Annotated in this window: 104 protein-coding genes, 6 tRNA genes and 5 pseudogenes (1 of these 115 only partly in view); 47 read left to right on the top strand and 68 right to left on the bottom strand. The window is 36.7% G+C overall.

Annotation, left to right across the window (positions count from 1 at the left end; translation table 11 throughout):
• The 3 genes from ME1_RS04830 to ME1_RS04820 form a co-directional block, all read right to left on the bottom strand.
• Window positions 1–431: the beginning of a branched-chain amino acid ABC transporter permease gene (locus tag ME1_RS04830; RefSeq protein ID WP_004864038.1), read on the bottom strand. The gene continues 628 nt to the left of window position 1, outside the view; 431 of the gene's 1,059 nt are visible here — the first part of the coding sequence; it begins with the start codon at window positions 429–431; its stop codon lies beyond the left edge, outside the window.
• The gene (locus ME1_RS04825; RefSeq protein ID WP_004864036.1) at window positions 431–1,507 is read right to left on the bottom strand and encodes a branched-chain amino acid ABC transporter permease; all 1,077 of its coding nucleotides are present in this window, start codon (window positions 1,505–1,507) and stop codon (window positions 431–433) included. Before ME1_RS04825 ends, ME1_RS04830 begins: the two co-directional genes overlap by 1 nt.
• A 112-nt stretch (window positions 1,508–1,619) precedes the next feature.
• Entirely contained in the window at window positions 1,620–2,753 is a 1,134-nt protein-coding gene (locus ME1_RS04820; protein ID WP_004864034.1) for an ABC transporter substrate-binding protein, read from the bottom strand.
• 296 nt (window positions 2,754–3,049) lie between these two features.
• On the opposite strand from ME1_RS04820, the gene ME1_RS04815 reads away from it, so the two are divergent.
• From ME1_RS04815 to ME1_RS04800, 4 genes are all read left to right on the top strand, one after another.
• Window positions 3,050–3,625: a cold-shock protein gene (locus tag ME1_RS04815; protein WP_004864031.1), complete on the top strand. Its 576-nt coding sequence runs from the start codon at window positions 3,050–3,052 to the stop codon at window positions 3,623–3,625.
• Window positions 3,626–3,866: 241 nt separating this feature from the next.
• Complete coding sequence (locus ME1_RS04810; protein WP_004864030.1) at window positions 3,867–4,388, top strand: DUF192 domain-containing protein; 522 nt, start codon at window positions 3,867–3,869, stop codon at window positions 4,386–4,388.
• Window positions 4,385–5,158, top strand: a complete 774-nt coding sequence (locus ME1_RS04805) for an alpha/beta fold hydrolase (protein WP_004864027.1) — start codon at window positions 4,385–4,387, stop codon at window positions 5,156–5,158. Before ME1_RS04810 ends, ME1_RS04805 begins: the two co-directional genes overlap by 4 nt.
• 537 nt (window positions 5,159–5,695) lie before the next feature.
• Window positions 5,696–5,908 carry a DUF3126 family protein gene (locus tag ME1_RS04800; RefSeq protein WP_004864024.1) on the top strand — a complete coding sequence of 71 codons (213 nt, stop codon included), beginning with the start codon at window positions 5,696–5,698 and terminating at the stop codon, window positions 5,906–5,908.
• Window positions 5,909–5,954: 46 nt separating this feature from the next.
• On the opposite strand, the gene radC is transcribed toward ME1_RS04800, so the two are convergent.
• The 3 genes from radC to sfsA are packed head-to-tail and all read right to left on the bottom strand — an operon-like array spanning window position 5,955 to window position 8,306.
• Window positions 5,955–6,749 carry a RadC family protein gene (gene radC / locus ME1_RS04795; protein WP_004864021.1) on the bottom strand — a complete coding sequence of 265 codons (795 nt, stop codon included), beginning with the start codon at window positions 6,747–6,749 and terminating at the stop codon, window positions 5,955–5,957.
• A gap of 17 nt (window positions 6,750–6,766) precedes the next feature.
• A complete protein-coding gene (gene map, locus ME1_RS04790; protein ID WP_004864017.1) occupies window positions 6,767–7,597 on the bottom strand; it encodes a type I methionyl aminopeptidase in 831 nt (276 codons plus the stop codon).
• Window positions 7,590–8,306: a DNA/RNA nuclease SfsA gene (gene sfsA, locus ME1_RS04785; protein ID WP_004864013.1), complete on the bottom strand. Its 717-nt coding sequence runs from the start codon at window positions 8,304–8,306 to the stop codon at window positions 7,590–7,592. The genes map and sfsA overlap by 8 nt, the downstream gene beginning before the upstream one ends.
• Window positions 8,307–8,625: 319 nt before the next feature.
• On the opposite strand from sfsA, the gene ME1_RS04780 reads away from it, so the two are divergent.
• The 4 genes from ME1_RS04780 to ttcA all read left to right on the top strand — a co-directional run bounded on the left by ME1_RS04780 (window position 8,626) and on the right by ttcA (window position 12,215).
• A complete protein-coding gene (locus ME1_RS04780) occupies window positions 8,626–9,462 on the top strand; it encodes an RNA methyltransferase (protein WP_004864012.1) in 837 nt (278 codons plus the stop codon).
• The gene (gene murI, locus ME1_RS04775; protein ID WP_004864010.1) at window positions 9,455–10,267 is read left to right on the top strand and encodes a glutamate racemase; all 813 of its coding nucleotides are present in this window, start codon (window positions 9,455–9,457) and stop codon (window positions 10,265–10,267) included. The genes ME1_RS04780 and murI overlap by 8 nt, the downstream gene beginning before the upstream one ends.
• Window positions 10,268–10,450: 183 nt before the next feature.
• On the top strand, window positions 10,451–11,068 hold the full coding sequence (gene rpsD, locus ME1_RS04770) for a 30S ribosomal protein S4 (protein ID WP_004854421.1): 618 nt from the start codon (window positions 10,451–10,453) through the stop codon (window positions 11,066–11,068).
• 268 nt (window positions 11,069–11,336) lie between these two features.
• Window positions 11,337–12,215 carry a tRNA 2-thiocytidine(32) synthetase TtcA gene (ttcA, locus tag ME1_RS04765; RefSeq protein WP_004864006.1) on the top strand — a complete coding sequence of 293 codons (879 nt, stop codon included), beginning with the start codon at window positions 11,337–11,339 and terminating at the stop codon, window positions 12,213–12,215.
• 35 nt (window positions 12,216–12,250) lie between these two features.
• Here the strand turns inward: ttcA and rimO are convergent, their stop codons facing one another.
• On the bottom strand, window positions 12,251–13,564 hold the full coding sequence (gene rimO, locus ME1_RS04760; RefSeq protein WP_004864003.1) for a 30S ribosomal protein S12 methylthiotransferase RimO: 1,314 nt from the start codon (window positions 13,562–13,564) through the stop codon (window positions 12,251–12,253).
• Window positions 13,565–13,798: 234 nt separating this feature from the next.
• On the bottom strand, window positions 13,799–14,512 hold the full coding sequence (gene lexA / locus ME1_RS04755) for a transcriptional repressor LexA (RefSeq protein ID WP_004864000.1): 714 nt from the start codon (window positions 14,510–14,512) through the stop codon (window positions 13,799–13,801).
• A 609-nt stretch (window positions 14,513–15,121) separates the two neighbouring features.
• On the opposite strand from lexA, the gene ME1_RS04750 reads away from it, so the two are divergent.
• Both ME1_RS04750 and ME1_RS08260 read left to right on the top strand, forming a co-directional pair.
• Window positions 15,122–15,197 (top strand) — tRNA-Lys (locus ME1_RS04750).
• 156 nt (window positions 15,198–15,353) lie between these two features.
• A pseudogene (locus ME1_RS08260) lies at window positions 15,354–15,590 on the top strand (DNA adenine methylase); the annotation flags it as partial.
• 194 nt (window positions 15,591–15,784) lie between these two features.
• Here ME1_RS08260 and ME1_RS04740 read toward each other — a convergent pair.
• A tRNA-Pro gene (locus ME1_RS04740) sits at window positions 15,785–15,861 on the bottom strand.
• 688 nt (window positions 15,862–16,549) lie between these two features.
• Between ME1_RS04740 and ME1_RS04735 the strand changes: the two genes are divergently transcribed.
• The gene (locus ME1_RS04735) at window positions 16,550–16,918 is read left to right on the top strand and encodes an iron-sulfur cluster assembly accessory protein (protein WP_004863994.1); all 369 of its coding nucleotides are present in this window, start codon (window positions 16,550–16,552) and stop codon (window positions 16,916–16,918) included.
• A 61-nt stretch (window positions 16,919–16,979) separates the two neighbouring features.
• On the opposite strand, the gene mazG is transcribed toward ME1_RS04735, so the two are convergent.
• From mazG to ME1_RS04695, 8 genes are all read right to left on the bottom strand, one after another.
• Window positions 16,980–17,801, bottom strand: a complete 822-nt coding sequence (mazG, locus tag ME1_RS04730; RefSeq protein ID WP_004863989.1) for a nucleoside triphosphate pyrophosphohydrolase — start codon at window positions 17,799–17,801, stop codon at window positions 16,980–16,982.
• A 31-nt stretch (window positions 17,802–17,832) separates the two neighbouring features.
• Window positions 17,833–18,762 (bottom strand): lipid A biosynthesis lauroyl acyltransferase, encoded by a 930-nt coding sequence (locus tag ME1_RS04725; protein WP_004863983.1) that lies wholly within the window; start codon window positions 18,760–18,762, stop codon window positions 17,833–17,835.
• 6 nt (window positions 18,763–18,768) lie between these two features.
• A complete protein-coding gene (locus tag ME1_RS04720; RefSeq protein ID WP_004863982.1) occupies window positions 18,769–19,797 on the bottom strand; it encodes a zinc-binding dehydrogenase in 1,029 nt (342 codons plus the stop codon).
• Window positions 19,798–19,864: 67 nt separating this feature from the next.
• Window positions 19,865–21,139: a beta-ketoacyl-ACP synthase gene (locus ME1_RS04715; RefSeq protein ID WP_004863979.1), complete on the bottom strand. Its 1,275-nt coding sequence runs from the start codon at window positions 21,137–21,139 to the stop codon at window positions 19,865–19,867.
• 14 nt (window positions 21,140–21,153) lie between these two features.
• Window positions 21,154–22,329 carry a beta-ketoacyl-ACP synthase gene (locus ME1_RS04710; protein WP_004863977.1) on the bottom strand — a complete coding sequence of 392 codons (1,176 nt, stop codon included), beginning with the start codon at window positions 22,327–22,329 and terminating at the stop codon, window positions 21,154–21,156.
• A 10-nt stretch (window positions 22,330–22,339) separates the two neighbouring features.
• Window positions 22,340–22,624, bottom strand: a complete 285-nt coding sequence (locus ME1_RS04705) for an acyl carrier protein (RefSeq protein WP_004863973.1) — start codon at window positions 22,622–22,624, stop codon at window positions 22,340–22,342.
• Window positions 22,625–22,809: 185 nt separating this feature from the next.
• Window positions 22,810–25,128, bottom strand: coding sequence for an NADP-dependent malic enzyme (locus tag ME1_RS04700; protein WP_004863968.1), 2,319 nt, complete (start codon window positions 25,126–25,128; stop codon window positions 22,810–22,812).
• 782 nt (window positions 25,129–25,910) lie between these two features.
• Window positions 25,911–30,485: an apolipoprotein A-IV repeat region-like domain-containing protein gene (locus ME1_RS04695; protein ID WP_004863964.1), complete on the bottom strand. Its 4,575-nt coding sequence runs from the start codon at window positions 30,483–30,485 to the stop codon at window positions 25,911–25,913.
• A 564-nt stretch (window positions 30,486–31,049) separates the two neighbouring features.
• Between ME1_RS04695 and hfq the strand changes: the two genes are divergently transcribed.
• The 4 genes from hfq to ME1_RS04675 all read left to right on the top strand — a co-directional run bounded on the left by hfq (window position 31,050) and on the right by ME1_RS04675 (window position 35,814).
• Entirely contained in the window at window positions 31,050–31,289 is a 240-nt protein-coding gene (hfq, locus tag ME1_RS04690) for an RNA chaperone Hfq (protein WP_010705211.1), read from the top strand.
• Window positions 31,290–31,345: 56 nt separating this feature from the next.
• Window positions 31,346–32,689 (top strand): GTPase HflX, encoded by a 1,344-nt coding sequence (gene hflX / locus ME1_RS04685; protein ID WP_004863959.1) that lies wholly within the window; start codon window positions 31,346–31,348, stop codon window positions 32,687–32,689.
• Between the two features lie 139 nt (window positions 32,690–32,828).
• Window positions 32,829–34,595 (top strand): hypothetical protein, encoded by a 1,767-nt coding sequence (locus ME1_RS04680; protein ID WP_004863956.1) that lies wholly within the window; start codon window positions 32,829–32,831, stop codon window positions 34,593–34,595.
• Window positions 34,596–34,722: 127 nt separating this feature from the next.
• On the top strand, window positions 34,723–35,814 hold the full coding sequence (locus ME1_RS04675; protein WP_004863955.1) for a COX15/CtaA family protein: 1,092 nt from the start codon (window positions 34,723–34,725) through the stop codon (window positions 35,812–35,814).
• A 17-nt stretch (window positions 35,815–35,831) separates the two neighbouring features.
• Here the strand turns inward: ME1_RS04675 and argC are convergent, their stop codons facing one another.
• On the bottom strand, window positions 35,832–36,767 hold the full coding sequence (argC, locus tag ME1_RS04670) for an N-acetyl-gamma-glutamyl-phosphate reductase (RefSeq protein WP_004863952.1): 936 nt from the start codon (window positions 36,765–36,767) through the stop codon (window positions 35,832–35,834).
• Between the two features lie 343 nt (window positions 36,768–37,110).
• On the opposite strand from argC, the gene glyA reads away from it, so the two are divergent.
• The 6 genes from glyA (at window position 37,111) to nusB (ending at window position 41,631) form a co-directional block, all read left to right on the top strand.
• Entirely contained in the window at window positions 37,111–38,424 is a 1,314-nt protein-coding gene (gene glyA / locus ME1_RS04660) for a serine hydroxymethyltransferase (protein ID WP_004863948.1), read from the top strand.
• Between the two features lie 13 nt (window positions 38,425–38,437).
• Window positions 38,438–38,920 carry a transcriptional regulator NrdR gene (gene nrdR, locus ME1_RS04655; protein ID WP_004863945.1) on the top strand — a complete coding sequence of 161 codons (483 nt, stop codon included), beginning with the start codon at window positions 38,438–38,440 and terminating at the stop codon, window positions 38,918–38,920.
• Window positions 38,913–40,040, top strand: a complete 1,128-nt coding sequence (ribD, locus tag ME1_RS04650; RefSeq protein WP_004863941.1) for a bifunctional diaminohydroxyphosphoribosylaminopyrimidine deaminase/5-amino-6-(5-phosphoribosylamino)uracil reductase RibD — start codon at window positions 38,913–38,915, stop codon at window positions 40,038–40,040. The genes nrdR and ribD overlap by 8 nt, the downstream gene beginning before the upstream one ends.
• On the top strand, window positions 40,022–40,639 hold the full coding sequence (locus tag ME1_RS04645) for a riboflavin synthase (RefSeq protein WP_004863937.1): 618 nt from the start codon (window positions 40,022–40,024) through the stop codon (window positions 40,637–40,639). Before ribD ends, ME1_RS04645 begins: the two co-directional genes overlap by 19 nt.
• A gap of 66 nt (window positions 40,640–40,705) precedes the next feature.
• Window positions 40,706–41,158: a 6,7-dimethyl-8-ribityllumazine synthase gene (locus ME1_RS04640; protein ID WP_004863934.1), complete on the top strand. Its 453-nt coding sequence runs from the start codon at window positions 40,706–40,708 to the stop codon at window positions 41,156–41,158.
• 2 nt (window positions 41,159–41,160) lie between these two features.
• Window positions 41,161–41,631, top strand: a complete 471-nt coding sequence (gene nusB / locus ME1_RS04635) for a transcription antitermination factor NusB (RefSeq protein WP_004863933.1) — start codon at window positions 41,161–41,163, stop codon at window positions 41,629–41,631.
• A gap of 79 nt (window positions 41,632–41,710) precedes the next feature.
• Here nusB and ME1_RS04630 read toward each other — a convergent pair whose 3' ends face one another.
• Entirely contained in the window at window positions 41,711–42,190 is a 480-nt protein-coding gene (locus tag ME1_RS04630; protein WP_004863929.1) for an outer membrane protein assembly factor BamE, read from the bottom strand.
• A gap of 222 nt (window positions 42,191–42,412) precedes the next feature.
• Between ME1_RS04630 and ME1_RS04625 the strand changes: the two genes are divergently transcribed.
• From ME1_RS04625 to ME1_RS04605, 5 genes are all read left to right on the top strand, one after another.
• Entirely contained in the window at window positions 42,413–42,976 is a 564-nt protein-coding gene (locus tag ME1_RS04625) for a YceD family protein (RefSeq protein ID WP_004863925.1), read from the top strand.
• A 150-nt stretch (window positions 42,977–43,126) separates the two neighbouring features.
• The gene (gene plsX, locus ME1_RS04620; protein ID WP_004863924.1) at window positions 43,127–44,200 is read left to right on the top strand and encodes a phosphate acyltransferase PlsX; all 1,074 of its coding nucleotides are present in this window, start codon (window positions 43,127–43,129) and stop codon (window positions 44,198–44,200) included.
• Window positions 44,201–44,249: 49 nt separating this feature from the next.
• Complete coding sequence (locus tag ME1_RS04615) at window positions 44,250–45,224, top strand: beta-ketoacyl-ACP synthase III (protein ID WP_004863921.1); 975 nt, start codon at window positions 44,250–44,252, stop codon at window positions 45,222–45,224.
• Between the two features lie 77 nt (window positions 45,225–45,301).
• Complete coding sequence (locus ME1_RS04610; protein ID WP_004863917.1) at window positions 45,302–45,625, top strand: integration host factor subunit alpha; 324 nt, start codon at window positions 45,302–45,304, stop codon at window positions 45,623–45,625.
• 194 nt (window positions 45,626–45,819) lie between these two features.
• Window positions 45,820–46,323, top strand: a complete 504-nt coding sequence (locus ME1_RS04605) for a MerR family transcriptional regulator (protein WP_004863914.1) — start codon at window positions 45,820–45,822, stop codon at window positions 46,321–46,323.
• Between the two features lie 46 nt (window positions 46,324–46,369).
• On the opposite strand, the gene thrS is transcribed toward ME1_RS04605, so the two are convergent.
• The 3 genes from thrS to ME1_RS04590 all read right to left on the bottom strand — a co-directional run bounded on the left by thrS (window position 46,370) and on the right by ME1_RS04590 (window position 49,252).
• Complete coding sequence (gene thrS / locus ME1_RS04600) at window positions 46,370–48,346, bottom strand: threonine--tRNA ligase (RefSeq protein ID WP_004863912.1); 1,977 nt, start codon at window positions 48,344–48,346, stop codon at window positions 46,370–46,372.
• 123 nt (window positions 48,347–48,469) lie between these two features.
• Entirely contained in the window at window positions 48,470–48,823 is a 354-nt protein-coding gene (yidD, locus tag ME1_RS04595) for a membrane protein insertion efficiency factor YidD (RefSeq protein ID WP_004863910.1), read from the bottom strand.
• Window positions 48,824–49,252, bottom strand: coding sequence for an iron-sulfur cluster assembly scaffold protein (locus ME1_RS04590; RefSeq protein WP_004863907.1), 429 nt, complete (start codon window positions 49,250–49,252; stop codon window positions 48,824–48,826).
• A 126-nt stretch (window positions 49,253–49,378) separates the two neighbouring features.
• Here ME1_RS04590 and folE point away from each other — a divergent pair, with 126 nt between their 5' ends.
• The 3 genes and pseudogenes from folE to ME1_RS08255 all read left to right on the top strand — a co-directional run bounded on the left by folE (window position 49,379) and on the right by ME1_RS08255 (window position 51,529).
• Window positions 49,379–49,996, top strand: a complete 618-nt coding sequence (folE, locus tag ME1_RS04585; RefSeq protein ID WP_004863901.1) for a GTP cyclohydrolase I FolE — start codon at window positions 49,379–49,381, stop codon at window positions 49,994–49,996.
• Window positions 49,997–50,135: 139 nt separating this feature from the next.
• Window positions 50,136–50,220 (top strand) — tRNA-Leu (locus tag ME1_RS04580).
• Window positions 50,221–50,358: 138 nt separating this feature from the next.
• Window positions 50,359–51,529: pseudogene (locus ME1_RS08255) on the top strand (tyrosine-type recombinase/integrase).
• Between the two features lie 3 nt (window positions 51,530–51,532).
• Here ME1_RS08255 and ME1_RS04565 read toward each other — a convergent pair.
• The 4 genes and pseudogenes from ME1_RS04565 to ME1_RS04550 all read right to left on the bottom strand — a co-directional run bounded on the left by ME1_RS04565 (window position 51,533) and on the right by ME1_RS04550 (window position 52,670).
• Window positions 51,533–51,808, bottom strand: coding sequence for a helix-turn-helix transcriptional regulator (locus tag ME1_RS04565; RefSeq protein ID WP_004863897.1), 276 nt, complete (start codon window positions 51,806–51,808; stop codon window positions 51,533–51,535).
• A 120-nt stretch (window positions 51,809–51,928) separates the two neighbouring features.
• Window positions 51,929–52,045 (bottom strand): annotated as a pseudogene (locus ME1_RS08355) (type II toxin-antitoxin system RelE/ParE family toxin); the annotation flags it as partial.
• Between the two features lie 7 nt (window positions 52,046–52,052).
• The gene (locus ME1_RS04555) at window positions 52,053–52,334 is read right to left on the bottom strand and encodes a type II toxin-antitoxin system RelB/DinJ family antitoxin (RefSeq protein ID WP_004863894.1); all 282 of its coding nucleotides are present in this window, start codon (window positions 52,332–52,334) and stop codon (window positions 52,053–52,055) included.
• Between the two features lie 246 nt (window positions 52,335–52,580).
• Window positions 52,581–52,670 (bottom strand) — tRNA-Ser (locus ME1_RS04550).
• Between the two features lie 872 nt (window positions 52,671–53,542).
• On the opposite strand from ME1_RS04550, the gene ME1_RS04545 reads away from it, so the two are divergent.
• From ME1_RS04545 to ME1_RS04510, 8 genes are all read left to right on the top strand, one after another.
• A complete protein-coding gene (locus ME1_RS04545; protein WP_004863891.1) occupies window positions 53,543–54,430 on the top strand; it encodes a septal ring lytic transglycosylase RlpA family protein in 888 nt (295 codons plus the stop codon).
• Window positions 54,431–54,758: 328 nt separating this feature from the next.
• A complete protein-coding gene (locus tag ME1_RS04540) occupies window positions 54,759–55,922 on the top strand; it encodes a D-alanyl-D-alanine carboxypeptidase family protein (protein ID WP_004863887.1) in 1,164 nt (387 codons plus the stop codon).
• 30 nt (window positions 55,923–55,952) lie between these two features.
• Window positions 55,953–56,624, top strand: coding sequence for a dTMP kinase (tmk, locus tag ME1_RS04535; RefSeq protein ID WP_004863885.1), 672 nt, complete (start codon window positions 55,953–55,955; stop codon window positions 56,622–56,624).
• Window positions 56,621–57,676, top strand: a complete 1,056-nt coding sequence (locus ME1_RS04530) for a DNA polymerase III subunit delta' (protein ID WP_004863883.1) — start codon at window positions 56,621–56,623, stop codon at window positions 57,674–57,676. The genes tmk and ME1_RS04530 overlap by 4 nt, the downstream gene beginning before the upstream one ends.
• Before the next feature lie 61 nt (window positions 57,677–57,737).
• Window positions 57,738–59,297 carry a methionine--tRNA ligase gene (metG, locus tag ME1_RS04525; protein ID WP_004863880.1) on the top strand — a complete coding sequence of 520 codons (1,560 nt, stop codon included), beginning with the start codon at window positions 57,738–57,740 and terminating at the stop codon, window positions 59,295–59,297.
• Window positions 59,287–60,060 (top strand): TatD family hydrolase, encoded by a 774-nt coding sequence (locus ME1_RS04520; protein ID WP_004863877.1) that lies wholly within the window; start codon window positions 59,287–59,289, stop codon window positions 60,058–60,060. The genes metG and ME1_RS04520 overlap by 11 nt, the downstream gene beginning before the upstream one ends.
• Window positions 60,061–60,070: 10 nt before the next feature.
• Window positions 60,071–60,886, top strand: coding sequence for an MBL fold metallo-hydrolase (locus ME1_RS04515; protein WP_004863875.1), 816 nt, complete (start codon window positions 60,071–60,073; stop codon window positions 60,884–60,886).
• Between the two features lie 103 nt (window positions 60,887–60,989).
• On the top strand, window positions 60,990–61,352 hold the full coding sequence (locus tag ME1_RS04510; RefSeq protein WP_004863872.1) for a hypothetical protein: 363 nt from the start codon (window positions 60,990–60,992) through the stop codon (window positions 61,350–61,352).
• Between the two features lie 475 nt (window positions 61,353–61,827).
• Here ME1_RS04510 and ME1_RS04505 read toward each other — a convergent pair whose 3' ends face one another.
• Genes ME1_RS04505 through pcsA form a run of 3 tightly spaced genes read right to left on the bottom strand, consistent with a single transcriptional unit; the run spans window position 61,828 to window position 64,114 of the window.
• Window positions 61,828–62,232, bottom strand: a complete 405-nt coding sequence (locus tag ME1_RS04505) for a DUF6163 family protein (protein WP_004863869.1) — start codon at window positions 62,230–62,232, stop codon at window positions 61,828–61,830.
• Window positions 62,229–63,275 (bottom strand): enoyl-CoA hydratase/isomerase family protein, encoded by a 1,047-nt coding sequence (locus tag ME1_RS04500; RefSeq protein ID WP_004863867.1) that lies wholly within the window; start codon window positions 63,273–63,275, stop codon window positions 62,229–62,231. Before ME1_RS04500 ends, ME1_RS04505 begins: the two co-directional genes overlap by 4 nt.
• Before the next feature lie 26 nt (window positions 63,276–63,301).
• The gene (pcsA, locus tag ME1_RS04495) at window positions 63,302–64,114 is read right to left on the bottom strand and encodes a phosphatidylcholine synthase (RefSeq protein WP_035008905.1); all 813 of its coding nucleotides are present in this window, start codon (window positions 64,112–64,114) and stop codon (window positions 63,302–63,304) included.
• A gap of 176 nt (window positions 64,115–64,290) precedes the next feature.
• Here pcsA and ME1_RS04490 point away from each other — a divergent pair, with 176 nt between their 5' ends.
• The 4 genes from ME1_RS04490 to sodC all read left to right on the top strand — a co-directional run bounded on the left by ME1_RS04490 (window position 64,291) and on the right by sodC (window position 67,193).
• Complete coding sequence (locus ME1_RS04490) at window positions 64,291–65,505, top strand: UbiH/UbiF family hydroxylase (RefSeq protein WP_004863859.1); 1,215 nt, start codon at window positions 64,291–64,293, stop codon at window positions 65,503–65,505.
• A gap of 179 nt (window positions 65,506–65,684) precedes the next feature.
• Window positions 65,685–66,035, top strand: coding sequence for a hypothetical protein (locus tag ME1_RS04485; protein ID WP_004863855.1), 351 nt, complete (start codon window positions 65,685–65,687; stop codon window positions 66,033–66,035).
• Window positions 66,022–66,333 carry a hypothetical protein gene (locus ME1_RS04480; protein ID WP_004863853.1) on the top strand — a complete coding sequence of 104 codons (312 nt, stop codon included), beginning with the start codon at window positions 66,022–66,024 and terminating at the stop codon, window positions 66,331–66,333. Before ME1_RS04485 ends, ME1_RS04480 begins: the two co-directional genes overlap by 14 nt.
• A 335-nt stretch (window positions 66,334–66,668) precedes the next feature.
• Complete coding sequence (gene sodC, locus ME1_RS04475) at window positions 66,669–67,193, top strand: superoxide dismutase family protein (protein WP_004863847.1); 525 nt, start codon at window positions 66,669–66,671, stop codon at window positions 67,191–67,193.
• A 51-nt stretch (window positions 67,194–67,244) separates the two neighbouring features.
• Here sodC and ME1_RS04470 read toward each other — a convergent pair.
• The 7 genes and pseudogenes from ME1_RS04470 to ME1_RS04440 form a co-directional block, all read right to left on the bottom strand.
• Window positions 67,245–67,537 (bottom strand): annotated as a pseudogene (locus ME1_RS04470) (site-specific DNA-methyltransferase); the annotation flags it as partial.
• Between the two features lie 80 nt (window positions 67,538–67,617).
• Complete coding sequence (locus ME1_RS04465; protein WP_004863839.1) at window positions 67,618–68,019, bottom strand: SUF system Fe-S cluster assembly protein; 402 nt, start codon at window positions 68,017–68,019, stop codon at window positions 67,618–67,620.
• Window positions 68,012–69,256: an aminotransferase class V-fold PLP-dependent enzyme gene (locus ME1_RS04460; RefSeq protein ID WP_004863835.1), complete on the bottom strand. Its 1,245-nt coding sequence runs from the start codon at window positions 69,254–69,256 to the stop codon at window positions 68,012–68,014. The genes ME1_RS04465 and ME1_RS04460 overlap by 8 nt, the downstream gene beginning before the upstream one ends.
• A gap of 9 nt (window positions 69,257–69,265) precedes the next feature.
• On the bottom strand, window positions 69,266–70,528 hold the full coding sequence (sufD, locus tag ME1_RS04455; protein ID WP_004863832.1) for a Fe-S cluster assembly protein SufD: 1,263 nt from the start codon (window positions 70,526–70,528) through the stop codon (window positions 69,266–69,268).
• A gap of 11 nt (window positions 70,529–70,539) precedes the next feature.
• Window positions 70,540–71,295: a Fe-S cluster assembly ATPase SufC gene (gene sufC / locus ME1_RS04450; RefSeq protein WP_004863829.1), complete on the bottom strand. Its 756-nt coding sequence runs from the start codon at window positions 71,293–71,295 to the stop codon at window positions 70,540–70,542.
• Between the two features lie 52 nt (window positions 71,296–71,347).
• Entirely contained in the window at window positions 71,348–72,859 is a 1,512-nt protein-coding gene (sufB, locus tag ME1_RS04445) for a Fe-S cluster assembly protein SufB (protein ID WP_004863826.1), read from the bottom strand.
• 151 nt (window positions 72,860–73,010) lie between these two features.
• A complete protein-coding gene (locus ME1_RS04440; protein ID WP_004863823.1) occupies window positions 73,011–74,171 on the bottom strand; it encodes a cysteine desulfurase family protein in 1,161 nt (386 codons plus the stop codon).
• 164 nt (window positions 74,172–74,335) lie between these two features.
• On the opposite strand from ME1_RS04440, the gene ME1_RS04435 reads away from it, so the two are divergent.
• The 3 genes from ME1_RS04435 to ME1_RS04425 all read left to right on the top strand — a co-directional run bounded on the left by ME1_RS04435 (window position 74,336) and on the right by ME1_RS04425 (window position 77,179).
• Window positions 74,336–75,016, top strand: coding sequence for an alpha/beta hydrolase (locus tag ME1_RS04435; RefSeq protein ID WP_004863821.1), 681 nt, complete (start codon window positions 74,336–74,338; stop codon window positions 75,014–75,016).
• Between the two features lie 281 nt (window positions 75,017–75,297).
• On the top strand, window positions 75,298–76,551 hold the full coding sequence (gene tyrS / locus ME1_RS04430) for a tyrosine--tRNA ligase (RefSeq protein WP_004863819.1): 1,254 nt from the start codon (window positions 75,298–75,300) through the stop codon (window positions 76,549–76,551).
• Window positions 76,552–76,699: 148 nt separating this feature from the next.
• A complete protein-coding gene (locus tag ME1_RS04425) occupies window positions 76,700–77,179 on the top strand; it encodes a peroxiredoxin (RefSeq protein ID WP_004863816.1) in 480 nt (159 codons plus the stop codon).
• A 129-nt stretch (window positions 77,180–77,308) separates the two neighbouring features.
• Here ME1_RS04425 and prfB read toward each other — a convergent pair.
• The 3 genes from prfB to ME1_RS04410 all read right to left on the bottom strand — a co-directional run bounded on the left by prfB (window position 77,309) and on the right by ME1_RS04410 (window position 82,470).
• Window positions 77,309–78,437 (bottom strand): peptide chain release factor 2 gene (gene prfB, locus ME1_RS04420; RefSeq protein WP_155815196.1). Its coding sequence is split into 2 segments (ribosomal slippage): window positions 77,309–78,367 and window positions 78,369–78,437, totalling 1,128 coding nucleotides; the frame shifts between segments, so codons are not numbered across the junction.
• A 183-nt stretch (window positions 78,438–78,620) separates the two neighbouring features.
• Complete coding sequence (locus tag ME1_RS04415; protein WP_035008945.1) at window positions 78,621–81,086, bottom strand: penicillin-binding protein 1A; 2,466 nt, start codon at window positions 81,084–81,086, stop codon at window positions 78,621–78,623.
• Between the two features lie 154 nt (window positions 81,087–81,240).
• Window positions 81,241–82,470: an N-acetylmuramoyl-L-alanine amidase gene (locus ME1_RS04410; RefSeq protein ID WP_004863808.1), complete on the bottom strand. Its 1,230-nt coding sequence runs from the start codon at window positions 82,468–82,470 to the stop codon at window positions 81,241–81,243.
• Window positions 82,471–83,064: 594 nt separating this feature from the next.
• Between ME1_RS04410 and ME1_RS04405 the strand changes: the two genes are divergently transcribed.
• Window positions 83,065–85,695 (top strand): Rne/Rng family ribonuclease, encoded by a 2,631-nt coding sequence (locus ME1_RS04405; protein WP_004863806.1) that lies wholly within the window; start codon window positions 83,065–83,067, stop codon window positions 85,693–85,695.
• Between the two features lie 69 nt (window positions 85,696–85,764).
• Here the strand turns inward: ME1_RS04405 and ME1_RS04400 are convergent, their stop codons facing one another.
• On the bottom strand, window positions 85,765–86,376 hold the full coding sequence (locus ME1_RS04400; protein ID WP_004863804.1) for an invasion associated locus B family protein: 612 nt from the start codon (window positions 86,374–86,376) through the stop codon (window positions 85,765–85,767).
• A gap of 443 nt (window positions 86,377–86,819) precedes the next feature.
• On the opposite strand from ME1_RS04400, the gene ME1_RS04395 reads away from it, so the two are divergent.
• The gene (locus ME1_RS04395) at window positions 86,820–87,014 is read left to right on the top strand and encodes a hypothetical protein (RefSeq protein WP_245256301.1); all 195 of its coding nucleotides are present in this window, start codon (window positions 86,820–86,822) and stop codon (window positions 87,012–87,014) included.
• A gap of 904 nt (window positions 87,015–87,918) precedes the next feature.
• Here ME1_RS04395 and mfd read toward each other — a convergent pair.
• The 22 genes from mfd to ME1_RS04285 all read right to left on the bottom strand — a co-directional run bounded on the left by mfd (window position 87,919) and on the right by ME1_RS04285 (window position 112,872).
• Window positions 87,919–91,419 carry a transcription-repair coupling factor gene (gene mfd, locus ME1_RS04390; RefSeq protein ID WP_004863798.1) on the bottom strand — a complete coding sequence of 1,167 codons (3,501 nt, stop codon included), beginning with the start codon at window positions 91,417–91,419 and terminating at the stop codon, window positions 87,919–87,921.
• A gap of 5 nt (window positions 91,420–91,424) precedes the next feature.
• Window positions 91,425–91,715 (bottom strand): FAD assembly factor SdhE, encoded by a 291-nt coding sequence (locus ME1_RS04385; RefSeq protein WP_004863794.1) that lies wholly within the window; start codon window positions 91,713–91,715, stop codon window positions 91,425–91,427.
• 76 nt (window positions 91,716–91,791) lie between these two features.
• Window positions 91,792–92,472, bottom strand: a complete 681-nt coding sequence (locus ME1_RS04380) for an ABC transporter ATP-binding protein (protein WP_004863790.1) — start codon at window positions 92,470–92,472, stop codon at window positions 91,792–91,794.
• The gene (locus tag ME1_RS04375) at window positions 92,472–93,740 is read right to left on the bottom strand and encodes a lipoprotein-releasing ABC transporter permease subunit (RefSeq protein WP_004863788.1); all 1,269 of its coding nucleotides are present in this window, start codon (window positions 93,738–93,740) and stop codon (window positions 92,472–92,474) included. Before ME1_RS04375 ends, ME1_RS04380 begins: the two co-directional genes overlap by 1 nt.
• A gap of 8 nt (window positions 93,741–93,748) precedes the next feature.
• A complete protein-coding gene (proS, locus tag ME1_RS04370) occupies window positions 93,749–95,077 on the bottom strand; it encodes a proline--tRNA ligase (RefSeq protein ID WP_004863786.1) in 1,329 nt (442 codons plus the stop codon).
• Window positions 95,078–95,301: 224 nt separating this feature from the next.
• Window positions 95,302–96,978, bottom strand: coding sequence for a ribonuclease J (locus ME1_RS04365; RefSeq protein WP_004863783.1), 1,677 nt, complete (start codon window positions 96,976–96,978; stop codon window positions 95,302–95,304).
• A gap of 54 nt (window positions 96,979–97,032) precedes the next feature.
• On the bottom strand, window positions 97,033–97,842 hold the full coding sequence (locus ME1_RS04360) for a biotin--[acetyl-CoA-carboxylase] ligase (protein WP_004863781.1): 810 nt from the start codon (window positions 97,840–97,842) through the stop codon (window positions 97,033–97,035).
• Window positions 97,842–99,296, bottom strand: a complete 1,455-nt coding sequence (gene nuoN / locus ME1_RS04355) for an NADH-quinone oxidoreductase subunit NuoN (RefSeq protein ID WP_004863775.1) — start codon at window positions 99,294–99,296, stop codon at window positions 97,842–97,844. Before nuoN ends, ME1_RS04360 begins: the two co-directional genes overlap by 1 nt.
• Before the next feature lie 17 nt (window positions 99,297–99,313).
• Window positions 99,314–100,783 (bottom strand): NADH-quinone oxidoreductase subunit M, encoded by a 1,470-nt coding sequence (locus tag ME1_RS04350; RefSeq protein WP_035011650.1) that lies wholly within the window; start codon window positions 100,781–100,783, stop codon window positions 99,314–99,316.
• A complete protein-coding gene (gene nuoL / locus ME1_RS04345; protein ID WP_004863770.1) occupies window positions 100,783–102,747 on the bottom strand; it encodes an NADH-quinone oxidoreductase subunit L in 1,965 nt (654 codons plus the stop codon). Before nuoL ends, ME1_RS04350 begins: the two co-directional genes overlap by 1 nt.
• 6 nt (window positions 102,748–102,753) lie before the next feature.
• The gene (gene nuoK / locus ME1_RS04340) at window positions 102,754–103,062 is read right to left on the bottom strand and encodes an NADH-quinone oxidoreductase subunit NuoK (RefSeq protein ID WP_004860043.1); all 309 of its coding nucleotides are present in this window, start codon (window positions 103,060–103,062) and stop codon (window positions 102,754–102,756) included.
• A 9-nt stretch (window positions 103,063–103,071) separates the two neighbouring features.
• Window positions 103,072–103,692 (bottom strand): NADH-quinone oxidoreductase subunit J, encoded by a 621-nt coding sequence (locus tag ME1_RS04335; RefSeq protein ID WP_004863767.1) that lies wholly within the window; start codon window positions 103,690–103,692, stop codon window positions 103,072–103,074.
• Between the two features lie 95 nt (window positions 103,693–103,787).
• On the bottom strand, window positions 103,788–104,279 hold the full coding sequence (gene nuoI, locus ME1_RS04330; protein ID WP_004863764.1) for an NADH-quinone oxidoreductase subunit NuoI: 492 nt from the start codon (window positions 104,277–104,279) through the stop codon (window positions 103,788–103,790).
• Between the two features lie 15 nt (window positions 104,280–104,294).
• Window positions 104,295–105,341 carry an NADH-quinone oxidoreductase subunit NuoH gene (nuoH, locus tag ME1_RS04325; protein ID WP_004863761.1) on the bottom strand — a complete coding sequence of 349 codons (1,047 nt, stop codon included), beginning with the start codon at window positions 105,339–105,341 and terminating at the stop codon, window positions 104,295–104,297.
• A gap of 22 nt (window positions 105,342–105,363) precedes the next feature.
• Window positions 105,364–107,433, bottom strand: a complete 2,070-nt coding sequence (nuoG, locus tag ME1_RS04320; RefSeq protein ID WP_035008947.1) for an NADH-quinone oxidoreductase subunit NuoG — start codon at window positions 107,431–107,433, stop codon at window positions 105,364–105,366.
• Window positions 107,434–107,496: 63 nt separating this feature from the next.
• A complete protein-coding gene (nuoF, locus tag ME1_RS04315) occupies window positions 107,497–108,804 on the bottom strand; it encodes an NADH-quinone oxidoreductase subunit NuoF (RefSeq protein ID WP_035011648.1) in 1,308 nt (435 codons plus the stop codon).
• A 144-nt stretch (window positions 108,805–108,948) separates the two neighbouring features.
• The gene (gene nuoE, locus ME1_RS04310; protein ID WP_004863752.1) at window positions 108,949–109,608 is read right to left on the bottom strand and encodes an NADH-quinone oxidoreductase subunit NuoE; all 660 of its coding nucleotides are present in this window, start codon (window positions 109,606–109,608) and stop codon (window positions 108,949–108,951) included.
• Complete coding sequence (locus ME1_RS04305; RefSeq protein WP_004863749.1) at window positions 109,608–110,798, bottom strand: NADH-quinone oxidoreductase subunit D; 1,191 nt, start codon at window positions 110,796–110,798, stop codon at window positions 109,608–109,610. Before ME1_RS04305 ends, nuoE begins: the two co-directional genes overlap by 1 nt.
• Before the next feature lie 124 nt (window positions 110,799–110,922).
• The gene (locus ME1_RS04300) at window positions 110,923–111,531 is read right to left on the bottom strand and encodes an NADH-quinone oxidoreductase subunit C (protein ID WP_196792787.1); all 609 of its coding nucleotides are present in this window, start codon (window positions 111,529–111,531) and stop codon (window positions 110,923–110,925) included.
• Window positions 111,532–111,547: 16 nt separating this feature from the next.
• Window positions 111,548–112,129 (bottom strand): NuoB/complex I 20 kDa subunit family protein, encoded by a 582-nt coding sequence (locus ME1_RS04295; protein ID WP_004863744.1) that lies wholly within the window; start codon window positions 112,127–112,129, stop codon window positions 111,548–111,550.
• Complete coding sequence (locus tag ME1_RS04290) at window positions 112,120–112,485, bottom strand: NADH-quinone oxidoreductase subunit A (RefSeq protein ID WP_004863741.1); 366 nt, start codon at window positions 112,483–112,485, stop codon at window positions 112,120–112,122. Before ME1_RS04290 ends, ME1_RS04295 begins: the two co-directional genes overlap by 10 nt.
• A 310-nt stretch (window positions 112,486–112,795) precedes the next feature.
• Window positions 112,796–112,872 (bottom strand) — tRNA-Asp (locus ME1_RS04285).
• Between the two features lie 174 nt (window positions 112,873–113,046).
• On the opposite strand from ME1_RS04285, the gene ME1_RS04280 reads away from it, so the two are divergent.
• Window positions 113,047–113,122: transfer RNA gene (locus ME1_RS04280), tRNA-Val, on the top strand.
• Window positions 113,123–113,260: 138 nt separating this feature from the next.
• On the opposite strand, the gene ME1_RS04275 is transcribed toward ME1_RS04280, so the two are convergent.
• The 6 genes and pseudogenes from ME1_RS04275 to ME1_RS08105 form a co-directional block, all read right to left on the bottom strand.
• Window positions 113,261–113,479, bottom strand: coding sequence for a hypothetical protein (locus ME1_RS04275; RefSeq protein ID WP_035011646.1), 219 nt, complete (start codon window positions 113,477–113,479; stop codon window positions 113,261–113,263).
• Window positions 113,451–113,675, bottom strand: coding sequence for a hypothetical protein (locus tag ME1_RS08250; protein WP_081485018.1), 225 nt, complete (start codon window positions 113,673–113,675; stop codon window positions 113,451–113,453). The genes ME1_RS04275 and ME1_RS08250 overlap by 29 nt, the downstream gene beginning before the upstream one ends.
• On the bottom strand, window positions 113,608–113,835 hold the full coding sequence (locus ME1_RS04270) for a hypothetical protein (RefSeq protein ID WP_004863738.1): 228 nt from the start codon (window positions 113,833–113,835) through the stop codon (window positions 113,608–113,610). The genes ME1_RS08250 and ME1_RS04270 overlap by 68 nt, the downstream gene beginning before the upstream one ends.
• Window positions 113,832–114,494, bottom strand: coding sequence for a lysozyme (locus ME1_RS04265; protein ID WP_004863735.1), 663 nt, complete (start codon window positions 114,492–114,494; stop codon window positions 113,832–113,834). The genes ME1_RS04270 and ME1_RS04265 overlap by 4 nt, the downstream gene beginning before the upstream one ends.
• A 64-nt stretch (window positions 114,495–114,558) precedes the next feature.
• A complete protein-coding gene (locus ME1_RS04260) occupies window positions 114,559–114,894 on the bottom strand; it encodes a hypothetical protein (RefSeq protein WP_004863732.1) in 336 nt (111 codons plus the stop codon).
• A 20-nt stretch (window positions 114,895–114,914) separates the two neighbouring features.
• Window positions 114,915–115,343 (bottom strand): annotated as a pseudogene (locus ME1_RS08105) (hypothetical protein); the annotation flags it as partial.

Raw genomic sequence — 115,343 nt, 5'->3', positions numbered from 1 at the left:
ATTTCCGCAAAACCCAATGTTGCAATTCCAAGATAATCACCACCAAGACGTAATATGGGGAGAGCAATCAGTAAACCTACAACTGCAGCAGACAAACCACTTATAACAACGGCAATGAAAAAAGGTAACTGCAGATGATACAACGGCTCAGCTATAGGTTCAAGAATCCACATCATTTCTTTTTGTTCAGGAGAAAGAAGTAAAATTGCACATACATAAGCACCAATTGCCATGAACCCAGCATGTCCAAGAGAAAACATGCCTGTGAAACCGTAAATCAAATTGAGTGAAATCGCCAATATTGCATTAATAGCAATCAAATTGATGACACGAAGTGTGTAATCATTAAAATGGTTATCAGCATAAAATAAAAAACCAATAAGAACGAAAATACTGATACATGATAGAAAAGTTGTAGCTGCTTTTCCCATTAGATTTTCTCCTGACTTTTTTTGCCCATTAATCCAGTTGGCATTACCAATAAAATCAGAATCAATAAAATAAAAGCGAAAGCATCTCGATATCCAGATAACGCGGGAAAAAATGCGATAATCATAATTTCAATAAACCCTAGTAATAATCCCCCTAACATTGCTCCTGGAATAGAGCCAATACCTCCTATAACAGCAGCAATAAACGCTTTAAGCCCAGGAAGAACGCCCATATAAGGCTGAATTTGAGGATAACGTAGTGACCACATAATGCCTGCGATAGCTGCAAGTGCTGAGCCTATTCCAAATGTAAATGCAATGACTTTATTGACAGAAACACCCATCAGACGTGTTGTTTCAATATCATGTGAGATTGCACGCATAGCAAGACCAGGTTTTGTTTTATGAATAATCCATAGAAGTAAAAGGATCAGAATAAATGAGACAATGGGAACGATTAGAGACATGGGAGCAATTCTAATGATCTTCTCTGTTCCCGATTCTAAATGCCATAAAAATGGTCTTACAAGAAAATCTGGTTGTTTTACACCTTTTGGGACACCACTAAAGAGTACAGTAGCAAGATTTTCAATAAAAAAGGAAACCCCTATTGCACCGATAAGTGCCGAGATACGCGGAGCATGGCGCAAAGGTTTATAGGCAAACTGATCAACAGTAATACCCACTGCACTTGTGATAAAAATTGAAAAACAGAGGGCGAGTGCCCAAATTGGGGTAAAATCTTGTGGAGCAATTTTTAAATAATAAATGAACCCAAAAGTAAGCATTAAAAAAACGGCGATCCAATAAATTGAAGGACGTTTTTTGAATCCTATAAACACCGAATAATAAATGAGAACAGCTAATAATAAAAGAAGAAGTGCTGCCCAAGCAGGCATAAAGCTAATTGTGGAAAAGAAAACAAAATATGCCCCCAGCATAAAGATATCACCGTGAGCAAAATTAATGAGTCTCAATATACCATAGACCATGGTATAACCAATAGCGATAAGCCCATAAAGAGATCCCAATGCCAGTGCATTAAAAAAATACTGGATGAACATTTCAGTGCTCATCTCTCATCCTTCCACATTTATTATGATAAAACAAGAAATCCTTAGATTTTAGGTTGAGAAAAGAATTCTCAACCAATTTGTGCATTTTTATTAGAAGAAATCTCTCACTTTTTTAAAAAGCAGGTTTGACTTCATCTAAATAGACACGTTTTCCACCTTTTATTTCAATTATACCAATAGGAATTTTAGGATTATGGTTTTCATCCATCGTCATATCACCAAAGGGTGTTTGAAAATCTTTTAATTTGCTAAGTTCTATAGTGATCTTTTCACGATCAGCACTGTCAGCATTTTCAATAGCTTTCATGAACATCATATAACTCGTATATCCCAAAACAGAATTGATATTGGGTTCTTTATCAGGATAAGCCTTTCTCCATTCAGTTGTGAATTCTTGAGCAGCTTTTGACATATTCGGCATGTTTTCACTATAGGGAAGTGTAGTATGTAAGAAGCCTTCTGCAGCGTCTCCTGCAATCGTAATGGTTTCCGGATTATCCATAGCATCACCACCCATAATCCGAAACTTTGCACCTAATTCACGTGCTTGCTTCATAATGATAGCACCTTCAGAAAAATAGGATGGAATAAATAAGATATCAGGTTTTTGTGCTATAATTTGTGTAAGAACAGCTGAAAAATCTTGGTCTCCAGAATTATAATTTAAATTTGAAATAACTTCACCACCTAATTTTTTGAAAGCACGCGTAAAATAACTTGCAAGTCCAATCGCATAATCGCTTGATATATCTTTGAGAATAGCAGCCTTTTTTGCATGTAAAGTTTGACGTACATAAGTTGCAATTCCAATACCTTGGTAGGAATCAATAAAGCACGCGCGAAAGTAATATTTTTTACCCTGTGTAACTAGTGGATTTGTTGAGGAAGTTGCAATGGTCGGAGTCTTTGCTTTTTCAGATATTTCTCCACCAGCTAACGAGAGTGAAGATCCATAAGTGCCAATGATTCCATTAACTTTTTCACTTGCGGTTAAACGCATAACAGCATTAGCAGCCTCTACCTTATCAGATTTATTATCAATGATAACAAGTTCCACTTTACGTCCCAATATTTCGGGGACTTTTTTATGTGCCAATTCTATACCTCTAATTTCGAGCTGGCCTCCAAATGCATTTTGACCACTTAACGGAAGGTAAACACCAATTTTAATAGGTTCATTCGCATAGACATTTGCTACAAGCGCTATGACAGCTGCGACTGTAGTAAGGATTTTTTTAAATAGCATTGCGCACTTTCCTGAATTGAGTTGTAGTTTTCGCACCTTATCTTGAAGTTCTTCATCATGCAAGTTACACATGAAAATATCATTGATGAAAAATCTTTTATATATCGTCTTTATGTAAAATATGTGGGGCGTACGATCAAACACTTTTATGAATATTTATATCGATATTAACAGTGGAGATACGACAATATGGGGAAATCTTATCTTGGGGCTTGCGTGTTGAGGCAAGAGCAATGTTTACTTAAAAATAGAGAATCAATGTCGTACAATTTAAAGCTACAGGATCACGTTTTATTATGACGAGCAAGGATACATTAAAAGATTATTCCCTATCTGAGGACAGTATAGGTGCTTGTGGTGAGATTATTGAAATCAGTGGTGTCATTAAGTGGTTTGATGGTAGTAAGGGGTATGGGTTTATTGTACCTGATTTGCCTAATTTTCCAGACATATTATTGCATGTTACTGTGATGCGAAGAGATGGTTTTCAAACAGCTTTGGAGGGCGCTAAAGTTATTTGTGCAGTGGAAAGAACTGAACGAGGGTTAAAATGTGTTCAGGTGAAATCCATAGATTGCTCTTCAGCGGTTCATCCGTTAGAAATTCCAGTTCGTACGCATGTTGTTGTCACTCCAGAAAGTGGTTTAGAGCGCGCAATTGTTAAATGGTTTAATCGCGATAAAGGGTTTGGTTTCCTTAGCCGTGGGCAGGGAACAGAAGATATTTTTATTCATATGGAAACATTGCGCCGTTTTGGTTTAGCAGAACTGCGTTCTGGTCAAGTTGTTCTTGTGCGTTTTGGTAAAGGGGAAAAAGGCTTAATGACAGCAGAAATTTATCCAGATATAGGAATTCCATTTGCTACGCATTAAATGGCACTATTTAAATCACATTATCTCTTTATTTTTTAAGAGAAGAATGCTGTCGCTTGAGCGACAGAAATATCTACGAAGCAAGTGTGTGCAAAGAAAACATATTTGTGAAGCTGTAAACAAATAAAGTGGGCTGCCAATATTACATGGAGAGCAATAAAGAGTATTCTTTTACTTTTTGAATTTTCCTTTTTCAGTTTTATGAAATGAAGTTATGAGTTATCTATAAGTGGAGATAAAAATGTTAAAGCCTTTTAAAAGAGGGCATATTGTCATTTTGGCACTATTTTTGATACTGTTAGAAGTGAGTGTAGGTCTAGCAAAACAGCCCATAGAAATTCCTATCGATTCAGTTCCTTTAGAAATACAAACAAAGCAAGGTAAGGTCACTTATAGAGTAGAAATTGCTTTTACGCAGTCCCAGGCAGAAGCTGGTTTAATGTATCGCACGCATTTTCCACGTGATCGTGCGATGCTCTTTAAACAGCAAGGAAATAAGCAGTTAAAGGATAAGAAAGAATTTTTTATGTGGATGGCAAATACATCTTTGCCCTTAGATATGATTTTTTTAAACGCTAAAGGAGTTATTGTATCGATTGTCGAAAAAACGACACCATTTTCAAAAGATATTATTTCATCAGGAGTAGCTGCAACTTTTGCACTTGAACTGAATGCTGGCGAAGTTTCTGAAAAACAAATACAGCAAGGACAACGTGTTATTCATCCTGCTATTTGCGGGAAGTGCGAAGGCGATAAGAAATGACAGCGGAAGATATTCATTTTTTTGAATATGATGGCTTGCGATTTGCCTATCGAGAAGAAGGGCAAGGAATGCCTATTTTGTTAATTCATGGTTTTGGATCTTCTGCACGGGTGAATTGGTATGCAACGGGTTGGTTTCGTATCCTTACTGAAGCAGGATATCGTGTTATTGCTCTTGATAATCGCGGACACGGAGATTCGGCTAAAAGTTACGATTCTTCTTTTTACATACCTCAAGCTATGGCTGGCGATGCGGTAAAATTATTGCAGCATTTAGAATTATCCAAAGTGCATGTTATGGGATATTCGATGGGTGCTCGAATTAGCGCATTTATGGCTCTTTTATATCCAACATATGTACACAGCGTTATTTTTGGTGGTTTAGGTATTGGTATGGTAACAGGAGCAGGGGACTGGAAACCTGTTGCTGAGGCTCTTTTAGCAGAAGATATTTCTACTATTACTAATCCGCGTGGTTTGATGTTCCGTAAATTTGCAGACCAAACTAAAAGCGATAGACGTGCTTTGGCTGCTTGTATTATCACATCAAAACAGGAGTTAACAGCGTCTGAAATTTACAAAATTAAACAACCAGCGCTTGTTGCTGTTGGTTCATTAGATGAAATTGGCGGTGAAGCGGAGCCATTAGCAGCTTTATTACCCTGTGGTGAAGCATTGCCAATACCTGATCGAGATCATATGCTTGCTGTGGGAGACAAGGTCTATAAAAAGGGCGTTATCGATTTTCTTTCTCGTTATCCTATCATATGAGAATTATTTGCATTTTTTAGAGTTCGCAAAGCTAATCAATATTTTATCTTAGGTAAAATAATTCTTATTCAAAATTTTGCTTTTTATAGTATAAAATTTTATAAAAAAATAATATGTATTCGTGTAAGAATAAAAGTTCTTCTTATAGTTTTAACAAGTATGTTATGGAAGTAGTTAAAGAAAAGTATTTTTATTGCGCAATAAAAACTTTAGAAAAACAAAGAAATTGTAAAAGTTATATTTCCAATATTTGATCAAAATATGCTTGTAAGTGCAAATGCTAAAATTGGGGATAAAATAAAAATTATTTAAAAATCGTGGTTTTCTAACTGTATTTTTTATTTTTGAAACTATACGAATATATTTAATAATGGTAAGGTTTTTTAATAAAGGTCCCTCAGTAAACACATCAAGATAATATTGTTTCAATTATAGGTAATATAAGTAAAGATTACAACTAATATTTTTAGAATCTTAGGAGTGCCTTATTTGCTGTTTAGGCGTTAATTTAAAAGTCTCAAAAGACAGGAGAGCATTGTGAATGCTGATGAAATAAAAAAACTTGATAGTTATTTAAAAAATACATTCCAAAATTCAGCATTACAAGTGAGGGCACGGCCTAAAAAAGATGATTCTTGTGAGGTTTATATTGGGGATGAGTTTTTAGGTGTTATCTATCGAGATGAAGATGAGGATGAACTATCATACAATTTTTCAATGGCTATATTAGATATTGATTTAGAAAATTGATTCGTTGCAAATAAGTGAGTGAAGTCTTTTTTTATTTCAACGAGATTCATATGAGTCTTAATGCTTTAAAGCTCGTATGTTTGTTGCGTGCGATGATAAGGTGGTCGTGAACAATAATGCCTAACGCATTTGCTGCGTCTTTTAATCTATGTGTCATAGTTATATCTGCTTGAGAAGGTGTGGCATCACCAGAAGGGTGGTTGTGCACTAAAATAAGTCCTGATGCGGATAATTCCAAAGCTCGGCAGATTACTTCACGTGGATAAACAGGAGTATGATCAATGGTTCCAGTTTGTTGCACTTCATCAGCAAGTAAACCATTTTTTTTATCAAGAAATAAGACACGAAATTGTTCACGTGTTTCATGAGCCATAACAGCTTTGCAGTAGGCTAATACTTTATCCCATGATGAGAAAATATCACGTTTGAATAATTCTGCACGAGCAAGACGTCCAGCAACATCTGAAATAATTTTTAAATCGGTTGCAGTCGCTGGACCGCACCCTTCAACTTCTTGAAGTCGATGAATATCAGCACCCAATACGTCAGCTAATGAGCCAAAACGTGCGATCAAACTCTTGGCTATTGGTTTTGTATTTGCGCGGGGAATCGTGCGAAAAAGCAATAATTCAAGGTATTCATAATCTTCAATCGAATTTCCTTTTGATTTTAAATAGCGTTGACGGAGGCGTTCACGATGTCCTTGATAATGTTTATGTATCTGTATTTTTTTTTGAACCTTTTTACTTTTTATTTCTGGTATTGGATTGAGTGAAGAACTTGGTGTTAATGCAAAATGATTGCTCTGGATGTCTTCCTTTGTATTTATTTTTTTAGCCATGATATTTCTACATTTATTTAGGCATATGAATTTGGAATATAAAAAATATTTTTAGGAGATTGCGTAAAAATTTCACATCCTTCATTTGTTACACCAATTGTATGCTCATATTGTGCAGTAAGAGATCGATCACGTGTCACAGCTGTCCAACCATCAGATAAAATCTTAACCTGTGGTTTACCAAGGTTGATCATCGGCTCAATTGTAAATATCATGCCTTGTTTTAGTTCTACTCCTTCTCCAGGATTTCCATAATGGAGAATATTGGGCGCGTCATGAAAGAGCTGACCGATTCCATGTCCGCAAAAATCTCTTACAATTGAGCACCGTTCAGATTCTGCATAATTTTGAATGGCAGCACCAATATCACCAGTGGTTGCTCCGGGTTTGACTACGGCAATTCCCCTCATCAAACTTTCATGGGTTATTTTTAGGAGACGTTCTGCAGCTCGTCTGATTTTTCCAACAGGATACATACGGCTTGAGTCTCCATGCCACCCGTCGAGAATAAAGGTCACATCAACATTGACAATATCGCCTTCTTGCAAGGGTCTTTTATTAGGAATACCATGGCAAACAACATGATTGATGGATGTACAGCATGAATGACCGTATCCATGATAATTCAAGTCAGCAGGAAGAGCTCCTCGCTCTGCCCCAAAAGTAAAGACAAAATCATCAATTTCTTGTGTTGTGATACCAGGTTTAATGATATCTATAAGTGCATCAAGGCATTCTGCAGCAATGTGGCCAACTTCACGCATTTTAGTAAAAGCGTAATCATCAAAAATGCGAATTTGTCCGTTAAATTTTAAGGGTATTTTATTATATTCAATATAGTCAGTCATCACTTTTTCTATTTTCTATTTCTACTCGATAAATCGGAAAAATACCTTTTGTACTTACGTGACATTTTACAGCATAAAATTCTACTCCAGATTTTAGCGCTAAATCAAATGTACGTCCATAGGTTGGATCAAGGTCATGACAGATGGTAAAAGCTGAGCAATCCTCCCGTTGAATGACATAAAGCATAGCGGCTCGTTTCCCCTGTTGCACAACTTTTATAAGTTCTTCAAGATGACGTGTGCCACGTTTTGTTACGGTATCAGGAAATTCTGCTAATTCTTTTTGGCGAATAAAATGAACATTTTTGACTTCTAGATAACAATCAGGGGTGATACCATCACACAGAAGAAAGTCAATGCGAGATCGCGTACCATAGCATTGTTCCTTCAAAATTGTTTTGTATCCACTCAATTCTGGTAATAAACCATTTTGAATTGCTTCTAAAGCAAGCTTGTTGGGTAAAGTCGTATTGATACCAATCAAATTGTTATTTACTTCGACAATTTCTAATTGATATGCGTATTTTCTCTTGGAATTATTGTTATATGAGAGCCAAATATTAGAATTGGGAGTTGTCAAGCCAAGCATCGATCCTGTATTAGGAACTGATACGGTAAAGATATCTTGATTTGCTCCTTTAACATCAGCAAGAAAACGTTTATAACGACGGATAAGTTTTGCAGGAAAAAGTTCGGAAATAAAGAGCATACTCCTTTCTTAGAATTTATATTTTTATAATTCAACCAAGATTGTTATCTGTAAGTTTTAAAACATATTTCAATAAGGCACTCTTGATGCACAAAAATGTTAAAGCAATTCCTATAAACATTCTGCGCACCAGAGTTTATTTTTCTTTCATAATAGCATTGTTAATTTTGAAGTTATGCTTTTACAATAAGCTTTGAATGACAAGATAATATTGTCCGTAATTTGTTATTAACAAGATTATTTGGAGAGTGTTCTTTTAAGAATGCTGCTACAAAAAAGACAGCGATAGAAGCTTAATATATGAAATTAGGGAGAGTTTATGGCTGGAACCAATAAGAATCGTAAAAATCTAACAAATGGTCCAATTATTATTTTAGTCGAGCCGCAGTTGCCTGAAAATATTGGTATGGTAGCAAGAGCGATGGCAAATTTTGGGCTCTCTAAGCTTCGATTAGTCAAACCTCGAGAAGTGTTTCCAAATGAAAAAGCCATAGCTGCTGCGAGTAAAGCAGATCATGTCATTAATGACGCTGTAATTTTTGATACATTGCGTGATGCAATTGCAGATTTGCATTATGTTTTTGCTACAACAGCACGTGAAAGATGTGGTTTTAAAACTGTAAAAAGTGCTGTTGAAGCAGCGAGTATATTACGTCATCGTGAAAACATTGGACATAGAACCGGCATTTTATTTGGAAGAGAAAGGTGGGGATTAGAAAACGATGAAATCAGTCTTGTTGATGAAATCATTACTTTTCCAGTTAATCCTGCTTTTGCCTCGCTCAATATCGCGCAAGCGGTTTTGCTTATGTCTTATGAATGGATGAAATCAGGTTTGGAAGATATGAGTGATACGGCTTTTCGTGCAGTAGAGATGGAGCCAGCGAATAAAGCAACATTTCATGGTTTTTTATCTCAGTTAGAAGATGCTTTGGATATCCGTGGATATTTTAGACCTCGGGAACGTAAAGAGGTGATGCTTGCAAATCTGCGCTCTGTTTTTACACGCGCTCATTTTAGTGAATCTGAGGTTCGTTTGCTACGGGGGATTATATCTTCATTAGATCATTTTTCACCTAAGCTCCCGCGGGGAAGCGGTGCGCCTGCAGATCGTGAACGTAAAAAAATAAAAACAAGTGTGAAAACTGATGGATGAACGGCCTCTCCTTTTTTTTGATAGTGGTATTGGTGGTTTAACAGTGTTCAGGGAAGTGCGCCTTCTTATTCCTGAAAGACAATTTATTTATGTTGCTGATGATGCAGGCTTTCCTTATGGAAATTGGGAAGAACATGTTTTAAAAAGACGTATTTTAAAGATTTTTACAAATCTTTTAACACTCTATAACCCTGTTTTATGTGTGATCGCTTGCAATACTGCTTCTACACTGATAATGGCAGATTTACGAAAGAGATTTCCCCATATTCTTTTTGTAGGAACGGTTCCCGCAATTAAGTCAGCAGCAGAACAAACAAAATCTGGTTTTATTTCAGTATTAGCCACTCCTGCAACAGTTAAGCGTGCCTATACACATGAATTAATCAATTCTTTTGCTACTCAGTGTCATGTTCAGCTTGTTGGAAGTGAAAAACTTGCTGGATTTGCTGAAGATTATTTGCGTGGAAAGCCTATCGATTTGCAGGAATTGCGTAATGAAATCCTTCCATGTTTTGTTAAGAAAGATGGCAAATACACTGATATTATTGTTTTAGCTTGTACACATTATCCTTTTTTGATCAAATTTTTTCGTGAACAAGCTTTATGGCCAGTACAATGGATTGATCCGGCAAAAGCTGTAGCCAAACATACAAGATCATTATTACCGGAAAGAGTGCATCCAAAAATCATCAAGAAATATAAAGATTTTGCGTTATTTACAGCTCAAAATATAACTTCTTCAACAGAGCATTTGTTAAAAAGATTTAACCTAAATATGATCAAAGGAGTTGACTTTGGGATCTAAGATCAATAAAGCTACTCCAGCTTTTTCTTTCGAGAAAATAGCGTTAATTGACGTGTCCCGTGGGTAGCTTTGCCTATTATATGTCAAGGTATCCTGTCAGTCTTTCGATTTGAAGGCAGAGGAGGGCGCGTTTCCTTGAGATCTTATTATGAGATCTTATGTTCTGTTTTTAAAGGAAATGCGATGAGTAAACGCGAAACAACAAAATATAAAATTGACCGACGTATGGGAGAAAACATTTGGGGGCGTCCGAAGTCTCCTGTGAATCGTCGTGATTATGGGCCAGGTCAACATGGACAACGCCGTAAAGGAAAACTCTCTGATTATGGTGTGCAGTTACGTGCTAAGCAGAAGTTAAAAGGATTTTACGGTGATATTTCAGAGAAGCAATTCCGTAAAACGTATGAGGAAGCTGCTCGGCGGCGTGGTGATACTGGCGAAAATCTTATTGGTCTTTTAGAATCGCGTTTGGATGCTGTCGTCTACCGTGCGAAATTTGTGCCTACGATTTTCGCTTCTCGCCAGTTTATCAATCACGGTCATGTTAACGTAAATGGCCGGCGCACGAATATTCAATCATATCGTTGTAAACCAGGTGATGTTATTGAGGTTCGTGAAAAATCAAAACAGCTTGTTTTGGTCTTGGAATCTGTGCAGTTAGCAGAACGTGATGTGCCCGAATATATTGAAGCAGATCATAATCAAATGAAAGCGACGTTTACCCGTATTCCTGCTTTTGCGGATGTTCCCTATGCTGTGCAGATGGAACCGAATTTGGTTGTTGAATTTTATTCTCGTTAAATTCTCTATAAGGTACTTTCTTTCATTTTGTTATACACTCAAAAATATTAGTGTTGCTTTATAGTCTTTAAAGCTAGCGAGTCGTTTTTTTGAATGGTGCTATATCAAGTTTGTTGTTATATTTTATGACAGCGTGATTTGATGTAGCTCCATTTCTTTTTACAGATCTTCTCTTAAAGCTTAACAGAGCATTCGTTTAAACAACTATTCCATCTGTTATTGCTGTTATTCTTGTAGAACAAGATATTTACATGCAGAATATAATATTATGGGTAATATTTCAGTTGAATATCAAGCAATGGAAAAGAATGTAGAAAGGACTAATTCTTTGGCGAGGGAAGCTGATGATTGTCATCCAATATTTCGGGTTGCTCCTTCAACTGTAGAGTTTAATAAATTGCGCAAACGGCTTTTACGTCATATGCGGCAAGCATTGGATGATTTTTCTATGCTTTCTGCGGGGAAAAAATGGCTTATTGCCTTATCAGGTGGAAAAGATTCTTACGGACTTTTAGCACTTCTTCTTGATTTAAAATGGCGTGGCCTTTTACCTATTGAAATTCTAGCTTGTAATCTTGATCAAGGACAACCGGGCTTCCCAAAGCATATTCTTCCAGACTTTTTAAACTCTTATAAAATTCCATATCGCATTGAGTATCAGGATACTTATTCCATTGTCACAGATAAATTAGCAGATACGCAAACATATTGTTCACTTTGTTCTCGATTGCGACGTGGTAATTTATACCGTATTGCACGTGAAGAGGGATGTTCTGCATTGGTTCTCGGACATCATCGCGATGATGTTTTAGAAACATTTTTTATGAATTTATTTCATGGTGGCCGATTAGCTGCCATGCCTGGAAAGCTTATAAACGACGAAGGAGACCTTTTCGTTTTGCGCCCTCTTGTTTATGCTGCTGAGGAAGATATGGAAAAATTTTCTCAAGCTATGCAATTTCCTATCATCCCTTGCAATCTTTGTGGGAGCCAAGATGGTTTACAACGTAATGCAATGAAGGAAATGCTAAAAGATATTGAAAAAAGAATGCCAGGACGTAAAGATACCATGATCCGTGCTTTGACAAATATTCGTCCAAGTCATTTGCTTGATAAGAATTTTTTTGATTTTAAGAGCTTATTATAAAGTTTAATTGCTAACCATAATAAGTTAACTTACTCTCAAACTGCGACACCATAAAGATCATAAGCATCTGACTTTTCGATTTTTACGGTAACAAATTCACCAACACGTAATGGTCGTCGTGATGATATATGTACAACACCATCTACTTCTGGAGCATCATATTGACTACGACCTTTAGCAATTTTTCCTTGACTTTCATCAATGAGAACTTGGAGTCTTTTTCCGATTTTTTTCTTTAAAAGATGAGTAGAAATTTGTTGTTGTTTTGCCATAAAGCGATGCCAGCGATTTTCTTTCACTTCTTCAGAAATGTTTTCTAATCCTAAATCATTTGCGACAGCACCCTTTACTGGTTCATATTTAAAGCAGCCAGCACGTTCAATTTTTGCTTCCTCTAGCCATTCGAGGAGTATATTAAAATCTTCATTCGTTTCACCTGGAAAACCAACAATAAACGTTGATCGTAGAGTGAGATCTGGACAAATTTTTCTCCACTTTTCAATTCTACGATTTGTTTTTTCCATAAGAGCAGGACGTTTCATATTACGTAAAATAGCTGGTGATGCATGCTGAAAAGGGATATCCAGATAAGGAAGAATTTTCTTTGCAGCCATAAGTTCAATAACTTCATCAACATGAGGATAAGGATAGACATAATGCATGCGTATCCAAATGCCCATATTGCCTAGTTCGCGACAAAGATCAAAAAATTTGGTTTTTACTGTGTGATCTTTCCAAGAACTTTCTTGATATTTAATATCAATGCCGTAAGCACTTGTATCTTGTGAGATAACCAAAAGTTCTTTTACACCAGCCTGTACAAGTTTTTCAGCTTCGTGAAGAACCTCATTGATGGGGCGTGAAGTAAGGTTACCACGTAGAGCAGGGATAATACAAAAACTACAGCTATTAGAACATCCTTCAGAAATTTTTAAGTAAGCATAATGGCGAGGTGTTAAGCGAATACCTTGCGGAGGAACTAAATCAATAAAGGGATCATGAACTGGAGGAATTGCTGTATGAACAGCTTGTATAACACTTTCATAGGCCTGTGGTCCCGTAATGGCTAACACATTAGGGTGTGCTTGACGAATAACATCAGGATCAGCACCAAGACACCCAGTTACAATCACTTTTCCATTTTCTTTAAGGGCTTCATCAATATTGGCTAATGATTCATTTCGAGCAGAATCAAGAAAAGCACACGTATTTACTATAACAAGATCAGCACTTTGATGTTTACGTGAAATTTCATAACCTTCAGACCGGAGTCTGGTAATAATTCGCTCAGAATCCACCAGTGCTTTTGGACATCCAAGAGAGACAAAACTAATACGAGGTGCTGCCATGATAAATCCTGCAACTTTATAACATTAATTTTTGTTTGTTATTTTCACTTCATTAAGAACAAAAATGTGCTTTATCTTCGATAGATATGCAACAGAATTTGGTACAAGGTTATTTGTTTTTATAATATTTTATGCGAGATATATGTATCAATGATATGTGGCATAATATGAAAAAAATACCAAACAATTTCTTAGTGAATGTGTAGAGTATAGTTAGGAAAATATTTTTATTATTTAATATTTGCGAATAAGTCCGATAAGCTTACCTTGTATCTGTACATGCTCTGATCCATATATCCGTGTTTCATAATGAGGATTTGCAGCCTCTAATGCAATAGAGGCTCCTTTTCGTCGATAACGTTTTAAGGTTGCTTCTTCTTTATCAATAAATGCGACAATAATTTCACCTGACATTGCTGTACTTTGACGTTTAACAATTATAATATCTTTCTCAAGAATACCAGCTTCAATCATAGAATCATCTTTGACTTCTAAAGCATAGTGCTCACCCGAATTAATCATATTTTTTGGTAAAGAAAGTGTATTTATTTGTTGTAATATAGCGGAGACAGGCACACTTGCAGCAATGCGCCCCATAATAGGGATAATGACATTTTTTTTCTCTTCTACTTCAAAATTATCAAGATCATTAAAGTTTTTCGATGTTTTTCTTTTATTTTTTTCTATCATACTAGGAGAAATTTTACGCGCTAAAGAAAGATTAAAGGTTATTTTCTCAGGGAGTCGAATCACTTCTACTGCACGGGCACGATTTGGCAAACGGCGTATAAAACCTCTTTGTTCTAACGCTATAATGAGTTTATGAATTCCAGACTTTGAAGAAAGCTCTAATGCAATTTTCATTTCCTCAAAAGAGGGTGGAATACCTGTTTCTTTCATGTGATTATGAATGAATAAGAGGAGCTCATATTGTTTACATGTCAGCATTCAATATTCCAATTAAAAACATCAGATAAAACATATTTTATCTGCAAAAACTCTACAAGTTTTTTTGAGATAAATTAAAATAATTTATTTTAATTATATTAATTTTTATAATATAAATATATTAAAGTTGTTGTTATTATTTTATTTTAAATTTATAAATATTAACATTGTAAAATGTAATATATTTTTAATCATGATTTATGCTCTTAAATAAAATAAATTTACTTAAGTTAAAGTTATGAATCTGTTTTGGAGAAGAGTTATCTACCTCTTCTAGGAAATAACGGTGTATTTTGTAATCTCTGTTATAAAGAGCTCAGTTAAAGAGATTTTTCTGATTTACATATATTCCCTAGATTTCTCATAATTTTGAAATATTCACTTTTTTGTATTTTAGAAATTATGAATCAGTTAATATGTTTTAATATTCCTTTTATTCAAATTCAAAAAAGAGAAAAATTATATATTACAGTGTTGATGAAAGGGAAAAAAACAGAAAAGTATTGATAACTGAACGAAATAATCATATTTTTTTCCGAAAGGTGTTGACCAAATGAAAAGTCAACCGTATGTTCCACTCACTTTCTGCAAGTAAAATAACTTGTGTGGGAGCGCGTAGCTCAGCTGGTAGAGCAACTGACTTTTAATCAGTAGGTCCAGGGTTCGAATCCCTGCGCGCTCACCACTTTTAAATGAAATCAATGAATTGTATTAAAGTGCAGGATCTGCATTCTTTGCTTAAGCAAACTTATTTTTACTGATCTCTAGCCTTTTTGCGGATTTTTAAAATCATTTATTTCCATTCATTTTTCCTATATCTGGAATCAGATTTTCTAGTATTTGGGGTATTGAGGATTACTACGGAAAAGATTTGTTTAAGCTAGAGGATTACCAGACGATGTCCACACTGCTTGCACAATTAAAGGGAAAGTTTGTCCTATCTCTCAATAATGTACTTAAAGTCCGAAAAACTTTTAGTCAGTTTAAGATAAAAGAGGTAAAAATACTTTATTCTTGTAACGCCTCAAATAATGCGATTCCCGGTAAAGAGCTGATCATTACCACTTGCGATTTTTAGAAGAAGAAGAGAAAAGGATTCATGAAAGGGGTTTTAAATGACCTTTGAAAGGTCTTTGAAGACCATTCGAGGTCCCTCTTAAAAAAACTTTAAAAAAAATAAATTGGTACAAAATTTGCTGTCAAATTATACAAAACCCGCCGACAAGCTACAGCTACATAAAACCTGAAGCTACAGCTGACAAACTAAAAAAATGGTCGGAGCGGCGGGATTCGAACCCACGACCCCTTGACCCCCAGTCAAGTGCGCTACCAGGCTGCGCTACGCTCCGAACTGTGTAAAACGACTAAACGACTGTTTCTTTAAAGGCAAGAGAAAAATAAAGAGAATAAAATCTACAATGCTTTTGCACTTTTAAAGAAAACTTATGGGAATAAAAACTTTTCGCTCCAATGTTTCTTTATTCATTGAGAGCGATAATTAAGATTGTTTAGCTTTTGGTTTCGTTGATTTTAGAGTTAATCCTACGCATATATTTATTTAATTATTTTATACAGATTGTAAAGTAGAAGGTAAGATCTTTGTGTTACTAAGTCTGTTCATTTTTTCTGGAAAAATGGTGATGAAAAATGGTGCCTTTTAAAGGTTTCTATTTGTCTATCGGAAATTATCTAAAAAGGCGAAAATTTTTATAGTATATGAAAAGATACATGACATTAGAAAATATTTTCTTTTTTAACAGAATAAGAATGCTAAGTGCATTTTTTGCATTTGTAGTTGCTTTGTTTATGATTTTTGTAAAAAGGCTTTTTTTGCATAATGTCATAAGCACAATGAAAGAGAAATTTTAGGATTGCACAGTCACAAATTAAAGTTATTGAATATGAAGATTTTATTTCGCTAAAAAAAGATCAAAACATTTCAATATATATCTTGTTGTTTTATTTTTAAACTACCAAATAAAATATCATGAATAAAACACATTTCGAAATGTTCGTTAAGCAAGAAAAGAGTAAGTGATGAGCCGTTTTTCGGTAATAAATTTGACGGAATCTGCAGTAAATCGTGTTAAGGCGATTATGGATGCGAAAGATGCACGGGGCATTCTTATTGGTATTAAGAAAGGCGGATGTGCGGGGATGGAATATACAATTACTCTTGTAAAGGAAGAGGGGGTGGATGCAGATGTTGTTGAAGTTAATGGCGCACGTGTTTTTATAGCACATGATGCAGTATTATTTTTATTAGGGACACAAGTGGATTACGAAGAAACGACACTTCGTTCCGGTTTTGTCTTTAAAAATCCTAATCAAGTTTCAGCATGTGGATGTGGTGAATCAGTAGAACTTCGTCCTGCCTCACAAAATCAGTCAAGCAAAACAGATTAAGATTCTATTGAATAATTTGTGATTTTTTGATTTCGGGGGGTGGTGAAATCTGATGTTTTGCCTATTTCTCACTTTTTGCTTTATTCCAAAGATCTTCCATTTCCTCTAAGGATACATCCGCTAGTGTTTTTGATTGAGTGGAGAGATTTTCTTCAATATAGGTAAAACGATTTCGAAATTTTGTGTTTGTTTTTTTTAATGCTTTTTGTGAATCAATATTCAAGTGGCGCGCAAGATTAAGCAAGGTAAAATAAAGGTCTCCGAACTCTGCTTCTATATCTGATGTTTTATGATCTTTAATGGCTTCTTTGAGTTCGTTAAATTCTTCTTCAATTTTTGCAAAAAAATCATGATTTTCATGCCAATCAAAACCAACTTTAGCAGCTGCTTTTTGTAAAGCGAGTGCTTCTTGGTCTGCTGGCTGGATTTTTTTTACTTTTACAAGAATACTGGTTGTGGGATTGTTTTTTAAGCTTGCTTCTTTGCACCATTTTCTCTGCTCAGCCTGTTCTCTTTTTTTTATATTTTCCCATTCTTCCGGTACAAAACCACGTTTTTTTTGTTCTATATTTCCAAAAACATGAGGATGGCGGCGAATCATTTTTGCGGTAATTGCATAAACAACATCCTCAAAAGAAAAACTACCTTCCTCTTGCGCAATTGTAGCATGATAGACAATTTGTAAAAGAAGATCACCGAGTTCATCACAAAGATTTGTCCAGTTTTTTTGTTCAATGGCATCGATAACTTCGTAAACTTCTTCAAGCATATAGGGGATGAGGGATTCAAATGTTTGTTTTATATTCCAAATACATCCGCTCTCACGGTTTCGTAATGCTGAAACGATTGCGATAAGATCATTGATCTCTTTTGACGCGTTCATTTATGCCTTTCCTATAAATGCTATGAATATGTCAATTATCCCAACGTCTGTGTAACCACGTCCATTGTCCGGGATATTCACGTACCCAACTTTCGACAATATCATTTAATTTTTGTGTGGAAGCAGCTATATCAATCTCATTTTTTTCATCAAGTGGAAGTTTTATAGATTCATACAACTCTAAACGATGACGCCCTCCAGCTAGCCGGATACAGCGTGCTGGATAGATATCACAATCATATTGTCGCGCGAGTTTTATAATTAAGGGATTTGTTTTAAGTGGCCTATTGAAAAATGTTCCTAAAACACCTCGACGAAACTTTTGATCAACGAGCATGCCAACATTTTCACCTTCTGCTAACTTGGCTGCCAGAGCCCAAGCTGCCCCAGCTTTAGATGGTACGAGATGCCCCATAGAAGTTTGTCTGGCTTTAAGGACTCGTTTTGCTATATAGGGATTATTGGGAGGACGAAAAAGCACTGTAACATTAAGACCAAAACTTTGGGCGCATATAGGAAGAAGTTCAAAATTTCCGGTATGCGCTGTGAAAAAAATATGCGGTTTTTTTTCATTTTTTAATCGCTGAAATATCTCAGCACCTTTAACTTCAATAAGACCTGGTTGGTCCGCATGAGGATCAAAATCAAAAATTTTATCAAGAAAAATATATTCGGCCAGGAACAACCCTATATTCTCCCACATTTCTATTGCAATAGCATGCAGTTCTTCTTTTGTTTTTTCTGGGTACGCAGCTTTAAGGTTTTCCAGCGCGATTTGATGACGATGGACAAGAGGACCAAATGTCTTTGCTAACCAAGAAAAGAAAAAAAATCCAATATTGGTAGGAAAATATTTTAAAATAAATAAAGAACCAATGAGAAAATATCCCCATAAAAAATAAAACATTTTTTTTGATATAATTTTAATACGATACATAAAAATTTTAATATAAAACTTCATCATAAATTAATCGATTTTAAGAATAATTTTACCGAAAATGTCACGGCTTTCCATGCGTTTTAAAGCTGTATCAATTTCATCAAATCCAACAATTGTATCAATGACAGGATGAACAAAACCTTTTGCCATTTTCCACATGGCGTTTTGCATATTTTCTATACGACAGCCAAATGAACCGAATATCTTAAGTTGTTGTTGGAATAACTGCATAAGATTTAAGGGGGCTGTCACTCCAGAAGTTGAACCACAAGTTACTAAGCGTGCTCCTCGTTTCATACACAACAGAGAACCACTCCATGTGTCGGCTCCTACGTGCTCAAAGACAACATCAACACCTTTTTTTTGCGTTAATTTGCGGACAACGCCTTCAAACCGGTCTTTTCGGTAATTAATAACATGATCTGCTCCAAGAGATTGTGCTCTTTCAATTTTTTCATCTGAACCTACAGTTGTGATAACTGTGCATCCCACATGTTTTGCGAGTTGAATGGCTGCTGAACCTATACCAGAACCACCTGCCTGTATCAGTATTGTTTCTCCTGCTTGTAGTTTTGCATTATCAAAAAGCATATGTTCTACAGTGCCGAAAGTAATGGGAGCAACAGCTGCTTGCAGTTCATCACATTCTGGTGGAGCAGGGACCAAGAGGCGTGCTGGTAAATTGACAAGTTCACAGGCAAATCCATCAAGGTGAAAACCGTAGACGCCTTTTACTTGACTGCAGAGATTATCACGACCTTCACGACAAGCTTGGCATATTCCGCAGGTTTGCGCACCGTAAATGGAAACAATTTGTCCGAGATGTAAATTTTTAACATGACTCCCTAATTGTGCCACTTCACCGGAAGCTTCTGCGCCAATGATGAGTGGCATTTTTCTTTTAGCAAAGGCCATACCACGCCAGCCCCATACATCAATATGATTGAGAGCGACGGCTTTTATACGTACCGTTACTTCATCAGGATTAGGTGGTGGTGGTGTGGCAATATCCGTGATTTTAAGTTGGCGGTCATTTAATAGTTGCAGAGCACGCATTATCATCCCCCTTAATGTATATGGCCGTTAAGTTAAAGGTTACAAAGTTTGATCAATATTAAAAGGATTATCTTTTATATGAAGTGATAACAAGACTTGTATTTTGACCTCCAAATCCAAATGAGTTTGATAAAACCGCATTGACATGTGCTTTACGGCTATAGTTAGGAACAACGTCTAAAGGGATAGCAGGATCAGGATCATCATAATTGATTGTAGGTGGAAGTATCCCCGATTGAATAGTTAAAAGCGAAAAAACAGCTTCGATTGCGCCAGCAGCAGTTAATGTGTGTCCAATCATTGATTTATTAGAAGAAACGGGAATATTTTTTAAAACATTACCGAAGACGGTTGATAATGCGAGATATTCCATTTTTTCATTTTCAGGTGTTGAGGTTCCATGTGCATTAATGTAGTCAATTTCATTGATGGTTATTTTTGCATCATTTAAGGCTTTGCGAACGGATTCAATTGCTGGGGATGCATCGGGCTTTGAACGTGTGCGGTGAAAATCATCGGCTGTTTCACCACAGCCAGCCAAAATTCCTAAAACTATAGCATTACGATCTAATGCGCTCTTGAGAGATTCGAGAACAAGAGCACCTGATCCTTCTGCCATAACAAAACCATCTCTATCACGGCTAAAGGGTTTTGCCGCTTTTTCTGCAGGATCATTATGGGTTGAAAGAGCAGATAATAACGAAAAGCGAATTAGAGATTCTGCCGAAACGGAACCATCTGTAGCAATTGTGAGTGCACGATTTGTTTCTCCTCGTCGAATAGCTTCAACACCTAATTGAATTGCTGTTGCACCAGATGCGCAAGCGGTTGAAAGTGTAATTGGAAGTCCTTTTGTCCCAAATTTTTTTTGAAGATTTGCTGCAATTGCTCCAAATTGTGTGCTTTCAAAGAATGTTTCGTGAAGATTATGGCAGCAGATTTCAAGAAGACGTGCATAGGAGGGCTCACCAATACATATCTCCTTTTGATCAAGAGTAAAACGTGCTGTCCATTCCAGCTCAACAGGAGGAGCTGCTAAAAAGAGAGGTCCATTAAAATTCGTTTTATCAAGAGCTGCTTGTGCTAAAGCTTCTTCTGCTGCAAGATCTGCAAGTTTTTCAGAAAGAGCCGAAGCACCAAGCGAGCTTTCTTTGAGAAAATCAACTGTTCCAGCGATACGTGTATTTAATTCTTCCACAGGAAAGCGTGTGATTTTATGAATGCCGCTAACACCGTTTATTAATTTCTGCCAATTTTCATTTTTCCCTTTTCCCAGTGATGTCACAACTCCTGCTCCAGTAATTGCGACAAGTGGACGCCCAAAATGATCATTATATTTCACTACGGAAATCTCCCTCAGACAGCAGTTAGGCGGACTACACCTTCAGCTCTTTTTATACCAATGGTCGTAACAAATGCTTCACGTACTTCTTTTAGAAAAGGCTTTTCATGAGCACTTAATGCTGAAAAACTGTGTTTTTTTTCAATAGCAAGTGCAGCAAGTGCAAGTGCTAAAGGAAATTGCGCTTCCCGCATATAACCAAATAATGTTGTAATTCCGCGGTAAAAAATATCAGAAGCTTCAAGAGCATTTTGTTCTGCTTCTGTTACCTCATGAAACCCTGAAGCAGCAGAAATAGCTAAAGCAGATTTTGCTTTGATTGTTTTCAACATTGATACAATTGTTTCTTGAAGTGAGATTTTTGTTCTATCTGTTTGATCTGTGATGATCTGTTTAATTTCAGCATAGGCACGTGCATTACGTTTTTTTGCATGTTCTTCACTTTCAAGAACTAGAAAGACACCACCAGAACCAGTTATAACACCGCCACCAGGATAATTTTTACGTTCCCACACTGGTGTCCATCCACCTCGCGTTAAGAGATTTCCAAGTTCATGGGCCAACAACATATCATAACCCTGCGCATTATAGGAGCCTCCCACCAGTGCATGTGTGCTTTGTCCTGATCGTATACGGGCTGCAGCAATTTGAAGTGCAGAAAGTCCACACCCTTCTTCTCCCATAAAGGTGCGAGAAGAGCCGGTAACTTTATGAACAATTGAAATATTGCCAGCCAAAAGATTTGACAGTTGTGCCAAAAATAAAGTGGGACGAAGTTCAGTCGAAAGGACCGAATTTAACATGGAAGCGGGATCAGCTGCTGTACGTGCTTTAGAAAGAATTTGTGTATCAACGAGAATATCGCGTTCTCCTCCACTTGCTGCGACAATCATATCCATTGTTGATGTTAACTGTTCATTGTTTTTCATGCCTGCATCATCAAGAGCAAGGCCTGCTGCATAGGTACCAAGGCGTTGCCACGTGCCCATTTGCCGTTGATCACTTTTTTTGGGAATTTGTAAACTCCAATCAATTTCGGGCAATTTATGGACAGTGTAGGGTAGAAAAGTTGTACAATCAAGATTTGGTGTAACTGTGGGATTATTCAAGAGATCCCAATGATGACTAACGCCTTCACCAAGAGAGCTTATGAGTCCTATACCAGTAATGAAAACAGCGTGATCATGCATGGTAAAAAAATTATTCCGCCTGTTTTATGGCGACAAGCTCATCAATTTTTGCACAAAGATTTTTTAGAACAAAATATTCTTCAGTAGCAATTGCACCTTCGTTGACTTCCTGTGTCCACTGCTCTAGTGGAACTTTAATGCCAAAAGCTTTATCAATAGCGAAAACAATATCAAGAAAATCAAGGCTATCGATTCCCAAATCATCAATTGTATGGCTTTCAGGTGTGATTGTGTTGCGATCAATTTCACTGATTTCTGCGATAATGTCAGCAACTTTATCAAACGTAGAGGACAATGTACCATTCCTTATTATAGAGTTGATAAATTTAAATATGTCTAGTGCTCTTCTTTTAGCCTTTTTTTCCTTTAAAAAAAAGACTTAGAATATAATTATCTTTCTATAGAGCAAATAAATTTGCAGTGCATGAAGTGATATACTTAACGGCTGTAAAAATTTATTTTGAGTTTACTTATTTTTATTTATCTTATTATGGATTTTTTCCTATTGGCTGCGAGGACTGCAAGAGCTGTCATATTAACTACTCCTCGTGAAGTAACTGAAGGTGTCAGGATATGTACAGGACGTGAGGCTCCGATTAAAATAGGCCCGACATGAAGTGCATTGGTAAGATTTTTTACGAGATTGAGTGTTATATTTGCTGCATCAAGTGTTGGAAAGACGAGCAAATTAGCTTCGCCTTTGAGGCGTGAATCAGGAAAAACACGATCACGAAAAACTTTAGAAAGTGCTGCATCACCATGCATTTCTCCATCAGCTTCTAAATTTGGATACAGTTTAGCAAGAATTTCGGTTGCACGACGCATTTTACGCGCACTTTCTGTATTTTTTGAGCCAAAGTTTGAGTGTGATAATAATGCTGCTTTTGGAGTTATACCAAACGCTTCAATTTCTTGTGCTGCCAGTACTGTCATTTCTGCTATTTCTTCTGCAGAAGGATCTTCATTGACGTAAGTATCTGTTAGAAAAAGAGTACGACGTGGAGAAATAAGCAAACTCACAGCAGAAAAATGACGAACATTTGAATCAAGTCCAATGACTTGTTCAATTAATTCAAGATGACGTTCAAAACGCCCTTCTAAACCGCAAATCATTGCATCAGCTTCTTCACGCATTACGGCGAGGGTTGCAATGGCCGTTGTTGATGTTCTTACAATTGTTTTTGCTACATCGGGTGAAACTCCACGTCTTCCTGTGTAACGAAGAAATAAATTAACATAATCACGAAAACGTGGATCATCTTCTGGATTTATAAGTTCAAAATCTATGCTGGGACGAATTCTTAAACCAAAGCGCTTTAGTCTTGCTTCTACGACATGGGGACGGCCAATAAGGATAGGTATTGCAGTTTGTTCTTCAAGAACAATTTGTGCTGCACGAAGTACGCGTTCATCTTCACCATTCGCATAAATGACACGCTTGCGCTTTGCTGTTTTTGCAGCTGCAAAAACAGGCTTCATCATTAAACCAGAACGGAATACAAATCGGTTAAGAATATCATGATAGGCTTCCATATCTTCGATGGGACGAATGGCAACGCCAGTTTTCATTGCTGCTTTAGCAACAGCAGGAGCAATGCGTAGTATTAAACGTGGATCAAAGGGAGAGGGGATTAGATAGTCTGGACCAAAACTGGGCGGTTTTTTGGAATATGCACGTGCTGCAATATCGGAAGTTTCTTCGCGTGCAAGAGCTGCAATCGCATGAACTGCGGCCATTTTCATTTCTTCATTAATTGCAGTAGCACCAACATCTAATGCACCACGGAAAATATAGGGAAAACAAAGAACATTATTGACCTGATTGGGATAATCAGAGCGTCCTGTGCAAATCATTGCATCTGGCCGCACGGAATGTGCTTCTTCTGGCATAATTTCTGGTGTTGGGTTAGCGAGTGCTAAAATTAATGGATTTGAAGCCATTTTTTTCAGATATTCAGGTTTTAAAACACCCCCTGCTGAAACGCCTAGAAAAACATCTGCATTATCAATAATTTCGGATAAAGTCCGTGCGTCAGTTTCTTGTGCATAATTGATTTTCCAGCGATCCATAAGGGTTTTACGGCCTTTATAAACAACCCCCTCTAAGTCGCTAAGCCAAATATTTTCAACTTTTGCTCCAAGGCGCACCAAAAGGTTAATACAAGCTAGAGCGGCGGCACCCGCACCTGAGGTAACTATTTTGGCGTTTTCAATTTTTTTTCCAGAAAGATTTAAGGCATTTAATACGGCTGCAGAAACAATAATAGCAGTTCCATGTTGGTCATCATGGAAAACTGGAATATTCATTCGAGAGCGAAGTCTTTCTTCGATTTCAAAACATTCAGGCGCCTTAATATCTTCAAGATTAATACCACCAAATGTAGGTTCTAAGGCAGATACAGTTCCTACCATTTGCTCAATATTGGGTGCATCAATTTCAATATCAAAAACATCAATATTCGCAAATTTTTTAAATAAAACAGCTTTTCCTTCCATAACTGGTTTTGAGGCGAGGGGACCAATATTCCCTAGTCCAAGAACAGCAGTTCCATTTGATATAACAGCAACTAAATTAGAACGAGAGGTATATTGCGCAGCAAGATTTGGATCTTTATGAATTGCAAGACATGGCGCAGCGACACCTGGAGAATAAGCAAGAGCTAGGTCACGCTGATTATCAAGAGGTGTTGTTGCTTGTATTTCCAACTTTCCGGGTTTTGGATGCTGGTGATAAAAAAGTGCGGCACTATCAAGTTCAACTTTTTGTGAACTGAAATTACTCTTTCGTTCTATAGACATTTTTATGATATCCAAGTTAGTATATGTTTATGTGAGATGTTTCATCTATGATAAAATTTTATCCACTGGTAGATCTCATTTCTCTGAGTAAAAAATGCACGAGAAAACTCTTCTGGAGCATTAAATCAGTTTGATATTTTTTTATTTGCGCCCCTTAATAATTTCATTGATATCATTACGATTAATCTTTTTTCCTTAACAAAAATTTGCGGAAGTGAATTATTTAAAAAGACAAGTAAAATATTATTGATGCTTACATTACCAAGCAGTTGTTTTTTTTGCAATGCTGGCAAAAAAAACAGAAGGGAATTTATTAATGTAACCTATTTTTTATAAACTCCAACTTTATTCATACTTATTTATAACTTATTTATAAGTGAGTGTATGATTCATAAATCATTATTTTAAAATTCTAAACTTCTTATATCATTTTAATGAGCACTGATGGAATGAGTCTATGCACGTAGGTAGGAAAATAGTGTGTATTTTAATGAATAAAGCTTTGGTTGGAAAATCCATGAATTGAGCGTTTTATATAGAGTTTGTTTCTACAATAGGTCTAAGATCTGTACAAGAGGTGTGAAGCAGGAGGATACTTATCCTTATTTTTTGGTACGTTATTTGTAATTAATATTGTTTAGAATATCAAAGAGAACTGAATGTCAATCATCTATCTAATCTCTACATAATGCTACATTTGTCAGTAGTGCGTTACAATTATATGATGATAAATCCATAAACACAAAAAGTGGAAAAAAATATTTTTCCACTTCTATTGTTGTCTATTGGATGCGACCACTTGCATGAGCAAGCATAGTGTAAACTTTTCCAGTATCTGATATTAGATATTTGCGAACTGAGTTAGAAGAACCAGAACCGTGAGATACATCACGTAAGAGTTTTTCAAAATCAGCAACATATTGATTAACTGAATGTTTAAAATCAATATCGCTCATATATTTTTTCTTAATCATTTCAAATATGGTTTTTCCATTCAAAGTATACAGGCGTTCCGTCACGATGTTTTTTTGTCCACGCCGATAATGATTCCATAGTTCAACAACAGCATTGTGATTAATAGCTCGCACTATACCTGCTGCTAATGTGTTAAGAGACTCATTTACAGGATGCGATTTTGTTTGTACTGGTGCAAATACCGCATCATCAGGACTTTCATCATACCACGTTTCTTCACGCGAAGCGCGTTCTAAGAGATTTGATACCCATTTATTTTGCCTTTTTTTGCTTTGGTCTTGTTGTAAAATAGGCTTAGGAGGTACTATCTTTTTAATAAATTCAGGAGAACTCTTATCCCTTTTCTGAAGTGTTGATGATGTAGGAATTATCGATATTAGCTGCTCATTTGCATTGTTTTGTGCGTTATTTTGATCCGTTTTTTGTATAACATTCGCTAAGTCCTTTAAGGCTGTAATTTGTTCATTGAGAGCAGTGCGGATTGTTCGCGTTGTTTCTTTTGTCGTTGCAGGTAGTTTCTGAACACTCTCATTAATATCGTGATTAATTTTTGAAAGTTCTAAACGAACTTCATTCGCTGAGCGACGTATATCTTCTGTTGCTCCTGAAAAACGGGTTGAAGCTTCATTAATGAGCTGATTAAGTGATTGTTGGAGTGAATGTGTGGAATTACGTGCATTTTTATCAGTGCGTTCAAGCGCTGAGCTGAGAACATTTTCATAATGTTCAATCAGTTGATTGATTTCATTAGATTTTGAAACAAGAGCATTGCTTAAACCAGAGAGCGTGTTGTGTTTTTCTTCAAGTGTTGCATTAAGTGAATTTTCGGACTGTTCTAAAATTTGAATAGCTTCAGAAAGTGTTTCAGCATGTTTACTGAAACTACTTGTTATGTGACTAATTTGTTCAAATGTGTTTTGTGAAAGCCCTTGCAAAATCTCAATATTGCTATTGAGCGCTTGATTTGAAGCTGATAAATGCTCTGCTACTTGGTTAGTGTTGTGGAAAAAGTTGTTTGCTGTCTCGCTAAATTGACCGTCAATATTTTGAACCGCTGATAATAAGACATTACTATTTTCATGAAAGCTGTAAATTGACTGATTCAATTGTGCAATGATAGAGGAGACATTATTTACAAGATCTTCCTTCATAGCAGTTACTGTTTGAAGTGTTTCAGAGTTTGTTTGTGCCAAGCTATTTACTAGAGATTCACTGTGTGCATAAATCCTTTGTTCGGCATCTTGTGTTGAGAGGGAGAGTTGTTCACCAATATGCTGTGTTAAAGAACCAATTGACTCCGTTGTACTTTGTGCAGCTTGGTTTAAATGGTTTGTCAACTCTGTGATTTTTCCAACATGTTCTGAAATTTGAATAGCTGTTTGATTTTTTGCTTCTTCCAAGCGGCTACTTACATCAGAGAGTTGATATCCTAAATTATTTTTAAGATTCTGCATGGAGTGATGAAGAACATTGCAGCGTTCATTAAGGACTTGTTCAATTGTTATTGTTGAAGTGTGAATTGTCTCATTCAGTAATGCTTGTGCATTATGACTAGCTGTTGCGAAGGCTTCAATAGTATGGGCTGTTTGCTCAGAAAAAACAGACAAAACTTTTTCGCTGGTATCATAAACTGTTTGTTTAACGTTTGATACAATGCAATTTCCAGATTCTGAGAGAATGTTTTCTGCTTGTGCAGTAACATTTGTAACAGAGGAAAGTATCTGTTCACCCGTAGAAGAAAGAATATCAGAGGCTTTCATAATTTTGTTATGCAAGTTGTCTGTGACCGTATTCACCGAATCTTCTAATGTGATGCGCATATTACCAATGTTTGTTTCCAGCGCTTGTTGAATGATCTGACTTTGTTCATTATTGAGTATGATAGATGTTTTTAATCTGTCAGAGTGTTCTTCAAAAGCAGATGTTTGCATCTCGATAGTTTCACATACTTGGCCAAGTTTTTTGGATAATGTCTCTTCTAATGAGGATGCACGTTCAAAAATTTTATGTGCGCGGTTTTCTAAATTTGTATCAAATGATTCTATACTTGTTTCAAGGGTTTCAAAGAATGTACCACTAGATTGAGAGAGGGTATTCTTTAAAACCTCGGCATGGCTTTCGAGGTTTTGAATATGGCCTTGAACAGTTTCGGTAATGTTCTTATTATTGGCGGCAATTGCATTCTCAACTAAGTCTATCTGTTGCTTTAAGGCAGCATCAACATGTATATCACTTTTTGTGATGAGATTATGGATTGTTTCCATCCGTTGCTCGAGTGTACGTGCTTGATCTGCAAGAACTTCGTTAAGAGAAAAACTATTAATAGCTAAAGAGTCACGCAGAGCGTCAGCACGTATGTCAATATTTCTAGCTTGTGCTTCTAAAGCCTCTTTTGTTGTAGTACTACTTTGTACAATGACTTCTTGTAGTTTTTCTGTGCATTGAACTATATTTGCAACGTGATTTTCAGCATACTGATCAACGATTTGAACGTTATCAACCAAAGCCTGTTCAAGATTTGAGGTGTTTTGAGCTAACGCCTCAATTTGATTTTTTAGTGTCTCAGCGATTTTATTCTTTTCGTTATCGAGCATCTCTGCCATGAGAGCTCTTTGATCAGAAAGTTGTGATGTAAAGTCCTGCGAACGTTCTTGTATGATATCAATAATAGCATCATCGATATGCTGAACTTCTTCTCTTAGTTTTTCTTTGCTTTTGTCAATTGCGGAAAGGATAGTTTCGTGTCCATTTGTAAATGCTTCGGTAATATCAGTTGTTTTTTCTTGAAGATTTGCATTAATTTGCGAAACGTGGGCTTCTAAGAAATTACCAAGCTTTTCAGCATTATCTTCTAGAGTTTGACTGCGAGCAATGAAGGATTCAATTATGGAATTGCTGTGCTCTTTAAGAGAAAGATCAACCGTTGCTAAACGGTTCTCAAAAGCTTCAATTGCTTCTGAAGTTACATTATCAAATTTAGAGGAGAGTTTGTATGCTTTTTCATCGAGTTGTATGATTTTTTCATCAAAATTCTGTAGAAATTGATGATTGCGATCAATGATGGATTCATCCAGTGCTTTAAATTTTTCATCAACATTCTGTAAAGTCTGGTCTGTTGCTGTTTGTATATGCGTCGCAATTTTAGCGATATGCATTTCAGCTTTAGCTGCTGTTTCATTGAAGGCTTTTTCTATTTGTTTTTCACTATTATCAAAACGTTCTGAGAAACCATCAAAGTTTTTCCCTAATTCGTGAAAGAATGCTGTATTTTTTTGCTGAATCTGGGTTGTGGTTTCATTAAATTTTTCAACAAGTTGGTTTGTTACACCATCACCTGCATAGGAAAGTTTCGCAACAAGATCTTCCCCCTGTTTTTGTAAAGTTTGGGAAAGAGTTTGTGCAAGCTTTTCAACATTAGTGACAATTTTGGAGGTAACCAAGCCAAATTCATCACTCAGTTGTTCCTGTGTTCCTTTAATTGTTGACTGTACGCGGTCAGCGTGATTCAAAATGGCTATGCGTTCATTACTTAATTCTTTTATTAATGTATGTATGCGTGATTCGTTTTCAGCATAGGCTTGTTCTAGGTTATGGACTTCCCCCTGTATGATTGCTTCAAGTTCAACAGCACGCCCAAGGGTGCGTTCAATTCCCTCGTTCATGGCGGCTACTTCTTCACGAATGGTTTGCCCTATAGCGATAGCTTGTTTTTCAGATATATGTTGTGGTTCACTGAGGCGCTGTGCAGCATTTGTCATAAGAAGAGCAATATTATGCAATTCGTTTGAACGTTTTGTTAATTGAGCAAATCCCCAAGAGAGAAGGATAGGAATTGCTGTTCCGGCTGCTACTGCTAATCCCGTTGGGGATGTAACAAAGTTGGTGATATTCGATAAGGAGTTGAGACCAGCAGGAGCTAGCTTATTAGCAATAAAAGCACCTCCTGTTACCCATAGAGCACTAAGCGCTGTTGTGCACCAATAGATTCGTGAGGTAGAGCGCTGTTTTAATAAGCCAAAATTTAAAGGGGTTGTTATATCATCATTAGCAGGAAGAAGTTGTGTAGACAACACTGTATTATGAACAGTTCCACCTGAAAGGTCAGGACTAGGTTTTGGAGCAAAAAGCTGTTCAACAACAGATTCATCAATAACAGCATTATCATGAATATTTGAGATAAGCGTTGAAGTATCATTTTCCGCGAAGATTTCTTCCTCTGCCATTGCAATCTTTTGAATCAATTCATCTACATTAATGACATTTTCAGAATTACTGGAAGATATCGTTTCAATTGCCGCATTATCAAAATCAAAGTTCATAGCTTTTGAAAGAGCTTCTTCAACTTCAATTTCGAATGTTTGTAACTTGGTTCTGCGTGCCATACTCGCCTCGTACTCTTACAGACGGAAAAGGGATACGTCCTCCTCCAGATATTGCAACATACTAGCTGTTAATTATTTAGAAAGGAATATGTTCTGGAAAAAAAATTGAAAACTTATCAAGATAAAGTTAACGCGGTTTTTTTATCCTGTTCATAAATGGTATAAAATATAATAAAAACAATATAGTATTTGATTGCAATAAAGATGAAAACACTGTTTACAATTTTCGTTTATAGGGAGAATGATGAGCCTACTACATTCATTTTTATTGATTCTAAATAAGAGGGATTAGCCATATCCCTCTAAAATATTATATTTTAAAAGGTATCTACATTATAAAATGGTATTTTTCATAGCAGTTCGTAAAAAGTGAAGGTGTGGAGTTTTTTGCATTTGATGATAGTTTTTGTAAATTATGATATTCATCATTGTAGAGAGCCTTTTTTCTTGATATTAAGTTGTCTTTTGCTAATTTTTAAAGCTCCTACGTTGACAATTGGATATTTTTCAGTCGATATGCGTGCACGAGTGTTTTATGCAATTTGGTATGAAGGTGTAAGAATAATGGCAGAACGATCACAGCACCTGCAAGATGTATTTTTAAATACAGTGCGCAAGCAAAAAATTTCTCTTACAATTTTCCTTGTAAATGGCGTTAAACTAACGGGCATTGTAACCTCGTTTGACAGTTTTTGTGTTCTGTTGCGTCGCGATGGACATGCGCAATTGGTTTATAAACATGCTATTTCTACAATTATGCCTGGGCAACCTGTACAGATGTTTGAAGGTGAAAGTTCTGAATAAGCAAGATATTTCACTGTAGGCCTCTTATCCCATTTTATAAAGTGCTTTAGATTGCCATGTTAAATGAAAATGAGAGATTTGGGGGATTTCCTTCACAAGTTATAAGACGGGTACCCACTGTTGTTTTGATACCAATTTGTCAAGAAAACAAAAGGGAAAATGTCTCAGTTAGTTGTTCAGTATCTTCTCGAATTCAAGAGGCGTTAGGATTAGCGCGCGCAATAAGGTTGGATGTTGTTTATTATGAAGCAATTAATATAATCACTCCCCGTCCTGCAACTTTGTTTGGGAAGGGAAAAGTAGATGCACTTGCTCATTATATAAGTGAATATTACGTTGAGCTTGTAATTGTAGATTATTTTTTAACACCAGTACAGCAGCGTAATTTAGAGAAATTATGGAAGTGTAAAGTTATCGACAGAACGGCTTTGATTCTTGAAATTTTTGGGGATCGTGCGCGTACGAAAGAAGGAGTTTTGCAAGTCGAATTAGCGCATTTGTCTTATCAAAAAAGCAGACTTGTGCGTAGTTGGACACACTTGGAAAGGCAACGTGGTGGACGTGGTTTTTTAGGTGGGCCTGGTGAAACTCAGATTGAAGCGGACAGGCGTCTTTTGCAAGAGAAAATCACTCGTATTCAACGCGAATTGGAAACGGTTACGAAAACACGTGCTCTTCATAGAGCTAAAAGAAAAAAAACATCCCATCCTGTTGTTGCTTTAGTAGGATATACCAATACAGGAAAGTCAACCCTTTTTAACCGTTTAAGTGGTGCGGATGTCCTTGCTAAAGATATGTTGTTTGCAACGCTTGATCCGACTTTGCGCAAAGTTATTCTGCCCCATGGGAAAACTATTCTTTTATCTGATACTGTAGGTTTTATCTCTAACTTACCAACGCATTTGATTGCAGCTTTTAGAGCAACTCTTGAAGAAGTGGTTGAAGCGGATCTCATTCTTCATGTGAGAGATATGTCAGATTTTGATCATCGCGCGCATGCCAAAGATGTTTTAGAAGTTCTTTCAAGTCTTGGTATTGATATTGATGATACAGAACATATTATAGAAGTTTGGAATAAGATTGATATATTAGATGAGCATGCATTGAATGTTTTACACACAAGCGCTAAAACACGATTAAATCCTGCAGTTATGGTATCAGCACTCATGAATGATGGACTTGATCAATTATTAACAGCTATTGAAAAGCGAATTTTTGGCGAAATGCAAAACGTTGAATGTCTTTTAAGACCTCATGAAATGCCACTTATTGATTGGTTTTATAAAAATTCTGGCGAAATAATGCAGGAAGGGCATGAGGATGGTTCTGTTACTATTAAAGCAGTACTTACCTCTGAAGCAAAAAAACAACTCGATCATATAAAGCAAAGTATGAATTAAAATTTTTTAGATATTTCTGTACTTTATTTCTTCATTTTCACATTTTTTTCTCTCAAAATAATATGACTTCAAGTTAAGAGGATAGTTACTACTTTCTCTTAATAAAAAAATATGAAGTATTTTACTGGTTGAAATAAAGATGAGTCTTAAATGTAACAAAAACCTGTTTGTACGCACGGTTCCGCGAAATATTTTGGTTGTTTTGCTGTTAGCAATTCTGTGTGCATTTTCGATTTGGTTATTATATGACTTTAGTCAGTCGCGGATATATAGGGCAACTTTGACATTTTCCTTGTCTGATTCTGCAGGAAAGCCATTACCAATTCATAAACAAAATAATATCCTTGCATCTTTATTTTCACAGCCCTTACTTTTGAATGATCCACTCTTACAGAGTTTTTCTTCGAATGCTTTTCAGAAAAAAGATTTTCATGAAAATATTCGTTTGTCTCGTAATGGTGATTTTATTGATCTTACTTTTGAAGCTAGAAGCTTTGAAGTTGCGCGACGTGGATTAGAAACTTGGTTTTCCGCATTTTCACAAGCAATCATAAGCCAGAAAAAAAAATTATTGTTAACAGAGCAGCACGTTGGTCAACAATATGATAAAACTGAGATACTCAATATAGTGCGGGGATTTCGTTCATCTGTTGATTCTTTCGTTTATCAAAATGTAAAACAATCAGAGCTTGATGATCTCTCTGTGCAATTAACACAAGCGACTTTAAAGCGCATTCATTTAGCGAGTTTAAATTCAACGATTAAGGTGATACGTGAAAATGGACAGTCTTTATTGTCTTTGTCTTTTATTGCAAACAGTCCAATGATTTCTGCACTAGAATCTAAGCGTGATCTTTTAGAGACACAAAGAGCGCATATGGTTGCACAATTGGGGTGGACACATCCTCAAATTAAAGCAATGACTGCAGAATTAGAGGTGATTTCTCATCAATTAGAGAAGAAAATTTTGCAAATTATTGATCAAGTTCATTCGGATGAGGCTCTTGCAAAAGAATTTGAACAACAACTCAAAAAAAGAATTAGCTTTTTTGTAAAAGAGCAGTCCCAATCTTTGAAACAAATGTTTAATGAGCTTGAGAATAAAATAAGAACGGTAGTGGATACACAAAATAAAGAGATGAGTAAGGATTCTCTTCTGTTGCAAGATACAAAAATTCATGTGGTTGTGCCAACAACATTAGTGCCTCTTTCTTTTATGGCACTTTACGGAAAAAATATTATTATCAGTGTGCTTGCAGGCTTAATTACTCTTTTGGTAGGACTGTTATTGTTTCATCAATGCTCTGAAATAAAAAAAGATCAACGGAAGGAAGATGACTTTAAAAATGATGAGAGTGCTTTAGACTCTAAGGGAATAAAAAGTTTTGAGTCTTTTATTACAATAGGGGAATTATCCGATTTTTTGAAATGTCGTGCTTCAACGGTTGTTTCAATAATTGGGCCAGAGGCTGCAAGAACAGCGGCAAAACTCTCTTTACTTCTCATCAAAGAGCGTAAAACAATTCTTTTGGTGGATATTTCTGGTCAACAAATAGAAAAAGTCATTGGTCCACATCGAGGGCTGAGCGATATTTTAACGGGGAATGCACAGTTTCAGGATGTTATTTATCGTGATTATGATACGGGAGTTGATATTCTTCCTCAAGGATTAACAAGTGCTGTTTGTGCACAAGATTTTTCAAATGATATCCCGAATCTCTTACAAGAATTTAAAAAGGATTATGATTTTATCATTTTAGAAATGGCGAGCGAACCCAAATATGGATTTGATGAATTTGCAGAGCTCACAGACTATTATATTTGTAGTGTTGTTCTTTATGAACAAGACTGGATGATGAAAATGGTGAATAGGTTCCCGAAGACTATTTTCCGTGTAGTTGCATGATAAATACCATAAAGCTAATTACATATTATAGTACTACGCTTGTCTTATATCTAAGTTGTAAGCATATTAAAAATAACTTAAGATTGAATTTTAGATATTTAAAAATAAATTGTGGTTGGAGAATGACGTGGGGCAATTAGAAATGACAGTAAAGAGAGTGAACGATACCGTTTTAACAGCATTGCAAAAGAAAAATCGAAAACAAATCCAAGTGTGGCTTTATTCTATTTTATTGCTTTGTTTGGCAATTGTTTTGGTGGGGGGAGCTACCCGCTTGACGGGATCAGGATTGTCGATAACCGAATGGAAACCAATTCATGGTGTTATTCCACCGATTGGTGTGGATCAATGGCAGGAGGAATTTTTAAAATATCAACAGATAGCGCAATATAAGCTGCTTAATCGTGATATGACGTTAAGCGCGTTTAAGGTCATTTTCTGGTGGGAATGGGCACACCGTATCCTTGGGCGTCTTGTCGGTCTTGTTGCCTTAATAGGTCTCATTTGGTTTTGGGTAACAAAACGTATTGAAAAAAATATTTTGCTTCAGCTTACCATTGTACCAATCCTTATAGCCTTTCAAGGATTTATTGGTTGGTGGATGGTGGCTTCTGGCATTGGTCAAAGTGATTTGACAAGTGTGAGCCAATATCGTTTGGCTTTTCATCTTATTACAGCATGTTTTGTTATTATTTTTGTTACTTATTTATCTCGAGGGCTCACAGAATATTCAGAGAAACCAGCAAATCCAAAGATTCAGTATTTTGCAGGGTGGTTTGTCGTTTTTATTTTGATTGAAATTTATTTGGGCGCTTTGGTTGCAGGCCTTCATGCTGGAAAAGTCTATAATACATGGCCGCTTATGGATGGTCAGATCATACCCGATGGATTATTACAGCATAATCCTGTTTGGCTTAATCTATTCGAAAATCCTTTAACTGTTCAATTTGTCCATCGTTTTTTTGCTTATTTTTTATTTATTGTAGCAGTTGTTCACGCTTTATATGTACGGAGCAATGTTCCACACTCAACGCATTCTCGTCGTGCATTTTTCATGTGTATTATGATCATTTTTCAAGCAGTCTTAGGTATTCTTACATTGTTACATGAAGTTCCTATAAGTTTGGGGCTTATTCACCAAACTGTTGCATTAGTCATATTATGCTTTGCGGTTGCACATTGGCGAGCAACAAAGGGAGCATATCATGTCGTTAAATAAAATTTTATACAGAGAAGTTAATTCCCTGAAAGCATTAAGTTGAGATTTTGGACAACTGCTGCGGATGCACCTTTTCCTAAATTATCTAATAGAGCACAGAGATTGAAAATTCCTTCGCGCTCGTTGCCAAAGATGAATAGCTTCATTCCATCTTTATGTGCGAAGCATTCTGGATTGATTTTAGTGAAGGAATCTATTTCGTCTTGTGATGCAATTGATATAGTATTCTGTCCTTTATAATGGTTTTCCAGAATTTCTCGTAGATCAGAACAGTTCGCTGATTTTGTAAATAAATGGCGATGGAGTGGAATATTTACAATCATTCCTTGAGGAAAACGTCCAACACTTGGGACAAAAATAGGTGTTTGGTTGAGTTGTCCATAGATTTTAATTTCTGGCACATGTTTATGTTCAAGATTAAGACCATAGATAAAATAATTTTCCCGCACATCATTTTCTTGAGATTGGTTTTCCATTTGTGCAATCAAATGTTTACCACCCCCTGTATAGCCGGATATTGCATTGATTGATATTGGATAATGAGCGTCAAGAAGACCTGCTTCACGGAGTGGACGAATCAAGCTAATTGCTCCGGTAGGATAACATCCTGGGTTGGATACGTAATGAGCTGCTTGGATACGTTCTTTTTGTCCTGTTGTCATTTCAGGAAAACCGTAGATCCAGTTTGGTGTCACACGGTGGGCTGTTGAGCTATCAATAATTCTAATTTTTTTATTATCTTTAAGCCAGTTAACTGTTTTGCGTGCGGCATCATCAGGAAGACATAAAATAGCAATATCAGTTTGGCTAAGACAGTCTCGTCGCATATCAATATTATGTCTCTCTGTATGAGAAAGAGAGAGTAATTGAAAATCCGAACGCTCGGCTAATCGTTTTTGTATTTGTAGTCCGGTTGTTCCGTGTTCCCCATCAATAAAAACTTTCGTTGTCATTCTCTTGGCCTTGAATTAATTTTTTCTACCATCTTGCGTTTGTCATATTAAAATTATTTTAAATGATTACCAATTTTAATGGTAGTCATTAAATTATTGAATTTCTTAAGGTTATAGATTTTTTTATTTGTAGAAAGTGTGACAAATAAGAATGCGGGGAGAGAAACTTCATACCTATTTTTCATCATTTTTATGAGAGAAGAGTTTTCTGTTTTATATGGCAAAGAAATAAGATAAATGTTTGTACCATTTTTGAGTGAAAGTGGTTTAAAATGTTTGGTTTGCACAGTTTGCTGTGTTATCGTTCAATTACTTTATTTTTTATATGTTAGGAATGTGTTTTATGACTCAGCAAGAAAATGACACACAAAAGCGCTTTTTTAATGATAATTTACAAACCGTTGATAGTGCAATTTTTAATGCAATTAGGGGAGAGTTTGGGCGTCAACAACAAGAGATTGAGCTGATTGCGTCAGAGAATATTGTTTCAAGAGCAGTTCTTGAAGCACAGGGATCAGTCTTAACCAATAAATATGCAGAAGGTTATCCCAAAAAGCGCTATTATGGGGGATGTCAGTTTATTGATGTCGTTGAGGATTTAGCAATTGAACGAGCAAAACAGCTTTTTGGTGCTGCTTTTGCAAATGTTCAGTCTCATTCTGGTAGCCAAATGAATCAAGCTGTATTTTTAGCTTTACTTCAGCCTGGTGATACATTTATGGGACTGGATTTGAATGCTGGTGGTCATCTTACGCATGGTTCATCCGTCAATATGTCAGGAAAATGGTTTGATGTTGTTAGCTATGGTGTGCGTCAAGAAGATCAGATTCTTGATATGGAAGAAGTTGAACGGCTTGCCAAAGAACGTAAGCCGAAGCTTATTATAGCAGGTGGCTCATCTTATCCTCGCCTATGGGACTGGAAACGGTTCCGTGAAATTGCAGATGAGATCGGTGCTTATTTTCTCGTTGATATGTCTCATATTGCTGGTTTAGTTGCCGGTGGTGTTCATCCTTCGCCTGTCCCACATGCGCATATTGTGACAACAACAACGCATAAATCGCTACGAGGACCTCGTGGTGGTTTGATATTGACAAATGACGAAGTTTTAGCCAGAAAGATTAATTCAGCAATTTTTCCTGGTCTGCAAGGTGGTCCTTTAATGCATGTGATTGCGGCTAAGGCTGTTGCGTTCGAGGAGGCTCTACATCCTTCTTTCAAGACTTACAGCGCCAATGTCGTTGCGAATGCAAAAATTTTGGCAAAAACATTACAGAGTAATGGTTTTGATATTGTTTCTGGTGGTACAGATAACCACCTATTGTTGGTTGATTTGCGTTCCAAAAATGTGACAGGAAAACGCGCTGAGTTGGCTTTGGGACGAGCACATATCACCTGTAATAAAAATGGTATTCCTTTTGATCCTGAAACACCATCTATAACATCGGGAATTCGTTTGGGATCACCGGCTGCAACAACGCGTGGTTTTGCAGAAAAAGAATTTATTCAAATTGGTGAACTGATTTCAGAAGTTCTTGATGGTCTTAAAGCAGCAAAAAGCGATGAGGACAATAGTGCTGTTGAAATGGCTGTTAAGAAAAAAGTAAAAGATATAACGGATAAGTTTCCACTTTACTCTTATCTTAGCACTTGTTAAAGGTGTAAAAGAGATGCGTTGTCCTTACTGCCAGTATGAGGATACACAGGTTAAAGATTCACGTCCTGCAGAGGAGGGGGCGGTTATTCGCCGCCGCCGTGTCTGTGTCGTTTGCGGCGGTCGTTTTACAACTTTTGAACGTGTTCAGCTGCGTGAGCTTCTAGTCTCTAAAAAAAGTGGTCGAAGTGAGCTCTTTGATCGTGATAAGTTAATGCGATCAGTTGATATAGCTGTGCGTAAACGCAATATTGATCCAGACTATATTGAACGAGCAATTTCTGGCATTGTACGACAGCTCGAGAGTTTAGGGGAACCAGAGATTCCTTCAGAAAAAATTGGGTGTCTTGTGCTGGAAGCATTGAAAAGTATTGATGATATTGCCTATATCCGTTTTGCTTCTGTTTATCGAGATTTTCGTAATGCAAGCGATTTTCATGATGTTATAGACGAGTTGTCAAAGGGTATAGCGGATACAGAATCTCATTTTGATGAATAAACAAATGCAAGATAAGCGGTTTATGGCTGCAGCTATCCGTTTAGCAGAGCGTCATATTGGTCTTACTGGTGAGAATCCTTCAGTTGGTGCGTTAATTGTGCGAAATGATGCGGATGTAGGAGCATCCATTGTGGGGTATGGTGTAACAGCCATTCATGGGAGACCTCATGCTGAAGTGCAAGCTTTAAAAATGGCTGGAACTTTAGCCTATGGTGCGACTGCTTATGTGACTTTGGAGCCTTGTTCGCATTATGGCAAAACTTCACCATGTGTAAATGCGCTCATCGATTCTGGTGTTTCGCGTGTTGTTATTGCTCTTACTGATTTAGATAAGCGGGTTGATGGCCGAGGTATTTCTCTTTTACGTGCAGCTGGTATTGAAGTTGTTGAGGGCATTCTTGCTGAAGAAGCTTTTGAAGCACTGTGTACGCATTGGTGTATAAGAAAGTTACAACGTTGTGCTGTTACTTTAAAAATGGCAATATCTGCTGATAATGGTGTGGGAAAAAAGGGGCAGGGGGGAATAAAAATTAGTGGAATGACTTCTCATACCTATACGCATATTTTACGCGCTCAAAATAATGCTATTCTCGTTGGTATTGGCACCATATTAGCGGATGATCCACAATTGAGTTGTCGTTTACCAGGGATGGAAATGCGTTCGCCAATACGTGTCATTTTGGATGCAGATTTATGCATCCCGCTTGATGCAAAAGTTGTTCAGACAGCAACAAAAATTCCTACATGGATTATTTGTAATACGAATCCTTCAAAGAAAAGCAAAAAAAGTGCGTTGGAAAAGAGTGGTGTATCTGTGTATTCAGTAAAAATAAAGGATGGTTGTATGCAGCCTCTTGCTATTTTACAGCTGCTTTATCAACATGGAATCAATAGTGTTTTACTTGAAGGGGGGGTAAAGACAGGAGAAAAGTTTTTAAATTCTGGTTGTGTGGATCATTTAATATGCTTTTATGCTCCCATTATTTTAGGAAAAGACCGTATTGAAGCTCCTAATTTTGAAAATTATCTCTCACAATTTTATAAAGTTGAAGCAAGAATGTTTGAAAATGACCGTTTTTATAAATGGAGGCGTAAGACGTTATGTTCACAGGGATTATAACGGATATAGGTTGTGTTGAAGAGGTTCAATCTTTAAAAAAAGGGGTGCGTTTAAATATTTCTACACGCTATGATATGGCGAGTTTAGAAATTGGCTCATCCATTGCGTGTTCAGGAATTTGTCTAACAATCGTTGAGCGAGGATCCAAACAAGAAAATATGAGTTGGTTTGCTGTAGAGGCATGGGAAGAAGCATTACGTTTGACTAATCTTGCAAAATGGACAAAGGGAACTTGTATTAACTTAGAGCGTTCCCTCCGATTAGGTGATGAAATGGGGGGACATTTAGTTTCTGGTCATATTGATGGTTTAGCTGAGATCATTGATCAAAAAAATGAAGGTGATGCAGTTCGTTTTTTCTTAAAGGTTCCAATGCGATTTAAGCCTTTTATTGTAAGCAAGGGTTCTATTGCACTTAATGGGACGTCTTTGACGGTTAATTGTATTGAGGACTGTATTTTTGATATTCTTGTTATTCGTCATACACTTAAAATGACAACTTGGGGACAAGCTAAAATTGGAGACCAGGTCAATTTAGAAATCGATCAGTTGGCTCGTTATGCTGCAAAGCTTTCTGGTTTTAAAATGATAGATGCGTAAGTTGAAAGTTTATTGTAATTCTCAAAATTTTGTACTCTATAAACCTAATTTTTGTAGGATTTTGTCATGATAAAAGAGAAGCATAAAAAGTTGCATCTATTGATTGTTGAAGCGCGTTTTTATGAGGGGATTTCTGATGCTCTTCTTGCAGGTGCAGTGAATGCTTTGCAGAAAGCTGAAGCAAGCTATGATATTGTGACAGTTCCAGGAGCATTAGAAATACCAGCTGCAATAGCTTTTGCCGAAAAAAAGAGTAAGTACGATGGTTATGTCGCACTTGGCTGTGTTATTCGAGGAGAAACATATCATTTTGAAATTGTTGCGAATGATTCTTGTCGTGCATTAATGGATTTAACTGTTCATAATAACTTGGCTATCGGAAATGGTATTTTGACTGTTGAAGATGAAAAACAAGCGTGGGAGCGTGCAAAACAGGATAAAAAAAATAAAGGTGGTTTTGCTGCTAAAGCTGCTTTATGTATGATCGCTCTAAAAAAGAGATTTGGAGATAATCATTAAATATGGCTGATATAAAAGGAAAACATTCTCTGCGTTCAGCCAATAAACGTGGAGCAGCAAGACTCGCTGCAGTTCAAGCACTTTACCAAATGGATATAGTTGGTTCTGGTGTAATGGAAACAGCAGCTGAATATGAGGCTTATCGTTTAGGGAAAAATATTGATGGAGATCAGTATCTTGATGCTGATTTTCAATGGTTTTTGGCTATTATCACAGGTGTTGTAAAGAATCAAAAACAGCTTGATCCTATGCTTCATCAACAGCTTTCCACAGAGTGGGCACTCTCACGTCTTGATTCCATATTACGGGCAATTTTGCGTGCAGGTTTATGGGAATTGATCAATCGCCAAGATGTGCCTGTTGCTGTTGTTATGAATGAGTATGTGGATATAGCAAAAGCATTTTTTGAAGGTGATGAGCCAAAGCTCGTTAATGCCGTACTCGACAATATGGCAAAAAAAATCCGCCCCTAAGAATATTTCTATAATTTCAATATTGTTGGGACTGATAACTATCAGTCCCGAGATTATAGCTTATACAGGTTGTTATAACCTAGTTATGTGTTGGTAAATTTGCAGGTCCTTTAATAATCTGAATTAAGAAAGGCTGTTCTTTTGTAGCGGTTGGAGTTGTTTGTGTGATGAAATCAAACACTTGACCATTTTGTAGACCATAATTAGCTATTTTAGTAACTTGATTGTTTTTATTGAAGTAAATAGCCAAAACCTTACGATCAATAATTTTTGTTTTCATAAATTGCATCGCACGATAGCGCGTTTGTGAGATATAATAGAAAACCTCATTATCATATTTTGTTTTGAGCGAGGGGGTTCCTAAACTTAAAATAACTTGTTCCTGACTTGATCCAACAGAAATAGAACTAAGAGCATTTTTATCAAGAACATAGCCCTCTTGATATATTTGGCTTGAACCTGAAGAATCAAGAATACTACAACCGGAAATTGCTACCATACTTGCTATTGACAGACCAATCAAAGACTTACGTTTGATTAAATCCGCTATGTGAGGCATTTGAAACAATGATATCTCCCTTTTATGTTTAAATATACGACAAGAAGGTAACCTCAAGTTTTTTCTCATTTTAGCTTAATCTACCATAGCTTACATTGAGCTTCCCTGTTATAAAGTAAGTTATGCCATATAGAATTTCTTTAGAAAAGAAAAAAATGAGTGAAATGTACTTTGGCTAAATAAAAGTGCAGTATATTACCACCCTATATTCGGGAGTCGTTAATGAATGTTCAAAATGTTTCTCAAATGACATTTGCTTTGGCTTATCCCATATCAGTACGTTCTCTACCAGCTAAGGGTATAAAGGTTTCTATTTGTGCAAATCAGGAAGAGTGTACTCATTTAGCTGAGAATCATGATCTAGTTGAAGTAAAATCTTGTGAAGGAAAATTCCATATTTTCCCGTGGAAAAAACGCGGAGTACGTGTAAAAGGTCTGTTGTGGGCACGTATAATACAGTTATGTGTTGTTACATTAGAACCATTGGAAAATATGCTCAGTGAAAATATTGAGGTTGTTTTTGTCCCTGAAGACTCACATTTAGTAAAACCAAAAACAGTGGAAGATACAGGAGAGTTATTTTTAGATGCAGAGGGACTAGATACGCCAGAAGTGTTTTATGGCGATAAGATTGATATCGGTGCGGTTATGGAGGAATTTTTTGAGTTATCCATTAATCATTATCCGCGCAAAGAGGGGGTAAAGGCGCGTGTAATTGAAAATTTAGAAGAAACCGAGCGAAAATCATCGCCATTTTCTGTTTTGGAAAGTTGGAAGCGACTGTAAAAACATAAAAAATTTATCTATTGTGTTGCATTATAAAAACAGTATTTTTTGCGGAACTATTTTCGCAAAAGGTATTTTGTGGTTGTTCAGTAGAGAAAAATTGTAATATGCGTTTAAAAGCGTAAATGAAAAGATGTGGGATATGCAAGCGTGATTAGAATTTCTGTAGATGTCATGGGCGGTGATTATGGTCCAGAAGCAACTATTGCAGGAGCAGCAATTGTACAAAAATATTTGTCAAATATTTATTTTCTATTTTATGGGGTAGAAGAGGTTGTTACACCAGTTTTAAAAAAATATCCCTGTTTGGCTTCTGTATCTCACTTTTATCCTACAGAAAGCTATACGCGTATGGATGAAAAGCCAAGCCAAGCACTTCGCAATGGGCGTGGTAAATCATCCATGTGGTATGCGATTGAAGCAGTAAAAAATGGCGAAGCTGATGCTTGCATTTCTGCTGGTAATACGGGTGCGCTTATGGCTATGTCTTATTTTTGTTTAAAAATGATGGCAGAGGCTGAACGTCCTGGAATTGCAGGTATTTGGCCAACGCTTCGCAGTGAAAGCATTGTTTTAGATATTGGAGCAACAATTGGTGCATCTGCGAACCAGTTGGTTGATTTGGCTGTTATGGGGGCAGGCATGTTTCGCGCTTTATATCACACTGAAAAACCAAGTGTTGGGCTTTTAAATGTAGGTGTTGAAGAAGTTAAAGGCCTTTATGAAATTAAAAAGGCGGGAATGATATTACGTGAAGTGCAATTAGAAGGATTAGAATATAAGGGATTTGTTGAAGGTAATGACATTGGAAAGGGAACAGTAGATGTTGTTGTAACGGAGGGATTTTCCGGTAATATTGCTTTAAAGACCGCAGAAGGCACTGCGCGGCAGATGGCGGAGATTCTAAACTCCGCTATGCGCAGTTCTTTTTTAACATCTCTTGGTTATTTTTTATCGCGGAATGCTTTTCGTACATTGAAACACAAAATGGATCCCGATAGGGTGAATGGTGGGGTACTTTTAGGTTTGAATGGTGTTGTCATAAAAAGTCATGGGAGTGCTAATGCTAAGGGCTTTGCTTCTGCTATCCGTGTTGCTTATGAGATGGTTAATAATGGACTTTTGAAAAAAATAACTGCTGATTTGCGGCGGTTTCATGAGAATAAAGAAACATTTTTCAATCAAGAAGATGAAGCGAAAATAATAAATGAGAAGAACTCATGATAATCTTTTGTAATATAAGTAAAAAATGTGAAGAAAAGGTTGGGGCTTAATGATTCGATCCGTTATACGTGGTGTAGGAAGTGCCCTGCCAAAAAAAAGCTTGTCGAATGATGAAATTGCAAAATTTGTTGAAACATCCGATTCATGGATTGTCCAACGTACAGGAATACGCCAGCGTTATATTGCTAATAAAAACGAAACAACTGTTTCTTTAGGAGTTGAAGCTGCACAAGAAGCACTTGTAAATGCCGGTTTAACAATAAAAGATATTGATTGTATTGTTTTAGCAACTTCAACACCAAATCGTACTTTTCCTGCTTCTGCTGTTGAAATTCAACATGCTTTGGGAATGAGTCATGGATTTGCTTTTGATATTCAGGCTGTTTGCTCTGGTTTTATTTTTGCTTTAGCAACAGGAGACGCCTATTTACGCTGTGGAACAGCCAAAAGAATTTTAGTTATTGGGTCTGACACATTTTCTCGAATTTTAGATTGGAAAGATCGCACCACATGTGTTTTATTTGGTGATGGTGCAGGTGCTGCTGTTTTGGAAGCACAGGAATGTGAGAGCAATCTTGCTTTTGATTGTGGCATATTGGCTACGAAATTGCGCTCCAATGGTGCATATATGGATAAGCTGTATGTTGATGGTGGCCCTTCGACAACACAAACAACGGGCTATTTACGCATGGAAGGACGAGAAGTTTTTAAATATGCAGTTGGTATGATAACGGATGTAGTCGATGATTGTTTTGCAGCTGCTGGTATGAATTCTTCACAATTAGATTGGTTTGTTCCTCATCAGGCCAATAAACGTATTATTGAAGCATCAGCTAAAAAATTGGGAATTTCCATAGATAAAGTTGTTATTACTGTTGATCAGCACGGTAATACGTCTGCGGCATCGGTGCCATTAGCTTTAACAACGGCTGTTCACCAAGGAAAAATTAAAAAGGGAGATCTCATTATGTTAGAAGCTATGGGAGGTGGGTTTACATGGGGAGCAATTCTTATTCGTTGGTAAATTATAGTCTCTTGACCATATTTGAATAAAACGTATAAGTCATTTTGTAATTTTTAATATTTAAATAGGTGGTTATAATGACAAGTAAAACAGTAACGCGTGCAGATTTAGCGAGCGTAGTTTGTAGAAAGGTAGGCTTGTCACACACTGAATCAGCAGCTTTGGTTGAATTGGTTTTGGATGAAATTTGCAATTCACTTGTGAGAGGTGAAGCAGTTAAATTATCTTCTTTTGCGACTTTTCAAGTCCGTAGTAAAAATGAACGCGTCGGACGTAATCCAAAAACCGGCATTGAAGCGCCTATTCCACCGCGACGTGTCGTGACATTTAAGGCTGCAAATGTTCTTAAACAAAGAATTTTAGATTCGCATCGTGCAAGACAGAAAAATAATATCACATAAATAAATACTCTTACGATGTTTGGGGTTTATTTAGAAAATAATATTATGGATTAAGTTTTGCATTTTGTTTCAAGAAAAAGGCTTTTTGGTTTAATGTAGTCAAGTATGGTCCTATTTTTGACCAATCTTTTTGAGAGGTTGGAACTTTATGAGTCGTTGTGTAACCAAGAGTGTTTTAGATAAGGTGTTACAAAATGGATAAGAGCTCTGATGCTTTTCGCACAATTAGCGAAGTAGCCGAGTTATTGGAGCTTCCGCAGCATGTATTAAGATTCTGGGAAACACGTTTTAGGCAAATTAAGCCAATGAAACGTGGGGGGGGAAGGCGCTATTATCGCCCAACGGATATTGAACTGCTCAATGGCATTAAACAGTTGCTGTATGAGCAGGGGTATACGATAAAGGGTGTGCAGCGCCTCTTGAAAGAGAATGGCGTTGCTTTTGTTACTGCATTTGGTAATGGTGATCTTGAAGCTATGAATGTCGTAATAGAAAAGAAACATGCAGGGCAAACTTTTGAAACTTCCAGCAGTAAGCCAAAAAAGTCTTCTTTTGGGCTTTTAAGTTTCATGAGAAGTGAGGAGGAAGCATCTATTGGTTCTGTTAATATTCACAAAGATAAAACCGATAAGGCATTATTACAAGAAACGCTGTTTGAACTAATTGAATGCAAACGCGTACTTGATAGAGCACGCTAATAGCGGTTTTTTTACTTTATAGTTGCTTTTATCTTTTAGTGTTTCTTTAAGCATTTATTAAACGGCGCAAATCTGGTGGTGTTGCTTCATTTGTAAGTTGTTTAAGCGCTTCTTCTATAGATAAGAAGATCTGATCTTGGCTCCCTAGGCGACGCATACTCACGTTATTTGTTTCAGATTCACGTTTACCGCATACCAAAATTACGGGAACTTTTTGTAAAGAGTGTTCACGTATTTTGTAATTAATTTTTTCATTACGAAGATCTAATGTTGCGGAAAGTCCAGCAGCTTTAAGTTTTGCCGTTATCTTTTTTGCATATTCATTTGCTTCAGATGTAATTGTTGCTACAACGATTTGTTCAGGTGCGAGCCAAAGTGGCATATGTCCAGCAAAATTTTCGATCAAGATACCAAGAAAACGTTCCATTGATCCAAAAATAGCGCGATGTATCATAACGGGTTGACGTTTTTCTGAATCTTTATCGATGTAAAATGCACCAAAACGTTCAGGGAGATTAAAATCTATTTGTGTTGTTCCACATTGCCATTCACGACCGATAGCATCTTTCAATGTATATTCAAATTTTGGACCATAAAATGCACCTTCACCTGGAAGGATACTTGTTTTGATTTGTCCTGCAAATTTTTTCTCAATAGTTTTAAGAACGGATTCCATGATATTCTCTGCATGGTCCCATAATGCATCAGTTCCAACGCGTTTTTCCGGACGTGTTGAAAGCTTAAGACTAATTTCTTTAAAACCAAAGTCAGCATAAGTTGATAAGATTAAATCATTAATATTGAGGCATTCATCAGCTAACTGCTCATCTGTACAAAAAATATGCGCATCATCTTGTGTAAAGCTCCGTACACGCATAAGACCGTGTAGAGAGCCTGAAGGTTCATAACGATGGACAAGACCAAATTCAGCAAGTCTTATAGGCAAATCGCGGTAAGATTTTAAACCATGTTTAAAAATTTGCACGTGACCAGGGCAATTCATTGGTTTGAGAGCATAAACATTTTCATGATCCCAATCCTCCGCCGCTGGGATTGCTTTGAACATATTTTCTTTATACCATCCCCAATGGCCTGAGATTTCCCAAAGTGATCTATCGAGAACTTGCGGTGCATTCACTTCGGCATATTGGTGATCATCAAGACGTCTACGCATATAGCTGATCAAATTTTGGAACATTTTCCAGCCTTTTTTATGCCAAAAAATCATTCCTGGCCCTTCTTCTTGAAAATGAAATAAATCCATTTCACGTCCCAAGCGGCGATGATCACGTTTTTCAGCTTCTTCTAGCATGTTTAGGTAAGTTTTTAAGTCATTTTCATTCGCAAATGCTGTGCCATAAATTCTCGTTAGCATTGGATTATTGGAGTCGCCACGCCAATAAGCTCCTGCGACTTTCATAAGTTTAAAAGCACTCCCAATTTGTCCAGTAGATTGCATGTGTGGTCCGCGACAAAGATCAAACCAATCACCTTGATAATATATTTTTAAATCTTGATTTTCGGGAATGCTCTCAATAAGCTCAACCTTATAAAATTCGCCTTTTTCAGAAAAAATCTCTTTCGCTTTTTCACGAGACCAAATCTCTTTTTTGAAAGGTTTATTGCGTTGAATAATTTCACGCATTTTCTTTTCAATAATAGTGAGTTCATCCAATGTAAAAGGCTGTTGTCGCGCAAAATCATAATAGAAACCATTTTCAATCACAGGGCCAATTGTTACTTGCGTTTCAGGAAAGAGTTCTTGCACTGCTTCAGCTAAGACGTGTGCACAATCATGACGTATGAGCTCAAGAGCACGTGGATCTTCTCGAGTAATAATTTCTATTTGACCAGATTGTTCTAATGGATCTGATAGGTCTCTAATGTTTCCGTTAAGGCTGTAGGCTACAGCTTTTTTTGCAAGTGATTTAGAAATGGATGTTGCCAATTCTAAACCAGTCATTTCAGTGGGATAATCACGTTTTGAACCATCAGGAAACAAAAGAGAAACAGAGCAAGACATAAAACACCCCTTTAATCCAATTCCGCTAACGATTGCGGATGGGTTTCGTAAAAAAACTGAGTCATAATTAATTAAAGCCTAGAAACTCATTTTTCTATCAATACGCATAAAAAAAGAAAAGAACTATTTGTTGTGTTTCTTAGAAATTTTCCAGTAACGCCAAGGTTTATAAAAACAACAACTCTTTTCGAGGGAGGAAGGGACTGGATCAAATCCATATGTTCCAAATGGTCCACAACGTATGATACGAAAAAGTCCCATCCATGCACCAGCCCATAGTCCATGGCGTGCGATTGCTTCATAAGTATATTCTGAACAGGTTGGTGCATGACGACACTGATTTCCTATAAAACTAGAAAGCGTTATTTGATAGAACCGTATCAAGAAAATGCCAAGTAATCGTCCAGGTGTTTTTCGCCAAGTCCCCCCATAATTTCGGGATTGTCTGTTTTTTTGTTTGGGTTGTGATTTGAGCATTTATTTTTTTTCAATTTGTTTGATACACTCTATGGTTGCATCAAAGGGAAGCATTGTTGATGCATGACGCGTTTTATAGTCTTTAATGGGCTGTAAACAAGAAAACGCTTCAAATGGAGCTTGAGGTGGTGGACCATCTTTTGTGAGCATGTGATAGATAATTTCACGTAACATTTCAAGGTTGTGTGTTGTTTGTCCTATAATATGAGATGCTAAAAGCGAAGCCGAAGCTTGACCTAGCACACATGCTTGCACTTCATGAGCAAAATCTATAACGATGTTATTTTCTACTTTTAGATCTACAGTGATTGTTGAACCGCAAAGACGTGCACGTTTTTTTGATGTTGCATCTGGATTATTAAGACGTCCGATTCTACTTATGTGTGCAGCATATTCAAGTATTTTGTCACTATAGATATCGCCAATCATGAGCACTTGCCTGAAATTTAGAGAGTCGTGATTGTTTAAGCTTTTAATTCACTTATATAGAGATTATACAAAATGAAATAGATAAGTAGCAAATACTTTGTAGAGGGTAAATTTGGAGTTTTTTAAATGCAGGATGTTATTAAAGGGGGGGTGATAGATCCATTTTTATCTGGGAAGCGTCCTAGTATTGAAGAGGTCGAGGCTGCGATTCGTACATTGCTCTTATGGGTGGGAGAAAATCCGAATCGGGAAGGGCTTGTAGACACTCCTAAACGTGTGGCTAAAGCGTATTGTGAGCTTTTTACTGGTTATAGCAAATCCGTTGAAGAGATCTTAGATACAGTTTTTGAAGAGGTTGCAGGATATAATGAAGCGATAATAGTAAAAAATATTCCTTTTTATTCACATTGTGAGCATCATATGATCCCAATTGTTGGTAAAGCACATATAGGGTATTTTCCTGATACAAAAATTGTTGGACTTTCAAAAATTGCCCGTGTTGTGGATGTTTTTGCTCGTCGTTTACAAACACAAGAAGCAATGACAGCTCAAATAGCGAATGCTTTGGGAGTGCATCTGAAACCTCGTGGTGTTGCTGTGTTGATTGAGGCTGAGCACATGTGCATGGCTATGAGAGGAATACAAAAGCAGGGTGCTACAACGATTACAACAAACTTTCTTGGTTGTTATGAAAAAGATCAAGGTGCACAGGCTAACTTTATGATGATGGTTCAAAGATCGTAGTAAAGCTTATAGTTCTGGCGGCTTAGTATTGGGTTATAAGTCCTTCAGGTAAAATAAATCGCAAGAAAGTGAAAATAGGCTTGTACCTTGCTTTATGATTTGTTAAAGCCAGACATCAATGTATTTTGCTTCACCACGTGCGGTCGTGGCGGAATTGGTAGACGCGCAGCGTTGAGGTCGCTGTGGGGCAACCCGTGGAAGTTCGAGTCTTCTCGACCGCACCAGTTATGGATTTTCTACAATATCACTTGATGTTGTTGTTTATCTTGTTTTATTGTTTTTACTTAATTAATTGTCTTTTATATACGACCTTGATATCTGATGAATCTGTCAAAAGCGCAATTCAAAAGGTGGTTTAAAAAGTGATTAGAAAAACAAGAACACGTGATAGATTATCCGCCTTATCTGTAAAAAATTTACCTAAAGGTAAATATGCGGATGGAGCTGGACTATGGCTTATTAAAACAACGCAGAATCAAGGACGTTGGGTTTTTCGATTCGATTTCAATAAAAACGTCGTGAAATGGGATTAGGCTCTTGTAGCGTTGTATCTTTAAAAGATGCAAGGCTTAAGCTACAGCTTGCCGTGATCTTTTAAACCAAGGTATTGACCCGATTTGTAAAAGAAAGAATGAAAAATTACGGCGGGCGGTTGATAGTATTTCTTTAAGAGAAATTGTTTTAAGCGCTTTTGAAGCCAAGAAAAGTAAATTGAAGAATGAAGGAACAGCAGCAAGGTGGTTAACACCTCTTACATTGCATGTTTTTTCTAAGCTTGGAGATGTAGCAATTACCGAATTGACGCAGATTGATATAAAAGAGTGCTTATCCCCTATTTGGAAAACCAAAAACGAAACAGCAAGCAAGGTTTTATCGCGTTTGAATATTGCTATAAAACATGCCGCAGCACGTGGCATAGATGTGGATATGTAATTGGTACCAAAAGCAAAAGCTTTATTAGGAAAATTTATTCAAAATGTTCAGAATGTTCCGGCTATGCCATGGAAAGAAGTTCCGGCTTTTTATCAATCCTTAGATGATAATATTGTATCAAATTTAGCCTTAAAGCTTTTAATTTTAACGGGGGTTCGTTCAATGCCAATTAGGCATATACGGTTGGAGGAGATTAATCAATCAATATGGATAATTCCAAAAGAAAACATGAAGGGGATAGTTGGAAAGGTTTTTGATTTTCGTGTACCGCTTACAGATGAAGCGATTTCTATCATTGAAAAAGCAAAAAGAATCGAAAAAAATGGATTTTTGTTTGTTGGAAATTCTGGAAAGCCTATATCTGATATGACGCTTTCTAAATTTATGAAAGATAGAGGGATTGCTTATCGACCACACGGATTCAGATCTAGTCTTCGTGATTGGATAGCAGAGACAACATCAACACCATTTGAAATTGCGGAATTTACTTTGTCTCATTCAGTGGGGAATTCAGTCACAAAAGCCTATATGAGGACTGATTTTTTAGAACAGCGCCGTGTTCTTTTAGAACAGTGGGCGTCTTTTGTGACTGGGGGTTGATTGTTACGATAGAGATGATAATTCTATAGAGTCTCTTTCTGCTTTTTTGCTTTCAATATAGTGATCAACTTCAACGATATCCCATTTTAAATATCGCCCTTCCTGTATTGGTTTAGGGAAAGCACCAGCTTTTACAAGCTCTCTAATATAGGTCATAGACATTCCAAGATAAATTGAGAGGTCTTGTATATTGACGAGCCTTTGCAAGCGCATTGATAGTAAAGCTTGTTCAAATAAACTTACTTTTTCTATTGAGTCTTTTAATTTTTCTTCATTCATTTAAAGTGATCCTTCTTATTATAATTATGAAAGGGTGGGGGTGCAAAGGAGACTTAAGAAATACACCCCAATATGGGATTAAGCAGCTTTTGTTGAGATCTTTTGTATCTCTTGCTCTATCTCTGCTAATGCTTTGACCACAAACAGCAAATCCTCCTCTAGTACATTAGCATATCTCCCTTTGCTTTCGCGCTTAAGGTCGCGGCGGAATGAACGGGTATAGACAATTTCTCGCATAGTAAGGTTAGGTTCGTTTTTCAGATTTACGCGCTTCGCTTCTATCCTCGCGAATCATGGTTCGTAAACCTTCTAATGATGTGCGTTCGACGCGTCCCATTTCGGCATCTTCTATAGCTTGTAATGTTTCTGGATTGGGTTGGAATAGATCAAGCGGTAAAGCTCGATCTCTAGCAATGCGCGTCATAAACATGCGCACTGCATCCGATACAGTTAAGCCTGTGGACTTAATAACTGCACTTGCAATCTCTTGGACTTCATCAGGTATGCGCGCTTGAATTTTTCCCATTACGAAATCTCCTATTTAATTTGTACTACAATGTAGTACACTTCGAGTTGATGTCAAGAGACACAACCGTAGTTTTTCATAAGAGGGCTTAGCAGAATTTAAAAAATTAATAGAGGAAGTTAGCAGAACAAGATACGTTTTGTAGAGTTATGATTCGAAATCCTATTCCCGAACCTTTGTTCACACATCCCGAACCTTTAAAAAACATATGTGAAATCAATAGGTTATTGGTTGGTAAAAACTAAGTGGCGGAGGGGGTGGGATTCGAACCCACGGTACAGTCTCCTGCACGCCGGTTTTCAAGACCGGTGCCTTAAACCGCTCGGCCACCCCTCCAAACTAAGTATGCCTTTTTACAAAGTTCTTGCAAAAGGTCAATCATTTAAATGGGGTTCTAAACGTTTTTAATAAAATTGTTTGAATCCCAATCAAATAATTTTTAAATTTGGTGCCTTTAAGAAGAGTACTGAAACCAGTAATCTTATTTTAAAGTTTTAAAGCGAATAATTATTTCCGAAATAAATGAACAGTTTATACAATACCAAAAAATTCCACATCCCTTTACCTATTGAAGCTATGAGAATTTTTGACTGATTGTTGCTCTCTCAAATGCTATTAAATAAATACATAAGAGAGATTTGAAATAAATTTACATAATTACTATTTTGATTCTCTTAGTCATAAATGAAACAAGCTCCTTTATAAATTTCATCAAATTCAGTAAGGACGATTTTTAGAAACTTCTGCATGTCATTCTATCTTCTTTCCGTACTTTTTCTTATCTTAAGTTCAGTTTCTCATATTATTTCAGAGCAGAATAACTCACGTGTGAATGTTGCAAAATTTTAGAAAATTGATGTCTAATTATTGGGAGCGCTCAATAATTGCTACGGTTGCTTTAGCATTTATGAAAGTGATTTAACATTTATATAGAATCGTCCTACTTATTCACAATTTATATTATGAGAGCATATCTTTTATTAAGATGTTGATTTTCTTATTTTTAAATTCATTTACACTGTGTTTTTTTCTTGCAAAAATTCATAAAATAGTTAATATTATATTAATTTCTTGATTAGGGTTAATTTTTCGAGATAGCGTAAGCGCGCGAGGGGAATCATCTAGAAATGTGAATTTCCCTATCGCATACACTAAGGTGCGGTGTGTTTTTTGCAGTATATACTCAATAGAAATAAGCGGGCTGACAGATGCTTTTAATTAGCAAAGAAAAATTTACTTCCATTCTTAATTCAACATTTCAATTCGCTTCTGTAATAGCTGTTTCTCAGTTATTAGTATCTTGCTGTGCAAGTGAAACAGCATATTTGGGAGTAAAAAGTTTTTATCATAATAATAAGCCAACGGATGTGAAGACTGCTATTCTTTCTAAAAAAAATTCAAGTGAGAAAAATCAATCAAAAGAAAAGAGAAGCGGGCGGTCCATTGTCGGCAAGCCTTACCAAATCAAAGGGAAGTGGTATTATCCCCAACATGACCCAGCCTATAAACGTGTTGGAGAAGCATCATGGTATGGCTCAGATTTTCATGGCCGTTTAACTGCAAACGGTGAGATCTATGATATGAATCTTTTGACGGCTGCTCATCCCACAATGCCTTTACCCAGTTATGCCCGTGTTACTAATCTAAAAAATGGATCTTCTATCATTGTTAGAGTGAACGATCGTGGTCCTTTTATGAAAGAGAGAATCATTGATTTATCAAAACAAGCCGCTGAAATACTTGGTTATGCAAGTGCAGGTGTGGCAAATGTTAAAGTGGAGTATATTTCTGAAGCGCCAGTTGGCTATTATGATGCTGCTTACTTAATGGCTTCTTATACGTCAGGAAATGACACTCCATCTTCATTAGCGTTGGCAAATCTCCAGAAAGAAAAAGAAAGAGAGAACGTTACGCCAGTAAGATTTGCTGCAGTAAGTCAGAAGCGGTTAGATGAAGTTGCAATTGAACAAAAAAAATTAAACAAAACACTTTCAATAAGATTACCGGAAATTGGTCCTGTTTTGGTTGATAAGCCGATTTTACTTGACCAAGTAGCTTTTATGAATAAGCCGAGTAAAAAAATAACAATTAACTGATTAAAGTTATTGTGAGCAAAAGGAATTTTATTTCTAAACTGTATAATTTTCCAGTTACAAGGTAGTTAATAGAGGTGTTTTTTTAGTAAGATTATCATTTTAAAGGTAGATGTGCTTGGAAAAATTGTTATTCTTTATCTACTATTAAAAATAGATCTTGCGTATGAAATGAAAAAATGAGAGTAGATGTTAGTTTGTTTTGGAGCAACTGAGCGAAAGAACAATTGGTTCTAAGTTTGAGGTGCTTCCCAGCTTTTAGAAATAAACAAATCTTTTCTTTTATAAAACACTTCTTTATGCTGATTCTTAGATATGGGAGAATCGGCGTATGCGTGCAGTATTAAGGGTTTTATTTACCTTACTTTGTATGTTAAGGTTGGATGAGCAGGGAAGAGCACAAAATTTTCAAATTTCTGCATCACAAATACTGCTATTAGATGATAACACAGATACAATACTTTTTAAAAAACAAAGTGATATTGTTTTTTTTCCTGCTTCATTAACAAAATTAATGACGGCTGAAGTCGTATTTCATCAATTAAAAGAAGGCTTGTTAAGTAGTACACAGAAGTTCAAGGTAAGTGAAAATGCTTGGCGAAAAGGTGGAGCACCTTCCGGTACAACCACGATGTTTGCAGAAGTGAAAGCAGAAATTAGTGTTTTCGATCTTTTGCGGGGGGTAATTATTGTTAATGGGAATGACGCAGCGATTATCCTTGCTGAAGGAATAGCCGGGAGCGAGGCTGATTTTGCAAAACTCATGAATGAGAGAGCCAAAACACTTGGATTGTTGCATAGCCACTTTGTTAACGCAACAGGTCTTCCTGAAGAAGGACAATTTGTGACATTGCGTGATATGATCACATTAGCGCGTCATATTGTTCATGAATATCCTGATTATTATGCGCTTTACCGTGAACCTGATTTTACTTGGAATAAGATTTTTCAACGGAACAAAAATTCTCTTATTTTTAAAGAAATTGGTGTTGAAGGATTTGGTTTTGGCTACAGTAAAAAAGAGGGGAGGTCAATAGTTGCTACGGTTTATAAAGATCATCGACGTCTTTTTTTAGCAATAAATGGTTTGCAAGATGATAAAAGGTATACAAAAGAAGTAGAACGCATTCTTCAATGGGGAATGACAGCCTTTGATCTTAAAACGATTTTTACAAAAGGAGAATCAATTGGTCACGCTTCTGTTTATGGTGGAGTGCGCAATTCTGTTCCTCTTATTGTTAAAGAGCCCATAAGTTTTATGCTTTCGAATGAAAAAAAAATGAATATTGAAGCAAAAATTAAATATCGTGGACCACTAAAAGCTCCTGTTATTTCAGGACAACCGGTTGGTGTTATTCAAATTTTAACAGATAAAAAAGTTCTTCTTGAAAAACCAGTTTTTGCTGGAAAAAATGTTCAGAAGGGAAGTTTCTTTACAAAAGTAAAAGATGCATTCTATGAAATAACAATTGGGTGGTTACGAAAATATTTATAGTATGCGCTAAATAAGGGATAAGGTTTATAGGTGTCAGGTTATTTTATCACATTTGAAGGCGGGGACGGAGTAGGAAAATCAGTGCAAGTTCATAATCTTTATGAGCATCTTAAGGACAAGGGCTATGAAGTTATTATGACACGAGAACCAGGAGGGACGCGAGGGGCAGAAGCAATACGCTATATTTTATTGTCGGGCCAAGCCCAACAGTATGGGCCTTTAATTGAATCTGTCTTGTTTACAGCTGCACGCATCGATCATGTTACCGAGGTAATCGCACCTGCTTTGCAAAAAGGAAAAATCGTCTTATGTGATCGCTTTGTTGATTCTACACGTGTTTATCAAGGACTCAATAATAAAATAAGTTCTTCTACTCTTTCTGTTTTAGAACGTGTTGCACTCAATGGAATCATGCCTCATTTGACATTTTTATTAGATATATCGGCAGAATATGCTATGGAACGTGCGAATACTCGAAGGTTTTTGGAAAACATAGATTGTATAAGTAAAAAAGCAGAAACAATTGATTATTTCGAAAAAGATAATTTGGAAATTCAAGAACAAAGACGCAAAGCTTTTCTTCGATTGGCAGAACAAGAGCCTCATAGATTTCGTGTGATTGATGCAACGGATACAATGCCCGTTGTTGCAGATCAAATAAAAAGTATTTGTGATCAAGCAATGATGGACCATTTTATATGAGTGATGTAAATACTTTACGTCAATATGATGATATCGATACAGTTTTATCACCTTCACAGAATAATATGATTTTTGGTCATGAGGAGGCACGCTATTTTTTGGCGCGAATGCATAAAACTGGACGTTTGCATCATGCGTTATTATTTGAAGGAGAGCAGGGGATTGGAAAAGCCACATTGGCGTTTCATCTTGCTTGGAATATTTTAAGCTCTCAAAAAGGCAATTTCTTGCAACCAGAGCATAATTCTCTTATTTGGCGCCAAATGACTAAAGGCAGTCACCCTAGTCTTTTACATATTTCACGTCGCTTTGATTTAAAAACGCAAAAATTCAAAACGGGTGTACTCATTGAAGATATCCGCGACGTTATGCATTTTTTAAATCAAACATCGCAAGATAATGGATGGCGTATTGTTATTATTGATCCCGCGGATGATATGAATAAAAGCGCCGCTAATGCCATTCTTAAAACGCTTGAGGAACCTCCTAAAAAGACTTTATTCATTCTTATTACCCATTCTCTAGGACGATTGCTCCCAACAATTCGTTCACGATGCCAAAAAATTTCTTTGCGGCCGTTGCATAATGATGAGATGAAAAAAGTCCTTACACATATCTTTTCCCATCAGGATTTACCTGATGAAAAAACTATTGAAATGGTTATAGAAAGATCCAAAGGAAATCCCAGAAAAGCTGCTTTGCTTATTTGCCATGGTGCTTTTGAAATCGTTAGAACTATTGATAATCTCTTGGAACAATCTGTTTGTAATCCAACAGTTGTACACACTCTTGCACAAACACTTTCATCTCTTTCTTCGGCTATTCAATTTCAACAATTTTGTGATGAAATTCTTGATAAAATTCAAAAAAAAGCTATCATGCTTGTTGAAAAAGGAGAGTTGGCTCTCTCAAAAAAATATGCGCAAGCATGGCAGGAAATTCTTTATGAGATAGGGGAAATGCAATCATTTAATCTCGATAAGAAGCAATTTATTATTAACTTGCTTTTTAGAGTTCATAAGATCATTCGCGAGGGTGCGCTTTTTCCGTGACAATGTGATTAACAAGCGTTATGTCAGTATATCTTTTATTGCCTTTCACAATGAGTATGACATGCGTGATACATATTACATAACAACTCCAATTTTTTATCCCAATGGCTCTCCACATATTGGTCATGCCTATAGTGCAATTGCAAGCGATGTTTTGGCCCGTTTTCAACGATTGGATGGCAAAAGTGTATTTTTTCTCTCGGGTACGGATGAGCACGGTTTAAAAATGCAACAAACTGCGGCAGGATTAGGTATAACACCTAAACAGCTTGCAGATCGCAACAGTGCAGTATTTCAAAAAATGCTTGCAGTATTAAATTGTTCTCATGACGATTTCATCCGTACGACAGAAGAGCGCCATAATCAAGCTTGTCAAGAAATTTGGAAAAAGATGGAAACGAATGGCGATATTTATCTTGGCCGTTATAGTGGTTGGTATTCGGTTCGTCAGGAAGCATATTATGAAGAAAAAGATACTGAAATTGGAGAAGATAACATCCGTCGTGAAAAGGAGTTAGGCTCTCCAGTTGAATGGAACGAAGAAGAGAGTTATTTTTTCAGACTTTCACGTTATGAAAAAGCCCTTCTTGAACATTATGAAAAACATCCTCATTTTGTTGCTCCAATCGAGCGACGTAATGAAGTTATAAGTTTTATAAAATCGGGTTTAAAAGATATTTCTATTTCACGGGCAAGTTTTAACTGGGGAGTTACTGTTCCAGGAAATCCGAAGCATGTGATGTATGTCTGGGTTGATGCACTCACAAATTATTTGTCAGCAATTGGCTTTTTTGATGAAAATTCAAAAAAACGTAATTTTTGGCCTGCAAACACGCATATTATTGGTAAAGATATTCTTCGTTTTCATGCTGTCTATTGGCCAGCATTTTTAATGTCTGCGGGAATTGAATTGCCTAAGCATATTTTTGCTCATGGTTTTTTACTTAATCGCGGTGCAAAAATGTCAAAGTCCATTGGAAATGTTGTTGATCCTTTTGAAATGGTCGATCACTATGGTCTTGACCAGTTTCGTTATTTTCTTCTTCGTGAAGTCCCATTTGGACAAGACGGTAGTTATAGCCATGATGGTTTTGTAAATCGCATTAATGCCGATCTTGCTAATGATCTTGGTAACTTAGCACAGCGCTCTTTGTCTATGATTGCCAAGAATTGCAATGCAAAAGTTCCTATACCCGCTACATTTTTAGTTCAAGATGAACAGCTTCTAGAACAATCTCTTCAAGCGCTTAAAACTGTACGTCAAACTATGTCTTCTCATGGAATGCATTTAGCACTTTCAGCTATTTTTTCAGTTGTAGCAGATGCTAATCGCTATTTTGCCAACGAACAACCTTGGAGTTTACGGAAAAATAATCCAGAAAGATTTTCTACAGTTCTCTATATAACATTAGAAATTTTGCGGCGGATAGGAATTATGCTCTTGCCTTTCATTCCACAATCAGCTGCTAAGCTTCTTGATAGTCTTGCGATTGCTGAAGGAGATCGGCTATTGCATCATATTAGCCATTCAAGAATTCAAGAAGGTCGCGATCTTCCACCACCAGAACCTATTTTCCCTCGGTATGTTCTTAAGAAAGACGATACTTATCATGTTGATTGATACCCATTGTCATCTTGATTTTGAAGATTTTTCAAAAGATTTGAATGATGTTATCCAACGGGCTTTAGATGCCAACGTTAAACGTATGATAACGATCTCAACACATGTTCATAAGTTGGATAAGCTTTTAGCAATTGCACAAACCTATGATCAAGTCTTTTGTTCCGTGGGTACACATCCCAATAATGCTCATGAAGAACAAAATATTACAGCTGAAGAGCTTATTCATTTCTCAAAACATCCAAAAATCGTTGCATTTGGGGAAGTTGGTCTTGATTATCATTATGATTATTCTTCACCAGAGGAGCAAAAGAAAGTTTTTCGAGAACATATCATTGCTTCTCGAGAAACACAGCTTCCTCTTGTCATACATTCACGCAATGCCGATTCAGATATGGAGAAAATATTACGAGAACAGATAAAAGAAGGTGATTTTCCATTTGTACTTCATTGTTACTCATCTGGGATGCAACTTGCCCGTGCTGGACTTGAACTTGGTGGTTATATTTCTTTTTCAGGTATTCTTACTTTTAAAAATGCGCTTGAAATCCGTGAAATAGCAAAAATTGTGCCTCATGAGCGTTTATTGGTGGAAACAGATGCACCATTTTTAGCCCCCATTCCTCATCGAGGAAAAACAAATGAGCCATCTTTTGTACGCTATACAGCAGCTATTTTGGCTGAAACAGTTGGCTTAAGTACTGAAGAAATAGCTCAGATAACAACGCACAATGCTTTTCGTTTATTTAGCAAAATGAAATAAGGCAAAGGTTATGTGTGATAAGTACCGATTTACAATATTAGGCTGTGGTCCCTCTCCGGGAGTGCCACGCCCTAATGGTGATTGGGGAGCTTGTGATCCTAATAACCCTAAAAATAAACGTTACAGAAGTTCTTTATTGGTCGAACGTATTCATACATCAGGAAAGAAAACAACAATTGTTATTGATACTGGTCCAGATTTTCGATCACAAATGATTGATGCCCATGTGAACCATCTTGATGCTGCACTTTATACGCATTCTCATGCAGATCATATTCACGGTATTGATGATTTGCGCAGTTATGCACTTGCACAAAAATGTTTAATAGATATTTATGCCGATATGTTTACGCTAAAGCATTTGAAAAATGCTTTTGGATATTGTTTTCAAAAACCAAAAGGTTCTTCTTATTCACCTATTTTAAAAGAGCACCTCATCAATGAAGATAGTCAATTTATTATTCATGGGCAGGGTGGAGCAATAATTGTTAATACGCATTTGCAATGTCATGGGAATATCCATTCTTTAGGTTTTCGTATTGGCAATGTTGCTTACTGTACAGATGTTAGTAAATTTCCTGAGGAAACATTACCGAAATTAATGAATTTAGATGTATTGGTTATTGAAGCCCTTCAATTTGAAACTCATCCAAGTCATCTTTCCGTTGATCAAGCATTACAATGGATAAAATACTTAAAACCCAAACAAGCCATACTTACACATATGGATAGATCGCTTGATTATAATGACGTTGTAAATTATGTTCCATCACATGTTAAGCCTGCATATCAAGGACTTATTTTTGAAACAGAAGCACAAGCCTAGTACTAAATATTTCTGTTAACTAAGAGATTCTTTAAAATTCTAGCCTTTATTTTGTTTTATTTCCGCACTAATTATGTCTTTTTTATGTTAAGATGAGGTTTTTATGTATAAGTATTTTAAGCGGGTAACATGCTCTATGATTTTAGCGATTTCCTTGTCAGCATGTGGGGGACGTGTAGAAAAAAACATTTCAGTGACAACATTACATGATGGAGCAATGAGTTGCGCTGATATTCAACGAGAATTTTTCGCTAATAAACGTCAAATTAATGATACAATTGTAGAGCGATCTAAGGCAAGAAACAAAAATGTAGCTTTAACAGCAGCAAGTGTTGTATTTGTTCCTGCTTTATTTTTTCTAGATGTAAAGTCAAGCGAAAGCAATGAAATCTCAGCTTTAAACAACCGTAATGCTGTTTTAAGTGATCTCGCACATATGAAACGTTGTAAATTACTACAACAATAATTTTTTATTATTATAGAATATTTGCTTTTTGGCTTTAAGTAATATTACTTAAAGCCAAGTTTTTTGAATATAGTATTTAAATTTTTATTATTTAAGTACTTGTCAAATTATTTTTAATACTTAACAAACTTTCGCCATAATTTTGTTTAAAGTATGAAAAGTGCGATTTAAATGTGATTAATGTGTCTAAAGAAGGGTTTTCTGTTTCTATTCTAGATTTAGATTATGCTCTTATTTTTCACATCATATTATCGCATAATATATATTATGGAACTTTTTAAGGAAACAAGAGGGGTATATTTTATGGCACCAGCACTCTGGGGAACTATAGCAACATTATTATGGATATTTTCAACAAAAGCCACTAGCGTTTGGGATTTGTGGTGGGTACCTTTTTCTTTATAATCTTTAAAGAAAGATTGAAACACTAAAAATCGGGCCAGTCTATTCTGGTCCGAAAACTTTATTGCAACATTTAGTAATCTTTTTTATGATTTCTTTTTAAAAAGATTATCATAATAATTTGTATTATTACAAAAGTTAAAAATAACATTCCATAAAGCGCTGCAAATAATTGATAATTGGAATAATACATTATTAGTGTTTCGGTAAATGCTGTAATGCACCATAAAACAATTCCCCACAATGAATACATCCAAAGTCCAATTACGGCGATAGGATAAACAATGGCCAATGTGATTGATACAAATTGCCACTGCCACGGCATAAGATCAAAACGCCATAAAACGCCCGGAAATACACCAACAAGACGTACCCAATAAAAAACACTTAAACCTAAGCAAATGAGCGCCAAAAAACGCAAATAACACTTATAAATTAAATTGATTTTTGAAATTTGTTTTTGAGGATTATTTTTCAAAATAATAATTCTTTTTCAATAGGTTGAAAATAAGCATTTATCATGTCATCTGTCACAGATGAAAGTTTGTTTGGTTGCCATTTAGGTGTTTTGTCCTTATCAATTAACATTGCACGCACACCTTCATAGAAATCATGTGAATTGATCATATGATGTGCAATGCGGTTTTCAATTTTTATACAATCTTCCAAAGTTTGAGATGGATTTTGTTTCATTTGTTTCCAGATAATTTTTAAACTTGTAGGAGAACGTGACTGCAAAATATCATAACATTCTTTGGCAAATAAGATGCCTTCATTGCTTTTTTTATGGAGCAATTCAATACATTCCTCCAACGTATCTACACCAAAACAAGTACGGATAACAGTGCGTGTTTCATGACTTGTTTCATAGTCTTTTGTAATTGCGTGTTTTTCTAAAGCTAACTTAGGATTTCCTTGCTCAATAATAGCTTTTTTAATGTACTCTAATTCAACTTCAGGAACAGCATGTGTTGCTAATCCTAAATTTAAGCAATCACCCCATTTTATGCGCGCACCTGTCAATGCAAGATAAATGCCAAAGTAATTGGGAAGAGATGGTAAGAAAAAGCTTGCGCCAACATCTGGAAAAAATCCAATAGCCCCTTCTGGCATAGCAAAAAGTGCATTTTCTGTAACAATTCTATGTGAACCGTATATAGAAATACCTACCCCTCCTCCCATCCAAATCCCATTCAAAAAGGAAATATAGGGTTTTGGGAAACGCTTAATATAAGCATTTAAGCGATATTCGTCACTGAAATATTGGTAAGAAGAATCCTTTTTTCCCATATGGTAGATTTCTACCACATCGCCGCCAGCACAAAAAGCACGTCCCTCTCCTTCAATTAAAATGCAAGAAACATCGTTATCTTTTTGCCACGTATTGAGAGCTTTTTTTAAAGCAAAAACCATGCGTTGATTAAGAGCATTTAATGCAAAAGGGCGTGTGAGTTTTATAACACCAGCATGCCCTTCTTTGGTAAAAAAAATATCATCACCCGCCCCAAAATCAATTTGCATTTTGTACCCTGCCTAAAATCTTTATCTTATTGTTTTTTCTTATTTTTAGATCCCAATTGAGGAAAGAGTTGCATGATAGCACCAATGCAATACATATAAATACCTGTTATTGAAATTCCTATTTTAACCCAATAGGGAGCATCAAGTTGGTAAAAAAATGCGGCAACACCAAAGGAACACCATAAGAGAAAAATCGGAAAATTAAGCCACCGTAAACGAATGACTCTTACTGGATGAATAAAATAAATTGGTAAAAAAGATATGATTGCCGATAGGGCAATAATGGTAAAAGTAATCCACTCCCCTGGCTTTACGACAAAAAGCATAAAAACCATCATATTCCAAACGACAGGAAATCCTTTAAAAAAGTTTTCCTTGGTTTTCATTCCAGTATCTGCATAATAAATAGCTGATGAAATAACAATGATAGCGCTCAATAAAAATGATAATCCTGCCCCCATCAAACCACTTTGATAAAGCGCAAAAGCTGGAATGAGGACATAAGTTACGTAATCAATAATATTATCTAAGAGTTCTCCAGACCATGTTGGCAGTACGTATTTAACATCAAGTTTGCGCGCAATCGGCCCATCAATACCATCAACGAGAAGTGCTAGTCCAAGCCAACAAAACATAGCAGTCCACTCTTTTTGAGATGCCGATATAAGAGAAAGAAATGCTAAAAACGAACCTGAAGCTGTTAGTAAATGGACCGAAAAGGCCTTTGCTTGTGGCATTGTTACTTTTTTATGGCGCAATAGGTCGGCATTCGTTTTGATTTTTTTTGTTAGCTTACGTTTCAAGGTTTTCTTATCCTCGTTTCTAAAGTTTTCATCCATATATCAATACGCCATTTCTACTTATGGTATCCTACTGTAAAAAAATCATAAAAAGGTTACTTTTTTATATCGCATATTTATTACATAATATAATAGAAAAACTTCATATATTAAAAAGAGATTATTCATTTAGAAATGGTAAAATATTTAATAAATGAGAAAAGGCTTAAACAGTTGTGATATTTGAAAAAAACGAACATAAAGATATTGCTGTTATTGGTGCAGGGCCAGTTGGTATGTTAGCAGCACTAAAACTTGCACATAAGGGCTACTCTGTTTGTCTTATTGGTCCACCAGCTCATACAGATGAATTACGGACAACAGCTCTTATGATGCCAGCAATACGTACGCTCAAAAAACTCAATATTTGGAATATTCTCAAACGTTATGCAGCAGCTTTATCATTCATTAGAATCATAGATATAACCTCTAGGATTGTGCGTGCTCCTACTGTAAATTTTTCTTCTGCTGAAATTGGTGAAGAAGCCTTTGGTTATAATATACCTAATGTAGAGTTAAACAATGCTCTAGCTGATTCTGTTATGCATACGCCTAATATTACAAGATTTGTTTCTTTAGCAAAATCTTTTCTTTATCAAAAAAATCAAGTATGGATTACTCTTGCAGATGATAGAGTTATCCAAACCTCACTTGTTGTTGCTGCTGATGGGCGCAACTCTCTAACACGAGTGGCAGCAGGTATAGGTATCAAACAGTGGAATTATCCGCAAAAGGCACTTGTTCTTAATTTTTCTCATGATCTTTCTCATCAAAATACATCAACGGAATTTCATACAGAAAATGGTCCATTTACACAGGTTCCACTACTAGGAAAAAGATCTAGTCTTGTATGGGTTGTTAGTCCCTCTCGTGCTGAAGAATTATTGAATCTGGAATCGAAAGCAATTGCAAAAATAATCGAATATCAGATGCAATCAATGCTTGGATCATTGAAATTAGAAACTCCAATTCAAGTATGGCCGCTTTCTGGACTTATCTCTCATTGTTTTGCTGCCAATCGAACGATTTTAGTGGGTGAAGCAGCCCATGTTTTTCCTCCTATTGGAGCGCAAGGATTAAATTTAGGATTTCGTGATGTTCAAACTTTGATTGATATTTTACCTAATCAACTATCCGATTCTAAATTTGAAATGATTATGGCAAACTATAATAAATGCCGCAAACCCGACATATTAATCCGAAGCAGTGCTGTTCACACACTCAACTCTACTTTACTTTCTAATATGTTGCCTGTTCATATCATGCGAAGTGTTGGACTTGGATTATTACGTAATTGCTCACCGTTACGTAATTTATTTATGCGAGAAGGAATGTATCCGAATTACGGATTTAAAGAAATTATAAAAATATTCTCCAAAAATTTTCATTAATATAACAAAATGATGCTGATGAAATAAAACAATAAACAACGGCGGAAAAAACGATTTCAGTTCATCACCATAATTTAAAATTTACGTCATTAAGCATAATATTGAAAATAAAATAGTCTTGGGAACCTGTTAGCAATACAAAGGTTTAATAGAATATTGTTTTAACAGGTGATGACAAGATGAGATTAAGTAAAAGCCTAAAATTAAGTATTTTTTTTATAGCGATTATATGTCTTTCATCTATAGTTACAGCGTCAATAAGTAAGATTATTTATGCCCCCTATTGTCAATCTTCTGTGTATAGTTTTACCAAAGATCTTACTAAACCAGGACAAAATTCATTTACTGCTTCGCAAATTAAAAACTGTCTCATGCAAAATGGTTTCAGAGATATTAAACGATTGCGTTTAGATGATAAAGGGATTTGGCGCGCTCTAGCAGAATTTAAAAAATACTATTTTCTTGTATCAGTAGATTATTCTGGAACAGTGAGCGTTCAAAATAAAAGAAAAAAATATGATTCATTTTAAAATTCATAGAAATGTTGTTTCTAACAACCCTCAGAGATTTTTTTTAAAAAAAATCTATTATTCTCTTAAAGAGCCTTCTTTTATTGGAAGTTTAAATGGCAGTGTATCAGGAGCCATTGCAGCAATTCTCGCGGCTTATGGTTATATTGCCCTACCAGGATTTGGTCCAATTATCACAATGGGTATAAGTGTAGCATTTTGCACTGGAGCGATAATTGGTGCAATGATCGGATTAATAATGGGAATTCTGATTGGTATATTTTGTACCTTTATTGAAGGCAAATGTACATTACGATAGTTAAATTTCATAATAAATAAAATTTTTATAAAAAATAATTAACAAGTTATACATCTTGAGTTTATGAAAACTTCTTTAGAAACATCTCCTAAAAAATGTAGGTAAAATGTCTATAAAATCTGTATATTCATTTGATAGGGGAGAGCGTTTTAGATATGCTGAAAGATGTGTAAAGAGAATTATTTTGAGTTTATAATTTTCTAAGAAACTATGATTTATCAAATTTAAGGTAAGCATAAAATTACATATATGTAGAAAATGTTTTTATCATTATGATATTTATTTTATATTTTAGTAACAAAAATTTATTTAAAATAAGTGTAAGGAGGTGCTACATGAATAAAATTTTCTTTTTCTTTTTAGCTTCAGTAACATTTTTATCTAATAACACTACTGTATTAGCAGAATCTATGCAGGTGAAAATTTATGAGCTAGAAAATAATAACAAAAAATCTATTGGTACAATTGAAATTGAAGAAAACACATATGGTTTAATTTTTGTGCCAAATTTATCCACCCTACCCGAAGGTTTACACGGTTTTCATGTGCATGTAAATCCTTCATGTGATACGAAAGATGGTGTAATTGGTGGTGCAGCAGGTGGACATTATGATCCACGTCATACGGATAAGCATCTTGGACCTTATAATATTAATGGTCACTTGGGTGATTTACCTGCCCTTTATGTTGATGATAAAGGACGATCAACAATGAGCATTCTCGCCCCACGTATTAAAAAACTTTCAGAGATTAAAGGGCGCTCATTGATAATTCATTTAGGAGGAGATAACCATTCAGATAACCCATTACCGCTTGGCGGAGGTGGTGCGCGTTTGGCATGTGGTATTATCGAAGAATAAACTTAAAGTCGTGATGAGCTATGGAAATGTGCATTTTTCCGTAGTTCCTCTTAGCCATATGGAATGTTCTAAACCATCTTTATAATGTTCGAATGCATTGCCTGTATTATAAGGTGGATCGATATAGATACATTTCACCTTTCCATATATTCTTATTCAAGCGCTTTGAGAGCAAGCAAATTATCACCAAAAACGAGTTTATTATCAAAAATATCCTGAGCGGATACTTGATGCGCTGCATGATAAGATTTCTCAAGATCTTCCAATAAAATACGAGGTTCGAGTTTTGGACGTCTTTCTTTTCCGATCCAAGTAAGTTCTAATTTTCGTTTACGATACCCCATTTGATGTTCTCAGTTTAAATGCTTGCAAAAAGTAAACATGCTCACTTATTGAGTGAGCTAAACCAAACTCCTTAAAGTATTTAGTACCATCCAACAGCAATTTGCGCTTCTTCTGACATACAATCAGGTGTCCATGGTGGATCAAAAGTCATAGTAACTTCGACATGCGAAACACCTTCAACTGCACTTACAGCATTTTCCACCCAACCAGGCATTTCACCGGCAACAGGACAGCCTGGTGCTGTAAGTGTCATTTCAATTTTTACTGAACGATCATCTTCAATATCAATACGATAAATCAATCCGAGCTCATAAATATCAGCAGGAATTTCTGGATCATAAACTGTTTTAAGAGCGGCAATAATATCATTCGTCATACGATCAATTTCGTCTGCTGGAATTGCTGATATGTGAGATTTTTTATTTTTGCTTACAGTCTCATCAGATTCCGTAGAATGACACTCTTCAATTGATTCAGCCATTAAAAAATGTCCTTGTTTCTCTTAATGCGTCCACTAATTGATCAATATCCTCATGGGTATTATACATAGCAAGCGATACACGACAAATAGATGTTAAACCAAAGCGTTGTAATAAAGGCTGCGCACAATGTGTCCCCGCGCGTATAGCGACCCCTTTTCTATCAATAAACATAGCAATATCATGTGCATGAATACCTTCAATTGTAAATGATAGAATAGCCCCTTTATTGGGAGAGTGACCATAAATCCGTAATGTTTCAACCGTTTCAAGCTTTTCATGTGCATAGGCTAACAATGCTTTTTCATGTGCATAAATAGCATTCCTGTCTTTTTCTTGCATATAATGAATGGCTGCAGCCAATCCAACAGCTTGAACTATGGGAGGTGTTCCCGCTTCAAAGCGGTAGGGAGGAGCATTATAAGAAACCTTATCAGTTGTCACATACTCGACCATTTCCCCTCCTCCTTGAAAAGGAAGCATTTCTTCTAGTCGATGTTTTTTACCATAAAGAACACCAATGCCTGTGGGACCATAAAGCTTATGCCCCGTAAAAACATACCAGTCACAATCAAGACTTTGCACGTCAACTGTTAAGTGCACAGCACCTTGAGAACCATCAACAAGAACAGGAATAGCATTTTGATGTGCTAACTTAACAATCTCTTTAACAGGAGGTACAGTCCCTAATATATTAGACATATGCGTAATAGCAATCAGTTTTGTTCGATCACTTAAAGCTTTTTGGAAATCTTCAATATGTAAAATACCTTTGTCATCAATGGGGACAAAAATGAGTTTTATACCTTTTCGTTCACGAAGAAAATGCCAAGGAATAATATTTGAATGATGCTCCATAATGGTAAGGACAATTTCATCTCCTTCTTTTAACTTGGACATAGCCCAACCATAAGCAACAGCATTAATAGCTTCAGTTGCATTTTTCGTAAAAACAATTTCCTCAGCTGTTTGAGCATTTAAAAAAGCACGAACTGTTTCACGGGCATTTTCATAAGATTGTGTTGCCGCATTTGCTAAAAAATACATTCCTCTATGCACATTGGCATAATTACATTGATAGAAATTATCCATTGCATTAAGCACTGATTGTGGTTTTTGAGCAGAGGCACCATTATCAAGATAAACTAACCTCTTTCCATAAACTTGATGGTGTAAAAGAGGAAAATCACGCCGAATTTTTTCTACATCATATCCTAATGTTTGTACGTCACTTCCCATTTTTTTACCTTAAACATTTTTTTCTAACCATCTGCTAATAATATTTTCCAAAATAGTGTGAATATCATTTTGTTTGATGTCCTCAATAAGCTCGAAGACAAATCCTTTAATTAAAAGTGCACGAGCGACTTTAAAAGGAATACCGCGTGCCATGAGATAAAAAAGATGATCATAATTAATATTAGCAACTGTCGCACCATGACCACACGCAACATCATCAGCAAAAATTTCTAATTCAGGCTTTGCATTAAATTCTGCTTCATCTGAAAGTATGAGGCTATTACAGGCCATGCGTGCATCTGTTTTTTGAGCTTTTTGAGCAACAGCTATCATTCCTTGGAAAACACCAACTGCCTTATCTGTAACCACATTGCGTATAATTTCTGTTGAGGTTGATTTTTCTTCAACGTGACGAACAGTCATCGTAAGATCGCTATGTGTTTGTCCTGATAATAAATTTATGACTCGCAATTGAAAATCAGCTTCCTCTCCTTGTAACTCAACATCAATTTCTTGACGATTAAGTTGACTCCCTATATTAATCACATAGAGTGATAATTTTGCTCCTTGACCAAGAACAGCATGAAATCGGCCAAACTGCGTGGAATTAAAACCACGATTTTGAATAATGATCCATGTAACATCGCTATAAGGAGCAACATGTAATGAAGATATCGAACTAACAAAGGTATTTTTATCATTGCCAATCTGATGTTCAACAAACATGACTTGACAGTTTTTCTCAATTTTTATGTCTGAAAAAATATGAGATTGTCCACCCATTTGAATATTTTGTAATTCAATGGGAACATTTAATTTTGTATTTTCAGGAATATGAAAAAGCCAACCATCAGTAACAAAAGCTGTATTTAATTGCCCAACAAAATCTTCATTAGAAATAATTTGGTCTATCTTTACAGAATTTTCTTTTAATGCATCGGCAAGACGTTTTACCGTAATATTTGTTATCTTTGGCTGTATAACAGTTTTTCCATTTTTAATAGAAAAGATAGTACTTTCTGAAAGTAATGCTTCAACAAATTGCTCATCATTTATTTCTGATAAACCACTAACAGATTTCAGTAACGTGCGCAAATTCGTATAATGCCAACTTTCAATTTTACGTGAAGGAAGCCCTGTTTTTTGAAACAGTTCAATAGCTTTTTTGCGAACTGCTCGCACACCACTATCGCCAGGTAAACTGCTTATACATTGGTTAAAATTATTGAGTATATCTTTTTCAACTGCTAACAATTCTTGCTGTCTATTCATATTCAATGATCTCAAGCCGCTTCACTAATCAGGTCAGCATATCCATTTTGTTCTAAATAAAGCGCTAATGATTTATCTCCGCTTTTAATAATTCGTCCTTTATAAAGAACATGTACCGTATCAGGAACAATATAATTAAGCAGGCGTTGATAATGGGTAATAACCAAAAATGAACGCTTTGAATCCCGAAGTTTATTAACACCATCTGCAACAATTTTTAACGCATCAATATCTAAGCCGGAATCTGTTTCATCTAAGATGCAAAGTTGAGGTTCAAGAAGCGCCATTTGTAAAATTTCAGCACGTTTTTTTTCTCCACCTGAAAAACCTACATTCAATGGTCGTTTTAACATGTTCATATCTATTTCAAGTTTTGAAGAAGTTTCTTTAACATATTTTATAAATTCAGGAATTTTAAGCTCTTCATCACCACGTGCTTTGCGTTGAGAATTCATCGCAACTTTTAAAAACTCCATTGTTGCCACTCCAGGTATTTCCATTGGATATTGAAATGCAAGAAAAACACCATATGTAGCACGTTCTGCTGGATCCATTTCTAAAAGAGATTGTCCATTATAAAGAATATCACCTTCTATCACTTCATAATCATCACGACCAGCAAGTATATAAGACAAAGTTGATTTTCCAGCTCCATTTTGTCCCATGATAGCAGCAACTTCACCATCATGAACAGTCAAGTTTAAACCGCGAATAACTTCTGTATCGGTCCCAGCAATACGGGCGCGCAAATTTTTTATCTCTAACATAATTTAATCCTGTTCCGGCTCTTTTACTTCAAGAGTGCTCTTTACCTAAAAATTATCCCACACTACCTTCAAGGCTGATGCCAATAAGTTTTTGTGCTTCAACAGCAAATTCCATCGGAAGTTTTTGAATCACTTCTTTTACAAAACCATTCACAATGAGTGCGATAGCTTCTTCTTCAGGAATTCCTCGCTGCATAACATAAAAAAGTTGATCATCAGAAATTTTTGATGTTGTTGCCTCGTGTTCAAATTGAGCTGTCGCATTTTTTGCTTCAATATAAGGTACGGTATGGGCACCACAATCATTACCAATTAATAAACTATCACATTGTGTAAAATTGCGTGCATTTTGCGCCTTTCGATGTGCTGTCACCTGCCCCCGATAGGTATTGTTTGAAAAACCAGCAGAAATGCCTTTTGAAACAATACGACTTGATGTGTTTTTCCCCAAATGAATCATTTTTGTTCCGGAATCGATTTGCTGATAACCATTTGCAACAGCAATAGAATAAAATTCTCCACGCGAATTATCACCACGCAATAAGCAAGATGGATATTTCCAAGTAATTGCAGAACCCGTCTCGACTTGTGTCCATGAAATTTTAGCGTTATCGCCTCGACAATCTCCACGCTTTGTTACAAAATTGTAAATTCCACCTTTACCATCTTTATCGCCAGGATACCAATTTTGTACTGTAGAATATTTAATTTCTGCATTTTTGAGGGCAACAAGTTCCACAACAGCAGCGTGCAGTTGGTTTTCATCACGTTGGGGAGCTGTGCATCCCTCAAGATAAGAAACATAAGAATCTTCATCTGCAATAATTAATGTTCGTTCAAACTGACCTGTATTGCGTTCATTAATCCTAAAATAGGTTGAAAGCTCCATAGGACAACGAACTCCTTTGGGAATATAAACAAAGGAACCATCTGTAAAAACAGCTGCATTTAAAGCAGCATAATAATTGTCACCAGCAGGCACAACCGTTCCTAAATATTGCTTAATGAGAGCAGAATGTTCAGCAATAGCTTCTGAAATAGAGCAAAAAATAACACCAGCACGTGCCAACTCTTTTTTAAATGTCGTTACAACAGAAACAGAATCAAAAACTGCATCAACAGCTACTTGTCCTGATGCATAAATACTATCATCAAAAGTAGAGGGATCGGACTGTTTTCTTACCCCTGCCAAAATTTCTTGTTCCTTGAGGGGAATACCAAGTTTTTCATAGGTCGCCAACAACTCAGGATCCACTTCATCCAAAGATTTCGGTCCTGTATGATTTTTCGGAGCAGCATAATAATATAGTTCTTGGAAATCAATTTTGGGGTATTTAATACGTGCCCAATCAGGCTCTTGCATTGTTAACCAACGACGAAAAGCTTGTAAACGCCATGTCAGCATCCATTCAGGTTCATGTTTTTTAGCAGAAATAAATCTGATAATATCTTCATTTAAACCTTTTGGGGCTTTATCTGTTTCAATATTGGTTTCAAACCCATATTTATATTGATCAACATCTATTTCGCGTACTTGGCGTATTGTTTCTTGTACTGCCGGCATAAATTTTCTCCATTTTTGGGCATCAAGAACCGGTAAAAGTCTTGTTTCCTCACAGAACTAAAGTGAGCAATTCGTCTTCTAGGCTATATACAAAGTGGGAAAATTTCAATCAAGCTTATTTGATTTTTAAAATAATTCTAATTTATAAGCATTAAATGAATAAGTTCTGCATCTTTCTATTACTAATAATTTGAGAAAAAGACAATAAAAAATCATCAATATCTTGAGATGTTGTGCCACGTCCTATTGAAATACGAATTGCTCCATGAGGGACATCATGCCCCATTTCTTTCAGAACTTTGCTTTGTTTCACTTTTCCCGAAGAACAAGCAGAACCTGCTGATACAGAAAATCCTGCCAAATCAAAGCCAATTTGCAGAGTTTCAGCTTTTATATTGCGCACAGTGAAATAAGTTGTGTTTGGCAAACGCTGAACGCGTTTGCCAAAAATCTCAACATCACGAGATACTTTCTGTATTCCATCTTCTAATTTATTGCGTAAGAATATTAATTGTTCTCTCTCTTCTTGTGTGAAACAATCAGCCATTGCAGCTCCAAAAGCAGCAATAAGCGGCAACGCTTCTGTTCCTCCACGCAAACCTTTTTCTTGCCCTCCCCCCACAATAAGAGGATATGGCATCAAAAGATTCCCACATGAAACAAAAGCACCAATTCCTTTTGGCCCACCAATTTTATGCGCAGACAATATAAAAAAATCCCCTCCCATCTGATGAATTTGGACAAAATTTTTGTCTATATATTGCGTTAAATCGACAATAAGAATTCCTCCGAAATCTCTAACGATAGCAGCTATTTCTTTTATTTGTTGAACAACTCCAGTTTCACTATTGGCAGCTTGAATTGCAACAAGAGGAAGCCCTTTTATTTTATCGTGAACCGTTAAGAGAGAAACTAATTTATCTTGTTGAATGAGACCATCCTGATCAACAGCAACAGTACTGATCAATTCTTTAGGAAAACGTCCCCCTTCTGCAACAGATGGATGTTCAGTTGCCCCAATGTAAAGATGAGAAAATTGAACTTTAGAGCTTCCCATATTATAAAAGGGCGTTAATAAAGTCATCGCTGCTTCAGTTGCGCCAGATGTAAAGACAACGTGATCTGGATTTGTGTTTAGATTTTCAGCGATTTGTCGGCGCGCTTTTTGCAATAAAGCCTTAGCAGCACGCCCTTCCGTATGAACAGATGACGGATTACCAAATATCTCTAAAGCTTCCAGTAATGCTACTCGCGCCATTTTTTTGAGCGGTGTTGTCGCATTATGATCAAAATATCGGCGTTTTATAACCATTTTACATCGCAATCATTAAGCAATATCAATTGATTTTAAAAAAAATAGTGCAATTTTCTTGAAAAATGCACTTTAAAAAGAATATCTATTAATAAATTGAGAGATTCTATGGTAAAAGTCGGCAAAGGTCAATGAGGACCTTTATAGCATTTAAGGAGCATTTAATGCCAGAAATTATTTTTAATGGTCCCGCAGGTCGACTTGAAGGGCGTTATCAGCCTTCACAACAAAGAAATGCACCAATTGCGATTATTTTACATCCTCATCCCCAATTTGGTGGCACAATGAACAATAAAATTGTTTATGATCTCTTCTACATGTTCCAACAACGCGGTTTTACTACATTACGTTTTAATTTTCGTGGTATAGGCCGCAGCCAAGGTGAATTTGATTATGGAATAGGAGAACTTTCAGATGCCGCAGCTGCACTCGATTGGGTGCAAACACAACATCCTGATTCTAAAAATTGCTGGGTAGCTGGATATTCATTTGGTGCTTGGATTGGTATGCAGCTTTTAATGCGCCGACCAGAAATTGAGGGCTTTATATCCGTTGCACCTCAACCTAATGTTTATGACTTCTCATTTCTTGCTCCTTGTCCTTCTTCTGGGCTTATAATTCACGGCGGTATTGACAAAGTTGCTCCCCCAAAAGATGTACAAACACTTGTAGATAAACTAAAAACACAAAAAGGTATCACCATTACACAAGAAATACTGGAAGGTGCTAACCACTTTTTTAGTGGATGTAATAAAGAGCTTATTGAACGATGTGCACAATATTTGGATAATCATATTACAGGCGAATTTCTCGCTCCTCCTCCTGAAATACTTTCACTTTCCTAAGAGAGCTAAAATTTATAGAAATGAAAAAAGCTATTCTAATAATGACAAGAAAGTTCATTTTTATACTATTTCCTAGCTTTCTCACATCCATTTACGTTAAAAAATAAAAAATAGCTCCTTCATTTTTCAATGAAAAGCATTTTTCCCTAAAGTGTAATAACATTTGTTTTCATAACTCAATTTCTCATTCTCTTGTGAGGACTGTATTATTTATGGTAGGGAAAATGCATGAACAATCCATTGTATAAATGAATATAATTTAAAATTAGGATACCAAAACTGTGCTTGCCTTTAAATCTGATTTTTTACACATTATGAGTGAACGTGGCTTTATTCACCAAATTTCGGATGAAAAAGGCTTAGATGATCTTTTTTCAAAAGAAGTTGTAAGCGCTTATATTGGATTTGATCCTACAGCATCAAGTTTACATGCTGGAAGTCTTCTTCAAATTATGATGCTTTATTGGTTACAAAAGACCGGTCATCGTCCCATTGTTTTGATGGGTGGAGGGACAGGATTGATAGGTGATCCTTCCTTCAAAGATGAAGCACGACGCTTGCTAACACAAGATGATATAACTACGAACATTGCTAATATTAAAAAGGTATTTGCGAACTATTTAACATTTGGTGATAAAAAAAATGATGCATGCATTGTCAATAATGCTGAATGGTTATGTAATTTGAACTATTTAGAATTTTTGCGTGACGTAGGAAAACATTTTTCTGTCAACCGTATGTTATCATTTGATTCTGTTAAACTAAGACTTGAGCGTGAACATTCTTTGTCATTTCTTGAGTTTAATTATATGATCCTACAAGCTTATGATTTTGTTGAACTTTATAAGCGTTATGGACTGCGTGTGCAAATAGGTGGTTCTGATCAATGGGGTAATATTATTAACGGAATTGAATTAGGACATCGCTTAGAAACAATACAGTTATATGCATTAACTTCCCCATTACTGACAACGTCTTCTGGTGCTAAAATGGGTAAATCATTAAATGGTGCTGTATGGCTCAATGCAGATATGCTTTCACCTTATCAGTTTTGGCAATATTGGCGTAATACAGAAGATGCTGATGTTACACGGTTTTTGAAGCTTTATACCGCTTTGCCGATGGATGAGATTCAAAAACTTTCTGTATTGCAAGGAACTGAAATTAATGAAGCAAAGAAAATTCTTGCAACAGAAGTTACTGCTATGTTGCATGGACGCAATCTTGCCGATGAAGCAGCCGAAACTGCTCGTAAAACCTTTGAAGAAAAAACACTCGGGAAAAACCTTCCAACTGTTGAGATTAACGCTACGAAATTTAAAACAGGTATTGGGGTGCTCACTCTTTTAGTACAAGCAGGACTAGCTAAATCTAACAGTGAAGCTCGTCGACATATTCAAGGTGGAGGTGTACGTATCAATGACCAAATCATTGAAAATGAAACGCACCTTATAGTTGAAGAAGATATCGATGCGGAGGGAATAATTAAACTTTCCTTCGGTAAGAAAAAACATGTTTTAATAAAACCACTATAATTTTTTCTCATTTTTTCAATTCAATCCCTATGATATAATACGCTCCATAGGAAAAATAAAAAATCTTTGAAATAAATACGAGAAAATTAAATGGCTGCTTCTTTACGTATTCTTATACGTGCTACACAGAAAAGAAAGATAAAAAATAATGAAAAAATCGATAAAAGGTACTCTAGCTCCTGATTTTGATTTACCACGCGATGGTGGGGGTAAATTACGTCTTTCTGATCTTCAAGGAAAAGCTGTTGTCTTATATTTTTATCCAAAAGATGATACCAGTGGGTGTACGAATGAAGCGATTGATTTTACGCGATTGAAGACAAAATTCGATGAAATTGGAGTTGTTGTTATTGGGGTATCTCCAGACAATGTTAAAAAACATGATAAATTCAAAACAAAACATGAACTTGATATCATCCTTGTTTCAGATGAAGAAAAAATGACTCTTGAGGCTTACGGTGTTTGGGTTGAAAAAAGCATGTATGGGCGAAAATATATGGGAGTTGAACGAAGCACCTTTCTAATTGATTTAACTGGAAAAATAATAGAAGAATGGCGCAAAGTTAGTGTCCCTGGACATGCCGATGAAGTGTTTGCTGCTGCACTTTTATATCATAATGGTTTATAAGTTTTTTTATTCAAACATCTATAAGATGTAAAAATCATCCTCTCTATTGGCTTTAGTGAATTTTGGTATCCCACTGAAATAAATATAGAAAATAATCAATCTATAGATCTTAATGAACTTTGTATCTCATTAATCAATATCTTTAATTTCTTGCACTTTTCCGTAAATGCGTTGAGCAAGTGCTGCCTCTACAAATGCGTCTAAATTTCCATTAAGTACGGATTGTGGATCAGTGTTTTCAACGCCTGTGCGTAAATCCTTGACAAGTTGATAGGGTTGAAGAACATAAGATCTAATTTGGTGTCCCCATCCAATTTCTGTTTTAGAAGCTTCAACAACATTTGTTTCCTCTTCTCTCTTTTTGAGCTCTTCTTCATAAAGTCTTGCACGTAACATAGACCATGCAGTGGCTCGATTTTTATGCTGAGAACGCTCTGTTTGACATTGAACAACAATACCCGTTTTTATATGTGTGATGCGCACTGCAGAATCCGTTGTATTGACATGTTGCCCTCCAGCTCCTGAGGCACGATATGTATCAATACGAACATCTGCTTCTGAAACATCAACTTCAATATTATCATCAATGACTGGATAAACCCAAATGCTTGCAAAAGAAGTATGGCGCTTTGCATTTGAATCAAACGGTGAAATACGTACCAAACGATGAACACCTGATTCCGTTTTTAACATACCATAAGCGTTATGCCCTTTTACGAGAATAGTCGCTGATTTTATTCCTGCCTCTTCTCCATCATGAATTTCTAACAGGTCAACTTTCATTTTATGTTGTTCAGCCCAGCGCGTATACATGCGTAACAGCATAGAAGCCCAATCTTGGCTTTCTGTTCCTCCTGCACCAGCATGAACTTCTAGATAAGTATCATTCTGATCTGCTTCTCCTGAAAGAAGCACATCTATTTGCCTCTTATCTATTTCATTTTTAAGATTACGTATTGAGTTTTCTGCATCGGTGATAATTTCAACATCACTTTCTTCTTCGCCCATCTCTATTAATTCAATGCATTCTTCAAGCGTTTTTGTAAATGATCGAATACCATTGATTGAATCATCAAGACGCTGACGTTCACGCATCATCTCTTGCGCTTGCTGTGCATTATCCCAAAGCGTTGGATTTTCTGCTTGTTGATTGAGATATTCGAGACGTTTTAGTGATTGATCCCAGTCAAAGATGCCCCCTTAGCAACGTAATTGCCTTTTGGATTTCATCAACTAATGTTTCTATTTCTGCTCGCATAATTGAACACCGTAGTCTTTATTGATTCTTTCTGGTTATGCTTTTTAATATTTATATGAATTCAATGGTTGTCGTAAAGGAATGGTATGACTTCATCAACCTATTTATTGTAGCTATATTGCAAAAAAAAACAGACAAAAACCACCTTCCCCTGCCAAATCATATCAAAGAGGATTTGATCGACTAATACAGCCCACCTGTACCACTTTCAAGAGCTTTGTTGACTTGTGGAGAAGTGGTTGTTGCAGGAATCCCTTCTTGAAAAGAATTGGTACTACCAATGACCTGATATATATCAGCAGGTCCAGTTCCTGGTTTAAATGCTTCTATGATGACATCATGATCTCCTGCTTCAGCAAGCATGCCTGTCTTACGATTAATAGGCATTAAAATCATCCCCTCTGGCATCTTAAATGGCACATCTGGCTTCCCTTTCAGAGCTTTTTCCATGAATTCACCAAAAATAGGTGCTGCCAATGAACTTCCCGTTCCATTATATCCCAATGGTGCTGGTTGATCGTAACCAACAAAAATACCAACGACAAGGTCAGGGGTAAAGCCCATAAACCATACATCTTTAGAATCATTGGTTGTTCCTGTTTTTGCAGCTATATGTCGATTAAGATATCGCAAACGCGCAGCTGTACCACGTTGAACAACGCCTTCCATCATTGATGTAATTTGATAAGCTGTCATAGGATCAAGGACTTGATCTCTCTCATCAATTAATGTGGGTTCATTTTGGTTGTCCCAAGACTGAGCATTACAATTTTCACAGAGACGATCATCATGGCGGTAAATTGTTTTTCCATAACGATCTTGAATTCTGTCTATTAAAGAAGGATGAATAGAGCGTCCTCCATTGGCAATAACTGAATAAGCTGTAACCATCCGTAAAACAGTTGTTTCACCAGCTCCTAAGGCCATGGGAAGATAAGGTTGCAATTTATCTACAATACCAAAACGTTCTGCATATTCAGCGACAAGAGGCATTCCCATATCATAAGCAAGCCGTATCGTCATAAGATTGCGAGAATGTTCAATGCCATAGCGTAGTGTTGAAGGTCCTGCAAATGTACCACCATAATTCTTAGGTTGCCAAATTTCACCATTATATTGGCGAATTTCGATAGGACCATCTAAAATAACCGATGCTGGTGTATAGCCATTATCAAGTGCTGCGGCATACACAAAAGGCTTAAAAGCAGAACCAGGTTGACGATAGGCTTGAGTTGCACGATTAAATTCAGAAGCTGCAAAAGAAAACCCTCCCACCATAGCAAGAACACGTCCTGTATGAGGTTCCATAGCAACAATCGCACCTTCAACCTTTGGAATTTGTTGTAAACGATAAATATTATCTGTATTTGATGTTTTTTCGACGAAAATGACATCTCCAACTTGCAGAACATGAGATAAATCCCGAACCGTTTTTCGATAGCCATTTTCTTTGACAACATTTAATGCCCATTTTGAATCAGCTTCAGACAAAATGGCCGTTTCCCGTTTTGTTGACAACAAACCTGAATCTTCATGTTGTGGTTGTAAACCAATCTCTATTTTATTAGCGTTAGTAGAAAGAACAACAGCTAAACGCCATTCAGGAACATCACTTAATCCCGTAATATTCGCAAGTTCTATGCCCCAATCATCGCTCTTATCAATATGTTTATAAGCACCACGCCATCCTTGCGAATGATCAAACTTAATTAATCCATTGTGTAAAGCGCGCCGAGCAATAAGCTGTAAAGATGGATCAAGCGTTGTACGAATTGAAAGCCCACCTTCATAAAGTGTTTTTGCTCCATAGCGATGCATTAAACGGCGACGCACTTCTTCAGTAAAATAATCAGCAGCAAAAACGTAGCTATCGCTACCGCGTATTGTTGCTCCTAAAGGTTTTGCTTTAGCCTTTTCACCTTGTTCACGCGTTACATATCCATTTGCAACCATACGATCTATAACCCAATTGCGTCGATTAAGAGCGCGTTGTGTATTTTTGAAAGGGTCATAATTTGCTGGTCCTTTGGGAAGAGCAGCCAAATAAGCGCATTGCTCTAAAGTAAGGTCATTAACAGATTTATTAAAATAGGTTAAAGATGCTGCTGCGATACCATACGTGCTACGACCAAGATAAATTTCATTGAGATAAAGCTCAAGAATATGATCCTTTGAATAGGTCTTCTCAATACGCATTGCTAAAATAGCTTCTTTTAATTTACGTTCTAATGTTGCATCTGAACTTAAAAGAAAATTTTTAGCGACTTGTTGTGTAATGGTTGATGCCCCCTCTGGACGTTTTCCAGAACCAATATTACGGATATTATTGATTAAAGCTCTAGAAAGCCCTTCAGGATCTAAACCAAAATGATGATAAAAATTCTTATCTTCAGCTGAAACAAAAGCATCTTTAAGAAGCTTTGGTATTGACTGAATTGGTAAATAAAGACGACGTTTTGTGGCAAATTCTGCCATAAGGCTACCATCAGAAGCGTGAACACGAGTCATCACAGGCGGTTCATAAAGCGAAAGAACTTCATAATCAGGAAGTGCACTGGTTGGCTCCTTTGCTCTCACCCCCTGTATTACGGCCCCCAAAAAACCAATAGTCACAACAAAACTAAGAAGATATCTAAAAAAAATCATTATCAAAATGGCTATCGCTTTCTTTAGAATTGATCGAATAAAATATGTTATCTCATCACCAATACCACAAGGATATCACCACTAAACTGAGATAAAGAAAAAATATTTTCTGCCTTTTACCTAGAAGCGCATATTGATACTCTATTTTCTCACAAATTTAAAGAGGCTGCATAACTTTCTGCTTATACTCGGCAAATTGCCGAATAGAATGAGTAATAGAGTGAGCCATTTGTTGTCTCCATTGGGGATTGTTTAATAATTTTTCATCCTCTTTATTGGATAAATAACCTATCTCTATCAAGACAGAGGGTATATCTGAAGCCCTTAAAACTTGAAAATCAGCATATCGATGAGGATTATTTATAAGATGGATATTATTCTTTGATAAGCTTGAGACAACACTATTCGCAAAATTCACCGAAAAAGCATGCGTTTCACGTCGGGTAAGATCAATCAAAATATCTGTAACCTCATGCGACTCATCTGCAGGCAAACCATCGAGAAGATCAACTTTGTTTTCATTTTCAGCTAAGGATTTTGCAATTGCATCAGATGCTTTATCTGATATCGTATATACTGTAGCACCACGAAGAGAATGCGCACTAATGGTATCTGCATGAATAGATATAAAAAGATCAGCACCAAATTCTTGCGCTTTTTTAACTCTTTCACTTAATCTTAAAAAGACATCAGAATCACGTGTTAAAGCAACAGTGATGTGAGAATCTTTTTTTAATTCATCTCGCAGTACACGTGCAAAAGCTAATGTTACATCTTTTTCCAAAATTCCAGTAACACCTCGCGCACCGCCATCAATTCCACCATGACCAGGATCAAGAATGACGCGGAAATTACGTGTCCGCATTAAGTTTTTTTGTACATTAAGATGAGTTTTTTGCTGTTTTTCAAATATTTCATTAAATTTTTCTTGTGTGCTTTTACTAATATCAATCAACAGTTGCCATAAACCATTATCTAATTTTTGTACTATAGTTTTTTCAACAATAAAAGTAACTTTGCTTGTCAAAATAATGCGTGAAGTCTGTATATCAGATAAACTGTAACGCACATCTGATAACATGCTTGATAATATATTCTGTTTCTTTGAAGATGTATTTTGCGCTGAAAAATCAACTATAGGTAAATTGATAACTAAACGCGCTGGTTTATCCAAAATCTGCAAACGAACATTTGGCTTAGCATTAAAAACCGCAATAATACGTGTATGTGTATTATCACCAATAGTGCGTAAATTGACAAGTTTTATGGCATCTGCAGCTTGGATATTTGTTTGGAATACTAAAAAAAATAATAAACAGTATGGGACGTACAAGATAACATCCCAATAGGTTATTTTTAGCTTTTGGATAAAAATCTTTTTTATCATTAGGTGAAATACTCTACATTAGCCACAATTGATCTCAACCGCATAAAAGCAATAGTTCAAGTTTACTCCATATTTTTCAACAAATGATAAATCTTGGAATTTTTACACCTCTAAAAAACTAAATTAAAGCAATTCAAAGACATTATAATAGGATGCATTATATTGTTACTTGCCAAAACCATGATATCAACATAAAAGAACACTTATGCTTTCTAGCTAATAGACCATCTAAATTATCTGTAGTCCATATTAAGTTGTCTTTAGAAAATTTATTGCATATTACACATTTAGACTTTTTATGGATAAAAATTCTTTATGTCACAAAAGCTAGAATTGCATTATTTAAGATTCGCTGGTTCGGATATCCGAACTTTTTAAAGATTGTTTTGCCGGAGACTTACAAAATTATGAGTCATACAAAACAGATGGAGATGGTGTTGAGAAATGTTGTAAATGCTGTCATGCATTTGCACGTAATATCCCATCCTGTTTTTCTGGTACCTCCCTTTTATGGCAGACAACCCTTTACCTCTGCGAACATTTATACTGTTCGTTTGAATAAAGTTGTGTATGTCGCCTTTAGGATTTTAACTTATGTCAAACAAAATGCTTATAGATGCCTCCCATCCGGAGGAAACACGTGTTGTTGTTGTTCACGGCAACAAAATTGAAGAACTTGATTTTGAATCAGAACATAAAAAGCAGCTCAAGGGGAATATTTATCTAGCACGTATTACGCGTGTAGAGCCGTCTCTTCAAGCAGCTTTTGTCGAATATGGTGGCAATCGCCATGGTTTCTTGACATTTTCTGAAATTCATCCCGATTATTATCAAATTCCTATTGCTGATCGTCTCGCTCTTCTTGAAGAAGAAGAAAAAGCTGCTGTAGGAGAAAATTATACTGAAAGTCTTCCTGAAGAAACAAACAAAAATAAAAAACGCTCCAGAAAAACAAAAAAAGATGAGCGTAACAGTATCATAGCAGCAGATGTTGAAAATGACATGACTTCTGAAGCAATAATACTTGATGATACAGAAGAAGTATTCAATGCAAATGTTTCTCATGATGATATCGAAATGGTTGGTGCAGAGGATGTACGTGAAGAACTCCCTACCTATCAACGAAAACAAGGGCGTCAGTATAAAATTCAAGAAGTGATTAAACGACGTCAAATTTTGTTGGTGCAAGTTATCAAAGAAGAACGTGGTAACAAAGGTGCTGCACTCACAACATATTTATCTCTAGCAGGTCGTTACTCTGTTTTGATGCCTAACACAGCGCGTGGTGGTGGTATTTCACGAAAAATCACGAATATCCAAGATCGCAAACGTCTTAAAGAGATTGTAAAAGAATTAGCAGTTCCTAAGGGTATGGGTGTCATCCTAAGAACTGCTGGAGCAAATAGAACAAAAGCTGAGATTAAACGCGATTATGAGTATCTTACGCGGTTATGGGATACTGTTCGCACATTGACGTTAAAATCCACAGCACCATGCCTTGTCCATGAAGAAAGCAATCTCATAAAGCGCTCTATACGCGATCTTTACAATAAGAATATCAATGAAATTCTTGTTTCTGGTGATCAAGGATACCGTGAGGCGAAAGACTTCATGCGTATGCTCATGCCAAGTCATGCAAAAGTTGTGCAACCCTATCGCGATCCTATCCCTATTTTTGCACGCAACAACATCGAAATTCAACTTGATAAGATGTTGCACCCACAAGTTTCTTTAAAATCTGGTGGTTATCTTGTTATTAATCAAACAGAAGCACTTGTTGCTATTGATGTAAACTCTGGCCGCTCCACCAAAGAATTATCTGTCGAAAAAACAGCATTACAAACTAATCTTGAAGCTGCAGAAGAAATAGCGCGTCAATTACGTTTACGTGATCTTGCTGGTTTGATTGTTATTGATTTCATTGATATGCTTGAAGAGCGCAATGTAAGACTGGTCGAAAAAAAGTTGAAAGAATGCTTAAAAAGCGATCGTGCCCGTATTCAAGTTGGTCACATTTCACATTTCGGTCTTTTAGAAATGAGTCGTCAACGTATTCGCGTGTCGGTTTTAGAAAGTACAACACAACCTTGCCCACATTGTGCGGGAACAGGAAATGTGCGTTCTGAATCATCGATTGCCTTACATGTCATGCGCTCAATTGAAGAATATCTTCTTCGTAATCCGCAACATAATATTACTGTGCGTACACCTGTCACAACAGCGCTCTATATATTAAACCACAAACGTAACATTCTTGTTAATTTAGAAGCGCGCTTTAAACTTAGTATCAGTATTGAAGCAGATGATAGCATTGGAACGCAACATCTCATTATTTCTAAGGGTACAATAGCGGAGGCAGTTTCTCAACCACCGTTAATTGTTGAAGACGATGATAAAGAAGAAGCTAAAGACATAATTTTAGTAGATAGCACATCTATCGAAGATAAAATCCCTGTTGAAGTGAATCAGAAACATCGGCATAAAAAGCGTCAAGATGAGATTAATGACGATGCTCCTTCCAGCATTCATAAAAAAGACAATACGTTAAATGATGATTCTCGTCGTCGAGGACGTCGTCGAGGACGTCGTGGTGGCCGTCGAAATCAAGAGAATAGTTTTTATCAGATTCGTATTCCTTATGCAGAACCAGTAGGAGATTTTGCTAAGCAGGCTTTAGAAGAAATTAAAACAGCACACCATAAACGCCGCACTCCAGCTGCTAAGTCTGTTCAATTTGAGGACGCGAAAAGCAATACACAACACCTAAATATAGAACAAGATGAATCTGTAAAAAATGATACGGTTGTTAAACCTAAAAAACGTAAAACACGTTCTTCAAAAGTATTACAAAATCAACAAGTTATTGAGAATGATCAGAATGTAGAAGCACCAGAATCTTTGGAAAAAAAATCTACAACAAGCTCGATGCATAAAACTAAGATAAAAAAAGTAGATAAATCTACTGATGAAGTGATGAAAAAAACTCCCACAAATGCTAAAAAATCTACAACACGTAAAACGCGCAGAAAGTCACTTTCTCAAAAATCAACACCAACAGAAGAAACATCAGAACAAAAAACTCTAGAAGAGGAATCTGTTAAAGTAGATTCCTCCAAAATTGAAGAGAAAACTAGTCATCCTGTTGTTATATCATCAGTTCCTGACGATGCTCCTAAAACTGGGCGTATTGGTTGGTGGAGACGCAGAAATCCTTCTAAAAATTAAGGTATAAGAAAACCGCCACAAAATATTTGTGGCGGTTTTTATAAGTAAATATAAAAAATTTTACGTTTATTATTTTTGTTTAGCTTTTTCCTGCTCGGCGCGCATGCGATCTTCAATTTCTTTTTGATTTGATTGAATAGCTTGCTGCAATTTTATTTGTTCTTGTTGAAAATCTTTTTCTTCCATACCAGGGCCTGTGTATGCCGCTGTGAATCCACTAAGAGAAAATTCAATAGGATTAGCTGAACCTCGGTAATTAATTGTGGTTACAACCATTTTCGAACCGCTTTTCATAGCAGTAATAAGCTTATCGTCTAAGACATCATTGGCAATACAGCTCGGCCCGTTGCAAATAACATAAGGAATTTTTTTAGAGAAATTATCTCCTATTTGAATATGAACACCTTCTGGCAAAAAACGACCTGTAGGTACTTGAATACCTATACGCTTTTCATTTTGTTTTCCTTTTATTTCAACGAGATTAAAAGCCGTTAAAGGCTGTCCAGTATTTGATACAACAGTATTCATTGTATTACAAACATCAACATCATGCTGCTTACTACAAACCTTATACCAACCTTGAGATAAAGTTTGTGCACCCGCAGAACTATGGATTGTAAAAAAAAGGGCAGCAGCTCCAGCTAATACTGAAACAACAGAACAAATATTTTTATGCGACATGATTAAGTTAGTCCTTTCAACGCGCTTTTACAATAATCCCAACATTAGGAATATTAAATATAATTTTAATCAAGTGTATTAAATTAAACCAATGAAATGACACCTACTTTATGCTTCTTACTGCAAGATAAAGAAAAAAGTCAAATTTGTAGAAAAAAGCTACAAATAGCAAATGAAACTCTTATGCACTCATATACAGAATCCCCCCCTTTTTATGGTATTGGTTTTTTATAAAATTCATCCATAAAATACCTTGGTGCAACGAAAAAAGTAAGATCGCATAAACAAATCAATATTGCAATATAATTAAAGTAAACTCCTATAATATTTTACAGCTCTTATTACTTTAAACTTTCTTTATATTTATAATCTTCTTTTAAGCTATGGAGGATCTAGAAGCGCAAGTATTGCAATGCATAAAACTCCCAAATTATGAGATACATTTGAATATTTCCCTTATGAATTTCCTGATGCAAATCGAAAAGGTAAAAGTTACGTATCGTGTTGTTAGAACATTTTATGGATTAAATCCATTTGTCATCCGTAGTGTTAGAACAACTGCAAAGGGGCTTTTTTCTGATAAACAATTTTTTAGTCTTATGTACGAAACAATGAGTGCACTGAAATTATTTTCTTAATTCAAAGGCGTGCTTTTCAGATAGAAAACCTATAACAGTTGCAGACAATTTATTCACAATAAATCTTCTTAAAGATAAATGAAGACTTCCATATGATCGCTATATGAAACAGATAGAATTCGTTGAAAGAGTTGTCAATTATAGTATTAAAATACATTTCCACACCCAAAAGATCGTGAATTTACACTTCTTTTGGCAGGTGTAATGTTTATATTTCCCAAACATGCTATTAATGTTGATGATTTTGAAAAAAATGGGATGAATAAAATTCTAGAAAGCTATCCCTCTATCATTGAGCATGTTGATCCAAGTTGAACGAATTATCTATAAATGCGCTCTTCATTATTGGGAGCAGAATCTTTCCATTAATAAAGGATTAAACAATTTTAATATCATCAAAATCGAAATTGTTAGCAACATTCCTATAATTTTTCAGCCGTTCGCGAAGGACGTATTATTAAAGAAAGTTTCTCAAAAGCAATTCTTGCGAATCTCATAGAGTTTGTTTTTAATACGAGACGGGTTATAAAAAATAAAAGAGTAAGATAAGTTTTATCAATACTTTTCGATTTTGAATGAGGTAAACAGTATCTTTTTAATAATATCCTATATCAGAACAGAAGGTTATAGTTAGCAATTTGTGTGATAAAAAAATATATTACGATACTTTTTTTGCTTTTTAGAAGATTTATGAAAAATATTTCATTCTATGATGGAAGCTCTCATTATGGCTATATTTTTTAAGTTATTCCTTTCATTGTATTATTACAAAGCTTAAAATGAAAATTTTGAGAGTCTTTTTATCATGAACTTAAAGTTTTGTTTTATAAAAACTTAATGAACGAATATTCTGTGAATACGCTCTAATAAAATGATTTATCACTTTGAATTATAAAAATAAACTCTAAACAGAATTTTTCTCTAACATTTCTACAAGATGTGTCATAATATCTGCTGCTCCAATAAGTCTTTCATCCACTGTAGCCCAATCACGGACAAGAACAATGCTCTGATCTGGACGAATTTTTGCCATCGCGCCTTGTTTTCCAATCCACTGAACAAGAGCAACACTATTCGCAAAATAATTATTGCGAAATTGTATAACCACTCCTTTTGGTCCAGCATCTACTTTTTCTACATGGGCTTTTCGACACAATGTTTTTATATAAAAGATTTTAAGAAGATGTTGAACTTCAAGGGGCAAAGGACCAAAACGATCGATTAACTCAGCTGCAAACTCATCAATTTGTTCTAAATTATTCAATTCTGTCAAACGACGATAAAGCCCCATACGGAGTGATAAATCAGGTACAAAATGTTCTGGTATCATAACAGTTGTACCAAGTGAAATTTGAGGAGACCATTGTTTATCTTCACTTTGTTCTCCATCTTTTAACTCAGTAACAGCTTCTTCAAGCATTTTTTGATACAACTCAAATCCAACTTCTTTGATATGTCCCGATTGCTCTTCACCTAAAAAATTGCCTGAACCACGAATATCCATGTCATGACTTGCCAATTGAAAACCAGCCCCCAACGTATCGAGAGATTGTAAAACTTTAAGACGACGATCAGCCGCAGCAGTTAAAACTTTACCAGCAGGAAATGTAAAAAGTGCATAAGCACGTTGTTTTGAACGCCCTACTCTCCCTCGTAATTGGTAGAGAGCAGCAAGACCAAACATTTCAGCGCGATGTACGATTAATGTATTGGCTGTTGGAATATCAAGGCCTGATTCAATAATAGTCGTTGACAGCAGAACATCATATTGTCCATCATAAAATGCATTCATAATATCATCAAGTTGGCCAGCAGGCATTTGCCCATGAGCAACCACGAATTTGAGTTCTGGAACATGTGTTTTGAGATATTCTTCCACAAAGCTAAGATCAGAAATACGAGGACAAACATAAAAACTTTGTCCGCCACGATAATATTCTCGAAGCAATGTTTCGCGTATAACAAGTGAATCAAAGGGGGCAATAAAAGTACGTACCGCCATCCTATCAATGGGAGGAGTCGTTATCAATGAAAGTTCACGTACCCCTGATAGAGCTAATCCTAAAGTTCGTGGTATAGGAGTTGCTGAAAGTGTAAGAACATGAATATCGCTTTTAAGCTCTTTTAAACGCTCTTTGTGCTTTACACCAAAATGTTGCTCCTCATCAATAATAAGAAGCCCTAGCCGTAAAAAATTAACTGCATCACTTAATAAGGCGTGCGTTCCAATGACAATATCAATCGTACCATCTGAAATACCCTTTTTGACTTGTGCAAGTTCTTTAGCTTTTACCAGTCTTGAAGCATGACCAATTTTAATGGGTAATCCTTGAAAACGTGAAATAAAAGTTTTGTAATGTTGTCGTGAAAGCAGAGTTGTCGGTACAACAACAGCAACCTGATAACCATTTAAAGCTGCAACAAAAGCACTTCGAATAGCAACCTCTGTTTTTCCAAAACCAACATCGCCACAGATTAAACGATCCATTGGTTTTCCTGAAGCTAAATCATCTAAAACAGCATCAATCGCATCCATCTGATCTTCTGTTTCTTCATAAGGAAAACATGCAACAAACTCATCAAATGGTCCAATTGGTGGGACTAAAGCAGGTGCCGAACGCATAGCACGCTCTGCAGCTATACGAATCAACTGACCAGCCATTTCCAATAAATGTTTTTTAAGCCGTGTTTTCCGTGCTTGCCAAGCAACTCCACCTAATTTGTCTAACGTTACATCTGTTCCTTCCGATCCATAACGTGAAAGAAGTTCGATATTTTCAACAGGTAAAAAGAGTCGATCACCACCAGCATACTTAATTTCAAGACAGTCTCGTAAAATTCCAGTTGTCGTAATGGTTTTAAGCCCCACAAATTGTCCGATACCATGGTCAATATGCACAACCATATCACCAGAATTTAAAGTCGCAATTTCAGCAATAAAATTTGTATTGTGTTTACGACGTTTTGGTGATCTTATTAATCGATCACCAAGAATATCTTGCTCTGTTATGATAGCAAAATCTTCCGCTTCAAAACCGTGCTCTATCATTATAACAGCTGCTAATATACGATCACGCGGTGTTGCTCTGACAGTTTGTAATGATTTTACAACATCTATTTTTTTCAATCCATGCTCTTCAAGAACTTGCATTAAACGATGGAGAGACCCTTCACTCCAACAAGCTAAAAGCACCTTCTTACCAGCAGTGCGCAATGAAGCAATATGATGAACAACACTTGAAAAAACATTTTTCTCTTGCGCATTCCGTTCCTTTATAAAATCATATCCCAGTTTAACATTCGCATGAATTACAGTTTGTCCAAAAGTTTGTGGAATATTAAAAGGTGTAAAATCAACACGCGGGCCAGATTGTTGTGCACACTCTAAAACACGCTTTGGTGTTAAATAAAGAAGATGAGGCGCTATCGGATGATAAGAAGTAGAAGTTTCTTTATCATTTTCACGCTCTTTGCGCGCATCATAATAATCTTCAATAAGGCGATAACGCTCAGTGAGCACTTCTTCTATGAGATGGTCAAAAACAATAGGTAAATCCCCACAATGGTCAAAAAAAGTGTCAAGATTGTCATAAAAAAATGGTAACCAATGTTCCATACCGGCAAAGCGCCGTCCTTGAGAAAGAGCTTCATAAAGCATGTTATTTTTTTGTGATACACCAAATGTGCGGATATAATTGCTTTTAAAGCGGTTTATGCACTCAGGAGTCAGAACAACTTCACTCATCGCATGTAACAAAAACTCAGTTTTTTTATTTGTTGTTCTTTGTGTTGCTGGATCAAATATTCGTATAGTTTCCAGAGTATCGCCAAAAAAATCAAGCCGTAAAGGCTCAACTTCAACGGGAGAAAAAATATCAAGAATTCCTCCCCTTATAGCAAATTCACCAACCTCTTGAACAACTGTAACACGTTCAAAACCATTGCATTCTAGAGATTGAATTAAATGCCCCATATTAATAGATTGGCCAACACGTGCGTGAATTATCTGTGTCTCAATCATTTCACGTGGTGGCAGTTTTTGCATAATTGCATTTGCTGTTGTTAATATAATGGCAGGACATGGTCTCTGACGCAAATTTGCTATATGTGTTAAAGTTGATAGCCGACGTGCTGTGATAGAAATTCCAGGTGATATACGATCATAGGGTAAACAATCCCATGCAGGAAATTGAAGTACAGATAAATTAGGCTCAATAAAATTTAAAACTTGCTGTAAATGAGCAATTTTTGTTCCATCACGGACAACATAGATAAGCGGTTTATTTTGTGCAATTTCTGAACGCAATTTAATAAGCGCAAAAGCTTCAAAACCATCAGTAATTCCATCAAAGATCATGGGATTAGAAATATGTTGGGGAATAATAATTTTTTTAAATATTGGCATCGGGATCAATTTAATTTTGTGTAAACATGATAATTTACAATGTCACGAAAAAGCGGACTATCTATTTCAGAGGGAGGTAAAATCTCTCCTGTAACCCACGTTAATAAATCGCGATCATCAAAAGACATAATATACTCAAGTTCAGAAATCATTTTATCAGTCATCTCAGCAATATGAGCATCCACATAGTATCCAAAAATGAGATCCATTTCACGAATACCACGGTGCCATGCACGAAAAATCAATCGGCGACGACGCACGTCCAGTAGATTTTCGTCAACGACAAAAACTGTCATAAAAAGTCTCCTTGAAATAAGTAAACAGTGATATAAATGGCGTTTTCAATTTTTGGAATAAATTTTCCATCTTGACTTAAGGAAGTTCAATAATCTTTTTATCTTTAAGCGTAATTCGGCGATGCATTTGTTTAGCTAAAGCGTAATTATGTGTTGCAATAAGAGCAGCAAGACCAGATTGACGAACAAGCACAGATAAAGCTTGAAAGACATAGGCTGAAGTTACAGGATCAAGATTCCCTGTAGGTTCATCAGCTAAAAGAACCGAAGGACCATTTGCTACAGCACGTGCAATAGCAACACGTTGTTGTTCGCCACCTGACAATTCCGAGGGGCGATGTTTGGCGCGATGAGAAATACGCAGATATGTCAGCAACTTAAGCGCACGATCTTCTGCTACAGATTTTTTAAATCCCGCTATCATTTGCGGTATCATAACATTTTCTAAAGCTGTAAATTCTGGAAGCAAATGATGAAATTGATAAACAAAACCAATATCATGTCGCCTTATAGCTGTTCGTTCACTATCAGAACGCTTTGTACAAGAAATTCCTCGTAATCTCACATCTCCAGCCGTTGGTTTTTCCAATAATCCAGCAATATGAAGAAGTGTTGATTTTCCAGCACCAGATGGTGCAACAAGGGCTACAAGTTCTCCACGATTGAGGATAAAATTTGCTTTATCTAAAATAATAAGCGGTTTATGACTCTCAAAAAAATGTTGCTCAATCTCTACAAGCTCTAAAATAGCTGTCATTATTCATACCTTAAAGCTTTTACAGGATCTAGCTTAGCAGCGCGCCATGCTGGAATGAGTGCAGCAAGAAATGACAAAAATAAAGCCATAACAGCAACTAGAACTGTCTGCCTCCAATCAATTTGCGCAGGCAATTTTGTTAAAAAGTAAAGTTGAGGATTAAAAACATCGACATTAAATAACCAAGAGACAAAATCTTGAATATGATTGATATTTGCACTGGCAATGACACCCAAAATTAAGCCCAATAGTGTTCCAATAATTCCAATCATCATACCAGTGACAATAAATATACGCATAATCGCACTTTGTTGTGCACCCATCGTACGTAAAATTGCAATATCATGGCTTTTGTCTTTTACAAGCATAATCAACCCTGAAATAATATTTAAAGCAGCAACAAGAACGATAAGAGAAAGAATGAAAAACATAACATTCCGTTCAATCTGTAAGGCTGAAAAAAAAGCCTGATTGCGTACACGCCAATCAATTAAATAGATTTGTTGGTCAACAGCTTTCTCTATAATTGGTTTTATTTGATCAACAGCGTCAGGATTATTGAGAAATAATTCTAAAGACTGAACTTTATCTCCTAAATTAAAAAACATTTGTGCTTCATGAAGAGGCATAAAAACAAATATTGAATCATATTCAGACATACCAACTTCAAAAATAGCGCTTACTTTATAAGCCTTAACACGTGGAGTAACCCCAAAAGGAGTTGCATCGCCATCTGGAGTAATGATACGAAGATAATGCCCAACGGTAAGCCCCAATTTTGTTGCTAAACCACTTCCAATTGCAACACCTTCTTCTTTATCAAATTGAGCAAGTGAACCTAACTTAATATTTTGAGATACTGTTTTAAGCTTTTCTAAATCCTGTTTACGCATACCACGAACTAATGCACCAGAGCCCCCTTCAACTTCACCCTGAACAAGTGCTTGACCTTCAATAACAGGTAAAGAAAACTTCACGCCATTTACAGATTCTAAAGAAGAAATAAGAGTCTTATAATCCGAAAAACCAGAATGAACTGCCTGAACTATAAGGTGCCCATTCATACCAAGAATACGATTGAGAAGTTCTGTACGAAAACCATTCATCACCGCCATAACGACAACAAGAGCAAACACCCCTAACATAATTCCAATGAGAGAAATGATTGAAATAACAGATGCAACGACGTGTTTTTTATTGGGAATCATATAACGAAAAGCAATCATCCACTCATAAGACGAAAACCATTTGCCGCTCACCCTCTTCATAACATTGCCTATAAAACTACAGAAAACTGTTTGAGTATATCTTCAACCGTTAGAGATTTTTTTACCCCCGTTTTTCGATCTTTCATTTCAACTTCATTTTGTGCAATGCTTTTAGGCCCAACAATAATTTGTGTTGGTAAACCAATTAAGTCCATCGTTGCAAATTTTGCTCCAGGACGCTCATTTCTATCATCTAATAATGGTTCGAAACCAGCATGTCTTAATCCTTGATAGAGGATTTCACATGCATGTGTACATTTTTCATCCTCTGGTTTCATATTGATGATACCAAAATCGAATGGTGCTATAGACTTTGGCCAAATAATACCATTTTCATCATGAGAAGCTTCAATAGCAGCTGCAACAAGACGCGAAGGGCCAATGCCATAAGACCCCATAGAGACAACATGCTCTTTTCCATCCTGTCCCATAACTTTTGCCCCCATTGGAGCAGAATATTTAGTACCAAAATGGAAAATATGCCCTACTTCTATACCGCGAGCTGAAAGACGGTTCTCTTCAGAAACACCAGCCCACTCTTCTTCATTATGCATTTCCTCTGTAGCTGCATAAAAAGATGTCCACTGTTTAACAATATCAGTTAAAACAGCTTTATCACTAAAATCGATTGAACTGTGTGGAACTGGAAGCTCAAGAAATTGTTTATCACAAAATATAGCACTTTCCCCTGTTTCTGCCAAAATAATGAATTCATGGCTTAGTTCACCACCAATTGGGCCTGTATCAGCACGCATGGGAATTGCTCTTAAGCCAAGACGAGAAAAAGTACGCAAATAAGCAATAAACATACGATTATAAGATGTTTGAGAACTTTCATAATCAAGATCAAAAGAATAAGCATCTTTCATTAAAAATTCTCGTGAGCGCATCACACCAAAACGTGGACGGATTTCATCACGAAATTTCCATTGAATATGGTACAAATTAAGCGGAAGATCTTTGTAAGAACGAATATAGGAACGGAAAATATCTGTTACCATTTCTTCATTTGTCGGACCATAAAGTAAATCACGCTTTTGACGATCTTTAATGCGGAGCATTTCCAAACCATAATCATCATAACGACCACTTTCACGCCAAAGATCTGCAGATTGAATTGTAGGCATTAATATTTCTATCGCACCAGCACGTTCTTGCTCTTCTCGAATAATTTTACAAACTTTATCAAGTACTTTTTTACCTAAAGGCAGCCAAGAATAAATTCCTGATGTTTGTTGACGAATCATACCTGCACGCAACATAAATCGATGAGAAACAATCTCTGCTTCCTTAGGATTCTCTTTTAAAAGTGGAAGAAAATATTGAGAAAGACGCATTGAAACAATTAACTCCTAACCAGGCCCATCATATTAAAAAAATTTAAATAGTGTATATGCTCATCTATAGCTCTATTCCGAATGCTTGCAACCATAACAATCATATTGTTGAAAAATTTATATGTTCTATTCCTTATTGAGCTTATTTTTTACAATAAAATAATTGTATAATTCTTTTCTCTCTTTCTTTCATTAAAAAGAAAATAACATAACACTAAAATGCTTTATTTTGACCGATGTAAAAAAACTGTACAGACGGGCTTTTTTTGCCAAACCTCATTAACAGCCGCTCTAACTGCGCGCCGCGTTGCTTCCCGAATAAGTTCATTATTTTTTCGTTTAATACGTGGAATACTATAAATCGTATTTTCCACAACATCTAAAAGCATATTTTTAAAACTTTCCCCTTTTCCATTACTTTCAGGGAGCCCAAATGTGGTTAAACCTATATCATCAAGCAATTCATGTTTGCTATTCATATGAAGAGAAACAGCAACATAACCAGCATAACTTAATTTGCGACGTTCACGAATTCCTAATTCGTCCTCATCACCAATAAGACAACCATCTTTATAGATGCGACCAACAGGAGCTTGATCAATGACTTCTACTGGCTCTGGTGCAAGACGTAACACATTACCATTTCTAATCTCAGCAACAATTTTAATACCTGCTTGACGCGCTAAATCCGCCTGAGCCGTAAGGTGGATTGCCTCTCCATGTACAGGAACAAGTATCTGTGGCTTTAGCCAATCATACATCTGTAAAAGTTCTGAACGACGGGGATGGCCTGAAACATGAACCAGAGCATGCTCATTGGTAATAACTTTAATTCCCATATCGATAAAACGATTTTGAATCGCAATAATAGCTTTTTCATTTCCTGGTATACTACGAGACGAATAAACAACAGTATCACCAGCAGAAAGTGCAATATTTCTCATTTCATTGCGTGATAGCTTAGCTAAGGCAGCACATGGTTCCCCTTGGCTACCTGTCACAATTAAAACAATATCTTTTCGTGAAATATATCCATAATCATCTTCTGAGAGAAAAGGGGCTAAACCATTCATATAACCAAGCTCTTGCGCAACCAGAATACTCCGCTTAAGAGAACGCCCAACAATAAGAACTTTGCGACCAGCAGATTCGGCAGCAAGAGCTATTGAACGTATCCGACCAACATTAGAAGAAAAAGTCACTATCGCAACCCGCCCCTCTGCTTTCGAAAAAATTTCAGAAAGAGTTGTCTGAACTTGCTGTTCCGATGGTGTTATACCTTCCCGACATGCATTCGTGGAATCACAAAGCAATGCTAACACACCTTTATTGCCTAAAGTGCGAAACCGTTTTTCATCCGTTATAGCTCCAAGGGAAGGCGTAAGATCAATTTTCCAATCACCAGTATGGATTACAGTGCCTAAAGACGTTGTAATTGCCAAAGATACAGATTCTGGAATTGAATGGTTAACAGCAACAGCTTCGATAGCAAAAGCCCCGACCTGAAAAAAATCACCAGATTGAAAAATATTGAGCGGTATTTTATAAGATTCAAAATCTGATTGCTTTTTGCTTTCCAATAAGCCTGCCGTAAAAGGAGTGCAGTAAAGTGGAACTCTAAGCTTTGGCCATAAATCAAGAACAGCGCCATAATGATCCTCGTGAGCATGTGTTAAAATAAGACCACGCACATTATGTTTTTCACTTTCCAAAAAACGAATATCAGGTAAAATAAGATCTGTCCCCGGTAATTCAGGACCAGCAAAACTCACTCCCATATCAACAATAAGCCATTCACGAGAATTTTGTGATCCAAATCCATAAGCAGCCAGATTCATCCCTATCTCACCTACTCCTCCTAAAGGTAAAAAAACCAACTCATTCTCATTGGCTGCAACCATAAACATCTCCTAAATCATTAAGACAATCTGATGGTGAAATAAAATTTTCATAAATTAATAACGGCCTGCATTAACAGAAGCAGCTAAACCAAAATGAACATCTCCAGCTGTTATAATGGCTTGCTGACCATTAGTTTGTTTTATGACACAGTTAAAATCACCATCAAGCCCCTCAAAAATGCCTTCAATGATTTTTTCATCATTGACTATTTTGATATGTTGTCCAAGATGAGCGGAATATAAAAGCCATTTTTTGCGAATTGCCTCACCTCCTTTTGGTTGTTTCCAAAGAAGGTAATTTTTAGAAAAACACTCCGTCAAAACCGTAAACAACTGCCCCGTTTCAACAGACAAACCAATATTATTTAAACTGGAAGTAGGATACGGCGCATCTTCATAATGATATTTTACATTTATTCCAATACCAATAACCAATGCATACTGTTGTGATGGTAATTTAAAAATCTCGAGCAAAACTCCAGAGCTTTTAGCTCCTCCTAGCAAAATATCATTTGGCCATTTTAAGCTAACAATACTGTTTATGTGTTTTTCATCTTTTACAAATTTTTTTACTGCTTCTACCACACTTACTCCAGCAACAAAACCAAGTTGAGCAGCTGTTTGATGAACAATATCATCAATTAACAAAAGACTAGAATAAAGGTTCCCTCTTGGACTAGACCATGTCCTACCTCTTCTTGCTCTTCCCTGTGATTGTTCTTGTGCAACAACCCAGAGATAACCCTGATGACCAGCTTGCGCTTTTTGTTGTGCAATAAGATTTGTTGAATCAACACTTTCGTATGATTCAACAGTGTATCCTTGTTTTTGTGCAAAATCTGATAAAATATAAACCATATTCATTAAAACAATGCGACCGCTGCTCTTTCAGCTAACTCAGCAAACCAGACTCCAAAAAGCGTATAAAATAAAATGAATAATGCAGAAAGACTGAGACAAAACTGAAGCTCATTCGATAAAACAACAAAATGCGCTTTTGCTTCATCAAACCACATAATTTTAATGACTCGCAAATAGTAAAAAGCTCCAACAACAGAAGCTATCATCCCAACGACAGCAAGTGGAGTAAGTCCAGCATGAACAGCAGCAGAAAATGTATACCATTTTCCAAAAAAACCAGCCATGGGTGGAATACTAGCTAACGAAAAAAGTTGTATAGTCATGACTACCGCCATAAACGGATTAGTTTTGACTAATCCTGAAAGGTCATAAATATTTTCAACATTTCCACCACTAGAGCGCATCCCAAGAATAAAAGCAAATGAGCCAAGCGTCATGCCAAGATAAATAGTCATATAAAGAATAACACTTTTTATCCCCAGCATATCTCCAGCAGCTAAACCAACAAGTGCATATCCCATATGACCGATTGATGAATAAGCCATTAAACGTTTAATATTATTCTGGCCAATTGCAGCGAATGCACCAAGTATCATCGATGCAATCGCCATAAATACCAAAATTTGCTGCCATGCAGGCATAGAACCATCAGAATTACTGAGTGGCATAAAAGTCATAACAATAATACGAATAATTAATGCCATCGCAGCAACTTTAGGAGCACCAGCAAAAAATGCTGTAATAGGTGTTGGTGCTCCTTCATAAACATCAGGTGTCCACATATGAAAAGGAACTGCGGAAATTTTGAAAGCCAAACCGGCTAAAATAAAGACAATTCCAAAAATAACTCCTAATTGTAAACTTTCACCTTTTAAAGCAAGAGCAATCTCGTGAAAACCAATTTGACCAGTAAAACCATAAAGCAAAGAAATACCATAGAGCAATAATCCTGAAGACAAGGCCCCTAAAACAAAGTATTTTATACCGGCTTCAGAAGATTTTACATTATCACGATTGATCGCAGCTAAAACATATAAAGCTAAAGATTGTAATTCTAATCCCATATAAAGCGATAACATATTACCAGCTGAAATCATCAGCATCATGCCAAGAGTTGCTAAAAGAACGAGCACTGGAAATTCAAATATATCGAACTTTTGTGAACTGGTAAAACTAACAGACATAATAAGAGCAAAAAGTGCACCAATAAGCGTTAAAATTTTCATATAACGACCAAAAGAATCAATAATGAGCGCATTGGTTTGAAATAAGCCACTTTTCGGAAAAACGGCGATAATTACAATGGTTGCAACAAGAAGTGCAATGGTTAGCCCCGTTACAGTTAAAAAGGAACGTGCATTAGAATAAACACCAATCAAAAGTAAGACTACCGCCCCTAATGCTATTAAAATCTCTGGAAGAATTAATACCAATTGAGCTATGATTTCAGTTTGCATGAGCATTCTTCCCTTATCTAGTGCAGTTTATTGATGAGGGCTTCTACGGAAAACGCCGTTGCTTTAAGTATAGGCGTTGGATAGATACCAAAAAATATTGTAAGAACAACCATCGGATAAAGAATAATTTTTTCTCTTACAGAGAGATCCATAAGAACCTTTAAATTTTCTTTATCCAAGGAACCAAAAACCACACGCCGATAAAGGTAAAGTGCATAGGCAGCTGATAAAATAACTCCAGTTGTAGCAAAAACAACAACCAATTTATTTACTTGAAAAACGCCTATTAAGGTTAAAAATTCACCCAAAAATCCTGAGCTCCCCGGTAAGCCAACATTTGCCATAGTGAAAATTAAGAAAACAACAGCATATTTAGGCATGTTATTCACTAAACCGCCAAAAGCTGAAATTTCGCGTGTATGTAGACGGTCGTAGATAACCCCAACACAAAGAAATAAAGCTGCTGAAACAATTCCATGCGAGAGCATCTGATAAATAGCACCTTGAATACCCTGCTCATTGGCAGCAAAAATGCCCATCGTTACGTACCCCATATGTGCTATTGAGGAATAGGCAATAAGCTTTTTTATATCATTTTGAACAAGTGCAACCAATGATGTATAAATAATAGCGATAAGCGATAATGTGAAAACTAACGGAGCAAGATCAGCTGAGGCAATAGGAAACATTGGTAAAGAAAAACGAAGAAAACCATATCCACCTAATTTGAGTAAAACACCAGCTAAAATAACCGAACCAGCTGTTGGTGCTTCTACGTGAGCATCAGGCAACCATGTATGGACCGGCCACATTGGCATTTTAACTGCAAAAGAAGCAAAAAAGGCAAGCCACAACCATATTTGCATGTGTGCAGGAAACTGATAAGTTAATAAAGTTGGTATATCAAGTGTTCCAGCTTCCCAATACATAGCCATAAGGGCAACCAGCATAAGCACTGAACCAAGTAAAGTGTAAAGGAAAAACTTTATACTTGCGTAAACACGACGCGCCCCCCCCCAAACACCTATAATAATAAACATTGGAATAAGGCTGCCTTCAAAAAAAACATAAAACAACATTGCATCAAGAGCGCAAAAGACTCCAATAATTGCAACTTCAAGAAGAAGAAAAGCAATCATATAGGCTTTTAATCTATCTTTAACATTCTCCCAACTTGCTAAAATACAGAAAGGCAAAAGAAATGCTGAGAGAACGACAAAAAGGATCGAGATACCATCAACTCCCATATGATAGCTAATGCCTCCTCCTAACCAATTGGATTTCTCAACCATTTGAAAATGAGCATTTGTATTATCAAAACCCGCCCAAATAATTAAGGATATAATAAAAACAAATACAGTCGTAAAAAATGCTACATTACGTATATTATGTTGTGCTACCTCGCTATCGTCTTTGATAAATAAAATCAGAAGTACACCAACAAGCGGTAAAAATGTAACCGTAGAAAGAATAGGCCAATCCGTCATCAGTTTACGCCCCCGATCATCATCCATGTGATCAGCAATGCAATACCTATAAGCATCGCAAATGCATAGTGATAAAGATAGCCTGTCTGAATCCGAACAACTCTATTTGTAATATCAACAACACGCGCTGCAATACCATTCGGACCTAGACCATCAATAATTTTACCGTCTCCCACCTTCCAAAGAAAGAAACTCACCTTGAAAGCAGAACGAACAAATAAAAAGTGATATAATTGATCAAAATACCATTTTTGGTAAAGAAAATTATACACTCTCGGCATAATTCCAGTCATTTTTTTAGGAAGAGAAGGAAAAGAAATATAGAATAAATAGGCTATTATAAATCCAAGAAGCATCGCTACAAATGGCGACCATTTTACCAAATTGGACACATTATGAGCCTCATGAAGAATGTGATTATGGTGGTTTGTAAACAATGCACCTTTCCAAAAGGCGTCATATAGATCACCAAAAAAATAAGGTTGAAAAACGACACCAGAAAATATTGCTCCAATAGATAAAATAAAGAGTGGAATCAACATAACTGGGGGCGATTCATGAACATGATGCATCACATCAACTGTCGCTCGTGGTTTACCATGAAATGTCATAAATATAAGTCGCCATGAATAAAAACTTGTCAATAAGGCAGCAAAAACAAGAAGATAGAAGGCATATCCTGAAGCGATATTATGTGATGCAAAAGCAGACTCTATAATTGCATCTTTGGAGAAAAAACCAGCAGTTCCGAAAAGTGTTCCTGGAATTCCAACACCTGTCAACGCAATGGTTCCTATCATCATCATCCAATAAGTTCCCTTTATATGTTTGCGTAAGCCACCCATTTTTCGCATATCTTGTTCATCAGATACGGCATGAATTACAGAACCCGCACCAAGAAATAATAAAGCTTTAAAAAAAGCATGCGTAAAAAGATGAAAAACAGCTGCTCCATAAGCTCCAACACCTAATGCAACAAACATATAACCAAGTTGTGAACATGTAGAATATGCAATCACACGCTTAATATCATTCTGTACCAATCCTACAGTTGCTGCAAAAAATGCAGTCGTTGCTCCAACAATAATGATCACTGTCAAAGCAATAGAAGAAAGTTCAAAAATGGGTGACATACGCGCAACCATAAAGACGCCAGCCGTTACCATTGTTGCCGCATGAATAAGTGCAGATACAGGAGTTGGCCCCTCCATCGCATCAGGGAGCCATGTATGTAAAAGAAATTGTGCTGATTTTCCCATCGCGCCAATAAACAATAAAAGACATGTAATAGTAATCGCCGTCTGCCCATTAAGCTGCCAACCTAGAAAGGTTATATTTTGTATGAAGCTTTTGTCTGCAGCTTTTTCAAAAATAGAAACAAAATCAACCGATTGAAACAAAACAAAAATACTAAAGATTCCTAAGAGAAAACCAAAGTCTCCAACACGATTAACCACAAAAGCTTTCATAGCAGCCTTATTGGCAGAATCTCGCTGAAACCAAAAACCAATGAGCAAATAAGAAGCAAGCCCCACACCTTCCCATCCAAAAAACATCTGTATCAAGTTATTGGATGTCACCAACATAAGCATCATAAATGTAAAGAGGGAAAGATAAGAAAAAAAACGGGACCTTGAAGGATCATGATGCATATAACCAATTGAATATATATGCACTAATGCCGAAACACTATTCACAACAACAAGCATGACAGCTGTTAATGTATCAATATGTAAAGCCCAATCAAAGGTCAAACCACCAACAGTAAGCCAATGTAATACTAAGACATCAATTACTGGAACATGACCAAGCGCAACCTTAAAAAAGGCTATCCACGATAATATGGCAACAATCACCATAAAGCTACATGTCACCAATTCATTAACGCGATCTCCTATAGTTTTTCCACCTATAGCAGCAATTAAAAAGCCCAAAAGTGGAAGAAAGACAATCGTGTAATACATTATCGGTTAGCCTTTCATTACATTAACATCTTCAACCGCAATAGAACCACGATTACGGAAAAAAACCACAAGAATTGCAAGACCAATTGCAGCTTCAGCAGCTGCTACCGTTAAAATAAATAAAGCAAATATCTGACCAACAAGATCGTGAAGAAATGCTGAAAATGCAACAAAATTGAGATTAACTGAAAGCAATATAAGCTCAATAGACATCAAGATAATAATCACATTCTTTCTATTGAGAAAAATGCCAGCAATACCAATTGTAAACATTAAAGCAGAAACAATGAGATAATGTGTAATATCAATGTGCATAGTCCCCCCTTAAATGCCCTTGCCTGATTCAACTTGTTTAATTTCAATTGCATTTTCTACTGACCGAGAAACTTGCGCAGCAATAGACTGTCTCTTGACACCAGACTTATGACGAAGTGTCAAAACAATCGCACCAATCATTGCAACCAATAAAATTATTCCAGCAATTTGAAAATAGAAAACATAATCTGTATAAAGAATATCGCCTAATGCCTGTGTATTTGTTCGCTGTACTAAATCTGGCATTGGTTGCGTAATATGTGTTCTAAGAACTGGAGAAAAATGACCACTCACAAAAACAACAATCAATTCCACAGCAATAATGCCCCCAACAAGAGCTCCAATGGGAGCATAACGAAGTGCTCCACTTTTCAACTCAGCAAAATCAACATCAAGCATCATAACCACAAACAAAAACAAAACTGCCACAGCACCAACATAAACAACAAGCAGAATAAGCCCCAAAAATTCTGCTCCTGCAAGTAAAAACAAAGCCGCAGCATTAAAAAATGCCAATATTAAAAACAAAACTGAATGCACAGGATTGCGTGCTGTAATAACAATCAGTGCACTTAAAAGCATAATGAAAGCAAATAAATAGAAAAATGCCGCCGCTAGATCTGTTAGCACAGGCTTCTCCTCAAATAATCAAAAAATTGGTACAAAACTTCATACCAGATTAAAATTTATCGGAAAATTATCCGACACCTCACTCGAGGATACACTTAACGATAAGGTGCGTCCATCAATATATTTCGAGCAATTTCTCGCTCCCAACGATCTCCATTCATTAAAAGCTTTTCTTTATCATAATAAAGCTCTTCACGTGTTTCTGTTGCAAACTCAAAATTGGGTCCTTCTACAATAGCTTCAACCGGACAAGCTTCCTGACAAAAACCACAATAAATACACTTAACCATATCTATATCATAACGGACAGTTCTACGTGTACCATCATTGCGCCGCGGCCCTGCTTCAATTGTAATAGCTTGTGCAGGACAAATCGCTTCACATAATTTACAGGCAATACACCGCTCTTCACCATTTGGATAACGACGTAGCGCATGTTCACCGCGGAAACGTTGAGAAACAAAACCTTTCTCATAAGGATAATTAATCGTAGGCTTTGGTGCAAAAAATTGACGCATTGCTAAGAAAAAAGCGCTCACAAATTCCAAGAGAAGGAGTGATTTTGCTGCCTGAATAAAACCTGACATCAGTAAAATCTCCTCTTAAACAAAACCAGTATACTTTAAAAAAGCAGCGGTTATCACAACCATTGCTAATGAAAGTGGAAGAAAAACTTTCCAACCAAGCCGCATGAGCTGATCGTAGCGATAACGTGGAACAAATGCTTTAACCATAGCAAACCAAAAAAAGACAAAGCAAACTTTTAGAACAAACCAAATGACTCCAGGAACCCAATTAAGCCACCAAACATCCAAAGGAGGTAACCAACCACCTAAAAATAAAATAGTTGTCAAAGCGCACATTAAAACAATAGCAACGTACTCACCAAGGAAGAAAAGCATGTAAGGCGTTGAAGAATATTCAACCATATGACCAGCAACAAGTTCAGATTCTGCCTCCACTAAATCAAAGGGGGGACGATTTGTTTCTGCAAGTGCAGAAATAAAAAATATAATAAACATTGGAAAAAGAATAAGCCAATTCCAATCAAGAAAACTACTAAAAGGAAGACCAAGAGTCGTTCCAAATCCATGGCTTTGTTTTTGTACAATTGTTGTGAGATCCAATGAACCACTTACTAAAATGACAGTTACAAGTACAAACCCAATAGAAACTTCATAAGAAACCATCTGTGCCGCTGAACGAAGAGCTCCTAAAAAAGGATATTTTGAATTTGATGCCCACCCACCCATAATAACGCCATAAACCTCAAGAGAAGAAATAGCTAAAATATAAAGCAAACCAACATTAATCTTTGCGACTTCCCAGCCTTCATTAACTGGAACAACAGCCCAAGTTGATAAAGCAAGCGTAGCGGAAATAAAAGGCGCTAAAAGAAAAACACCCTTATTAGCACCAGCAGGGATAATAGGCTCCTTAACAACAAATTTAATTAAATCTGCAAAAGACTGTAACAACCCCCATGGACCAACAACATTGGGACCACGCCGCAATTGCACTGCTGCCCAAATCTTTCTATCTGCGTAAAGAAGATACGCAACTAAGACAAGGAGAACAATCAACAGCAGAAGTGTTTTCCCAACTATAATAAGTAATGGCAATAGCCAAGTCATAAAGAAATCATACATCATTATTCCTTTTTCTCTGCCCTTACTTTACAGCTTGTGTAGCACGGTCTTTTGCCAGACATGAACATTCTGCCATAACTGCAGAAGCACGTGCTATTGGATTTGTCAAATAAAAGTCTTTAATCATAGAAGTAAATGTTTGCCTCTCTAGAGCAACCATTTGCGAACCAAGCGCTTTAAGATTATCTACACAGGAAGGTACTATATCATCAATGGCACAAAGATGTGGATAATCATTAAACAGGCTCTGTCTTAATTGAGAAAGCGAATCAAAAGGAAGCTTATGTCCTAAAACATCCGATAAAGCACGTAAAATAGCCCAATCCTCCTTTGCTTCACCTGGAGCAAAACCCGCCCGATTTGTCATTTGAACACGTCCTTCCGTATTCACATAGAGGCCTGATTTTTCAGTGTAAGCCGACGCAGGCAAAATAACATCAGCAGCATGCGCACCATAATCACCATGGCTACCAATATAAATTGTAAAAGCTTTTGTATTGGCTAGTTTTACTTCATCAGCACCAAGCAAAAATAAAACTTCACAGGTTTTAATGATATTTGCAACCCCAAGTTTAGAAGTAAAACCGATCTCCAATCCTCCAACAGCCGACGCTGCATTGTGAAGAACACCAAATCCATTCCATTCCTCACTAAGAGCTCCAACACTATCAGCCAATTTTGCAAGATTTTTTAAAACAGACAAGCCTTCTTTACCTGAAACAGCACCCTCCCCGATAAGAATAAGTGGCCTTTTGGCTTCTTTTAACACATTAAAAAAGCCATCCTCTCCACGAATGAGTGTACTCAATGCATCCGTACCAGCTCCAAGATACGAGTATGGATACCGTAAATCGACCTTCTCTCCAATGAGAGCAATGGGAAAACGCCCCATCCTTTGGCGTTTTAAAATACGTGCGTTCAAAACAGCTGCCTCATAGCGCGGATTAGAGCCTACGATAAGCAATGCATCCGCCTGCTCAATACCTGCAATTGTCGGATTAAAAATGTAACTCGAACGTCCCAATTCAGGAGATAAAGCCATTCCTCTTTGACGAAAATCAAATATCTTTGAATTCAATGAAAGCAACAATGTTTTCAGTGCATACATTTCCTCAACGGAAGCAAGATCTCCAGCAATCGCCCCAATTTTTTCTGGTGCGGTTTTAGAAACTACCATTTTAATCTTTGCAAAAGCTTCTGTCCAACTTACAGGTTGAAGCCTTCCATCTTTGCGTACATATGGCTTATCAAGCCGTTGAGTGCGTAATCCATCCCAAATAAAACGTGTCTTATCAGAAATCCACTCCTCATTTACATCTTCATTTGTACGCGGCATAATCCGCATAACTTCACGACCGCGGCTATCAATGCGAATAGCACTACCAAGTGCATCCATCACATCAATAGATTCCGTTTTAACCAATTCCCATGGACGTGCATGAAATGCATAAGGTTTTGAAGTTAAAGCTCCTACCGGACAAAGATCAATAACATTTCCTTGCAACTCAGATGTCATTGCTTTTTCAAGATATGTTGTAATTTCAGCATCTTCACCACGACCTATCAAACCAAGTTCAGAAATACCTGCAACTTCCGTCGTAAAACGAACACACCGCGTGCAATGGATACAACGTGTCATAACAGTTTTCACAAGTGGTCCAATATATTTATCTTCTACAGCCCGCTTATTTTCTGTATATCGAGAACAGTCACGTCCATAGAGCATTGCTTGATCTTGAAGATCACATTCTCCTCCTTGATCGCAGACAGGACAATCTAAAGGATGGTTGATGAGGAGAAACTCCATGACACCTTCACGTGCTTTTTTAACCATCTCTGTATTGGTAAAAATTTCTGGCACTTCGCCATTAGGACCTAATCGTAAATCGCGAACACCCATAGCACAAGAAGCCTGAGGTTTTGGAGCTGCTCCTTTAACCTCAACCAAACACATGCGACAATTTCCAGCAATTGACAAAGATTCATGAAAACAAAAACGTGGCACCTCAGCACCAGCCGCTTCTGCTGCCTGAAGCAACGTATAGTAATCAGGGACCTCGATCTCTTTACCATCAACTTTGATATTTATCATCATTCATCCAGCCTGCGGATAACCCACTTAAAACTTGCATTGTTGCTCTTAAAACAAAATCCTCTATCCAACTGCTTCCAAAGCAATATTTTTTCTTTGAACGACATTTCGCGTATAATCATCAATTCTACGCTCGATTTCTGGACGAAAATTACGTATCAACCCCTGTATAGGCCATGCCGCGGCATCACCAAGTGCACAAATAGTGTGCCCTTCAACCTGTTTAGACACTTCAAACAAAAGGTCAATCTCGCGTTTTTGCGCTCTCCCTTCAACCATACGCCCTAAAAGACGCATCATCCATCCGGTTCCTTCACGACATGGCGTACACTGACCACAACTTTCATGTTTAAAAAAAGCTGCTATACGCCAAATTGCCTTGATAATATCGGTTGATTTGTCCATCACGATCATACCACCAGTGCCAAAAGAAGAGCCGACATCTCGCATCCCATCAAAATCCATGATTGCATCAACCATATCCTCACCACGAACAACTGGACAAGAAGCTCCACCTGGAATGACTGCTAAAAGATTGTCCCATCCACCACGAATACCACCTGCATGTTTTTCAATTAACTCACGAAAAGAAACACCAAGAGCGTCTTCAAATGTACAAGGTGCATTCACATGCCCAGAAACCATAAATAATTTTGTTCCAACATTATTGGCACGTCCGATTGATGAAAACCAAGAAGCTCCTCGACGCAGAATCGTTGGAACAACAGCTATAGATTCGACATTGTTTACTGTCGTTGGACAGCCATAAATCCCCATATTCGCAGGGAATGGTGGTTTAAGCCGAGGTTGTCCTTTTTTCCCTTCAAGGCTTTCGAGAAGAGCTGTTTCTTCTCCACAAATATAAGCACCAGCACCATGATGAAGAATAATATCGCAAGCATGTCCATATTTTGTTTTTTTGCCAAGTAAGCCCGCATCATAACACTCATCAACAGCCGCCTGAAGCGCTTCACGTTCACGAATATATTCACCACGAATATAGATAAAAGCAACATTCGCTCCCATAGCAAAAGTTGCAAATACACATCCTTCAATTAAAGTATGAGGATCATGCCGTAAGATATCGCGATCTTTACATGTTCCGGGTTCTGATTCATCTGCATTAACAACTAAATAATGGGGACGACCATCACTTTGCTTTGGCATAAAAGACCACTTCATTCCTGTAGGGAAACCAGCACCTCCACGTCCGCGCAAACCTGATGCCTTTACCTCATCAATGATCCAATCACGGCCTTTTTCGATAATCGCCTTGGTACCATCCCAGTGTCCACGTGAGATTGCAGCTTTTAGTGATTTCTCTTTAAAACCATAAATGTTGGTGAAAATACGATCCTTATCAGCCAGCATTCCCCCCCTCTTTTCTATTGCCCGTAGCATTCTTAGTTTTTCCTCAAATGCAATTCTTAAATATCTTTTCAATTAACTTTTAGTCAAATACTGCCACAACAGATGGAATAATAAAATATCTTTTCCAGAAAAATACTATGTCCCTCATTCCTCTTTACCCTTTTTCTTTGACGATTTAAGTGTCTTCTTTTCTTCTTGTTCAATGAGAGAGGTTAAACCACTAATTGGCTCCGATGATTTACGACTATTTTGTGGACCAACTGCTATCTCAGAACCTTTACCTGCTTCAAATGCATCAATAATTTCTTCAAGACGTTCAGCCGTAAGATCTTCATAAGTGTCTTTAAAAATCATAATCATAGGAGCATTCACACAGGCACCAAGACATTCCACCTCTTCCCACGATAATGTTCCCTCTTGATTGGTAACAAAAGGTTCATGATGAATTTTTTTCTGACAAACTTTGATCAATTCAGCAGACCCACGTAACATACAAGGGGTCGTACCACAAACCTGAATATGTGCCTTCGTTCCAACTGGATGAAGCTGAAACTGAGTATAAAAAGTTGCAACCTCTAGAACACGAATATAAGCCATGGAAAGAAGCTGTGCGATATGCTCAATCGCAGCGCGTGTTACCCAGCCATCTTGCTCTTGAGCACGCATTAATAATGGAATTACAGCAGATTGCTCACGCCCTACAGGATATTTTTCTATAGTATTTTTTACCCATATCTGATTTTCCTTTGTAAAAGAAAACTCTGCGGGTTGGTAAATATCATCTGCAAGACGGCGCACGGACATTAGCGATCAACCTCCCCAAAAACAATATCAATCGAACCTAAAATAGCTGTAGCATCCGCCAACATATGACCTCGTGTTAAAAAATCCATAGCTTGAAGATGAGCAAAACCTGGAGCACGCAACTTAACACGATAAGGCTTATTCGTTCCATCAGAAATAAGATAAACCCCGAACTCGCCCTTCGGAGCTTCCACAGCAACATATACCTCACCAGGAGGAGTATGAAAACCTTCCGTATAAAGCTTAAAATGATGAATAAGCGCTTCCATTGAACTTTTCATTTCGCTCCGCTTTGGGGGAACGATTTTGCGATCTAAACTCGAAACTGGTCCGTTTTTTTCAGTACTCAGCAAACGATCCACACATTGGCGCATAATTTTTGCTGATTGACGCATCTCTTCCATACGAATCAGGTAGCGATCATAACAATCGCTATTCTTGCCTACAGGAATATCAAATTCCATTTCATCATAACATTCATAAGGTTGGCTTTTACGCAAATCCCATGGCACACCAGCACCACGAATCATGACACCAGAAAAACCACGAGCCCAAGCTTCATCAATACTCACTACACCAATATCGACATTACGCTGCTTAAAAATCCGATTTGGTGTTACAAGCGCATCAAGTTTACCAAGAGCAATAAGAAAGGGATCAATAAAATTACCAATATCCTCAATCAAAGATTCCGGTAAATCCTGATGCACACCACCAGGACGAAAGTAATTTGCATGAAGACGTGCTCCACACGCGCGCTCATAAAAAATCATCAATCTTTCACGTTGTTCAAATCCCCAAAGCGGTGGTGTCAAAGCACCAACATCCATTGCTTGCGTTGTTACATTAAGCAAATGATTAAGAATGCGCCCAATTTCAGAAAACAAAACACGTATTAGCTGCCCTCTTTTGGGAACCTCAACACCCAATAATTTTTCAACAGCAAGTACAAAAGCATGCTCCTGATTCATAGGAGCAACATAATCTAAACGGTCTAAATAAGGGCCAGCTTGAAGATAAGTTTTTGTTTCCATTAATTTTTCGGTACCGCGATGCAACAATCCAATATGTGGATCTACACGCTCGACAACTTCACCGTCCAATTCCAGAACCATGCGCAAAACCCCATGCGCTGCAGGATGCTGCGGTCCAAAATTGATATTAAAATTCCGAACATTAACCTCAGCCACACTCAACCCCTTGCTTTTCAAAAAAACTTCATATTAAATATTAATAAAATCTTTTATCATACGAAAAACATTTAATTATTTTAAATAACATTACTCTAAATACTAAACTTTATTAGCTCAAATATTATTTTTGGATGTCTATTTTTTCATCACATGGCAAAACATATTGTCCTCCCTCCCAAGGAGAAAGAAAATCGAAATTGCGCATTTCTTGCCGCAAAATAACAGGTTCATAAATTACCCTCTTTGCTTCATTATCATAACGGCATTCAACAAATCCTGTCACAGGAAAATCTTTACGTAAAGGATGCCCTTCGAATCCATAATCGGTTAAAATCCGCCTTAAATCTGGATGCCCTGAAAATAAAATTCCATACATATCGTACGCCTCACGCTCATACCACTCTGCCCCAGGATAAATCGCGCAAGCGGAAGCAACAGGCGTATTTTCATCAGTACGAACTTTAACACGCAAACGCAAATTCTCACGAGGAGATAACAATTGGTAAGAAACATCAAAACGTTTATCGCGAGATGGATAATCAACGCCACTAATGTCTGTAAGATTAATAAATTGACAACGAGAATCATCACGAACAAACATCAAAACGTCTGTAATTGCAGAGAGAGATGATATTATAGTCAATTCACCAAATGCAAGAACGGTTTCTTCAAGTTTATCTCCTAATTTGTTTTTCAAATAGGCAGCAAGTTCAACCAATGATTCATTCACCATGATAATAAAGCCCCTATCGTTCTATGGAACCAGTACGACGAATTTTTTTCTGTAATAATAATATACCGTACAGCAACGCCTCTGCTGTAGGAGGACACCCTGGAACATAAATATCCACAGGCACAATACGATCGCACCCACGTACAACTGAATAAGAATAATGGTAATATCCACCACCATTGGCACACGATCCCATAGAAATCACATAACGTGGTTCTGGCATTTGATCGTACACTTTTCTTAAAGCAGGGGCCATCTTATTCGTTAAGGTACCCGCTACCACCATAACATCTGACTGACGGGGTGAAGCGCGTGGCGCATATCCAAAACGCTCATTATCATAGTGGGGCATTGAACATTGCATCATTTCAATAGCACAACAAGCCAAACCAAAACTCATCCACATTAAAGAGCCGGTACGCGCCCAAGTAATCAAAGCATCTGCCGAAGTAACTAAAAAACCCTTATCCGATAATTCAGCATGAATATCACGAAAAAATTTATCGTCAGAACCTATCAATTCGCCTGTATTCGGATCAATAATTCCTTTTGGTTTTGGAGCAGTCATTGTTGAATTATTAAATATTAATCCCATTCAAGAGCTCCTTTTTTCCATTCATATATAAACCCGATAGTTAAAAGTGTTAAAAACACAATCATTGACCAAAAGCCAAACATACCAATCGAGTTAAATGAAACTGCCCAAGGAAACAGGAAAGCAACTTCAAGATCAAAAATAATAAACAAAATCGACACTAAATAAAAACGAATATCAAACTTCATACGCGCATCATCAAATGAATTAAAACCACATTCATAAGCCGATAATTTTTCAGGATCCGGCGAACGATAAGCCACGATATAAGGCATAATTAAAAGAACCCCAGCAATAACTGCTGAAACAGTGATAAAGATTAACACCGGCAAATAAGAGCCCAATAAATGAGTCATAATCCTCTTCCACCTTAACGAAATGACCAGATTAAAACAATCATTCCATATTGTTAAATCAAACAGGTAAATTATCTCTGTCCATTTCCGCTCATATTGCTTCAAGAACATACTGAGCGCGCTTTTCTTATCGGCATAGGTAACGCAGAGAAAAGCAAGACGCAAGCCCTATTCTTATAAACCGTACAAAAAGGAAAAAATCTAAACTTAAAAAAACATCCAAAATAACACCTTAACGGCCCTACACCTTGCATATAAGGATGTTCATATCTCAAAAAAAAATAAAAAGTCATAAAAGAAATTATGAAAATGGCGCGAGTGACGGGGCTCGAACCCGCGACCTCCGGCGTGACAGGCCAGCACTCTAACCAACTGAGCTACACCCGCGCACTTTTTTCAAACCAATTGATATTGGTATAAGCGGTCGTGTAAGTGGTTCATGCGTTTATGTCAAGCGGACTTATGCATTTTTTTAAAAAAATTGTAAAACACTATCTTTATTCTTGCGTTTAGATTTTTTTTTACGTAAAGAGAGCCTGTCCAATTGCTGATCATTATATTGGGCGATTAGCTCAGCTGGTAGAGCGCCTCGTTTACACCGAGGATGTCGGGAGTTCGAGTCTCTCATCGCCCACCATATGCTTTTAAGATACATGTAACTTACTGATTTTACATGCATTTTTTAAAGTGAGGGATTCGTGGATAAAAGTGAGGGAATAGGATTTCGAATCATGCCTCTACAACAGGGGCATTTTTTTTGAAAAGACTTTTTTCTTTAACTCTTCGTTAACCATCTTTTGAGGTGTGTGAGGATGTTATCCAGCGCATCCATAATGCGGGCAAAATCGATAATGAACATAAAAATAATGAACGCTATCCACTTCACGCAACGAGACATCATCTTCAAACCTTGATAGGTATTGATCATCTCATAAAGCAGCTGTCGTTCGTTTTCTGTAAGTTCTTTATCTTTGTTGTTTGCTTTCTCGACCATCTTTCCAACCGCATAAATGCGCTCCCTGCTTGTTATGCTTTAAAATATCTCTTGCTAGATTGGGACTGATGACCGCAACATCCTGATTATCCAAATAAATAGGCAACCAGCCAACACAAGAAACAGACCTATTTGCCGCGCACCCAACGAGAAAGTTCAGAGCGCACACCAGCATCACTTTTTTGATTAACTTCATTTTCTACCTCAAGCCGTCTTATTGCTGTCTTCAAAGCATTCTTTGTTTGCTTGTGCTGTTCACTTTTCTTGCCAAGGTAAAACGCCTTGGCTAAAGCCATAAAAAAAACGGCTAAAGCCGCTGTAAACATCAGGTAATATTTCTTGAACCAGAAAATCACAACCGTTGCTCCCGAAACCGTTTAGCCACAAACACTATGCCCGTGCATGCCGCTAAAACCATAATGACGGCTAGTGCCCATTGGATAGGTCCATTGCCTGCCAATAATCCTCCAAGACCTGAACACGAGCCTATAATCGGTGCTAGGGCTTCTGCTTTGAGAAGTCCCGTTGCCTCTTTCGTTTCCACATGTTGATAGTTCGAAGAAACATAAGCCCCTTTCGCCCATAACCCTGCTTCTGCTGCTCTACGGTTTGCTAATCCTTTAAGAGGCTTGCCCCCTATCTTATTCCATCTCTGTAATTCTGCTGGAACCGATTCATAATCACCCTTATTAAGCTTTTTTAACAAGGTAGACTTGCAAAACGCTTTTGTGCCTACATTATAGCAAAATGACACTAATGCCGCGAATTGTTCATCCGTCAACGAAACCTTAACGGCTTCTTCAACCGTTTTCTCAAATTGCTTTAAATCCTCACAAAGAATTTCTTCTGCTTGCTTTTGTGTAATGTACATGCCCTTCTTAACAATTGGCTTGCCCGCAGAGCTGGTGTGACCATAACCTATCGTCCAAACACATGCTGTATCTTGATACGCATTCAAACGTAGTCCCTCCCATTGCTTGATCAGCTCTAAACCTTCTTTCGATATTCTTCTCATTGCTTGCTCCATAAAAAAAAGCCCCACAAAAGGGAGCTGGATAAAAGGGATATCTCAGGGAGAACTAGACAGTTTCATCCCTATTCTCTTTAATTAATTGTTCTACTTCTTCAACACTAAAGCCAAGGGAACTAAGAGAGGAATATTCACTCTCTTGTAATTCATACTGATACCGTTTTTTGATAACAGCACCATCATCTACAGATACACCTGTTTCATCGTAAACGGTGTGTGTCTCATCCTCAACACCTGCTTCCCATTCGCTAAGTTCACGGTCCCGAACCCAATGAAAACGCGTTGCTAAAAGATGTTCTAGCCTTTTCACCGTTTCTGCCTTGTCATAATCAAGCATGTTCAAATAATCTTGTTTCGTATTTAAATGCTCTGGATATTCTTTCATTCCTATCGTCTCCTCTAAACCTAACGATTAGGACGGCTACAACCGCGTGCCCCTACTTCCTCACTCCGTGAACCACGAGACAAGACACCACGTAGGGACGCACTGCTTTGTCCATCATTGGACCAACTGCCACCTCCTACTAAAACATTCATTTCTGTTTTATAACTTGTCCACAAGGTTGAAGTAGACTGGACTTGCATAGCAAAAATGCCTGATAAATATTGCCAAACATAACCGCAACCATCCTCACAACCGATATGCGAAATCATCCGCCTATTCGCTGTATCAACATGTCCTCCTGAATGCTTAGAGCTAGGCGCTTTTTTCCCTTCAATGTTTGTCTTGTCATTGCTCCCATACATCGCTGAAGCAAACTGTTCATCATTCAACAAAGATTTCTTCACGCGCCTCAAATCGTCTGAAAAATCCGTATGGCTACGATTGGTCGT

Source organism: Bartonella vinsonii subsp. arupensis OK-94-513, from assembly GCF_000278235.1.
Taxonomy (GTDB): domain Bacteria; phylum Pseudomonadota; class Alphaproteobacteria; order Rhizobiales; family Rhizobiaceae; genus Bartonella; species Bartonella arupensis.
The sequence above is the reverse complement of the archived record's forward strand: the minus strand, read 5'-3'. Positions and strand labels throughout refer to the sequence as shown.

What these genes read in the sequence shown, in the direction of transcription:
- metG (WP_004863880.1), top strand. Translation starts at nt 57,738, where the DNA reads ATGCGTGATACATATTACATAACAACTCCAATTTTTTATCCCAATGGC.
- ME1_RS04695 (WP_004863964.1), bottom strand. Translation starts at nt 30,485, where the DNA reads ATGGCACGCAGAACCAAGTTACAAACATTCGAAATTGAAGTTGAAGAA.
- ME1_RS04700 (WP_004863968.1), bottom strand. Translation starts at nt 25,128, where the DNA reads ATGTCTATAGAACGAAAGAGTAATTTCAGTTCACAAAAAGTTGAACTT.
- ME1_RS04615 (WP_004863921.1), top strand. Translation starts at nt 44,250, where the DNA reads ATGATTCGATCCGTTATACGTGGTGTAGGAAGTGCCCTGCCAAAAAAA.
- ME1_RS04680 (WP_004863956.1), top strand. Translation starts at nt 32,829, where the DNA reads ATGAGTCTTAAATGTAACAAAAACCTGTTTGTACGCACGGTTCCGCGA.
- ME1_RS08250 (WP_081485018.1), bottom strand. Translation starts at nt 113,675, where the DNA reads ATGAAGTTAATCAAAAAAGTGATGCTGGTGTGCGCTCTGAACTTTCTC.
- yidD (WP_004863910.1), bottom strand. Translation starts at nt 48,823, where the DNA reads ATGCTCAAATCACAACCCAAACAAAAAAACAGACAATCCCGAAATTAT.
- ME1_RS04410 (WP_004863808.1), bottom strand. Translation starts at nt 82,470, where the DNA reads ATGATAAAAAAGATTTTTATCCAAAAGCTAAAAATAACCTATTGGGAT.
- ME1_RS04625 (WP_004863925.1), top strand. Translation starts at nt 42,413, where the DNA reads ATGAATGTTCAAAATGTTTCTCAAATGACATTTGCTTTGGCTTATCCC.
- sodC (WP_004863847.1), top strand. Translation starts at nt 66,669, where the DNA reads ATGAATAAAATTTTCTTTTTCTTTTTAGCTTCAGTAACATTTTTATCT.
- ME1_RS04810 (WP_004864030.1), top strand. Translation starts at nt 3,867, where the DNA reads ATGTTAAAGCCTTTTAAAAGAGGGCATATTGTCATTTTGGCACTATTT.
- ME1_RS04500 (WP_004863867.1), bottom strand. Translation starts at nt 63,275, where the DNA reads ATGCAAATTGATTTTGGGGCGGGTGATGATATTTTTTTTACCAAAGAA.
- ME1_RS04265 (WP_004863735.1), bottom strand. Translation starts at nt 114,494, where the DNA reads ATGAGAAGAATATCGAAAGAAGGTTTAGAGCTGATCAAGCAATGGGAG.
- ME1_RS04290 (WP_004863741.1), bottom strand. Translation starts at nt 112,485, where the DNA reads ATGACTCATTTATTGGGCTCTTATTTGCCGGTGTTAATCTTTATCACT.
- ME1_RS04295 (WP_004863744.1), bottom strand. Translation starts at nt 112,129, where the DNA reads ATGGGATTAATATTTAATAATTCAACAATGACTGCTCCAAAACCAAAA.
- ME1_RS04520 (WP_004863877.1), top strand. Translation starts at nt 59,287, where the DNA reads ATGTTGATTGATACCCATTGTCATCTTGATTTTGAAGATTTTTCAAAA.
- map (WP_004864017.1), bottom strand. Translation starts at nt 7,597, where the DNA reads ATGACTGACTATATTGAATATAATAAAATACCCTTAAAATTTAACGGA.
- nuoN (WP_004863775.1), bottom strand. Translation starts at nt 99,296, where the DNA reads ATGCAAACTGAAATCATAGCTCAATTGGTATTAATTCTTCCAGAGATT.
- ttcA (WP_004864006.1), top strand. Translation starts at nt 11,337, where the DNA reads ATGGGTAATATTTCAGTTGAATATCAAGCAATGGAAAAGAATGTAGAA.
- nuoK (WP_004860043.1), bottom strand. Translation starts at nt 103,062, where the DNA reads ATGCACATTGATATTACACATTATCTCATTGTTTCTGCTTTAATGTTT.
- argC (WP_004863952.1), bottom strand. Translation starts at nt 36,767, where the DNA reads ATGACAACGAAAGTTTTTATTGATGGGGAACACGGAACAACCGGACTA.
- ME1_RS04780 (WP_004864012.1), top strand. Translation starts at nt 8,626, where the DNA reads ATGGCTGGAACCAATAAGAATCGTAAAAATCTAACAAATGGTCCAATT.
- ME1_RS04610 (WP_004863917.1), top strand. Translation starts at nt 45,302, where the DNA reads ATGACAAGTAAAACAGTAACGCGTGCAGATTTAGCGAGCGTAGTTTGT.
- nusB (WP_004863933.1), top strand. Translation starts at nt 41,161, where the DNA reads ATGGCTGATATAAAAGGAAAACATTCTCTGCGTTCAGCCAATAAACGT.
- ME1_RS04630 (WP_004863929.1), bottom strand. Translation starts at nt 42,190, where the DNA reads ATGCCTCACATAGCGGATTTAATCAAACGTAAGTCTTTGATTGGTCTG.
- ME1_RS04435 (WP_004863821.1), top strand. Translation starts at nt 74,336, where the DNA reads ATGCCAGAAATTATTTTTAATGGTCCCGCAGGTCGACTTGAAGGGCGT.
- ME1_RS04530 (WP_004863883.1), top strand. Translation starts at nt 56,621, where the DNA reads ATGAGTGATGTAAATACTTTACGTCAATATGATGATATCGATACAGTT.
- ME1_RS04350 (WP_035011650.1), bottom strand. Translation starts at nt 100,783, where the DNA reads ATGACGGATTGGCCTATTCTTTCTACGGTTACATTTTTACCGCTTGTT.
- ME1_RS04820 (WP_004864034.1), bottom strand. Translation starts at nt 2,753, where the DNA reads ATGCTATTTAAAAAAATCCTTACTACAGTCGCAGCTGTCATAGCGCTT.
- pcsA (WP_035008905.1), bottom strand. Translation starts at nt 64,114, where the DNA reads ATGGATGAAAACTTTAGAAACGAGGATAAGAAAACCTTGAAACGTAAG.
- murI (WP_004864010.1), top strand. Translation starts at nt 9,455, where the DNA reads ATGGATGAACGGCCTCTCCTTTTTTTTGATAGTGGTATTGGTGGTTTA.
- ME1_RS04485 (WP_004863855.1), top strand. Translation starts at nt 65,685, where the DNA reads ATGAGATTAAGTAAAAGCCTAAAATTAAGTATTTTTTTTATAGCGATT.
- nuoL (WP_004863770.1), bottom strand. Translation starts at nt 102,747, where the DNA reads ATGTATTACACGATTGTCTTTCTTCCACTTTTGGGCTTTTTAATTGCT.
- ME1_RS04825 (WP_004864036.1), bottom strand. Translation starts at nt 1,507, where the DNA reads ATGAGCACTGAAATGTTCATCCAGTATTTTTTTAATGCACTGGCATTG.
- ME1_RS04440 (WP_004863823.1), bottom strand. Translation starts at nt 74,171, where the DNA reads ATGGTTATAAAACGCCGATATTTTGATCATAATGCGACAACACCGCTC.
- nrdR (WP_004863945.1), top strand. Translation starts at nt 38,438, where the DNA reads ATGCGTTGTCCTTACTGCCAGTATGAGGATACACAGGTTAAAGATTCA.
- nuoG (WP_035008947.1), bottom strand. Translation starts at nt 107,433, where the DNA reads ATGATAAATATCAAAGTTGATGGTAAAGAGATCGAGGTCCCTGATTAC.
- ME1_RS04400 (WP_004863804.1), bottom strand. Translation starts at nt 86,376, where the DNA reads ATGTCGCATAAAAATATTTGTTCTGTTGTTTCAGTATTAGCTGGAGCT.
- ME1_RS04545 (WP_004863891.1), top strand. Translation starts at nt 53,543, where the DNA reads ATGCTTTTAATTAGCAAAGAAAAATTTACTTCCATTCTTAATTCAACA.
- sufC (WP_004863829.1), bottom strand. Translation starts at nt 71,295, where the DNA reads ATGTTAGAGATAAAAAATTTGCGCGCCCGTATTGCTGGGACCGATACA.
- ME1_RS04275 (WP_035011646.1), bottom strand. Translation starts at nt 113,479, where the DNA reads ATGGTCGAGAAAGCAAACAACAAAGATAAAGAACTTACAGAAAACGAA.
- ME1_RS04640 (WP_004863934.1), top strand. Translation starts at nt 40,706, where the DNA reads ATGATAAAAGAGAAGCATAAAAAGTTGCATCTATTGATTGTTGAAGCG.
- ME1_RS04460 (WP_004863835.1), bottom strand. Translation starts at nt 69,256, where the DNA reads ATGGGAAGTGACGTACAAACATTAGGATATGATGTAGAAAAAATTCGG.
- lexA (WP_004864000.1), bottom strand. Translation starts at nt 14,512, where the DNA reads ATGCTGACATGTAAACAATATGAGCTCCTCTTATTCATTCATAATCAC.
- sfsA (WP_004864013.1), bottom strand. Translation starts at nt 8,306, where the DNA reads ATGCTCTTTATTTCCGAACTTTTTCCTGCAAAACTTATCCGTCGTTAT.
- ME1_RS04425 (WP_004863816.1), top strand. Translation starts at nt 76,700, where the DNA reads ATGAAAAAATCGATAAAAGGTACTCTAGCTCCTGATTTTGATTTACCA.
- ME1_RS04405 (WP_004863806.1), top strand. Translation starts at nt 83,065, where the DNA reads ATGTCAAACAAAATGCTTATAGATGCCTCCCATCCGGAGGAAACACGT.
- radC (WP_004864021.1), bottom strand. Translation starts at nt 6,749, where the DNA reads ATGGCTAAAAAAATAAATACAAAGGAAGACATCCAGAGCAATCATTTT.
- sufB (WP_004863826.1), bottom strand. Translation starts at nt 72,859, where the DNA reads ATGCCGGCAGTACAAGAAACAATACGCCAAGTACGCGAAATAGATGTT.
- ME1_RS04480 (WP_004863853.1), top strand. Translation starts at nt 66,022, where the DNA reads ATGATTCATTTTAAAATTCATAGAAATGTTGTTTCTAACAACCCTCAG.
- ME1_RS04710 (WP_004863977.1), bottom strand. Translation starts at nt 22,329, where the DNA reads ATGCATGATCACGCTGTTTTCATTACTGGTATAGGACTCATAAGCTCT.
- hfq (WP_010705211.1), top strand. Translation starts at nt 31,050, where the DNA reads ATGGCAGAACGATCACAGCACCTGCAAGATGTATTTTTAAATACAGTG.
- nuoI (WP_004863764.1), bottom strand. Translation starts at nt 104,279, where the DNA reads ATGTCAGGTTTTATTCAGGCAGCAAAATCACTCCTTCTCTTGGAATTT.
- folE (WP_004863901.1), top strand. Translation starts at nt 49,379, where the DNA reads ATGCAGGATGTTATTAAAGGGGGGGTGATAGATCCATTTTTATCTGGG.
- proS (WP_004863786.1), bottom strand. Translation starts at nt 95,077, where the DNA reads ATGCGTCTTTCTCAATATTTTCTTCCACTTTTAAAAGAGAATCCTAAG.
- glyA (WP_004863948.1), top strand. Translation starts at nt 37,111, where the DNA reads ATGACTCAGCAAGAAAATGACACACAAAAGCGCTTTTTTAATGATAAT.
- ME1_RS04720 (WP_004863982.1), bottom strand. Translation starts at nt 19,797, where the DNA reads ATGCGTGCTCTGCAACTATTAAATGACCGCCAACTTAAAATCACGGAT.
- ME1_RS04360 (WP_004863781.1), bottom strand. Translation starts at nt 97,842, where the DNA reads ATGAATATGGTTTATATTTTATCAGATTTTGCACAAAAACAAGGATAC.
- ME1_RS04465 (WP_004863839.1), bottom strand. Translation starts at nt 68,019, where the DNA reads ATGGCTGAATCAATTGAAGAGTGTCATTCTACGGAATCTGATGAGACT.
- rpsD (WP_004854421.1), top strand. Translation starts at nt 10,451, where the DNA reads ATGAGTAAACGCGAAACAACAAAATATAAAATTGACCGACGTATGGGA.
- ME1_RS04540 (WP_004863887.1), top strand. Translation starts at nt 54,759, where the DNA reads ATGCGTGCAGTATTAAGGGTTTTATTTACCTTACTTTGTATGTTAAGG.
- ME1_RS04725 (WP_004863983.1), bottom strand. Translation starts at nt 18,762, where the DNA reads ATGAAGTTTTATATTAAAATTTTTATGTATCGTATTAAAATTATATCA.
- ME1_RS04515 (WP_004863875.1), top strand. Translation starts at nt 60,071, where the DNA reads ATGTGTGATAAGTACCGATTTACAATATTAGGCTGTGGTCCCTCTCCG.
- ME1_RS04380 (WP_004863790.1), bottom strand. Translation starts at nt 92,472, where the DNA reads ATGACAGCTATTTTAGAGCTTGTAGAGATTGAGCAACATTTTTTTGAG.
- rimO (WP_004864003.1), bottom strand. Translation starts at nt 13,564, where the DNA reads ATGGCAGCACCTCGTATTAGTTTTGTCTCTCTTGGATGTCCAAAAGCA.
- ME1_RS04590 (WP_004863907.1), bottom strand. Translation starts at nt 49,252, where the DNA reads ATGATTGGCGATATCTATAGTGACAAAATACTTGAATATGCTGCACAC.
- nuoE (WP_004863752.1), bottom strand. Translation starts at nt 109,608, where the DNA reads ATGTCCGTGCGCCGTCTTGCAGATGATATTTACCAACCCGCAGAGTTT.
- ME1_RS04605 (WP_004863914.1), top strand. Translation starts at nt 45,820, where the DNA reads ATGGATAAGAGCTCTGATGCTTTTCGCACAATTAGCGAAGTAGCCGAG.
- ME1_RS04385 (WP_004863794.1), bottom strand. Translation starts at nt 91,715, where the DNA reads ATGACAGTTTTTGTCGTTGACGAAAATCTACTGGACGTGCGTCGTCGC.
- ME1_RS04815 (WP_004864031.1), top strand. Translation starts at nt 3,050, where the DNA reads ATGACGAGCAAGGATACATTAAAAGATTATTCCCTATCTGAGGACAGT.
- hflX (WP_004863959.1), top strand. Translation starts at nt 31,346, where the DNA reads ATGTTAAATGAAAATGAGAGATTTGGGGGATTTCCTTCACAAGTTATA.
- ME1_RS04375 (WP_004863788.1), bottom strand. Translation starts at nt 93,740, where the DNA reads ATGAAGAGGGTGAGCGGCAAATGGTTTTCGTCTTATGAGTGGATGATT.
- thrS (WP_004863912.1), bottom strand. Translation starts at nt 48,346, where the DNA reads ATGTCTTGCTCTGTTTCTCTTTTGTTTCCTGATGGTTCAAAACGTGAT.
- mfd (WP_004863798.1), bottom strand. Translation starts at nt 91,419, where the DNA reads ATGCCAATATTTAAAAAAATTATTATTCCCCAACATATTTCTAATCCC.
- ME1_RS04555 (WP_004863894.1), bottom strand. Translation starts at nt 52,334, where the DNA reads ATGGGAAAAATTCAAGCGCGCATACCTGATGAAGTCCAAGAGATTGCA.
- ME1_RS04645 (WP_004863937.1), top strand. Translation starts at nt 40,022, where the DNA reads ATGTTCACAGGGATTATAACGGATATAGGTTGTGTTGAAGAGGTTCAA.
- sufD (WP_004863832.1), bottom strand. Translation starts at nt 70,528, where the DNA reads ATGAATAGACAGCAAGAATTGTTAGCAGTTGAAAAAGATATACTCAAT.
- nuoF (WP_035011648.1), bottom strand. Translation starts at nt 108,804, where the DNA reads ATGCTGGCTGATAAGGATCGTATTTTCACCAACATTTATGGTTTTAAA.
- ME1_RS04510 (WP_004863872.1), top strand. Translation starts at nt 60,990, where the DNA reads ATGTATAAGTATTTTAAGCGGGTAACATGCTCTATGATTTTAGCGATT.
- ME1_RS04260 (WP_004863732.1), bottom strand. Translation starts at nt 114,894, where the DNA reads ATGAAAGAATATCCAGAGCATTTAAATACGAAACAAGATTATTTGAAC.
- ME1_RS04735 (WP_004863994.1), top strand. Translation starts at nt 16,550, where the DNA reads ATGAGCCGTTTTTCGGTAATAAATTTGACGGAATCTGCAGTAAATCGT.
- ME1_RS04365 (WP_004863783.1), bottom strand. Translation starts at nt 96,978, where the DNA reads ATGGTTGCAGCCAATGAGAATGAGTTGGTTTTTTTACCTTTAGGAGGA.
- nuoH (WP_004863761.1), bottom strand. Translation starts at nt 105,341, where the DNA reads ATGTATGATTTCTTTATGACTTGGCTATTGCCATTACTTATTATAGTT.
- ribD (WP_004863941.1), top strand. Translation starts at nt 38,913, where the DNA reads ATGAATAAACAAATGCAAGATAAGCGGTTTATGGCTGCAGCTATCCGT.
- ME1_RS04565 (WP_004863897.1), bottom strand. Translation starts at nt 51,808, where the DNA reads ATGAATGAAGAAAAATTAAAAGACTCAATAGAAAAAGTAAGTTTATTT.
- mazG (WP_004863989.1), bottom strand. Translation starts at nt 17,801, where the DNA reads ATGAACGCGTCAAAAGAGATCAATGATCTTATCGCAATCGTTTCAGCA.
- ME1_RS04805 (WP_004864027.1), top strand. Translation starts at nt 4,385, where the DNA reads ATGACAGCGGAAGATATTCATTTTTTTGAATATGATGGCTTGCGATTT.